This window comes from Streptomyces sp. NPDC001348 (assembly GCF_053597535.1).
Window position 1 is genome coordinate 57,672 of sequence record NZ_JBSFIK010000022.1, and the last position, 87,574, is coordinate 145,245.

Annotated in this window: 78 protein-coding genes and 1 pseudogene (1 of these 79 running past the window's edge); 38 read left to right on the plus strand and 41 right to left on the minus strand. The window is 72.2% G+C overall.

Annotated features, from left to right (window positions below):
- Together ACWC21_RS23070 and ACWC21_RS23075 are read right to left on the minus strand one after the other, a co-directional pair.
- Positions 1–878, minus strand: the 5' portion of a protein-coding gene (locus ACWC21_RS23070) for a LacI family DNA-binding transcriptional regulator (protein ID WP_450884680.1). 160 nt of this gene lie to the left of the window's left edge; the window shows 878 of its 1,038 coding nt (coding positions 1–878); it begins with the start codon at positions 876–878; the stop codon falls past the left edge of the window.
- Positions 878–3,244: a glycoside hydrolase family 2 protein gene (locus ACWC21_RS23075; RefSeq protein ID WP_450884681.1), complete on the minus strand. Its 2,367-nt coding sequence runs from the start codon at positions 3,242–3,244 to the stop codon at positions 878–880. Before ACWC21_RS23075 ends, ACWC21_RS23070 begins: the two co-directional genes overlap by 1 nt.
- A gap of 168 nt (positions 3,245–3,412) precedes the next feature.
- Here ACWC21_RS23075 and ACWC21_RS23080 point away from each other — a divergent pair, with 168 nt between their 5' ends.
- The 3 genes from ACWC21_RS23080 to ACWC21_RS23090 are packed head-to-tail and all read left to right on the plus strand — an operon-like array spanning position 3,413 to position 6,521.
- On the plus strand, positions 3,413–4,732 hold the full coding sequence (locus tag ACWC21_RS23080) for an extracellular solute-binding protein (protein ID WP_450884682.1): 1,320 nt from the start codon (positions 3,413–3,415) through the stop codon (positions 4,730–4,732).
- On the plus strand, positions 4,732–5,694 hold the full coding sequence (locus ACWC21_RS23085) for a carbohydrate ABC transporter permease (protein ID WP_450884683.1): 963 nt from the start codon (positions 4,732–4,734) through the stop codon (positions 5,692–5,694). Before ACWC21_RS23080 ends, ACWC21_RS23085 begins: the two co-directional genes overlap by 1 nt.
- On the plus strand, positions 5,691–6,521 hold the full coding sequence (locus ACWC21_RS23090; protein WP_450884684.1) for a carbohydrate ABC transporter permease: 831 nt from the start codon (positions 5,691–5,693) through the stop codon (positions 6,519–6,521). The genes ACWC21_RS23085 and ACWC21_RS23090 overlap by 4 nt, the downstream gene beginning before the upstream one ends.
- An 82-nt stretch (positions 6,522–6,603) precedes the next feature.
- Here ACWC21_RS23090 and ACWC21_RS23095 read toward each other — a convergent pair whose 3' ends face one another.
- The 3 genes from ACWC21_RS23095 to ACWC21_RS23105 form a co-directional block, all read right to left on the minus strand.
- Entirely contained in the window at positions 6,604–7,893 is a 1,290-nt protein-coding gene (locus tag ACWC21_RS23095; protein WP_450884685.1) for a ribonuclease D, read from the minus strand.
- Between the two features lie 135 nt (positions 7,894–8,028).
- On the minus strand, positions 8,029–8,688 hold the full coding sequence (locus ACWC21_RS23100) for a response regulator transcription factor (RefSeq protein WP_181808392.1): 660 nt from the start codon (positions 8,686–8,688) through the stop codon (positions 8,029–8,031).
- A 359-nt stretch (positions 8,689–9,047) separates the two neighbouring features.
- Entirely contained in the window at positions 9,048–9,725 is a 678-nt protein-coding gene (locus tag ACWC21_RS23105) for a DUF3000 domain-containing protein (protein WP_388800204.1), read from the minus strand.
- Between the two features lie 107 nt (positions 9,726–9,832).
- Between ACWC21_RS23105 and hemE the strand changes: the two genes are divergently transcribed.
- Positions 9,833–10,909, plus strand: coding sequence for a uroporphyrinogen decarboxylase (gene hemE, locus ACWC21_RS23110; protein ID WP_450884686.1), 1,077 nt, complete (start codon positions 9,833–9,835; stop codon positions 10,907–10,909).
- A 231-nt stretch (positions 10,910–11,140) separates the two neighbouring features.
- On the opposite strand, the gene ACWC21_RS23115 is transcribed toward hemE, so the two are convergent.
- Entirely contained in the window at positions 11,141–11,974 is an 834-nt protein-coding gene (locus tag ACWC21_RS23115) for a rhomboid family intramembrane serine protease (protein WP_450884687.1), read from the minus strand.
- Between the two features lie 92 nt (positions 11,975–12,066).
- Here ACWC21_RS23115 and ACWC21_RS23120 point away from each other — a divergent pair, with 92 nt between their 5' ends.
- On the plus strand, positions 12,067–12,369 hold the full coding sequence (locus ACWC21_RS23120; protein ID WP_450884688.1) for a hypothetical protein: 303 nt from the start codon (positions 12,067–12,069) through the stop codon (positions 12,367–12,369).
- A gap of 23 nt (positions 12,370–12,392) precedes the next feature.
- Here ACWC21_RS23120 and ACWC21_RS23125 read toward each other — a convergent pair whose 3' ends face one another.
- Complete coding sequence (locus tag ACWC21_RS23125) at positions 12,393–13,793, minus strand: FAD-dependent oxidoreductase (protein ID WP_450884689.1); 1,401 nt, start codon at positions 13,791–13,793, stop codon at positions 12,393–12,395.
- Between the two features lie 36 nt (positions 13,794–13,829).
- Positions 13,830–14,795 carry a DUF4349 domain-containing protein gene (locus tag ACWC21_RS23130; RefSeq protein ID WP_450884690.1) on the minus strand — a complete coding sequence of 322 codons (966 nt, stop codon included), beginning with the start codon at positions 14,793–14,795 and terminating at the stop codon, positions 13,830–13,832.
- Between the two features lie 158 nt (positions 14,796–14,953).
- On the opposite strand from ACWC21_RS23130, the gene hemG reads away from it, so the two are divergent.
- Both hemG and hemQ read left to right on the plus strand, forming a co-directional pair.
- On the plus strand, positions 14,954–16,462 hold the full coding sequence (gene hemG / locus ACWC21_RS23135; RefSeq protein ID WP_450884691.1) for a protoporphyrinogen oxidase: 1,509 nt from the start codon (positions 14,954–14,956) through the stop codon (positions 16,460–16,462).
- Positions 16,463–16,466: 4 nt separating this feature from the next.
- Positions 16,467–17,198, plus strand: a complete 732-nt coding sequence (gene hemQ, locus ACWC21_RS23140) for a hydrogen peroxide-dependent heme synthase (RefSeq protein WP_450884692.1) — start codon at positions 16,467–16,469, stop codon at positions 17,196–17,198.
- Between the two features lie 45 nt (positions 17,199–17,243).
- On the opposite strand, the gene ACWC21_RS23145 is transcribed toward hemQ, so the two are convergent.
- The 7 genes from ACWC21_RS23145 to ACWC21_RS23175 all read right to left on the minus strand — a co-directional run bounded on the left by ACWC21_RS23145 (position 17,244) and on the right by ACWC21_RS23175 (position 24,249).
- Positions 17,244–18,872 carry an alpha/beta hydrolase gene (locus ACWC21_RS23145; protein ID WP_450884693.1) on the minus strand — a complete coding sequence of 543 codons (1,629 nt, stop codon included), beginning with the start codon at positions 18,870–18,872 and terminating at the stop codon, positions 17,244–17,246.
- A gap of 146 nt (positions 18,873–19,018) precedes the next feature.
- Positions 19,019–19,804: a TIGR04222 domain-containing membrane protein gene (locus tag ACWC21_RS23150; RefSeq protein WP_450884694.1), complete on the minus strand. Its 786-nt coding sequence runs from the start codon at positions 19,802–19,804 to the stop codon at positions 19,019–19,021.
- A gap of 97 nt (positions 19,805–19,901) precedes the next feature.
- Positions 19,902–20,678, minus strand: coding sequence for a DUF4142 domain-containing protein (locus tag ACWC21_RS23155; RefSeq protein WP_450884695.1), 777 nt, complete (start codon positions 20,676–20,678; stop codon positions 19,902–19,904).
- 136 nt (positions 20,679–20,814) lie between these two features.
- The gene (locus ACWC21_RS23160; protein ID WP_450884696.1) at positions 20,815–22,125 is read right to left on the minus strand and encodes a DUF692 domain-containing protein; all 1,311 of its coding nucleotides are present in this window, start codon (positions 22,123–22,125) and stop codon (positions 20,815–20,817) included.
- Between the two features lie 130 nt (positions 22,126–22,255).
- Positions 22,256–22,864 carry a TIGR03086 family metal-binding protein gene (locus ACWC21_RS23165; RefSeq protein WP_450884697.1) on the minus strand — a complete coding sequence of 203 codons (609 nt, stop codon included), beginning with the start codon at positions 22,862–22,864 and terminating at the stop codon, positions 22,256–22,258.
- A 9-nt stretch (positions 22,865–22,873) separates the two neighbouring features.
- Positions 22,874–23,518, minus strand: a complete 645-nt coding sequence (locus ACWC21_RS23170) for a TetR/AcrR family transcriptional regulator (RefSeq protein WP_450884698.1) — start codon at positions 23,516–23,518, stop codon at positions 22,874–22,876.
- A complete protein-coding gene (locus ACWC21_RS23175) occupies positions 23,515–24,249 on the minus strand; it encodes a peptidyl-tRNA hydrolase (RefSeq protein ID WP_450884699.1) in 735 nt (244 codons plus the stop codon). The genes ACWC21_RS23170 and ACWC21_RS23175 overlap by 4 nt, the downstream gene beginning before the upstream one ends.
- Before the next feature lie 79 nt (positions 24,250–24,328).
- Between ACWC21_RS23175 and ACWC21_RS23180 the strand changes: the two genes are divergently transcribed.
- Together ACWC21_RS23180 and ACWC21_RS23185 are read left to right on the plus strand one after the other, a co-directional pair.
- Entirely contained in the window at positions 24,329–25,249 is a 921-nt protein-coding gene (locus ACWC21_RS23180) for an ABC transporter ATP-binding protein (RefSeq protein WP_450884700.1), read from the plus strand.
- On the plus strand, positions 25,246–25,917 hold the full coding sequence (locus ACWC21_RS23185; protein WP_450884701.1) for an ABC transporter: 672 nt from the start codon (positions 25,246–25,248) through the stop codon (positions 25,915–25,917). Before ACWC21_RS23180 ends, ACWC21_RS23185 begins: the two co-directional genes overlap by 4 nt.
- Here the strand turns inward: ACWC21_RS23185 and ACWC21_RS23190 are convergent.
- From ACWC21_RS23190 to zapE, 8 genes and pseudogenes are all read right to left on the minus strand, one after another.
- Positions 25,909–26,175: pseudogene (locus ACWC21_RS23190) on the minus strand (hypothetical protein). The gene ACWC21_RS23185 and the pseudogene ACWC21_RS23190 sit on opposite strands and share 9 nt — an antisense overlap.
- Positions 26,172–27,014 (minus strand): polysaccharide deacetylase family protein, encoded by an 843-nt coding sequence (locus ACWC21_RS23195; protein ID WP_450884702.1) that lies wholly within the window; start codon positions 27,012–27,014, stop codon positions 26,172–26,174. Before ACWC21_RS23195 ends, ACWC21_RS23190 begins: the two are co-directional and overlap by 4 nt.
- 225 nt (positions 27,015–27,239) lie before the next feature.
- Entirely contained in the window at positions 27,240–28,118 is an 879-nt protein-coding gene (locus tag ACWC21_RS23200) for a PPK2 family polyphosphate kinase (RefSeq protein WP_450884703.1), read from the minus strand.
- A gap of 156 nt (positions 28,119–28,274) precedes the next feature.
- A complete protein-coding gene (locus tag ACWC21_RS23205) occupies positions 28,275–29,135 on the minus strand; it encodes a slipin family protein (protein ID WP_450884704.1) in 861 nt (286 codons plus the stop codon).
- Positions 29,136–29,316: 181 nt separating this feature from the next.
- The gene (locus ACWC21_RS23210) at positions 29,317–30,798 is read right to left on the minus strand and encodes a SulP family inorganic anion transporter (protein WP_450884705.1); all 1,482 of its coding nucleotides are present in this window, start codon (positions 30,796–30,798) and stop codon (positions 29,317–29,319) included.
- A 17-nt stretch (positions 30,799–30,815) separates the two neighbouring features.
- Positions 30,816–31,397 (minus strand): carbonic anhydrase, encoded by a 582-nt coding sequence (locus ACWC21_RS23215; protein ID WP_450884706.1) that lies wholly within the window; start codon positions 31,395–31,397, stop codon positions 30,816–30,818.
- A gap of 82 nt (positions 31,398–31,479) precedes the next feature.
- Complete coding sequence (locus ACWC21_RS23220) at positions 31,480–31,869, minus strand: hypothetical protein (protein ID WP_450884707.1); 390 nt, start codon at positions 31,867–31,869, stop codon at positions 31,480–31,482.
- A 185-nt stretch (positions 31,870–32,054) separates the two neighbouring features.
- Positions 32,055–33,167, minus strand: coding sequence for a cell division protein ZapE (zapE, locus tag ACWC21_RS23225; protein WP_450884708.1), 1,113 nt, complete (start codon positions 33,165–33,167; stop codon positions 32,055–32,057).
- A 257-nt stretch (positions 33,168–33,424) separates the two neighbouring features.
- On the opposite strand from zapE, the gene ACWC21_RS23230 reads away from it, so the two are divergent.
- The 7 genes from ACWC21_RS23230 (at position 33,425) to ACWC21_RS23260 (ending at position 39,667) form a co-directional block, all read left to right on the plus strand.
- Positions 33,425–34,255, plus strand: coding sequence for a pyrimidine reductase family protein (locus ACWC21_RS23230; RefSeq protein WP_450884709.1), 831 nt, complete (start codon positions 33,425–33,427; stop codon positions 34,253–34,255).
- Between the two features lie 96 nt (positions 34,256–34,351).
- The gene (locus ACWC21_RS23235; RefSeq protein ID WP_450884710.1) at positions 34,352–34,825 is read left to right on the plus strand and encodes an indole-3-glycerol phosphate synthase; all 474 of its coding nucleotides are present in this window, start codon (positions 34,352–34,354) and stop codon (positions 34,823–34,825) included.
- A gap of 346 nt (positions 34,826–35,171) precedes the next feature.
- Positions 35,172–36,560: a UDP-N-acetylmuramate--L-alanine ligase gene (gene murC, locus ACWC21_RS23240; protein WP_450884711.1), complete on the plus strand. Its 1,389-nt coding sequence runs from the start codon at positions 35,172–35,174 to the stop codon at positions 36,558–36,560.
- A gap of 13 nt (positions 36,561–36,573) precedes the next feature.
- Complete coding sequence (gene msrB / locus ACWC21_RS23245) at positions 36,574–36,981, plus strand: peptide-methionine (R)-S-oxide reductase MsrB (protein ID WP_450884712.1); 408 nt, start codon at positions 36,574–36,576, stop codon at positions 36,979–36,981.
- Between the two features lie 177 nt (positions 36,982–37,158).
- The gene (locus ACWC21_RS23250) at positions 37,159–38,289 is read left to right on the plus strand and encodes an ABC transporter ATP-binding protein (protein WP_450884713.1); all 1,131 of its coding nucleotides are present in this window, start codon (positions 37,159–37,161) and stop codon (positions 38,287–38,289) included.
- Entirely contained in the window at positions 38,286–39,002 is a 717-nt protein-coding gene (locus tag ACWC21_RS23255; RefSeq protein ID WP_450884714.1) for an ABC transporter permease, read from the plus strand. The genes ACWC21_RS23250 and ACWC21_RS23255 overlap by 4 nt, the downstream gene beginning before the upstream one ends.
- Complete coding sequence (locus ACWC21_RS23260; RefSeq protein ID WP_389146477.1) at positions 38,999–39,667, plus strand: ABC transporter permease; 669 nt, start codon at positions 38,999–39,001, stop codon at positions 39,665–39,667. Before ACWC21_RS23255 ends, ACWC21_RS23260 begins: the two co-directional genes overlap by 4 nt.
- A 9-nt stretch (positions 39,668–39,676) precedes the next feature.
- On the opposite strand, the gene ACWC21_RS23265 is transcribed toward ACWC21_RS23260, so the two are convergent.
- The 4 genes from ACWC21_RS23265 to ACWC21_RS23280 are packed head-to-tail and all read right to left on the minus strand — an operon-like array spanning position 39,677 to position 43,841.
- A complete protein-coding gene (locus ACWC21_RS23265) occupies positions 39,677–40,282 on the minus strand; it encodes a GTP-binding protein (RefSeq protein WP_450884715.1) in 606 nt (201 codons plus the stop codon).
- Positions 40,269–40,685 carry a DUF742 domain-containing protein gene (locus ACWC21_RS23270; protein ID WP_450884716.1) on the minus strand — a complete coding sequence of 139 codons (417 nt, stop codon included), beginning with the start codon at positions 40,683–40,685 and terminating at the stop codon, positions 40,269–40,271. Before ACWC21_RS23270 ends, ACWC21_RS23265 begins: the two co-directional genes overlap by 14 nt.
- Before the next feature lie 49 nt (positions 40,686–40,734).
- A complete protein-coding gene (locus ACWC21_RS23275) occupies positions 40,735–41,211 on the minus strand; it encodes a roadblock/LC7 domain-containing protein (protein ID WP_389146482.1) in 477 nt (158 codons plus the stop codon).
- A complete protein-coding gene (locus tag ACWC21_RS23280; RefSeq protein ID WP_450884717.1) occupies positions 41,208–43,841 on the minus strand; it encodes an ATP-binding protein in 2,634 nt (877 codons plus the stop codon). Before ACWC21_RS23280 ends, ACWC21_RS23275 begins: the two co-directional genes overlap by 4 nt.
- A gap of 306 nt (positions 43,842–44,147) precedes the next feature.
- Between ACWC21_RS23280 and ACWC21_RS23285 the strand changes: the two genes are divergently transcribed.
- Positions 44,148–45,104, plus strand: coding sequence for a glycine betaine ABC transporter substrate-binding protein (locus ACWC21_RS23285; protein WP_450884718.1), 957 nt, complete (start codon positions 44,148–44,150; stop codon positions 45,102–45,104).
- A gap of 40 nt (positions 45,105–45,144) precedes the next feature.
- Positions 45,145–46,641 (plus strand): aromatic amino acid ammonia-lyase, encoded by a 1,497-nt coding sequence (locus tag ACWC21_RS23290; RefSeq protein ID WP_450884719.1) that lies wholly within the window; start codon positions 45,145–45,147, stop codon positions 46,639–46,641.
- Positions 46,642–46,720: 79 nt separating this feature from the next.
- Here the strand turns inward: ACWC21_RS23290 and ACWC21_RS23295 are convergent, their stop codons facing one another.
- The 3 genes from ACWC21_RS23295 to ACWC21_RS23305 form a co-directional block, all read right to left on the minus strand.
- Positions 46,721–47,176 carry a tellurite resistance TerB family protein gene (locus ACWC21_RS23295; RefSeq protein ID WP_450884720.1) on the minus strand — a complete coding sequence of 152 codons (456 nt, stop codon included), beginning with the start codon at positions 47,174–47,176 and terminating at the stop codon, positions 46,721–46,723.
- A 185-nt stretch (positions 47,177–47,361) separates the two neighbouring features.
- Complete coding sequence (locus ACWC21_RS23300; RefSeq protein ID WP_450884721.1) at positions 47,362–47,763, minus strand: DUF6114 domain-containing protein; 402 nt, start codon at positions 47,761–47,763, stop codon at positions 47,362–47,364.
- Positions 47,763–48,446, minus strand: coding sequence for a DUF6230 family protein (locus ACWC21_RS23305; RefSeq protein WP_450884722.1), 684 nt, complete (start codon positions 48,444–48,446; stop codon positions 47,763–47,765). Before ACWC21_RS23305 ends, ACWC21_RS23300 begins: the two co-directional genes overlap by 1 nt.
- Positions 48,447–49,105: 659 nt before the next feature.
- Between ACWC21_RS23305 and ACWC21_RS23310 the strand changes: the two genes are divergently transcribed.
- Complete coding sequence (locus tag ACWC21_RS23310) at positions 49,106–49,762, plus strand: Tat pathway signal sequence domain protein (RefSeq protein WP_450884723.1); 657 nt, start codon at positions 49,106–49,108, stop codon at positions 49,760–49,762.
- A gap of 18 nt (positions 49,763–49,780) precedes the next feature.
- On the opposite strand, the gene ACWC21_RS23315 is transcribed toward ACWC21_RS23310, so the two are convergent.
- Positions 49,781–50,722: a lytic polysaccharide monooxygenase gene (locus ACWC21_RS23315; RefSeq protein ID WP_450884724.1), complete on the minus strand. Its 942-nt coding sequence runs from the start codon at positions 50,720–50,722 to the stop codon at positions 49,781–49,783.
- Between the two features lie 419 nt (positions 50,723–51,141).
- On the opposite strand from ACWC21_RS23315, the gene ACWC21_RS23320 reads away from it, so the two are divergent.
- From ACWC21_RS23320 to ACWC21_RS23350, 7 genes are all read left to right on the plus strand, one after another.
- Positions 51,142–51,789 (plus strand): ScbR family autoregulator-binding transcription factor, encoded by a 648-nt coding sequence (locus ACWC21_RS23320; protein WP_450884725.1) that lies wholly within the window; start codon positions 51,142–51,144, stop codon positions 51,787–51,789.
- 22 nt (positions 51,790–51,811) lie between these two features.
- Positions 51,812–53,014 carry a damage-control phosphatase ARMT1 family protein gene (locus ACWC21_RS23325; RefSeq protein WP_450884726.1) on the plus strand — a complete coding sequence of 401 codons (1,203 nt, stop codon included), beginning with the start codon at positions 51,812–51,814 and terminating at the stop codon, positions 53,012–53,014.
- Between the two features lie 103 nt (positions 53,015–53,117).
- Positions 53,118–55,274 (plus strand): germacradienol/geosmin synthase Cyc2, encoded by a 2,157-nt coding sequence (gene cyc2, locus ACWC21_RS23330; protein WP_450884727.1) that lies wholly within the window; start codon positions 53,118–53,120, stop codon positions 55,272–55,274.
- 278 nt (positions 55,275–55,552) lie between these two features.
- Positions 55,553–55,696 (plus strand): hypothetical protein, encoded by a 144-nt coding sequence (locus ACWC21_RS23335; protein ID WP_450884728.1) that lies wholly within the window; start codon positions 55,553–55,555, stop codon positions 55,694–55,696.
- A gap of 101 nt (positions 55,697–55,797) precedes the next feature.
- Positions 55,798–56,358, plus strand: coding sequence for a PDZ domain-containing protein (locus tag ACWC21_RS23340; protein WP_450884729.1), 561 nt, complete (start codon positions 55,798–55,800; stop codon positions 56,356–56,358).
- A 160-nt stretch (positions 56,359–56,518) separates the two neighbouring features.
- Positions 56,519–57,646, plus strand: coding sequence for an aminopeptidase P family protein (locus tag ACWC21_RS23345; RefSeq protein WP_450884730.1), 1,128 nt, complete (start codon positions 56,519–56,521; stop codon positions 57,644–57,646).
- Positions 57,647–57,698: 52 nt separating this feature from the next.
- Positions 57,699–58,661, plus strand: a complete 963-nt coding sequence (locus ACWC21_RS23350; protein WP_450884757.1) for an aminoglycoside phosphotransferase family protein — start codon at positions 57,699–57,701, stop codon at positions 58,659–58,661.
- Positions 58,662–58,686: 25 nt separating this feature from the next.
- Here ACWC21_RS23350 and treZ read toward each other — a convergent pair whose 3' ends face one another.
- Positions 58,687–60,435 (minus strand): malto-oligosyltrehalose trehalohydrolase, encoded by a 1,749-nt coding sequence (treZ, locus tag ACWC21_RS23355; RefSeq protein WP_450884731.1) that lies wholly within the window; start codon positions 60,433–60,435, stop codon positions 58,687–58,689.
- A gap of 175 nt (positions 60,436–60,610) precedes the next feature.
- On the opposite strand from treZ, the gene ACWC21_RS23360 reads away from it, so the two are divergent.
- Entirely contained in the window at positions 60,611–61,162 is a 552-nt protein-coding gene (locus tag ACWC21_RS23360; RefSeq protein WP_450884732.1) for an FHA domain-containing protein, read from the plus strand.
- Positions 61,163–61,347: 185 nt separating this feature from the next.
- Positions 61,348–61,773: an SSI family serine proteinase inhibitor gene (locus ACWC21_RS23365; protein WP_450884733.1), complete on the plus strand. Its 426-nt coding sequence runs from the start codon at positions 61,348–61,350 to the stop codon at positions 61,771–61,773.
- A 40-nt stretch (positions 61,774–61,813) separates the two neighbouring features.
- Here the strand turns inward: ACWC21_RS23365 and ACWC21_RS23370 are convergent, their stop codons facing one another.
- The 3 genes from ACWC21_RS23370 to glgX form a co-directional block, all read right to left on the minus strand.
- Positions 61,814–63,064, minus strand: a complete 1,251-nt coding sequence (locus ACWC21_RS23370) for a M14 family zinc carboxypeptidase (protein ID WP_450884734.1) — start codon at positions 63,062–63,064, stop codon at positions 61,814–61,816.
- A 219-nt stretch (positions 63,065–63,283) separates the two neighbouring features.
- A complete protein-coding gene (gene treY / locus ACWC21_RS23375) occupies positions 63,284–65,641 on the minus strand; it encodes a malto-oligosyltrehalose synthase (RefSeq protein WP_450884735.1) in 2,358 nt (785 codons plus the stop codon).
- Positions 65,642–65,711: 70 nt separating this feature from the next.
- Entirely contained in the window at positions 65,712–67,832 is a 2,121-nt protein-coding gene (glgX, locus tag ACWC21_RS23380; RefSeq protein ID WP_450884736.1) for a glycogen debranching protein GlgX, read from the minus strand.
- Positions 67,833–68,028: 196 nt separating this feature from the next.
- Here glgX and ACWC21_RS23385 point away from each other — a divergent pair, with 196 nt between their 5' ends.
- From ACWC21_RS23385 to ACWC21_RS23400, 4 genes are all read left to right on the plus strand, one after another.
- Positions 68,029–68,856 carry a Tat pathway signal sequence domain protein gene (locus ACWC21_RS23385; RefSeq protein ID WP_450884737.1) on the plus strand — a complete coding sequence of 276 codons (828 nt, stop codon included), beginning with the start codon at positions 68,029–68,031 and terminating at the stop codon, positions 68,854–68,856.
- A 68-nt stretch (positions 68,857–68,924) separates the two neighbouring features.
- Complete coding sequence (locus tag ACWC21_RS23390) at positions 68,925–70,244, plus strand: copper amine oxidase (protein ID WP_450884738.1); 1,320 nt, start codon at positions 68,925–68,927, stop codon at positions 70,242–70,244.
- A 102-nt stretch (positions 70,245–70,346) separates the two neighbouring features.
- Positions 70,347–71,588 (plus strand): SAV2148 family HEPN domain-containing protein, encoded by a 1,242-nt coding sequence (locus tag ACWC21_RS23395; RefSeq protein WP_450884739.1) that lies wholly within the window; start codon positions 70,347–70,349, stop codon positions 71,586–71,588.
- A gap of 111 nt (positions 71,589–71,699) precedes the next feature.
- Positions 71,700–72,425, plus strand: a complete 726-nt coding sequence (locus ACWC21_RS23400; RefSeq protein WP_450884740.1) for an exonuclease domain-containing protein — start codon at positions 71,700–71,702, stop codon at positions 72,423–72,425.
- A 190-nt stretch (positions 72,426–72,615) separates the two neighbouring features.
- Here ACWC21_RS23400 and ACWC21_RS23405 read toward each other — a convergent pair whose 3' ends face one another.
- Positions 72,616–73,479, minus strand: coding sequence for a phosphotransferase enzyme family protein (locus tag ACWC21_RS23405; RefSeq protein WP_450884741.1), 864 nt, complete (start codon positions 73,477–73,479; stop codon positions 72,616–72,618).
- Between the two features lie 109 nt (positions 73,480–73,588).
- Here ACWC21_RS23405 and ACWC21_RS23410 point away from each other — a divergent pair, with 109 nt between their 5' ends.
- Genes ACWC21_RS23410 through ACWC21_RS23420 form a run of 3 tightly spaced genes read left to right on the plus strand, consistent with a single transcriptional unit; the run spans position 73,589 to position 76,658 of the window.
- Positions 73,589–74,533 (plus strand): carbohydrate ABC transporter permease, encoded by a 945-nt coding sequence (locus ACWC21_RS23410; RefSeq protein WP_450884742.1) that lies wholly within the window; start codon positions 73,589–73,591, stop codon positions 74,531–74,533.
- Positions 74,530–75,372, plus strand: a complete 843-nt coding sequence (locus ACWC21_RS23415) for a carbohydrate ABC transporter permease (RefSeq protein ID WP_450884743.1) — start codon at positions 74,530–74,532, stop codon at positions 75,370–75,372. The genes ACWC21_RS23410 and ACWC21_RS23415 overlap by 4 nt, the downstream gene beginning before the upstream one ends.
- Entirely contained in the window at positions 75,372–76,658 is a 1,287-nt protein-coding gene (locus ACWC21_RS23420; RefSeq protein WP_450884744.1) for an ABC transporter substrate-binding protein, read from the plus strand. Before ACWC21_RS23415 ends, ACWC21_RS23420 begins: the two co-directional genes overlap by 1 nt.
- 111 nt (positions 76,659–76,769) lie before the next feature.
- Here ACWC21_RS23420 and ACWC21_RS23425 read toward each other — a convergent pair whose 3' ends face one another.
- Positions 76,770–79,013 (minus strand): MMPL family transporter, encoded by a 2,244-nt coding sequence (locus ACWC21_RS23425; RefSeq protein WP_450884745.1) that lies wholly within the window; start codon positions 79,011–79,013, stop codon positions 76,770–76,772.
- Between the two features lie 237 nt (positions 79,014–79,250).
- On the opposite strand from ACWC21_RS23425, the gene ACWC21_RS23430 reads away from it, so the two are divergent.
- The 3 genes from ACWC21_RS23430 to ACWC21_RS23440 all read left to right on the plus strand — a co-directional run bounded on the left by ACWC21_RS23430 (position 79,251) and on the right by ACWC21_RS23440 (position 83,575).
- Positions 79,251–79,802 (plus strand): DUF1697 domain-containing protein, encoded by a 552-nt coding sequence (locus ACWC21_RS23430; protein ID WP_450884746.1) that lies wholly within the window; start codon positions 79,251–79,253, stop codon positions 79,800–79,802.
- Positions 79,803–79,847: 45 nt separating this feature from the next.
- On the plus strand, positions 79,848–80,873 hold the full coding sequence (locus tag ACWC21_RS23435) for a ketopantoate reductase family protein (protein ID WP_450884747.1): 1,026 nt from the start codon (positions 79,848–79,850) through the stop codon (positions 80,871–80,873).
- Between the two features lie 92 nt (positions 80,874–80,965).
- Positions 80,966–83,575, plus strand: a complete 2,610-nt coding sequence (locus ACWC21_RS23440) for a fibronectin type III domain-containing protein (protein WP_450884748.1) — start codon at positions 80,966–80,968, stop codon at positions 83,573–83,575.
- A gap of 202 nt (positions 83,576–83,777) precedes the next feature.
- Here the strand turns inward: ACWC21_RS23440 and ACWC21_RS23445 are convergent, their stop codons facing one another.
- From ACWC21_RS23445 to ACWC21_RS23460, 4 genes are read right to left on the minus strand one after another with little or no spacing between them, the layout of a single operon-like run.
- Positions 83,778–84,515: a sirohydrochlorin chelatase gene (locus ACWC21_RS23445; RefSeq protein WP_450884749.1), complete on the minus strand. Its 738-nt coding sequence runs from the start codon at positions 84,513–84,515 to the stop codon at positions 83,778–83,780.
- A 6-nt stretch (positions 84,516–84,521) separates the two neighbouring features.
- Positions 84,522–85,406, minus strand: a complete 885-nt coding sequence (locus ACWC21_RS23450) for an ABC transporter permease (RefSeq protein ID WP_450884750.1) — start codon at positions 85,404–85,406, stop codon at positions 84,522–84,524.
- Complete coding sequence (locus ACWC21_RS23455) at positions 85,393–86,196, minus strand: ABC transporter ATP-binding protein (RefSeq protein WP_450884751.1); 804 nt, start codon at positions 86,194–86,196, stop codon at positions 85,393–85,395. The genes ACWC21_RS23450 and ACWC21_RS23455 overlap by 14 nt, the downstream gene beginning before the upstream one ends.
- A gap of 12 nt (positions 86,197–86,208) precedes the next feature.
- Positions 86,209–87,321: an aliphatic sulfonate ABC transporter substrate-binding protein gene (locus ACWC21_RS23460; protein WP_450884752.1), complete on the minus strand. Its 1,113-nt coding sequence runs from the start codon at positions 87,319–87,321 to the stop codon at positions 86,209–86,211.
- Positions 87,322–87,574: the final 253 nt, after the last annotated feature.

Consider the following 87,574-nt stretch of genomic DNA (forward strand, 5'->3'; position numbering starts at 1 on the left):
GTCAGCCGGCACAGCTGGGAGTCGTCCCAGGCCAGCAGGGACACGTCGGCGGGTACCCGCAGGCCCATCTCGGACGCCACCGAGAGCCCGGCCACCGCCATGATGTCGTTGTCGTAGACGATCGCGGTGGGCCGGTCCCGCGGCGCGGCGGTGAGCAGCGAGCGCGTCGCCCGGGCCCCCGCCTCACCGGAGTAGTCCGTGGTGACCTGCCAGGCCCCGGCCAGCTCCAGGGACCGTGCCGCCTGGTCGAAGGCGGCCGTGCGCATCGCGGTGTGCCCGAGGGCCGCCGCGCCGCCGACCCGGGCGATCCGCCGGTGCCCGAGCGCGGCGAGGTAGTGCACGGCCTCCGTGACGGCGGTGGCGTCGTCGGTCCACACGGAGGTGAGCCCCCCGGTCAGCGACGGGTGTCCGACCGCCACCACCGGCAGCCCCAGCCGCTCGGCCGCCGCCGGCCTGGGGTCGTCCGTCCCGAAGTCCACCAGGATGGCCCCGCCGATCTGCCGCCCCTTCCACCAGGACTCCAGCAGACCGGCCTCCTCCCGCACGTTCCGTACGAGCCTGAGCAGCAGCGAGCAGGACCGTTCGGTCAGCACGCTCTCCACGCCCGAGATGAACTCCATGTAGAAGGGCTCCAGCCCCAGCATCCGGGCCGGCCGGCAGATCGCCAGGCCCACCACGTCCACCCGGGCGCCCGCGAGGGACCGCGCGGTGAGGTTCGGCGCCCAGCCCAGCTCCCGCGCCGCCGCGAAGATGCGGTCGCGGGTCGCCTCCGACAGCCCCGGCTTGTGGTTGAAGGCCAGCGACACCGCGCCCTTGGACACGCCGGCCCGCGCGGCGACGTCCCTGATGGTGACGCGAGGGCTCGGCGTCGCTGTCATCAGGCGGGCTCCACGCAGTACAGGGCGGCCCGGGCGGCGGCCTCGTCGGGTGTCCGCCAGCCCCGCACGCCGATCGTGACCCGTTCCCCGGGAAGCAGTGTGACCAGTCCGCGGTCCGCCCGCGCCGCCGGGTCCAGCCGGTCGGCCTGCAGCAGCAGGTCCCGTACGAGGGTACGGGCCGTCACCGTCACCGCGCCCGGCGCGACGCTCACGTCGAACTCCGGCGGGGGGTAGGGGATCTCCCGGTCGGGGGCGGGGAAGTACAGGGCGCGCACCCCCTCCATGTCGGCGACCAGGAACTCCTTCGGCCCGGCCGGCCCGAGCTCACCGGGCACCTCGATGTCCGCCACCGTCCGCGCCCGCGCCGCCAGAGCCATGCTCGCCGCACCGACCACCGCCCCCGCCACGGTCATCCGGCGCAGCGTCACCGTCCCCGTCCACTCCTCGGCGGACTGGTTGACGGCGGCCAGCACCAGCCCCTCCGCCCCCGCCCGCAGCGTCAGCAGCCGGTCGGCGTACAGCCGCCGCAGCTCGTGGTACAGCGGCTTCTCCCGCCCGTCCCCGTCGACGGCCGACCACGACGTCACCGGCCAGCAGTCGTTGAGCTGCCAGACCACCGTCCCCGCGCACACCGGCCACTGCGACCGCCAGTGCTCGATCCCGGCGGCCACCGCCCGCGCCTGGTTGACCTGCGTCAGATAGTGCCAGCGGTCGAAATCCCCTTCGGGGAGGACGAAATGACGGGCGAGGCCACGCTCCAGCTTGCCGTTGCCGTCGTCCGCCTTCTGGTGGTGCAGCATGCCGGGGGAGTCCGCCGCGAGCTCCTCACCGGGCAGCGCGCGCCGCAGCGTCGCGTACGCGGGCGGCGCCTGCCAGCCGAACTCGGCCACGAAACGCGGCACGCTCAGCCGGTAGTCCGCGTAGTCCTCCCGGTTCCACACCTCCCACGAGTGGTGCGTGCCGTGCGCCGGGTCGTTCGGGTGGTGCGCCCAGGACCCCGACCACGGGCTGCCCGCCGTGTACGGCCGAGTCGGATCCAGCTCGGCCACCACCCGCGGCAGCAGACCCAGGTAGTACCCCTCGCCCCAGGAGTCCCCGGCCAGCCGCCGCTCCCAGTCCCAGTCCCTGAAGCCCCACAGGTTCTCGTTGTTGCCGTTCCACAGCACCAGCGAGGGGTGCGGCATCAGCCGTACGACGTTCTCCCGGGCCTCCGCCTCCACCTCGCCGCGCAGCGGCTGCTCCTCCGGGTAGGCCGCGCACGCGAACGGGAAGTCCTGCCAGACCATCAGGCCCAGCTCGTCGCAGGCGTCGTAGAAGTCCTCGCTCTCGTAGATCCCGCCGCCCCACACCCGCACCAGGTCCACACCCGCCGCGGCGGCCTGCCCCAGCCGCTCCCGGTAGCGCTCGCGGGTGACACGGGAGGGGAAGACGTCGTCCGGGATCCAGTTCACGCCCCGCGCGAACAGCCGCTCCCCGTTGACGACCAGGGCGAAGCCGGTGCCGTGCGCGTCGGGCCGCCGGTCCAGCCCGACCGTGCGGAAACCGATCCGGCGGTGCCAGGTGTCGAGCACCTCGTCACCGTGGACCAACGTCAACTCGATGCCGTGGAGCGGCTGCTCGCCGTAGCCCCGGGGCCACCACAGCTCCACGTCCGGGATCCTCAGCCGTACGACCCCGCTCGTCCCGTCGACCTCGGCGCGTGCCGCCCGACCGCCCACCCGGGCCTCCAGGGCGAGCCGCGCCTCGCCCCGGGTCCGCTCGACGTCGACCCGCAACTCGACGACACCCGTGCCCTGTTCGACGGTCACCAGCGGCCGCACCCGGCTGATCCGGGCGGTCGACCAGCGCTCCAGCCGCACCGGCCGCCAGATGCCCGCCGTGACCAGCGTGGGCCCCCAGTCCCAGCCGAACGAGCAGGCCATCTTGCGGATGTACTGGTACGGCTCGGCGTAGGCGGCGGGCCGCTCGCCCAGCCGCTCGCGGACGGTCTCGGCCTCGGTGTAGGCGGAGGCGAACCGTACCGCCAGCAGACCCGTCACGCCGGTCACGTCGAAGCGGTGGGAGCGGTGCATGTTCCTCACCCGCCCCAGGAGTCGCCCGTCGAGAGTGATCTCGGCGGCGGTGTCCAGACCGTCGAAGACGAGATCGGTCCGCTCGTGCGCGGACGTCTCCCGCAGCTCCCGCTCGTACGTCCACTCCCGCCGCCCGACCCAGGCCACCTCCGTCTCGGCGCGTCCGAGGAACGGGTCCGGGACCAGCCCGGCCGCGAGCAGGTCGGTGTGCACGCAACCCGGCACCCGGGCGGGCAGCGCCTCTCCTTCGTGGCGCAGGATCCAGCCCTCGGTGAGCGGTGTGGCCTCCAGCATGCGCACTCCCTAAACCGGTCCAGACACGGGATCGGACGTACCTCTGCAGCCTTGGCGGGAATGGGACTTTACCGGTTGAGGAAAGCGCTGTCAGAGTGCCGAACCAGCCATCTCGCAAGTGCTCGTCCGTCCCATGCGTCATGAACGGAATGAACGGAGCTGATGCACATGAACCGCCGCACGATCCTGGCCACGGCCGCGGGAGCCGCCCTGTTGCTCGCCGGCTGCACCGGTACGGGAGGCTCCACTAAGGGCGCCGACGCGAAGGCGCCGGACGACCCGTCCAAGGTGAGCGGGACCATCACGGTCCTCACCCAGCGGACCGACCTCGTACAGGACGGCACGATGAAGAAGTACGCCGCCGAGTTCAACAGGACGTACCCGAAGGTGAAGGTCGAGTTCCAGGCCCTCACCAACTACGAGTCCGAAGTCAAGATCCGGATGAACACGGAGAACTACGGCGACGTCCTGCTGATCCCCGGGGTGATCAAGAAGAGCGACTACCCCCGGTTCTTCGCCTCGCTGGGCACCCGGCAGGAGCGCGCCAGGAAGTACCGGTTCACCGACTTCACCACGGTCGACGGCAAGGTCTACGGCCAGAGCCCGATCGGCGTGACCCCGGGCTTCGTCTACAACAAACGGGTCTGGAAGCAGGCCGGCGTCACCGAGTGGCCCACCACCCCGGCCGAGTTCCTCGACGACCTCAAGGCGATCAAGTCGAAGACGGGCGCGACCCCGTACTACACCAACTTCGCCGCCCAGTGGCCGCTGACCTCCTGGACGTTCGTCAACGGCTCGGTGCACTGCGACACCCGGGCCACCACCAAGCTCGCCGACGGCGATCCCTGGGCCAAGGGTGCGGACCTGCGCGTCGGCGACAAGCTGCTGTACGACATCGTGCACGACGGGCTCGCCGAGAAGGACCCGACGACCACCAACTGGGAGGCGTCCAAGGCCCAGCTGGCCAAGGGGAAGATCGCCACGCAGTGGCTCGGCACCTGGGCGGTCATCCAGTTCCAGGACGCGGCCCGCAAGGCCGGGGTGAATCCCGACGACATCGGCTTCATGCCCTTCCCCGCCCAGGTGGACGGCAGGTTCTGCGCGACCGTCGGCCCCGACTACAACCAGGCCGTCAACGTCCACTCCGCGCACAAGGAGGCGGCCCGCGCCTGGATCGACTGGTTCACCGACAAGTCCGGCTACGACAAGGACAACCTCGCCATCTCCCCGCTGAAGGACGCGCCCCTGCCCACCGTCCTCAAGCCCTACGAGGCCGCCGGCGTGAAGCTGATCGAGCTGGACGACTCGGCGGGCGCCAGGGTCAAACTGATCGACGACCAGTCGGAGGTCGGCATCAACAAGCCCGACTACCGCCAGGACCTGGTCGACCTCGCCCGCGGCGCGAAGAGCGGCAGCCTCGACGACTTCCTGGACGGCCTCGCCAAGAAGTGGACCGCCGCGCAGAAGACCGTGGGGTCGGGGTCCTGATGACGGACACCACCCAGAAGGCGGACCACGCAGTGCCCACGGTCCCGGCCGGGCCGGCGCCCGTCCCGCGGCCCGTGCCCCGCCGGACACGGATCGGGCGGGCGGTGACCCCCTGGCTCTTCCTGCTCGCCCCGCTGGCCCTGCTGGTCACCTTCACCTACGCACCGATCGCCAACATGGTCGCGTACAGCTTCACCGACTGGGACGGCGTCAGCCCGGAACTGCACTACACCGGCACCGGCAACTACACCGAACTCTTCACCCGGCCCGACCTCTTCGAGGTCTTCTTCGTCAGCGGCTACTACCTGGCCGCCTCCGCCGTGCAGATCGTCGCCGCGCTCTACTTCGCGACCGTCCTGAGCTTCGACGTCCGCTTCCGGAACTTCTTCAAGGGCGTGCTCTTCTTCCCGTACCTGATCAACGGGGTGGCGATCGGCTTCGTCTTCCTCTACTTCTTCCAGGACGGCGGCACCCTGGACTCGGTGCTGAGCCTGTTCGGCGTGCGCTCCCACCATGCCTGGCTGGGCACCCCGGTCTCCGCGAACCTCTCCCTCGCGGGCGTCTCCGTCTGGCGCTACCTCGGCCTGAACTTCGTCCTCTTCCTCGGCGCGATCCAGTCCATCCCGGGAGAGCTGTACGAGGCGGCGGAACTGGACGGCGCGAACCGCTGGCAGCAGTTCCGCCACATCATCGCGCCCGGCATCAAGCAAGTGGTGACACTGACCGTGATCCTCTCGGTCTCCGGTTCGCTGTCCGCCTTCGACATCCCCTACATCATGACCGGCGGCGCCACCGGAACGGAGACCTTCGTGATCCAGACCGTGAAGCTGGCCTTCGAGTTCAACAAGACGGGGCTCGCCTCGGCGGCCGCGGTCGTCCTGCTGCTGATCGTCCTGGCGGTGACCTGGCTGCAACGGCGGCTCGTCCCCGACTCCGCCGACAACAGGATGGACCTGGTATGACGCGCCGTACCGTCGCCCGCACCCTGGTGTACCTGTCGCTGATCGCCGCCACGGTGGTCGTTCTGCTCCCGCTCGGCGCCGTCCTCCTGACGTCCCTGAAGACCCCGGAGGAGATGGCCGACGACAGCGGCGCCCTCACCGCGCCGCACCACCCGCTCGACTTCCACAACTACGTGACGGCGTTCCAGGACGGCGGCATGCTCCGGGCCTTCGGCAACACGGCCTTCATCCTGGTCTTCGCCATCGGCGGCACCGTCCTCATCGGCTCGATGACCGCGTACGCCATCGACCGGTTCGCCTTCCGCTTCAAGAAGCTCGTGGTGGCGCTGTTCCTGCTGGCCGCGCTGGTCCCCGGCGTGACCACCCAGGTGGCCACCTTCCAGATCGTCAACAGCTTCGGCCTCTTCGACACCCGGTGGGCGCCGATCACGCTCTACATGGGGACGGACATCGTCTCGATCTACATCTTCCTGCAGTTCGTGAGGTCGATCCCGATCTCCCTCGACGAGGCCGCCCGGCTGGACGGCGCCAACGCCTTCACGATCTACCGCAAGATCATCTTCCCGCTGCTGAAACCCGCGACGGCCACCGTGGTGATCGTGAAGGGGATCACCGTCTACAACGATTTCTACATCCCCTTCCTCTATATGCCGTCCCAGGATCTTGGCGTGATCTCGACGTCTCTGTTCCGCTTCCGCGGCCCCTTCGGCGCCCACTGGGAGACGATCTCGGCAGGAGCGGTACTGGTGATCCTGCCGACGCTGATCGTCTTCCTCGCCCTGCAGCGCTTCATCTACAACGGCTTCATGAGAGGGGCGACAAGATGAGGCGCCCCAAAGGGGCGCGGGGAACTGCGCGACCAGCCATGGACAACCCGCGGCCGCCGCACATCAGAACCCCCTACGGCGCTCAGGCCCCCTCCGCAGCCAGCGCAGCGACAAGCACCGGCGTCACCAGCTCCACCTGCCAGGCCCGCGCCCCGTGCCCGGCGAGAGCCGCTGCCACGGACTCGTCGTCCACACTCTTCGGCGGCTCCCAGCAGAGCCGCCGCACCGTGTCCGGGGTGATCAGGTTCTCCTGAGGCATGTTCAGCCGCTCGGCCAGCGAGGACACCCCCGCCCGAGCCGCCGAGAGGCGTGCCGCGGCGGAGGGGTCCTTGTCGGCCCACGCCCGGGGCGGAGGCGGCCCGGCGACCGGCTGCCCCGGCTGCGGCAGCTGCGCGTCGGGAAGCGCCTTGGCGCGGTCCACCGCCGCCTGCCACTGCTCGAGCTGCCGCCGCCCCATCCGGTGGCCGAACCCGTTCAGCGCCGCCAGGGCGTGCACGCTGCCCGGCAGGGCGAGGGCGGCCTCGACGATGGCGGCGTCACCGAGCACCTTGCCCGGCGACACGTCCCGCCGCTGGGCGATACGGTCCCTCGTCTGCCACAGTTCGCGCACGACGGCCAGCTGCCGCCGGCGGCGCACCTTGTGCATGCCGGACGTACGGCGCCAGGGGTCCTTGCGCGGCTCGGCGGGCGGCGCGGCCGCGATGGCGTCGAACTCCTGCCGGGCCCACTCCAGCTTGCCCTGCCGGTCCAGCTCCTTCTCCAGGGCGTCGCGCAGGTCGACCAGCAGCTCGACGTCCAGCGCCGCGTACCTCAGCCACGGCTCGGGCAGCGGCCGGGTCGACCAGTCGACGGCGGAGTGGCCCTTCTCCAGTACGAAGCCCAGGACGCCCTCGACCATCGCGCCGAGGCCGACCCGGGGGAACCCGGCGAGCCGCCCGGCCAGCTCGGTGTCGAACAGGCTGCTGGGCACCATGCCTATCTCACGCAGACAGGGCAGATCCTGGGTGGCCGCGTGCAGCACCCACTCGGCGCCCGACAGCGCCGCGCCGAGGCCCGAGAGATCGGGGCAGGCGACGGGGTCGATCAGTGCGGTCCCGGCGCCCTCGCGACGCAGCTGCACCAGGTAGGCGCGCTGGCCGTAGCGGTAGCCGGAGGCGCGCTCGGCGTCGACGGCGACGGGGCCGGTGCCCGCGGCGAAGGCGGCGACCACCTCGGCCAGCGCGGCCTCGTCGGTGATCACCGGGGGAATGCCCTCGCGTGGCTCGAGCAGAGGAATCGGCGCCGTCGTCGCAGAGGATCCGCCGTCGTCCGGAGGGGTTCCTCCGGTGGTGCGCAGTGGCATGTCTGCTGCGGTCTCTTGGGCGTCGGTCACCTGTCAAGGGTATCCGTGTGTGGACAGCACCCGTCGACGGAACGTTCCGTCGACGGGCGTGGGAGGGGCGTAAACCAGTCAGGAACCGGTCAGGCGGGTGAAACCCGTGGTTCACATGGACGAACGCCGGAGAGGTCAGTGGATGATCCCGGTGCGCAGGGCCACCGCCACCATTCCGGCCCGGTCGCCCGTGCCGAGCTTGCGGGCGATGCGGGCGAGGTGGCTCTTGACGGTCAGGGCCGACAGCCCCATCGAGACGCCGATCGCCTTGTTCGACTGGCCTTCGGCGACCAGCCGCAGCACCTCGACCTCGCGGCCGGACAGCTCCCGGTAGCCGCCCGGGTGACTCGGGGCACCCGGGGGGCGGCGGTGCATGCGGGCGGCGGCGCCGATGGGGGCGGCACCGGGTCGGGTGGGGAGCCCGATGTTGGTCCGGGTGCCGGTGACGACATAGCCCTTGACCCCGCCGGCCAGGGCGTTGCGCACCGCGCCGATGTCGTCGGCGGCGGACAGCGCGAGGCCGTTGGGCCAGCCCGCGGCGCGGGTCTCGGACAGCAGGGTCAGGCCGGAGCCGTCGGGGAGGTGGACGTCGGCGACGCAGATGTCACGGGGGTTGCCGATGCGGGGACGAGCCTCCGCGATGGACGAGGCCTCGATGACGTCGCGTACGCCCAGCGCCCACAGATGGCGGGTGACGGTGGAACGGACGCGCGGGTCGGCCACGACCACCATGGCGGTCGGCTTGTTCGGGCGGTAGGCGACCAGGCTTGCGGGCTGCTCGAGGAGAACGGACACCAGGCCTCCTGGGGTGGCGGGGACGGGGCCGGCTCGTGGGGATGAAGCGGGGACGAACCGTGCTTTCAAGGTCACAGTCGTCTTCGGCACCAAACGTGTCCGCCTTTAGGGAATGATCACGATCCAGTGAGTAACAATACGGGCGATTCGGACACGCGATCGATCATCCGAAGATCGAGTCGGTCCGAGCCGGTGCGATTCCGGTTCGGAAAGTGGCCGTATCGACAAAGAGAGGGTCAATGAAGGGTGAGTCGGCCGACCGCCGGGTGGACGCCACCGGCTCGTCGGCGGGACCGGCGGAACCGCCGGGGACGGGTTGGTGGGTCCGGCGGGGCTGGTGGGGCGGCGGGACCGGTGGACTAGCGGGACTGGGGGCCCCTGCGCTGCGGCAGGGTCACCACGGACGCGTCGCCGGGGGCGGCCGGCGGCAGGCCCGCGACCTGGGCCAGCAGGTCGCACCAGGAGGCGAGGTGGGCGGCGGTCTCCGGGACCCCGCCCAGCCCCTCGCGGGGTGTCCAGGAGGCGCGGATCTCGATCTGCGAGGCGGCGGGGCGCTCGGACAGCCCGCCGAAGTAGTGCGAGCTCGCGCGCGTCACCGTGCCGCTCGGCTCGCCGTACGTGAGCCCGCGGGCCTGCAGGGCGCCGGTCAGCCACGACCAGCACACCTCGGGCAGCAGCGGATCGGCCGCCATCTCCGGCTCCAGCTCCGCGCGCACCAGGGTCACCAGCCGGAAGGTGCCGCGCCAGGCGTCGTGCCCGGCCGGATCGTGCAGCAGCACCAGCCGGCCGTCGGCGAGATCCTGGTCGCCGTCGACGACCGCAGCCTCCAGGGCGTACGCGAAGGGGGCCAGCCGCTGCGGAGCGGGCGTCGGCTCCACCTCGATCTGCGGCCGCAGCCGGGCGGCCCGCAGCGCCTCGACCGCGGCCCGGAAGGCCGGCGGAGCCCCGCCGCCCGTATGCCCCTCCGCTTCCCCCGTCTCCTTCGCGTCGTCCATCCCACCAGCGCCGTCCGACAGTCGTCCCTGAGCCGCAGCCATGCGGGGAAGAGTAAGGGGAACGAGGGCATCGCGCAGGGCAGACACCCCGCACCGGTGGTCGCCGCACCCCGGCATGGGCCCCGGCGCCGCCGTGCGAGACTTTCCCCGTGAGTGCCAACGAGACTTCCACCGGCGGGCAGCCGACGCCCCCGTCCGCGACGTACGACTCCGCCTTCCTCAAGGCGTGCAGGCGCGAGCCCGTGCCGCACACGCCCGTGTGGTTCATGCGGCAGGCCGGGCGCTCCCTGCCGGAGTACCACAAGGCGCGCGAGGGCATCGGGATGCTGGAGTCCTGCACGCGGCCCGAGCTGGTCGCGGAGATCACGCTGCAGCCGGTGCGCCGCCACGGCGTGGACGCGGCGGTCTACTACAGCGACATCGTCGTACCGCTGAAGGCCATCGGTCTCGACCTCGACATCAAGCCCGGCGTCGGCCCGGTCGTCGCGGAGCCGGTCCGCACCCGCGCCGACCTCGCCCGGCTGCGCGACCTGACCCCCGAGGACGTCTCCTACGTCACCGAGGCGGTCGGCCTGCTCACCCGCGAGCTGGGCGGCACCCCGCTGATCGGCTTCGCGGGCGCGCCGTTCACCCTCGCGAGCTATCTGGTCGAGGGCGGCCCGTCCCGTACGTTCGAGAACGCCAAGGCGATGATGTACGGCGACCCGGAGCTGTGGGCCGACCTGCTGGACCGTCTCGCGGACATCACCACCACGTTCCTGAAGGTGCAGATCGAGGCGGGTGCCTCGGCGGTGCAGCTGTTCGACTCCTGGGCCGGAGCCCTGGCCCCCGCCGACTACCGCAACTCGGCGATGCCCGCCTCGGCGAAGGTCTTCGAGGCCGTCGCCGGGTACGGCGTCCCGCGCATCCACTTCGGCGTCGGCACCGGCGAGCTGCTGAAGCTCATGGGCGAGGCCGGTGCGGACGTGGTCGGCGTCGACTGGCGCGTCCCGCTGGACGAGGCCGCCCGCCGGGTCGGCCCCGGCAAGGCGCTGCAGGGCAACCTCGACCCGACGGTCCTGTTCGCCGGGACCGAGGTCGTCGAGGCCAAGACCCGCGAGGTCCTCGACGCGGCCGCGAAGCTGGAGGGCCACGTCTTCAACCTCGGCCACGGTGTCATGCCGTCCACCGACCCGGACGCGCTGACCCGGCTCGTGGAGTACGTGCACACGCAGACCGCCCGCTGACTCAGGCCCTGTCGTTCGGATCATCCCGGCGTCGCGGGGTCTGGCACGCACTCCGCCACTCTCGGCTTCGCTCGAGCGGGGGACCGCCATCGCGTTGTCGCCCTCCTCCGCCCTGCAGCTGCACGCTCCCCCACGCTCGAACAGCCTCGCGCGGGGGCACCCCCATCGCCCCCGCTCGGGTCGGCCAGAAGGCCACGCCACCTGAAGCCGACCTGATCCAAACGACAGGGCCTACCAGGTCTGCCAGGCCTGCCGGGGCCGGGCCCGCCTGCCGAACAGCAGGCCGCGCGGCTCCGGCGGGGGCGGCGTGCCCGGCTTGAGCGGCCAGGCGAGCAGCATGCCCGCGATGAAGCCGACGACGTGCGCCGCGTACGCCACCGTGCCGGCGCCGGACACGCCGTGCCCGGAGGAGTACACCGCCTGCAGCCCGAACCAGAAGCCCAGCACCAGCCAGGCGGGCAGCCGCAGCGGCAGGAAGATCAGGAACGGGACAAGGACCCAGACCCTGGCCTTCGGATACAGCACCAGGTAGGCGCCCAGGACCCCCGCGATCGCCCCGGACGCGCCGATCAGCGGGTCGGCGGAGGAGGCGTTGAGCAGCGCGAAGCCGTACCCGGCCGCGTAGCCGCAGACGACGTAGAAGAGGAAGTACCGGACGTGGCCCATCCGGTCCTCGACGTTGTTGCCGAAGATCAGCAGGAACAGCATGTTGCCCAGCAGGTGCAGCCAGCTGCCGTGCAGGAACATCGCGGTGAACACCGACAGCGGCGGGGACTTGTCGTAGCCCGGCGCCGCCACCACGCAGCCGGGGCCGTGCGGGCCCATGCCCACACCGCCCGTCGGGACCGCCCGCGGCATCTGATGGTGGATCAGCTCTCGGGGCACGGCCGCGTAGTGGTCCATGAACGCCTGCAGATGGCACAGCTGCACCAGGTCGCTGCCCCCGGCCACGGACCCCGCTATGCCGGGCGTGGACAGGAACACGAGGACGTTCGCGGCGATGAGCGCGTATGTCACCCAGGGGGTGCGGCGCACGGGGTTCACGTCATGGACGGGGATGACCACACACAAGTACTGCCCCCGATGCGGCGGACGAATCGGTGAACACCGCCGGGCGGACGTGCGTATCCCTCCTCAACCGACGTGAGGATCAGGCGATGAACGACCGAATCACCCCTCCCATGCACGCCACGCCCGACGGCGAGGCGGAGCTCTCCCTCGTGGTGCGACTCCCCTGGGAGGACGTGGCACGGCTCGGCCAGGAGGCGGGGCGGCTGGCCGCGCAGATGCAGCGGCCGGTCACGCTGGACGAGGCGGTGAGCCACCGGCTGCGGTCCGCCCGGGCGTCCGCGGCGCACGCCAAGCCGGCCGGGGAGCAGCCCGCGGCCATGTCGTCCGGCTCCAACGTGACCGCCAACGCCGGAGTGACGTCCCTGCCGAGGATCGGCGGCACGGCCTGAGCCGCGGTGATCACGCCGCAGTCCTAGCCCTTCCCCGCGCGCACCTTCGCCGTCGCCTTCCTCGCCGCCACCAGTACCGGGTCCCACACCGGTGAGAACGGCGGGGCGTAGCCCAGGTCCAGGGCGGTCATCTGCTCCACGGTCATGCCCGCCGTGAGCGCGACCGCCGCGACGTCGACCCGTTTGCCCGCGCCCTCCCTGCCGACGATCTGCACGCCGAGCAGCCGCCCCGTGCGGTGCTCGGCGAGCATCTTGACCGTCATGGGGGAGGCGCCGGGGTAGTAGCCCGCACGGCTCGTCGACTCGATGGTCACCGCCTCGAAACGCAGGCCCGCCCGGAGGGCGTCCTTCTCACGCAGGCCGGTGCGGGCGATCTCCAGGTCGCAGACCTTGCTGACGGCCGTGCCCACCACACCGGGGAAGGTGGCGTAACCGCCGCCCACGTTGGTGCCGATGACCTGGCCGTGCTTGTTGGCGTGGGTGCCGAGCGGCACGTACTGCTCCCGGCCGGAGACCAGGTTCAGCACCTCGACGCAGTCACCGCCGGCCCAGATGTCCTCGTGGCCGCGCACCCGCATGGAGAGGTCGGTGAGCAGGCCGCCATGGGCGCCGAGGGGGAGGCCCGCCGCAGCGGCGAGCGTGGTCTCCGGGCGGACGCCGATGCCCAGGACGACGACGTCCGCGGGGTACTCGGCCTCCTCCGTGGCCACCGCGCGGATCCGGCCGTCCTCGCCGGTGAGCAGCTTCGTCACCTCGGCGTCGTTCACCATGGTGATGCCGAGGCCCTCCATGGCCCGGTGCACCAGGCGGCCCATGTCCGGGTCCAGCGTCGACATGGGCTCCGTGCCGCGGTTGACGACCGTCACCTCGAAGCCGCGGTCGATCAGCGCCTCGGCCATCTCCACACCGATGTAACCGGCACCCACGACCACCGCACGACGGCCGCGCGTGCCCGCCAGCGTGTCGAGGAGGGCCTGACCGTCGTCCAGGGTCTGCACACCGTGCACACCGGGAGCGTCCACGCCCGGCAGGTCGGGACGGACCGGACGGGCTCCCGTGGCGATGACGAGTCTGTCGTACGACGTCCAGGACTCGGCGCCGGAATCGACGTCACGCGCGCGTACCCGCCGCCCGGCCACGTCGATCTCGACGACCTCGGTGCGCATGCGCAGGTCGATCCCCCGCGCGCGGTGCTCCTCGGGAGTGCGCGCGATCAGCTGGTCCCGTTCGGGCACGGCACCGCCCACCCAGTACGGGATGCCGCACGCCGAGAAGGAGGTGAAGTGGCCGCGCTCGAAGGCCACGATCTCCAGTTCCCCCGGCCCGCGCAGCCGCCGCGCCTGCGACGCCGCGGACATCCCCGCGGCGTCGCCGCCGATCACGACCAGTCGTTCCGTCCCGCCCTGCCCAGCGCTCATGCTCATGCGAACACGCTACGCGCACGCGGCATTTCGGGTCGCTCAGCCCTCGTTCTCCGGCGTGGGTGCCGACTGCGGGGCCGGGCGGGCCGCCGGCAGCGGGCCCAGTGCGGTCGCCATGGGTGCGGCGGGGGCGCGGCGTGGCAGCCGGGGACGTACGACCCGCAGCCACAGCAGTGCGAGCAGCGCGGCGAGCGCGGCGAACGGCAGTGCGGCGCCCACGGCCAGGGCGATCCAGCGCAGCAGCGTGACGAACGCGTGCCAGCCGCCCGCGAGGGCGTCCCCGAAGCCGGGGGAGTCGTCCTTCCCGGCGTGCCGCACCGGCGTCTGCGACAGCGACAGGGTGATGGTGGCCAGGCTCGTGCGGTCCTTCAGGGACGCCTGCTGGGCGAGCAGCGCCTCGAGGTCGGCCTCCCGGCTGCTCAACTCCCCTTCGAGGGCGACGACGTCACTGAGCTTGCCGGCCCGGTCCATCAGCTCACGGACCCGGGCGACGCTGGCGCGCTGCGACCTGATCCGGCTGTCGACGTCCACCACCTGGTCGGTGACGTCCTGCGCCTTGGCCGTGCGGTGGAGGAGCCTGCCCGCGCCCTGCAGCTCGGTGAGGACCTCGTCGTACGCGTCGGTGGGGACCCGCAGCACGACCCGGGTGCGTTCATGGCCCCCGGAGTCCCGGCTGGTGGTCTCGTTCCCGACGTAACCGCCGGCGTTCTCGGCGGTGGCACGGGCCTGGTCGAGCGCCTTGGGCACGTCCTCGACCTGCACGGTGAGGGAGGCGGTGCGGATGATGTGGTAGGCGGTGAGCCTGGGCGCCTTGGCGGCGGGACCGGCGCCGCGCGCCTTGCCGGCGGACGTGCCCGGCTGCGCGGCGGTGCCCGCGTCGGCCTTGCTGCCGGACGAACCGCCGCCGGAGTCGTTCCCGGCGCTGCATCCGGCGAGCGCGAGGGACGCGGTGAGCAGAACGGCGGACAGGGCCCGAACGGGCCGCAGGGATCGTGGTGTGCGCATCGGGCGGTACCCCCGGGGGTTGCGACGACTGGTGTTCCTTCGACGCGGGGAGGGGGCGGCGGGCCGGGGGGAAACGGTTCCGATGCGGTCACGGTCACATCGCGCCGGGGCCACAAGGCCCTGGCACGGGGACCGGCGGCGGGTGAGAGGGTGGGGCCATGAGCGGATCACGTACGGGCGCGGGCCATGTCGTCGTCGTAGGAGCGGGCATCGCGGGGCTGGCCGCCGCCCACCGGCTGCTGGACCGAGGGGCGCGGGTCACCGTGCTCGAGGCGTCCGACCGGGTCGGCGGCAAGCTGCTGCCCGGCGAGATCGCGGGCGTGCGCGTCGACCTGGGCGCCGAGTCGATGCTGGCGCGCCGCCCCGAGGCGGTGGCCCTCGCGCGCGAGGTCGGCCTGGCCGACCGCCTGCAGCCCCCGGCGACCGCGACGGCCTCGATCTGGACCCGCGGCGCCCTGCGCCCCATGCCCAAGGGGCACGTCATGGGCGTCCCCGGCAGCGCCGCCGCCCTGACCGGTGTGCTGTCCGAGGAGGGCCTGGCCCGTATCGAGCGCGACGCCGACCTGCCCCGCACGGAGGTCGGCGACGACGTGGCGGTGGGGGAGTACGTGGCGGCGCGGCTGGGCCGCGAGGTCGTCGACCGCCTCGTCGAGCCGCTCCTGGGCGGGGTCTACGCGGGCGACGCGTACCGCATCTCGATGCGTTCGGCCGTGCCCCAGCTCTTCCAGGCCGCCCGCACCCACACCTCCCTGACGGAGGCGGTCCGCGAGATCCAGGCGAAGGCGGCCGCCCAGCAGCAGACCGGGCCGGTGTTCATGGGCATCGAGGGCGGTGTGGGCCGGCTGCCGCTCGCGGTCGCGGAGTCGGTGCGCGGCCGTGGCGGCGAGATCGTCACCGGGGCGCCGGTGGACGGACTGCGCCGGGAGCCCGGCGGCGGCTGGCGGGTCGCGGCCGGTGACCGCGTGCTGCACGCCGACGCCGTGGTCGTCGCCGTCCCCGCCCCGGCCGCCGCCGGGCTGCTGGCCGCCGAGTCCCCGGAGGCCGCCGCCGAACTGCGCGGGGTCGAGTACGCCTCCATGGCCCTGGTCACCCTCGCCTACCGCAGCGCCGACGTCACCCTGCCGGACGGCAGCGGCTTCCTCGTCCCGCCCGTCGACGGGCGCACCATCAAGGCCTCCACCTTCGCCTCCCGGAAGTGGGGCTGGATCGCCGACGAGGACCCGGGGGTCGTGGTCCTGCGCACCTCCGTCGGGCGGTACGCCGAGACGGAGATCCTTCGGCGCGCGGACGCCGAGCTGGTGGAGGTCTCCCGGCGCGACCTGCGCGCGGCCACCGGGCTGGCCGCCACCCCCCTGGAGACCCGCGTCACCCGCTGGACCGACGGCCTGCCCCAGTACCCCGTCGGACACCACGCGCGCGTGGCCCGTATCCGCGAGCACGTCGCGAAGCTGCCGGGCCTGGCCGTGTGCGGCGCGCAGTACGACGGCGTGGGCATCCCGGCCTGCATCGCGAGCGCCTACGCCGCGGTGGACCGGCTCGGCGGTGACCTGGAATCAACAGGTGCAGCGCGAAGCGCTTCGGTCGAGGGTGGTGGTGGGCGACGGGCGGGCGTGGAGGAGCTCACCGCCAACCCGGTGCAGAGCCTGCACGGCGGAGCGGGAGAATAGGTCCATGAGTGACGACGCCCCCACCACCGAGTCCGGCAGGGTCCCGAACAAGGGCAAGCTGGCCAAGGACCTCAACGAGGTCATCCGCTACACCCTGTGGTCCGTCTTCAAGCTGAAGGACGTGCTGCCCGAGGACCGCGCGGGCTACGCCGACGAGGTACAGGAGCTGTTCGACCAGCTCGCCGCGAAGGACGTGACGATCCGCGGCACGTACGACGTCTCCGGGCTGCGCGCCGACGCCGACCTGATGATCTGGTGGCACGCCGAGACCAGCGACCAGCTCCAGGAGGCGTACAACCTCTTCCGCCGCACGAAGCTGGGCCGCGCCCTCGCGCCGGTCTGGTCCAACATGGCGCTGCACCGTCCGGCCGAGTTCAACCGCTCGCACATCCCGGCGTTCCTCGCCGACGAGACGCCGCGCAACTACGTCAGCGTCTACCCGTTCGTGCGCTCCTACGACTGGTACCTGCTGCCCGACGAGGACCGGCGCCGCATGCTCGCCGACCACGGCAAGATGGCCCGCGGCTACCCGGACGTGCGCGCCAACACGGTCGCGTCGTTCTCGCTCGGCGACTACGAGTGGATCCTGGCCTTCGAGGCCGACGAGCTGTACCGCATCGTCGACCTCATGCGCCACCTGCGTGCCTCCGAGGCCCGTATGCACGTCCGGGAGGAAGTCCCGTTCTACACGGGGCGCCGCAAGGACGTCGCCGAGCTGGTGGCGGGGCTGGCCTGATCCCTACGGCGGTCCGTGCGGGTTCCGTACGGTTTCCGCACCGCTTCAGGTCCGGTCGGCCTTGCCCTTCAGCCGGTCCCTCAGGGCCCGCTCGCGGGGCGCGCCTGGCTTCGGCTCCGGGTGCGGCGCGCAGGACGCGTGCCGCACCGGGAGGCGGCCCTGCAGCAGATACGCCTCGAGGTGGGCGTTGACGCAGGGGTTCGCCCCGCCGGCGATGCCGTGCGTTCCCGCGTCCCGCTCGGTCACCAGCACCGAGTCCGCCAGCCGCCGGTGCATCTCCAGCGCTCCGCCGTACGGCGCGGCCGCGTCCCGCTCGGCGGCCAGGATCAGCGTCGGCGGCAGCTCACCCGGCCCGGTCCGCACGTCGAGCGGCCGCTGCCGGGGCGCAGGCCAGTAGGCGCAGGGCAGGTTCATCCACGTGTTCTCCCAGGTCTCGAAGGGCGCCCTCCGCGCGAGCCGGGTGTTGTCGCGGTCCCACACCGCCCAACTGGTCGGCCAGGGCGCGTCGTTGCACTCGACGGCGGTGTAGACCGCGCTCGTGTTCTCCGCCTCGGCGGCCGTCTGCGGGTTCGGCGCCGCCACCCGGAGCAGCGGCCCCGGATCACCCTTCAGGTACGCCGACAGCGCCGCGGCGCGGCTCGGCCAGTAGTCGTCGTAGTACGCGGCCGACAGGAACGCCGCCTGCAGCTGCCCGGGGCCCACCTTCCCGCCCGCCGGCCGGGCGGCCAGCCGCGCCCGCGCCGTCTCGTAGCCGCGCCGGACCTTCTCCGCCGTGTCGCCCAGCCCGTACACGTCGTCGTGCCGGGCAGCCCACTCCCGGAAGTCGGCCCAGCGGCCCTCGAACGCGGCCGACTGGTCGAGGTTGTCCCGGTACCAGACCCGCGCGGGGTCGGGGTTCACCGCCGAGTCCAGGACCATCCGCCGTACGTGCGAGGGGAACAGCGTGGCGTACAGCGCCCCGAAGTAGGTGCCGTACGAGGCGCCCAGGAACGTCAGCCTGTCCTCACCCAGCGCGGCGCGCAGGACGTCCAGATCACGGGCGTTGTTGAGGGAGTTGTAGTACCGCAGAGCGCTCCCGGACCGCTGGGCGCAGCCGCGCGCGTACGCCTTCGCCTGGGCGATGCGCTTCTTCTTGTAGGCGGTCGAGGGGTGCGTCGGTGCCGGGGTGGGGCCGCCGAGGAACCGCTTGGGGTCCTGGCAGGACAGCGGCGCCGAACGGCCCACCCCGCGCGGGGCGTAGCCGACGAGGTCGTAGGCGGCCGCGATGCGCTTCCACTCGGGCAGCAGGCCGACCAGCGGGAAGTACATGCCGGAGCCGCCCGGGCCGCCCGGATTGAAGACGAGGGCGCCCTGGCGGGGCACCTTGCGCTTGCTGTTGCGCGGGTCCTTGTGGGTCGCCCGCACCCGGCTCACGGTCAGCCGGATCTGCCGGCCGTCGGGGTGCGCGTAGTCCAGCGGGACGGTCACCGTGCCGCACTGCAGGCCGTCCGGCGCGTTCTGCTCGGCCGGGCACGTACCGAAGTCGATGCCGGCCGCACGCGCACGGGCGGCGGCCACCTCGATGCCGCGCAGCCGGGCCGCCTTCGGGACGCCGGGCGCGCCGTCGGCGGGGACGGCGGCCAGGGTGGTCAACAGCAAGGACCCGGCGGCCGAGTAGAGGACGGCAGCTCTCATCGCGTAACCCTTTCGCAGCGGGCGGCGGCGAACCGCCGGGACAAAAGGGATGTTTCGTACGAAGGACGACGAAGGCAAGCACCATCCGGGCGGTGTCGGCGCGAATGCCCCCCGTGCGCCCCCGGAGGCGGGTGTCCCCGGTGCCCTCAGTCCCGGCAGGGCTGGTCGCGGTGCGCCAAGGCCGCGCGCAGTTCCGGTTCGCCGATCGCGCGGATGCCGCGTACGGCGACGGAGGTCAGATAACCCCGGTCGCCACCCGGGTCGCCGGACCGCAGGGTCAGCGCGCCGAGCAGCCGCTGCCCGGCCGGGGACGCCCAGCGGGAGTAGGGGTGCGCCTCGACCCGGGCTATCGCCAGGCAGCTCAGGGTGAGGGCGAGGGGCAGCGCGAACCACAGGGCGACGAGCTCGCGCGGCATCTGGGTCGGCGCGGGCGTCAGCAGTGCGGTCGCGCCCAGCGCGAGCACGGCCAGGGCGGCGACCCGCACCTGGCGGACGCCGTCCGCCACGGTCGTGCGGGCCCCGTCGGGCAGCGCGAGCCCCGCGCGCACCAGGGAGTCGGCGAGGCTGCGCACCGCTTCCGCGCCCGCTGCCGCGGACCGCACGGGCCCGATGCGGGACTGTCCCTCCGGGCCGATGGCGCCTATCACCGACCGCTCCATGTCGTCCCGCCCGCGCGGGTCGACGACGGTCGCCCAGCCCGTGTGCGCGAGCAGCAGTCGCCGCTGCCGCGCCATGGAGACCATGGTCAGATCGGCGACCCGGGCCGGCCCGCCGGACAGGAACGCCGCCTCGTACAGCGTCAGATCGTGCTCCCGGCCCGCGATCGCGCCCTGCCTGTCGACTGCCGCCGCGCGCACGGCGGCCAGGCACAGCCGGGTGCACGCCGTACCGGCGACGGCCCAGGCCAGCAGCAAGAGAAGGAGCCAGAACATGACAAGTTTCTATGCCAGTGGTCTGGGAAACTCCATGCCCTGTTCACGATCCGGACACAGTGTTGCCGATGTGTGACGTTGCGCTTCGCCGCGCTGTTCAGGAGCCGCTGGACGGCGGCGGGCTGGAGGCGGCGGGCGGGAGCGTGTAGCTCGGGACCGGTGACGGGTTGGCCGGGACCGGGGAGCCGGTGGCGACGCTCGGCACGCCGGAGCCGGGGGGAGTGGGCGTGCCGCTCGCGGTGAGGTCACGGGCCAGCGCGGCGAAGTCCACGTACCCCGTGGCCTCCAGGGCCTCGATGTGGTCCAGGACGGTGGTGTTGGCGTCGTCGGCGAGACTGCGCACCAGCGAGTTCTGTGTGCCCGCGCGTACCTGGGCGACCACCGAGAACACCCTGCCGTGCGCGAGCCGCGCGATGTTGGCGAACTGGCGGTCGAAGTCCTCCCCCTGCGCCGACTGCAGGGTGGCGAGCCACTGCTTCTGCTGGTCGGTGGGTTCGTTCGGCAGTCCGAGGCCCAGCTTTCCGGCGACGTCCCGGACGCGCTCGTCGAGGAAGGTGTGACCGTCGACCAGGTGCCGCCCCGCCGTCCGTACGGCCGCCGTGGTGCCCTTCTGCTCCGCCAGCCGGCCGGCGGGCAGCTCCCACAGCCCGGCCAGCCGGACCTTGGTGATGAAGTCGCGGTCCTGGGCGGACAGCGGTCCGTACTGCGTGAGGTACGTGTCCGCCTGCAGTACGTCGGCGCCGGCCGTCTTCGGCTGGTCGGTGTACGACCACACCGGGAAGATCAGTGCCGCGAGCGTCGCGGTGAGGCCCGCGATGATGATCCCGGTGCCGCTGAATATGCCTCGTCCCTTGGCGGGGGGTCGCGGTCGCATGGTGCCTCCTGTTGCGGCACCGCACACCAGTGCTTCCAGGGGTGCGGAGTTGGCATGTTACTGCGCCTCTTCTGCGACTGCCGTACCGCATAAGATGGCAAATCATCTGAATTCAGACGTGAAGTCGGCGACACCGTCACGCCTGCCGCATCAGTGCCCTCCGTGCCGCGCGGGCCGCCCGCACCACAGGACGGCTGGAGCGCGGCACCGGCCCCGACCGCTCCAGCCACCACTCCCGCAGCTCCCGCCGCACCCGGGGATTCGCGCACCGCCCCGCGGACAGCAGGTGCCCGGCGAAGTCGAGCGCGTCCTGCCGGTAGCCCCCGGTCATCGGCTGCCCCTGGGCATAGCCGAGGAACGCGGCCCGGTACCCCTCGCCGAGGATCTCCGGCAGTTCGGGCGCCACCTTCGCCACCACGTCGGCCCGCTTCGCCGCGAGTGCCCGTGCCTGCACCCGCATCCTCGTCCGGTCGAACCCCTCCGGCACCGGTGTCCCGGCCACGAGCGCGGACAGCACCGCGGCCTGGGAGAGGCCGAGGCGCTGGCGGGCCGCCTCCGAGGGTGCATGCCCCGACGGGGTGGAGGCTTCGGCCGTCCTCGGGGAAGGGGCGCCCCCCGACGCCCGCCCCTTCCCCACGGCTTCCCGGATCGCCGCCAACTCCCGCTCCAGTGCGGACGGTTCCGGGAAGTTCTCGTCCCGCTCCAGCAGCACCCCGGGCGGGTCGACACGGGAGGCCAGGTCGCTGAGGATGCCGAGGACCGGCTCGGGCACGGGGTGGGCGTGGCTGTCGTGCCAGACGCCGTCCCGCTCGAAGCCGCCCGCGACATGGACGTACGCGATGGCCTCCAGGGGCAGTCCGGCCAGTGCCTCGGCGGGGTCCTCGCCCCGGTTGACGTGGTTGGTGTGCAGGTTCGCCACGTCGATCAGCAGGCGTACCCCGGTCCGGTCGGCCAGCTCGTACAGGAACTGCCCCTCCGTCATCTCCTCGCCCGGCCAGGCGATCAGTGCCGCGATGTTCTCCACGGCGAGCGGCACCGGCAGCGCGTCCTGGGCGATGCGCACGTTCTCGCAGAGCACGTCGAGGGCGTCCCGGGTGCGCGGCACCGGCAGCAGATGGCCCGCCTCCAGGTGCGGCGAGGCGGTCAGCGGGCCGCCCGCGCGGACGAACGCGATGTGCTCGGTGACGAGTGGGGCGCCCCATGCCGCGGCCCGCTCGGCCAGGGCCGTCAGCCGCCCGGCGTCGGGCCGGTCGGCGCCCCCGAGGCCGAGCGAGACACCGTGCGGCACCACGGTCACCCCGCGCTCGCGCAGCCGCTCCAGCGACTCGGGGAGGTGGCCGGAGCACACGTTCTCCGCCACGACCTCGACCCAGTCGATGCCCGGCATGCGCTCCACCGCGTCCGCGATCTCCGGCCGCCAGCCGATCCCCGTGCCCAGTCGCTGCATCGCCCGCCCCCTCCACCCGTGTTCCGGCGTGAGGGGGGTATGGCCCCGGCGCCGGGCCGTGAATCCGGCGGCCCGCACCTTCAGAGCAACATTTGAGGTTCGTGCCGGCGCCCCCGGCCGCCGGTCCCCCTCAGCCCCGCACGGGCCACTGCTCCGGTGAGCGCCCCAGCAGTCGCAGTGTCTCCTCCAGTGTCCCGGCGCTCCCCGGCACCGGGAGCGCGGCGGCGAAGGGGAAGCCCGGCCCGCGCCGGTCCGGGCCGGCCGGCACCCGCCGGGCCACGGCGAGCGCCGCGTCGAGTACCTCGTCCGGCAGGTCCAGGCCCCTGCCGAGCGTGGCGGCCACGTCCCAGGCGTGCACCACGTAGTCCACGAGGTGGAAGCCGACCGCCGTCCGGCCCGGAACGCTCAGCCCCAGCTCGGCGAGCCCGAACTCCCTTTCCAGCACGCCCGGCTCGGTGAAGGCGGCGAGTACGGCGTCGGCGGCGACCCGGTGTGCCTGTGCGGGCTCGCCCGGTTCCCCGGACTCCCGCCAGTGCGCCGCCTCCATCCCCGCTCCCCGCGCGGCCGCCGCGAACCCGTGGTGCTGCGCGGTCATGTGCGCCACGAGCCGCCGCAGCGTCCACCCCGTGCACGGGGTGCCCCGCTCCCAGTCCTTGTCCTGTGCCAGTTCCACCATCCGCACCGCCTCCCGCACGGCGATGCGGTCGAGCTCGACGATGTCCGTACCGGTGACAGTCATGGACCGAGCCTAAAACTGTGCGAACGGTCGTGCTAGTTGTTTCTCCGTCACCGCGTCCCGCAGCCGTGCCGCGATGCCCACCCGCGCCCTGCGGTAGGCGAGCTCCTCGTCGTGCAGCACGGAGACGGCGTTCGCGGTCTCCATCAACGCCACCAGTTCGAAGGCCAGTTGCGGCACGTCCGTGTCGTCCCGCAGCTCACCCGCGGTGCGTGCCTCCTCGACCGTGCGCTCCACCTCGGCCGTCCACCAGCGCTGGGCGCGCACCATCGCGTCGTGCACCGGCCCGTGCCGGGCGTCGAACTCGGCGATGACGCCGTAGAAGAAACAGCCTCCGGGAAAGACCCGTCGCCGGGAGTACTCCAGCCACAGCTCGCACAGCCGCCACACCCGTGCGACTCCCACCGGGGCCTCGGCGGCAGGTTCCGTCACCTCTGCGGCGAAGATCCGGCCCGCCTCCCGCACGGTGGCCAGTTGCAGCTCCTCCTTGGACCCGAAGAGCGCGAACACCCCGCTCTTGCTGAGCCCCAGCTCCGTGGCCAGCCGCCCGACGGACAGCGCCTCGAGCCCCTCCACGGAAGCGATCTCGACGGTACGGCGCAGCACCGACCGCCGGGTCCGGTTGCCGCGCTCCACCCGGCCGTCGGGCTTGGTCACCGCAGCGCCGGATGGTCGGCGACCACCGTGCACGAGCCGGGAGCGATCTCCGTGAAGCCGGCGTCACGCACCAACGGAAGTCCCGAGACCGTCAGCTCGGCCCATCGGGTCGGAGCGGCGGTGCGCACGGCCAGCGGGAAGCCGGCCTCGCGCCAGGCGGCCCGCTCCTCGTCGGACAGCTCCCACCAGGCGAGCTGGGCACCGTGGCCCACCTGGGCCATCGCCTTGCCCGCGGACATGTCCAGCTCCGGGTTCAGCCACAGCACGGGCGCCGCGGGGTCGGCGTCGGCGGGCGGCTCCGGGTCGTCCAGCTCGGTGCCGGACACCTGCAGCCTGGCCAGGTCCTTGGGCCAGCCGTCCAGGGGGACGGGCGGGAACACCCGGACCTCCGCCGCCTTCCCGGTGACCGTGATCCCGGGCAGCGCCTCCGCCCGCCGCCACTCGGCCCCCCGGGCCCGCCTGACCACCTTCCGGATCCGGGCGTCCTCCCAGTCCCGCAGGGCCCCGGCCCACTCACCGTCCCCCGTCGACCGCTCGTCGCCGAGCATCATGAGCACGGCACGGGCGGCGGTCTCCAGCGCGTCGGTACGCGCCGGGGGCGCCGTCTTCTCGAGCCGCACCACGAGGGGCAGGACGAACTGCGGAGCCTCGTCGCGCGCGGTGCGCTCGGAGCGGAACGGGCTGTCGCCGGGAACGGTGGGATCGCCCGGAACGGTGGGGTCGCTGGTCACGTCCTCCAGTCTGCCAGGCGGAAGATCGGTTCTTCCGGGCACGTGCGGACGACGGGAACGGGAGCGAGGATGTCCACTCATGACAGGTGAGTTGAGGCTCGAGCGTGTGGGCCGCCGCTACGGTCTGCGCGGCCCCTGGGTGCTGCGCGGCGTCGACCTGGCCCTGGCGCCGGGGACCCTCACCCGGGTCGAAGGCGCCAACGGCACCGGCAAGTCCACCCTGCTGCGCCTGCTCGCCGGGATCGACGCCCCCGGCGAAGGCCGTGTCCTGGGCCGCCCGCGCACGGCCTACGTCCCGGAGCGGTTCCCACCGGCCCTTCCGTTCACCGCCGTCGATTACCTGACGCACCTCGGCACCGTGCACGGCCTGTCCCGCCGGGCGGCACCCCGCGCTGCGGCCGAATGGCTGGACCGCTTCGGCGCGGGGGCGTACGCCCGGACGCCGATGGACCGGCTGTCCAAGGGCAGCAGCCAGAAGGTGGCGGTCGCGCAGGCGCTGCTCGCCGAACCCGAACTGCTCGTCCTCGACGAGGCGTGGACCGGACTGGACACCGCGGCCCGGGCGGAACTGGAGCGGTCGGTGGCCGAACGCGTGGCGGCGGGAGGTGCCGTCGTGTTCGTCGACCACGACCCGCGCCGCCTCGCCGCGGCGGCCGACGCCACGTACGCGGTCGTCGACGGTGCCCTCAACCGCCGTACGGGCCGGGCGCCCGCGCCGACCGGGCCGCACAGGCTCGTCACCGTACAGGGGCCGCCGGGCGGCCCGCTGCCCGACGAGGCGGTCAGGGCGGTCACCACGGTCGAGGAGGAGACGCCCGGCACCTACCGGCTCGGTGTCCCCGCCTCCCACTCGGACGTGGTGCTGCGTGCGCTGCTGACGGCACGTCCGCCCTGGCACGTGGTCGGCGTGCACCCCGGCGACCACGCCCCCGGAATCGACACCCACATCGACACCCACATCGACACTCACATCGACCCCGACACGGAAAGCCGCCCATGACCGCCCTCCTGCGCTACCAGGCCGCCCTGCTGCTGCGCTCCCAGCGCTGGCTGCCGCCGTTCCTCCTGTACGCGGCGTTCCTGGCCATCGGGGTGCAGGGCGGGCAGCCGGTGCTCGACTCGCTCGGCTACACCGCCGCCGCCCTGCTGCCGGTCGCCGCCTGGCTGGTGCGGATCTGCGTCACCAACGAACCGCCCGCGGCCCGTACCTGTGTCGCCGCGGCGGCCGGACCCGGCAGGGCGCATCTGGCCTGCCTGCTGGTGGCCCTGTCCGCCTCGGCGGCGCTCGGCACGGTGGCCGTCCTGGCCGTGACCTGGATCAGCGATCCGGCGAGCGTCGGGGACAAGGTCCGCGTACCGCGGCTCGACGCCGGTGCCGCCGGCATCCTGGCCGCGCTGGCCTGCGCCCTGCTGGGCACGGCCGTCGGCGCCCTCACCAACTGGCCGCTGCTGCGCTCGCCCGGCCGGGCGGTGCCCGCGATGCTGCTGGCCGCGCTGCTGGTGCTGGTGGTGGCCGGCTCCCCGGCGCAGGCGGCGGTACGCGGGCTGGTCACCGGCTCGCAGTCCGGCCACGTCCCGCTGCCGCTGCTGCCGCTCGCCGGGGCGGCGCTGCTCGCGGCCGCGTCCGCCGCCCTGGCCTGCGCGCTCACCGCCCGCCGCTCACCCTGAACAGGCGGTGCGCTGCGCCTCCTGCCTCCCCCACTCTCGGCTTCGCTCGAGCGGGGGGACCCCCATTCACCGGGGGCACAGTGTGATGCCTTTGTACGACTCCGGGTACTCCGTCGGCTCCCGGCACAGCACGCTCCCCCACTCTCGGCTTCGCTCGAGCGGGGGCACCCCCATGGCGTACGGCGGCCCGTCGGCCTTGGGCGGCCTGGTGGCGTCGGCGATCGTGCAGTGGTCCGCACCCCAGCGTAAGCGGCTCACCGCCCCGCGCCCGTGGCCCCGATCAGCTCCGACACCTTCACGAACCGGTAGCCCCGCTTGCGCAGTTCCGGCACGACCGTGCGCACCGCCCGCTCCGTCGTCGGGGCCGCGCTGCGCGTGCAGTGCATGACGACGACCGACCCCGGCCGCACCCCGTCCAGCACCTGCCGGGCCACCGCGTCCGCGTCCGTGGCGAACGCGTCGCCGCTCACCACGTCCCACTGCACGGCCGTGACCCCGAGGCCGCCCAGTGCGCGCAGCGCCCGCTGGTCGTAGCAGCCGCCGGGGAAGCGGAAGTACGGCATCGGGTGCGGCACGCCCGCCTTGCGGAGGGAGGTGTACGCCCGCTCCACCTCCGAGCGCATCCGGTCCGCCGGGACGGTCGGCAGGCCGTAGCAGTCCCCGGTGAAGGCGTAATGGCTGTAGGAGTGGTTGGCGACCTCGAACTGCGGGTCGCGGCCGAGGGAGCGGGCCTCGGCCGGGTACTGGTCCGCCCACCGGCCGGTCATGAACACGGTGGCCGGCACCTTCAGCGATCGCAGCGTGGCGATCAGCGCCGGGTTGTCGAAGTGCTCGCCCGCCGCCGCGCGCGGCCCCTCGTCGGCGGTCATGTCGGCGTCGAAAGTGAGCGCGACCGTCTTCCCCCGGGTCCGCGGTCCGTTCTTGAAGACCGGTGTCAGGCCGCCCGGGCCGGGGGTGAGGGTGGGCGGGTGCGAGGCGGACGGGGCGGGCCTCGCGGGGGCCGGGTGACCGGCGTGGGGCGTTCCGGCGGTGCCGCAGGCGGCGAGGGCCGCGCCCAGGACGCAGAGGGCCGCGATTCGTCGTACAGGTCTGATCACCGTACGAAAATAGGGCGGAAGGTCCGTATGCCCGACGATCTTATGTATGGCTCGGCGGTGCGGTCACCCGCCCGGCGGCAACCCCCTCACAGGTCCCAAGCTCGTGCGCCGTGCTCAGCCCGGCCACGCTCGCACCGATCACGGCCACGTCGACGTCCACGTCGTCGGTGAGGGCGGGACGGGACGGACCTACCCCGACCCGGCGGACTCGACCGCGGTCCGCGTTCACCCCTCCTTCAGCAGCCGCTCCCGGCACCGGGCCACATTGAAGTCCGCCGCCGGATAGCCGGGATCCAGCTCCTCCAGATGGGCCAGCAACAGCCGGCTGATCGCCCAGTTGCGGTACCACTTGTGGTCCGCCGGGATCAGGTACCAGGGCGCGGCCCCGGTCGAGCAGCGCTCCAGGGCGATCTGGTAGGCCTCCTGGTAGGCGGGCCACCTGGCGCGCTCCTCGATGTCGGCGGGATCGAACTTCCAGCGCTTCTCCGGATTGTCGAGGCGCCTGAGCAGACGGCGGCACTGTTCCTCGTACGAGATGTGCAGGAAGCACTTGACCACGGTCACACCGTCCTCGGCGAGGGCCCGCTCGAAGTCGTTGATCCGGGGGTAGCGCAGTTCGATCTCGGTGCGCGGGGCCAGCTCGTGGACCCGGGCGATCAGGACGTCCTCGTAGTGGGAACGGTCGAAGACGCCGATCTCGCCCGGCTCGGGGAGCGCCTTCCGCACGCGCCACAGGAAGGGGTGCCGGCGTTCCTCGTCGGTCGGCTTCGTGAAGGCCTTGAGCCGGCAGCCGGCCGGGTTGAAGTGGCCGACGACGTGCTTGACGGTGCCGCCCTTGCCGCTGGTGTCCATGCCCTGCAGGACCAGCAGCAGGCGGCGCCGGTCGCCGCGGACGCCCGCCGCCCACAGGCGCTCCTGGAGACCGGCGAGGCGCTTGCCGGCCCGCGCGGTGGCGGCCTTGGCGGTCGCCTTGTCATCGGGGCCGCCGGGGGTGGCCCCGGCGTCGTGCGCGGCGAGGTCCACGGGCCGGCCGACGGGGAGGCGTAGCAGCTCGCGGAGGTGGGCCGCCTTGTCCGTGTCCTTGTCCTTGCCGTTCCTCGCCACCGTGCGCCCCTTCCGTCCGGCATCCCTCGGTCGCCTCCGCGTCACCGGGTTCCCCGGCTCGGCGGCCGTAGCGGCCGGCGGTGTGCCCTGGACCGGTACGCGGCCACGTGGCCGGTCAGGGCACGCCGGACGGTGCCCGAGGCGGCACAGGTCGCGTCATCCCGGTCGGAAGACCACGTCGTCGGCGCCGGTCTGCTGCGGGGCGCGCCTTTCCTCGAGGGCCTTGTCCTCTTGGGCCCTGCCCTCAAGGCCCTTCTCCTGGGCGCCCTTCTCCAGGAACCGCAGCAGTTCCACCGGGATGGGCAGCACCAGGGTGGAGTTCTTCTCCGCCGCCACCGCCATCACCGTCTGCAGCAGTCGCAGCTGCAGGGCGGAGGGGGTGTCCGCCATCTGCTGCGCGGCCTCGGCCAGCTTCTTGGAGGCCTGCAGCTCGGCGTCCGCGTTGATGATCCTGGCCCGGCGCTCCCGGTCGGCCTCGGCCTGGCGGGCCATGGAGCGCTTCATCGTGTCCGGCAGGGACACGTCCTTGATCTCGACCCGGTCGATCGTCACACCCCACTCGACGGCCGGGCTGTCGATCATCAGCTCGAGACCCTGGTTCAGTTTCTCGCGGTTGGAGAGCAGGTCGTCGAGGTCGCTCTTGCCGATAATGGACCGCAGGGAGGTCTGCGCCATCTGTGAGACCGCGAACCGGTAGTCCTCGACCCGGATGATCGCGCTCACCGGATCGACGACCTTGAAGTAGACCACCGCGTCCACGCGCACGGTGACGTTGTCGCGGGTGATGCCCTCCTGCGCGGGCACCGGCATCGTCACGATCTGCATGTTGACCTTGCGCAGCCGGTCGACCCCGGGGATGATCATGGTGAAGCCCGGTGGTCTGTCTGTGTCGGTGACCCGCCCGAGCCGGAACACCACGCCCCGCTCGTACTGCTTGACGACCCGCGCCGCCGCGGCCAGGTACACCAGACCCGCCGCACCGGCCGCGACGATCGCTCCCACCAGTTCCTGGAACATGACGACCTCCTCCACACCAGAGGCATCGTCTTGTAACGATATGCCCGCGTTCGCCCGGAGGCCATGTCCCGGCGATCGGGACCGGGTGGGGCGGTGCGGCAGGTGGTGGGGCGGCGCGGGTGGCCGGCCGGCCCGGGGCCGTGGTTTCGACGGCCCGGACCGGCCGGCCACCCGGGTGTCGTCAGGCCGCCAAGAGCCTCACCGGCTCCGTGCCCGCCGCGCTGTGCCGTTCCGCCCAGTTCTCCAGGGCCGTGCGGCAGGCGTGGTCGAGGTGGTGCAGACCGGACAGGTCCAGTCGGACGGGCCGGTCCTGGGGCAGCGCCTCGAGGGTGTCGAGGATCTTCGGCAGTCGCAGGAAGGTCGCGTTGCCGGTCAGGTAGGCCTCGACCGGGCCGGTGCCCTTGTCGACGACCTCCAGCTTGACGTGCGAGGCCTCCCAGGCGGTCTTGACGACGGCCAGCGCGAGTCCGATGAGTACGCCCTCGAACATGCTGACCGAGACGATCGAGACCGCCGTGACGGTCAGGATCACCGCCTCGCCGCGGTGTTCGCGCCACAGGGCGGCGAGCGCCCGGACGGGAACGAGCTTGGCGCCCGAGTAGATCAGGATGCCCGCGAGGGCCGGGATCGGGATGTAGCCGAGAGCCTGCGGCAGCAGCGCCGCGAACAGCAGCAGCCACACGCCGTGCATCACGCGGGACGCCTTCGTCCGCGCGCCCGCCTGGACGTTCGCCGCGCTGCGCACGATCACCGCGGTCATCGGCAGCGCGCCGAGCAGTCCGCAGATCGTGTTGCCCGCGCCTTGGGCGAGGAGCTCCTTGTCGTACTGGGTGCGCGGCCCGTCGTGCATCCGGTCCACGGCCGCCGCGCTGAACAGCGACTCGGCGGACGCGATCAGCGTGAACGCGACGATCGTGCCGAGCACCGCGACGCCCGCCAGGTCCCCGAACGTGCCCAGGGGCGGCGGCTGGATCGAGTCGATCAGCCCCTTCACCTCGACGGTGGCCACGGGCAGCGACAGGAGGACGGCGGCCAGCGTGGCGAGGCCGACCGCGGCGAGCGGGCCCGGGACCGTACGCACCTTCGCCGGTGCGTGCTTCCACAGCAGCAGGACGGCTATCGTGCCCGCGCCGAGGGCGAAGGAGGCCATCGCCCCGGTGTCCCCGAGGGCGTCCGCGAACGCCCCGGGGAGCCCGGCTATCTTGCCCAGGCCCGAGTCGGGGGCTTTGGCGGCCAGCGCCGGATACAGCTGTCCGGCGATCAGCACCAGGCCGATCCCGGCCAGCATGCCCTCGACGACCGAGACGGAGATGGCCCGGAAGTAGCGGCCCAGCTTCAGCGCGCCCATCAGCACCTGGAGCAGACCGGTGGCCAGCACGATGGCACCGAGCGCGGGCAGCCCGAACTCCTGCACCGCCTCGAAGACCAGGACGGTCAGCCCGGCGGCCGGCCCCGACACCTGCAGGCTGCTGCCGCGCATCAGCCCGGTGACGATGCCGCCCACGATGCCGGTGACGAGTCCGAGCTCCGCCGGGACACCGGAGGCGACGGCCACGCCCACGCAGAGCGGGAGCGCGACCAGGAAGACGACGAGGGACGCGGCGAAGTCCTGCTTGAGGTGCGGGAACCGGGACTTCGGTGGCGTCGGGGATATGGGGGTCACATTGGCCATCGGGGCGCTCACAGGGACTCGAAGGTGTCGGTCTGCGGGCGGTGCGTCCGTACGGCGCCGGTGTGCACCTCGTAGTACCAGGCGTGCAGGGCGAGCCTGCCCTGCGCCAGCTTGTCGGCCACGCACGGGTAGGAGCGCAGCCGCAGCAGCTGGGCGAGGACATGGCTCTGCACGCCCTCGGCGACCGTCGGATCCTCCACGGCCCCCTTGGGCCGGGGCGTGGCGTGCGTCAGCCAGTCGCGCACGGCGGGCACGGCGTCGAGGTCGTCACCGCGCACCAGCGCGCCGACGGCTCCGCAGTGGGAGTGGCCGCAGACGACCACGTCCCGGACGCCGAGCACTTCGATCGCGTACTCGATGGTCGCCGCCTCGCTGGTGGGGTGCTCGGAGGCGTACGGGGGGACGATGTTGCCCGCGGTGCGCAGCTCGAAGAGCTCGCCGGGGCGGGCGCCCGTGATCAGGGCCGGGACGACCCGGGAATCGGAGCAGGTGATGAACAGCACCTGCGGGGACTGGCCCGCGGCCAGCTTGGCGAACTCCTCAGGGCGTTGTCCGAACGTACGGGCGTTGTCGATGAGGGGCTGCTGCATGTGTGTGGGTTCCTCCTGGCGCGCCTCGGTGGCGCGTCGGGCTTGCACGACGGATGTGGGGGGAGAGGACGGCGGCCCCCTCTCAGCAGCGGAAGACCTGCAGCGCGGCTGGTGAGAGGGGTCTCCCGGGTCTGGCCGTGCGATGGTGCGTCCCCCGGTCCGCGGCCGCCGGGTCCGCGGCCGCGGACCGGGCCGGCAGCGAGCGTTGCTGTGTCCACCCGGAGGCGGCGGCGCGGTGGCGGACCCGGGTGTGCGGGGGACCGGCCGGATCCCCCGTGCAACTCAGGTCGCGGAAGGTGTCGGGACCGGGTGCCTGCTTCGCGGAGGACTTGATTCCAGGCTGGGTCCCGGCCTTCACATGATGGGAGGTGTGCGCGGATGCGAACGCTGTGGCGGGAGTGAAGAGTTGCAGCGCCAGCAGGGTCGCGGCCAGGAGGGAGAGCACGGCACGGGCCGTTGTACCTCGGAACATGCGCCCCCCTCCCGCGTTTCACGCCTCTGGTCCATGCCAAGGGGTGGTCAATGGATGGTCAAGAAGCACCGTAGCTCAGCAAAGCGGTTTGCAGGGTTAACTCGGTGTTACGCGCGGAAGAGAGCGTGGAAAGTGCTGGTGAAGTGGCTGAATCCGAGTCTTGACCGGCGCGTCCGGTTGCGGTATCAGCCCTGCTCGGCCGGCACCAGGCCCTTGGCGTCCCTGGCGAGCGCGGTGAGCCGGGATATCGCGCGGAAGTACTTCTTGCGGTAGCCGCCGTTCAGCATCTCCTCGCTGAACAGCTGGTCGAACGGCAGCCCCGAGGCCAGGACGGGCACCTCGCGGTCGTAGAGCCGGTCCGCGAGGACGACGAGCCGGAGGGCGGTCGACTGGTCGGGAACCGGGCGCACGCCGGTGAGACACACGGCCCGCAGGTCGTCGGTCAGCGCGCCGTACCGGCTGGGGTGCACCCGGGCGAGGTGGTCCAGCAGACGGGAGAAGTCGTCGAGCGACGCGCCCGCGGTGGCGTGCGCCGCCCGGGTCACCTGCTCCTCGGAGAACGGCGCCGGAGCCTCGGGCAGCCCGCGGTGGCGGTAGTCCTCGCCGTCGATGCGCAGGGTGCGGAAATGGGCCGACAGACCCTGGATCTCGCGCAGGAAGTCGGCCGCCGCGAACCGGCCCTCACCGAGCTTGCCGGGCAGCGTGTTGGAGGTGGCGGCGAGTGCCACACCCGCCTCGACCAGCCTCCCGAGCAGGGTGGACACCAGGACCGTGTCGCCCGGGTCGTCGAGCTCGAACTCGTCGATGCACAGCAGGCTGTGCCCGGAGAGCGTCCGCACCGTCTGCTGGAAGCCGAGCGCGCCGACCAGGTTCGTCAGCTCGACGAACGTGCCGAACGCCTTGCGGGACGGCTCGGCCGGACTGGCGTGCCAGAGGGAGGCGAGGAGGTGGGTCTTGCCCACGCCGTAGCCGCCGTCCAGGTAGACGCCGCGCGGGCCGGCCGGCGCCTTGGGTGCCTTGGCCCTGCCGAAGCCGAACAGCCCCCGCCGGGGCGCGCCCGAGGCGCCCGAGCCGCCGGTCCCGCCCGCGAAGTCCTCGAGCACCCCCACCGCCTCGGTCTGGCTGGGCTGGTCGGGGTCCGGGATGTACGTGGCGAAGCGCACCGAGTCGAAGCGCGGCGGCGGCACCATCTCGGCGACCAGCCGGTCCGCGGGGACGTGCGGCTCACGGGCACAGAGGGACAGGGGGGCCGCGTCGGCCACGGGGCCGATCCCGGAGGCAGCGGTGGAGGTAGGCACGCTTCCCTACTTTAGGCCCTGTCGTTTGGATCATCCCGGCGTCGCGGGGCCTGGCACGACATCTGCGGCGTTGCCGTCGGTTGCCGACTCCCCCACTCTCGGCTTCGCTCGTGCGGGGGGGACCCCCATCGCGTTGTCGCCCTCCTCCGCCTTGCAGCTGCACGCACCAGACCCCGCTCGGGCCGACTGAAGAGCGCCGTGAGCCACAGCCGGCCTGATCCAAACGACAGGCCCTGGCGCCGTGCCACACTGCACGGATGCGACGCCTGTTCCCTGTGACCGACGAGACAGCCGCCCGGAGCATCGGTGCCGCCGCCCACGAGGGGTCCGGTGGGGCCCCTGGCGCCGGCCCCGACCACGAATGGACTCTCGCCGAGCTCGCCGCCGCCTACGCCTATCCCGAGCCGGCCGCGCCCGGCGGGCGGGTGCCGTGGCTGCGGGCCAACATGGTGTCCACCCTCGACGGCGCGGCCCAGCACGAGGGCCGCTCGCACCCCATCTCCAGCGCGGCCGACATGCGGATCTTCGGTACGCTCCGGGCGCTGGCGGACGTCGTCGTGGTCGGTGCGGAAACGGTACGTCAGGAGGGGTACCGGCCGGCCCGCGAACGGGCGGAGTTCGCCGCGCTGCGGTCCGCGGCCGGACAGGGCCCGGCGCCGGCGATCGCGGTCGTCACCGCGAGCCTGGAGCTGGACTTCTCCCTCCCGCTGTTCACCTCGCCCCTGGTGCCCACCCTGATCCTGACCGGCGCGGCAGCGGCCCCGGACCGGGTCGCCGCCGCGGAGAAGGCGGGCGCCCGGGTGGTCGTGGCGGGCGACGGGACGGGGGTGGACCCGGCCCGTGCCGTCCAGGCCCTCGCGGACCTCGGCCACACCCGGCTGCTCACCGAGGGTGGCCCCCGGCTGCTCGGCCAGCTCGTGGCCGCGGAGGTGCTCGACGAGCTCTGCCTGACCGTCTCGCCCATGCTCACCGCGGGGGACGCGCAGCGCATCGCCGGCGGGCCGTCGGTCCCCGTGCCCCGGCGGTTCGAGCTGGTGTCCCTGCTGGAAGAGGCCGGATTCCTGTTCAGCCGCTACCGTCGGTCCTGAAAATCCGTGCGATCACGGGGCAGGATGGTTTCCGCGGGGCCCGCCGGGGCTCGCGGAGGAAGAGGCCCGCGGATGCACGAGGGAGAAGGGGCGCTGGTGTTCACAAGCGTTTTGATGATCGAGAAAGCCCTGACGTCCGCCGACGTGGAGTTCGTCAGCACCTTGCACGGAGAGGAGCCGGTCTCCTTCCACGTGCTGCTCCAGCCACGCGGCGACCAGGCGGACCGCCTGCTCAGGGCCATCGACGACATCGCGCTCGGCGAACTCGACGAAGCCGCGCGCGAGGGCGCCACCCCGGAGGGCGACGACGCCAGGGCGCTCGGCCGGCAGGCCCTGGACGTCTCCCTGACGGCACTGCGCGCGGCGGGCGGCGCGGCGGAGGGCCGGCTGATCGAGGACCACCCGCTGGACGCGCTGAAGACCCTCGTCGACGAGGTCAAGGCGGACGAGGTGATCGTGCTGACCGACCCCCACTACGTGGAGGAGTTCTTCCACCGGGACTGGGCCTCACGCGCCCGGCACAAGGTGGGGGTGCCGGTGCTGAAACTGTTCTCGCACAGCAAGGCGTAGCCGCTGCCGCTGGGCTCGGCCGTGCGGGGCGGGCGGGGGGGCGTGATCCCGCGCCCCCCGAGGCACGGGCGGCTCGCATCCGCCCCTCTTCGGCGATGCCCGCCGGCGCGACGCGGGTGGGTCGCCCCTCGAAACCGCTCGCGTCCGTCGGTGGTCCGTGCCCGCCGCGCCTCGGTGCTGTCCGCGGCGTCGATGCCCGCCCCGCGCGGGTGGGCCGCACCCCGTGAGCGGCCCGTCTCCGTCGGCGGGGTCGCCCCACCGGCGGCGACGCACTCGCGCCCGCCGCACGGCACCCGCTATAGGGTGGGGGCGCTCACCGTCGTACCGGATCTTGGGAGATACGCACATGGCAGCCGGCCTTCCCCCCGCCATGGACCGACCGCACTTCATCGGCATCGGCGGCGCCGGAATGTCGGGTATCGCGAAGATCCTCGCGCAGCGCGGGGCCAAGGTGGCGGGCAGCGACGCGAAGGAGTCGGCGACCGCCGAGGCGCTGCGGGCACTGGGCGCGACCGTGCACATCGGGCACGCGGCGGAGCACCTCGCCGAGGACGCCACCTGCGTGGTCGTGTCGTCGGCGATCCGGAAGGACAACCCGGAGCTCGTCCGCGCCGCCGAACTGGGCATCCCGGTGGTGCACCGCTCCGACGCCCTCGCCGCCCTGATGGACGGGCTGCGCCCGATCGCGGTCGCCGGCACCCACGGCAAGACCACGACGACGTCGATGCTCGCGGTGTCGCTCACCGAGCTGGGCCTGAACCCGTCCTACGCCATCGGCGGCGACCTGGACGCGCCCGGCTCCAACGCCCTGCACGGGGAGGGCGACATCTTCGTCGCCGAGGCCGACGAATCGGACCGCAGCTTCCACAAGTACGCCCCCGAGGTCGCGATCGTCCTCAACGTGGAACTGGACCACCACGCCAACTACGCCTCGATGGACGAGATCTACGAGTCCTTCGAGACCTTCGCCGGCCGTATCGTGCCGGGCGGCACGCTGGTGATCTCCGCCGACCACGAGGGCGCCCGGGAGCTGACCCGGCGCCTGGCCGGATCGGTGCGGACGGTGACGTACGGAGAGGCGGAGGACGCGGACGCACGGGTCCTGTCGATCGTCCCGCAGGGACTGAAGAGCGAGGTCACCGTCCTCCTGGACGGGCGGGAACTCACCTTCACGGTCTCCGTCCCCGGCCGCCACTACGCGCTCAACGCGGTGGCCGCGCTCGTGGCGGGCGCGGCGCTGGACGTCCCGGCCGCCGAGCTGGCCCCCGCGCTGGCCGCGTACACGGGCGTCAAGCGGCGGCTGCAGCTCAAGGGCGAGGCGGCCGGCGTCCAGGTGATCGACTCCTACGCCCACCACCCCACGGAGATGACCGCCGACCTGGAGGCGATGCGCGCGGCCGCGGGCGACGCCCGGATCCTGGTCCTCTTCCAGCCGCACCTGTTCTCCCGCACCCAGGAGCTGGGCAAGGAGATGGGCCGGTCCCTGACCCTCGCCGACGCCTCGGTCGTCCTCGACATCTACCCGGCCCGCGAGGACCCGGTCCCCGGCGTCACCAGCGACCTGATCATCGACGCGGCGCGGGCCGCGGGCGCGGAGGTCACGGCGGTCCACGACAAGGAGCAGGCGCCGGCGGTCGTCGCGGGAATGGCGAAGGCCGGTGATCTCGTTCTCACGATGGGTGCGGGCGATGTCACCGACCTCGGCCCGCTGATCCTGGACCAGCTGTCGAAGTGAGAGGCTGAGACTCATGTCGTACGACGTCGAGAAGCCGGACGAGCAGTGGCGCGCGGAGCTGAACCCGGCCGAGTACGCCGTCCTGCGGCAGGCCGCCACGGAACCCGCCTTCACCGGTGAGTACACCGACACCAGGACCAAGGGCGTGTACTCCTGTCGCGCCTGCGGTGCCGAGCTCTTCACCTCCGGCACCAAGTTCGAGTCCCACTGCGGCTGGCCGTCCTTCTACGACCCGAAGGACACCGACGCCGTGGAGCTCATCGAGGACCGTTCCCACGGCATGGTCCGTACCGAGGTCCGCTGCGCCCGTTGCGGCTCCCACCTCGGGCACGTCTTCGAGGGCGAGGGCTATCCGACCCCCACGGACCAGCGGTACTGCATCAACAGCATCTCGCTGCGGCTGACCCCGGACGAGGGCTGACTCCGGCAGGCCTCCCGTGCGCCCGCACCGGCGCACGGGTCACCGGCGCACCCGGCGCGCCGGCCGTCGAAGTACTGAAACACTCAAGGTCTAGACTGCTCCCCGCAACGGCTCGAACGATGACGAACTTGGCCGAGAACGGGCAGCTTCTGCCACACCCGAAGGGTATGCGGCGCCTTGATAAGGATAGATTCAGTCACCAAGCGGTATCCGGACGGCACGGTGGCGGTCGACCGGCTGTCGTTGGAGATTCCGGACCGCTCGATCACCGTCCTGGTGGGCCCGTCCGGCTGCGGCAAGACCACTACCCTGCGGATGATCAACCGGATGGTCGAGCCGAGTGAGGGCACCATCCTGATCGACGGCGTCGACATCCAGAAGCAGCCGGTCAACACCCTGCGCCGGTCCATGGGTTACGTCATCCAGAACGCCGGCCTCTTCCAGCACCGCACGATCATCGACAACATCGCCACCGTGCCCCGTCTGCTGGGCTGGAGCAAGGACAGGGCACGGGGTCGTGCGGCGGAACTGATGGAACGGGTCGGGCTCGACTCCTCGCTCGCCAAGCGCTACCCCTACCAGCTCTCCGGAGGGCAGCAGCAACGCGTCGGCGTGGCACGGGCGTTGGCCGCCGACCCGCCGGTGCTGCTGATGGACGAGCCGTTCTCGGCCGTCGACCCGGTGGTGCGCAAGGGCCTGCAGGACGAACTGCTGCGTATCCAGGAGGAGCTGGGCAAGACGATCGTCTTCGTCACGCACGACATCGACGAGGCCGTCAAACTGGGCACGATGGTCGCCGTGATGCGCACCGGCGGCCACCTGGCCCAGTTCGCCCCGCCCGCCGAACTCCTGTCCGCCCCGGCCGACTCCTTCGTCGAGGACTTCCTCGGCACGGACCGCGGCATCCGCCGGCTGTCCTTCTTCTCCTCCGCCGGTCTGCGGTTGCAGACCGCCCCGGTCGTCGCCGTCGACGCGAACGCCGAGCGCATCGCCGCCCGCGGCACCGCCGACGCGCCCTACGTCCTCGTGACCGACCTCGACGGCCGCCCGCTCGGCTGGAGCAGGCCGCAGGACCTCACCGCCGGCGACATCGCGCCGGAGCGACTGCTGTCGTACGGGCGGCCCTTCGTGGCCGGCCGGGACTCGCTGCGGGACGCGCTCGACGGCACCGTGCTCTCCCCGACCGGCTGGGCGGTCGCCGTGGACGACGGCGGGCGGGTCGTCGGGGTGGTCTCGCAGCAGGCCATCGGCGAGGCCATCCGCGAGGCCCACGCGGAGGTACCCACCGCTGCGAAGGTGGCCGGATGAACGGCCTGTTCCATCTTCCGAGCGACCTTCAGAACAGCTACTGGGGCCTGGTCGGACTGCACCTTCGGGAGGCCCTGCTGCCGGTGCTGGCCGGCCTGCTGGTGGCCCTGCCGGTCGCCCAGCTGTGCGTGCGGCTGCGCTGGCTGTACGCGCCGGTGCTGTGGGTGACGACCGTGGTGTACGCGATTCCCTCGCTCGCCCTGTTCGTCGTCCTCATCGACTACACGGGCCAGACCGAGACCACGGTGATGATCCCACTGGCCCTCTACAGCCTGGTGGTTCTGGTCCCGGCGATCGTCGACGCCGTCCGCTCGGTGCCGCAGGAGACCCTCGCCGCCGCCACCGCCATGGGCTTCGGGCCCGTACGCCGCTACCTCCAGGTGCAGTTGCCGATCGCCGTTCCCGCCATCTTCGCGGGCCTCAGGGTCGCGACCGTTTCGAGCATCTCACTCGTCAGCGTGGGCGCGCTCATCGGCAACCAGGGCGGCCTCGGCAACCTGCTCCACGACGGCATGACCTACCACCAGCCGCGTCTGATCTGGCTCTCGGTGATCGGCTCGGCCGTCCTCGCCGTCCTCGCGGACGCCGTTCTGGTCGGTGTCCGTCTGCTCCTGACGCCCTGGATGCCGCGCGGCACCCGCAGGGCACGCCCCGTCGACGCCGAGGCCCGGCCCGAACCGGCCGCGGCCGCCCTGGAGGACGCCGTCCGATGAACGTACTCCACTTCGTCAACGCCTTCTTCAGTGACAACGCCAACTGGCACGGCTACGACGGCATCCCGACCCGGCTGCGCGAGCACGTCCAGTACACACTGATCGCCCTGGCCATCGCCGCCGCCATAGGCCTGCCGGTGGGTCTGCTCACCGGGCACACGGGCCGTGGCGGCAACGTCCTGGCGCTCGTCGCCACCGCCGCGCGGGCGCTGCCCAGCTTCGGTCTGCTGGTGCTGATGTTCGTCCTGATCGGCTTCGGCCTGGTGCCCGTCATGATCCCGCTGGTCGCGCTCGCCGTGCCGCCGATCCTGGTGACCACGTACGAGGCGATGCGCTCCGTCGACCCGTCGCCGGTGGACGCCGCGCGGGGCATGGGCATGGGGGAGCCGCGGATCCTGTTCCAGGTGGAACTGCCCGTCGCGCTCCCGCTGATCCTCAGCGGGCTGCGCTCGGCCGCCATCCAGATCGTGTCGACGGCCACCATCGTCGCCTACGTCAGCCTCGGCGGGCTCGGGCGGTACATCATCGACGGCCTCGCCCAGCGCAGCTACGCGAAGGTGGTGGGCGGCGCCACCCTGGTTGCGGGACTGGCGCTGGTCACCCTCGCGGTGTTCTCGCTGGTGAACAGGATCGCGGTGTCACCGGGCGTACGCCGCGCGGCCTGAGCCCGTCCTTCAGCGTCCCTCGGTGCGGGCCAGCGCCAGCTCCAGTACGACGAGCAGCGCGTCCCGCACCGAGCCGCGTTCCCGGGCGTCGAAGACCAGCACCGGGACACCGTCGGTGACGTCGAGCGCCCAGCGGACCTCTTCCAGGGTGTGCTGCACCATCCCGTCGAAGGCGTTGACCGCCACCGCGAACGGGATGCCCTTGTGCTCGAAGTAGTCGACGGCGGCGTAGCAGTCGTCCAGGCGGCGGGTGTCGACTATGACCAGCCCGCCGACCGCGCCCTCGACGATGTCGTCCCACATGAACCCGAACCGCTCCTGCCCGGGCGTGCCGAACAGGTACAGCTTGAGCGTCGGGTCGATGGTGATGCAGCCGAAGTCCATCGCCACCGTCGTGGTGGTCTTGCGCGGGGTGTGCGAGAGGTCGTCCACCCCCGCCGCCACCTCCGTGATCGCGGCCTCGGTGGTCAGCGGCTCGATCTCCGAGATCGCGCCCACGGCGGTGGTCTTGCCCACGCCGAAACCGCCCGCGACGACCATCTTCACCGGCAGCGGGGGCCGTACCACGGCCGACCGCGTGGCGGGGCCGCCGGTCGGAACTTCAGTCGGTGTCACTCAGTACTCCCCGGGAGTCGGGGATGGCGCGGAGGCCATCGATAACCCTGCGCAGGACGGACGCGTCGTGGGTGGCGTCGGAGTCGGGCACGCACACCGTCAACTGCCCGGCCGCGCGCAGATCTTCGGCCAGGACGCGGACCACGTTGAGGTGCAGTCGCAGCCGGGCCGCCAGCTCCGCGATCGACTGCGGGAGCCGGCAGGCGGCGACGATGTCGTGCTGCTCGAAGGACAGCGTCTCGAGCGCGTCGAGCCCGGCGGCGGTGGCCACCACCTGGGTCTCGACGGGCACCGTCCGCCCGGAGCCGCTGTCCGCGACCCGGCCCGCGGTGACCAGGAACGGCCGTACGGCGGGGGCGGGGCCCACCGGGTCGGGGCCCGGGGGCGGGGAGCCGTCCGCCATGACTGCGTGTCTTCCTCTCTCGGCTGTCTCGTGCCGACCGCGCCGGCGGTCAGCGCGTCGACGGAACGCCGACGGTGTTCTTCAGCTCCAGCACGAGCTGGGGGCTGAGCGCGGCGCCGGCGCGGTTGGCGAACAGCGTCATCTCGTACGCGATGTTGCCGAGCTTGGCCTCCTTGTCGGCGACCACGCCGAGGACGGCGCCGCTGCCGATGGCGGAGACGATGACGTGGCCGCCCTGCAGATCGATGATGACCTTGTTGAGACTGCCCAGCCCGTAGTTGCCGGAGGCGCCGGCGGCCAGGCTGGTGATGCCGGAGACGATCGCGGCCAGCCGTTCGGAGTGAGCGCGCTCGCGCAGCTCCGAAACGGCGATGAGCAGCCCGTCGGAGGACACGGCGATGGCGTCCACGACACCTGCCGTCTCGGTTGCGAATCGCTTGAGCAGCCAATTGAAGTCGGCTGCGGCGGCCTGCAGATCGGTCGGCTTGGTGCCGCCCGTCGGGGTGTCACCTGTCGACGTGCTCACTGCTCGGCTCCTTCCGGGTGGTGGTTCTGGTCGTGCGCGTGGTGCGTCGTTCCGGTCCCGCCGGTCAGGTCGGGTCGCGGGAAGTCACCGGTGTCGCTGTCCCGCCGGGCGCGTTCCACCGCTGCCTCGAACTCCTCCAGCGCGTCGCGTACGGCGTCCGCGTCGACGGTCCGTGCCACCTGCGGTACGACGTGGGCGGCACCGGCGGTCGTGCGGAGGGTCGCTCCGCGTACCCGGCGGTGGAGGGGGCGGGAGGCGCCCTCGGCGGGCGGAGGTGTCCCGGCGCCGGCGCCCGTCCCGTCCTCGCCCGGCGACTCCCGGCGCGGGGCCCGCCGGGGGAGCGGGGAGGGACGGTCGTGCCCGGGGCCCGCGTCGGAGGTCCCGGGGGCGGTGGGAGCCACGGGAGGGGCGGTGGGCGTCGAACCGAGGGGCGCGGCGGGGGAGTGGGAGCGTGCCGGGGCACCGTCGGTCGCCGGCGCGCCGGAAGCCGTGTCGACGGCAGCCGCCGGAGTGGACCGGGCCCCGTCGACGGTCGCCGTCGCCGTGCCGGAAGCCGCGAGGCCGGCGGTCGCCGCCCGGCCGGCGGTCCGGACGGCGGTCGTCGCCGTCGCACCGGTGGCTCCGTGGCCGGCGGTCGCCGTCGCGGCCTCAGTGGGAACGGGCCCGTCGGAAAGGTCCCTCCCCGCCGAACCGCCGGCGGGCACGGTCAGCAGCAGGCGGGCCGGCAGGGTGACCTCCGCCGTCACGCCTCCGCCCGGGGTGCGGGAGAGCTCGACCCCGATGTCCCAGCGGCGCGCCAGCGTACCGACCACGAACAGACCGAGGACCTTGGTCGGTACCAGGTCCAGGCGTTCGCGGCGGATCAGGCGGGCGTTCTCCTCCGCCAGGTGCTCGGCACTCATGCCGAGGCCGTGGTCGGTGATGACGACGTGGGTGCCCGCCGCGCCGGAGCTGACGGTCACCTCGATGGGGCTGCCCTGCGGCGAGAACGACACCGCGTTCTCGAGGAGTTCGGCCACCATCAGGGTGAGGTCGCCGATGATGTCCGGCTCGATCATCGCGTCCGCCGCCGCGTGCAGCCGCACCCGCTGGTAGCCCTCGATCTGTCCGAGCGCCGCCCGTACGACATTGCTGAGCGCGGTCGGCCCGGCGTCCAGGACCGTCTCCCGGATGCCGGCCAGGAGCATCAGGCTGTCGGCGTTGCGGCGCAGGCGCACGGCGATGTGGTCGATGGAGTACAGCCGCTCCAGCAGCGCCGGATCGGTCTCGCCCCGCTCCACGGCGTCGATCAGTGCCAGCTGCCGCGTCGTCAGGTTGCTGACCCGCCGGCCGACGTTGCCGAACATCTCCGCGACGTTGCGCCGGCTGAGCACCTGCCGCTCCAGCAGCGCCGCAGCGCTGGTCTGTACGCGGTTGAAGGCGCCGGCCAGGTCGCCGATCTCGTCGCGCGCGGTGACGGGCATGTCCCGCAGCCGGGGCGGTCCGTCGTCCTCGGAGTCGTCGTCGGCCACCCGGGCCAGTTCCCGGCCCGCGACGTCGGCGACCTCCTGCGCCGCATCGGTGAGGGCCTGCACCGGCCGGATCACCGAACGGCGCACCACGAAGGCGAAGGCGAGCCAGAGGGCGAAGCCGATCAGCGCGACGCTCAGCAGCAGCCCGGCCCGCCACTGGGCGGAGCTCGACGCCGCGTCGGCCCGGTCGGCGATCCGGTCGATCAGCGAGGTGGTGATCTTCAGCCGGGCCGCGGCCTGTGCCGGGTAGTCGGGGTAGTCCTTCAGCGCCTCCTTGACCGCCGCCCGGGTCTCGGCCTGGCCGCCGGACTCCAGCCTCCCGGGGTCGATCTGCAGCTCGGCGTAGGACTCGGCGATGTCGCGCTGCGCGGCGGTGTGCTCGATCCCGGCCAGCGCCTCGGCCTGGTCCGCGCTGGCGAACCGGGAGAACCGGTCCGCCTGGTGCTGGTACAGGTCGTAGGCGCCGACCGCGCCGGTGAACTCGATCAGTGCGTTGGTGTCCCCGGTGGTCGCCGAGAACACGCTGGTCTCGAAGGAGCTGTGGGCCGCGTCCGCGCGCAGCAGCGAGTCCAGCAGGCTGCCGGTGAACGTCGAGGCCAGGGACACGTTGCGGTCCAGGTCCAGTCCGTCGATCAGGTCCTGCGAGGCGTTGGTGTAGGCGGGGTCGATGTTGTCGGCCGGGAAGTAACCGCCCTCGACGGTCCGGCGCAGGCTGCTCAGGCCCTCGACCTGCCGCAGTGCCTGCGCCTCCGTGGCCGGCAGCCGGCCGCCGAAGGTGCCGCGCACCTTCTCCACCTGGGTGTCGACCGCCTTCTGCGCCGCCCGGTAGCTCCTCGGGGAGGGCCTGCCGTCACCCGCCTCGTAGCGCACCGAGAGCAGGATGGCCTGCTGGTGCTCGGTCTCCACCAGGTTCACCAGCCGTGCGACCTGGGCGCTGTCGCGCACCAGCCGCGCCGCCGACCCGGCGCCGCCCGACTCCTGGAGGAGGTCGGTGATGGGGTAGGACAGCAGTGCCGCGATCACCGCGAGGGGCACGCCGACCAGGATGTTCAGCTTGCGCCGGAAGGGCCAGCGGTCGGCAAAGCCCCGGGCGGGCGCGTCCACAGCGTTCGTGGACACTGGGCCTCCTAGGTAGGGGTGTCTCCACCTGAATGAGCAACGACACCGAAGCGGGCCCCGTACACCGCTGTGACCGACGTCAACGGCCGTGAGACTACAGCGTCCTTGAAGGGTCAATCACCAGCACGCATGTCAAGAATCCGTTACAAATGAACCGCTTGTGCTACACAACTAGCCACCGACCGAAGTCAATCGGTGACCAGAACACTCTTGACTGACCGAGAACAGCCTGGATTGGATCAGTCTCAGAGCTGTTCCACGCTGTGCACGTTGTCCATCGCACCATCTGAGCCCGGAACGGGAACCGTGACTACCAACACCCACACCAGCAGGTCATTCCGCAGACACCCCGGCGCGGCGATTGCCGTGCTGGCCACGGCGACGGCCCTGCTGGCGGGCTGTTCCTCCTCCGACAAGTCCGACGACCCGCTCGCAGGCAAGAAGGCGACCGGCGGGACCGTCGTCGTCGGCTCGAACAACTTCCCCGAGAGCACCCTGCTCGCCGACATCTACGGTGAGGCCCTGAAGGCCAAGGGAATCAAGGTCGAATACAAGCCGAACATCGGCAGCCGCGAGACGACCTACGGCCTGCTCAAGAACGGCAGCATCTCGGTCCTGCCCGAGTACAACGGCGCGCTGCTGGCCTACCTCGACCCGAAGGCCACCCCGAAGACGGTCGGGGAGACCACGGACGCCATCAACGCCAAGCTCGACTCGAAACTGACGCTGCTGAAGCCGGCATCGGCCCAGGACAAGGACTCCGTCACCGTCAACAAGGAGACGGCGGCGAAGTACAACCTCACCGCGAAGTCCTCCGTCGCCGACCTCAAGGACGTGGCGAAGGACCTGGTCATCGGCGGCTCGCCGGAGTTCCAGACCCGGCAGCAGGGCCTGGTCGGCCTGAAGTCGGTCTACGGCCTTGAGTTCAAGTCCTTCAAGGCGCTGGACGCGGGCAGCACGCTGACCCAGACGGCGCTGGCGAAGAACACCGTGCAGGCCGCGGACATCTTCACCACGGACCCGACCATCGCCAAGGAGAAGTTCGTCGTCCTGCAGGATCCGAAGAACCTCTTCGGGTTCGAGAACGTGCAGCCGCTGGTCTACAAGAGCGCGCTGAACCAGAAGGGCGTGGACACCCTCAACGCCGTCTCCGCGAAGCTGGACACGGCCGCGCTGCTGGACCTGGACACCCAGGTGCAGTCGCAGAACAAGGACCCGCTGGACGTCGCCAAGGCCTGGCTGAAGTCCGCCGGCCTCGACTGACCGGGCATCCTTGAACACGAGCGCCGAAGGAGCGACGCGGGTGTCCCCGGACGCCGGGGACACCCGCGTCGTGCTCGACGGCCGGGGCCTCGACCTGACCGGGATCGTCAGGCTCGCCGACGCCGCCGCCGAACCCCGGGTGCCGGCCGGCGCGCTGGAGCGGGTCCGCCGGTCCTGGGAGACCGCGGGCCGGCTCGCCGGTACCGGCCGCCTGTACGGGCGCGGCACCGGCGTCGGCGCCCACCGCTCGGTGACGGTCGACCCGGACGACGAGGCCGCCCACGGGGTGCGGCTGCTGCGCAGCCATGCGGGCGGTGCGGGCCCGCTCCTGCCCGCCCGTCAGGTCCGCGCCATGCTCACCGTCCGCGCCAACCAGCTCCTGGCCGGCGGCTCCGGCATCCAGCCCGCCTTCGTGACCGCCCTCACCGAGGCCCTCCGCCTCGGCGTGCACCCCGCCGTCAACGAGTACGGCGGTCTGGGCACCGGCGACCTGACGGCCCTCGCCCAGACGGGGCTGACCCTGATCGGGGAGCGGCCCTGGCTGACCTCGGCGGCGGACAGCGGTGACCTGCCCCGCCCGGACGCCCCGCCGGACGGGCTGCCCGCACCCGTGGTGCCCGGACCCGGCGACGCGCTGGCGCTGCTCAGCAGCAACGCGCTCGCCCTCGGCCGGGCAGCGCTCGCCGGGCACGACACCGAGGTGCTGCTGCGAGCCACCCACGCGGTCGCCGCCCTCTCGCTCGCCGCCGTCTCCGGTTCCCCGGAGGCCTATGCCGCCGAGGTGCACGCCCTGCGTCCCTACCCCGGCCCGGCCCGCGCGGCCTCCGAGGTGCGGCGGCTGCTCGGTATGCCGGAACGGCCGCGCGCCACCGGGCGCCGGATCCAGGACCCGTACGGGTTCCGTGCCTTCCCGCAGGTGCACGGCGCCGCTCTCGAGGCCTTCGACAGGCTGCGCGGGATCATCGAGGTCGAGGTCAACTGCCCTTCGGAGAACCCCCTCGTCACCCCGGACGGCCACGCCTACCACCACGGCGGGTTCTTCGCGGCCCCGCTCGGTCTTGCCCTGGACGGGCTGAACCTCGCGCTGCTGCAGACCGCCCAGCTCTCCGCCGCCCGCCTCGCGGCACTGGGCCGCGCCGACCTCACCGGGCTGCCCGCCTTCCTCGCCTCCGGCCCCGCGAGCAGTTCCGGCACGATGATCCTGGAGTACACGGCCAACTCGGCTCTGGCGGAGCTGCGTTCCTGTGCCGCACCCGCGTCGGCCGGACACGCCGTCGTCTCGCACGGCCTGGAGGAGGCCGCCAGCTTCGCCGGTCAGGCCGCACGCCAGACCCAACGGGCCGCCGACGCCCACGCCACCGTCCTGGCCTGCGAACTCGTCACCGCCGTACGGGCGTTGCGCCTTCTTCCGGTCCCGCCGCAGGTCCCCGCCTTCACCGTGGCGGCCGCGGCCCTTCCGCCCGGCACCGAGGACCGCCCGCTGACCGGGGACGTGACGACGGCCGCCGAACTGCTGCCGGTACTCGCCGCGTTGTGAGTCCTCGCCGCGCGGCGCGGTGGGGCATGGACGAGGGCACGGTCGACGTCGTCGAGCGTGCCCCCGCTTGCCCGGTCCCTCAGAGGTCGAACTCGTGCGGCGGCAACTCCAGGGTGAAGCAGGCCTCGCGGACCACGGCCTGTTCGGTCTTGTCGAAGTCACCGTCCGCACCGCCGATGACGATGCCGATCTGGATGACGGCCCGCGCCTCCGCGGGCTTCTTCTTCGCCTTGGCGATCTCCTGGAGCACGCTCACCTTGCCGAAGGCGAAGTCGGCGGTCAGCTTGTTCAGATTGTCCTCGAAGCGCCGCCGCAGGTCGTCGGCGGGGAAGTTCTGCAAGACCTCGTTGGTCGCGATGAGCTGCGCCACGCGCTGCCGCTCGGCCGGGTCGATCGTCCCGTCGGCGGCTGCCACGAGGGCGCACATCGCCATGCTCGCGTCACGGAAGGCACCGCTCTTCAGGTCGTTCTTCTTCGCCACGAGCTGGGTCTGCATCGTCGACGCGGACTCCTTGATCCGGTCCCACAGGGCCATGCGAACTCCTCATACGGATCGACACACGGAGACTTCCACAACGAGGTGGAAACTCGGGCGCCGACGGATAAGTTCCGCCGTGCGGCGTGGGCGAGGCCGGGCGCCCCGTGCCCGTGGGGACGCCCGAGGCGGGCACGGCCGTCCCCACGGCCGTGCCCGCCATGTGCGGGTCCCGATGCGCCGGGTCAGACGGCTCCGACCTGTGCCTGGTGTTCCCGCTCCTTGCGCTTCCGGCGGCTCACCCGGGGTTCCTGGTCCGGGAGCCAGCCGAAGGCGAGGCAGCTGCCGGTGACGCCGAGGGCGAGGCCGACGATGAAGCCGCCGAGGTTGGAGGTGGCCCAGGTGCCCAGGGAGATCAGGACTCCGAGGATGGAGTAGAAGAGACGCTGAGCGGGGCTGAAGAGGATCAGCAGGCCGAGGATCAGCATCACCGTGGGCAACAGGTAACCCGCGAGGCCCTGCATGCCGACGTGCAGGATGACCGGAAGCGGTGCCTTCATGGTCACCAGGATCTCGGCGCCTCCCAGCACGAGCAGCAGGCCGCCCGGGAAGGGCCGTTGCCCTCTCCACTGCCGGAAGCGGTCCATCACTTGCAGCCGTCGCTGGAGAACTTCATGTGCAGGTTGGGAAGCTTGAAGACGGCCGCGGTGGCGGCGTAGTTGTGCTGGTTCAGGTTCGTGATGTGGACCTCGTCGGCCTGCTGGCCGTAGACGCCCTTGGGGCCCTGGACGTCGGCCTTGTCGAAGGTGCTGGCGTCGCGGCCGATCTCGATGCCCTTGAAGTCGGCGTTGCCCGTGATGTCGTCGGAGTCGATCGACAGATGGTCCACCTGCACCTTCTTCTTCCCGGTGCCGGCGGTGAGCACGAGCTGGATGCCGCCGAGGTCGACGCTCTGGCACATGTTGGTGAGCGTGCCGTTCTTCACCACCGAGGTGACGACCAGCTCCTGGCCGTCGGTGTCGCCGGCGTTGGGGCTGTTCGGGATCATGTTGTCCAGCGCGCCGAACTGCTCGAAACCCGTTCCGTCGAGCCGGTCGGCCTTGACCACGAACGGCATGCCGGAAATGGCGAACTGGACGCCCAGGGCGCCCTGTGCGGTGAGGACCGCGAGTCCCGCGGTGACCGCGGCGGCGGGCACCGCCATCACGGCGGCCCGGCGCAGCCGGACCCGGCCGCGTCTCCCGGAGCCGTCGGCGGGTTCGGGTACGGAACCGCTTTCGGGGTTCTCGGGGGTGTTGTCGGCGGACGAGAGGTCCGGGGACGAGGCCATGTCTGCTCCCATGGGGCATAGTCATGCGGTCGGGCTTCGTGGCACGTTGTCCTGGCGCGGACAGCGGCTGTCGCGCACGCCTCCTCGCACTCCCGGCGGTTGCAAGGGCTTTCTCGTTACGCGGCAGTAGCCTCCGAGGAAGTTACCGGTGGTTACATGACGGGTCAAGGGAGTTGTGAAAAAACAGTGTCGATTATGCGTCACCTGCGTTCAAGGACGTTAACTCCCTTGATCCATCTTGACGTTGACTGACGCTCAGGTCTACAACTGCCCCTGGCTCGACCGGATCCGTGGCGCCGGATCCGCAGTACGACACGGACGGGTGTCCGTGGCTGCACCCGGCGCGGCACTCCGCTTCACGGACATCGCAGACATCGCAGGCCCACCGGGCGGCACGCCGGTGGCCGGAAACCTTCCGTCGAGCGTCTGCGTACGCATGCGGCACCGGCACGGTCCCTTCCCGCTTTCGGCCCGTGCCCGTCCGCTCCTCATCCGGCCCGGCCGGAGGCCTGTCCAAGGCTTTCGACCGGTGCCAGCTGCCGTTGCCGGCCCGTACGTACGGAGAAGGCGTCACGGGCCGGCAGCGGCAGGCGCCCAGCGCGCCCCAGACCCCCCACATCCCCTCAGCAAGCCCCCCACCCAGGAAAGAGGCACCCGCAATGCGCACCCGTACCCTCGTGACCCTCGCCGGCGCCGTCGCCGCCCTCGCGCTCCCGCTGGCCGCCGTCCCCGCGTCGGCGGACGGCACGGCCGTCCTCACCACCGGCGGCCTCGGCGGCACGCCGGTCGCGAACGGTGACGTCCTCACCGCGCCGCTGGCGAGCGGCACCACCGCCACGCTCTACTCCAGCGCGACCGGCACCAGCGGCGTCAAGTGCACGTCGTCGCAGTTCACCGCCACCGTCACCGACAACCCGGCCGCGCCCGGCACGGCCACCGAGTCGGCCGGCGCGCAGACCTTCGACGCGAGCAGCTGCACCAGCAACGTCCTCGGTGTCACCGGCGTCAGCAGCATCACGGTCGACAACATGCCCTACAAGACCACCGTGAACTCCGACGGCACGCTCACCGTGACCCCGGCGAGCGGCTCGACCATCCAGACCACCGTCAAGCTGAAGACGCTGCTGGGCTCCATCAACTGCGTCTACCAGGCGGCCAGCCTGACCGGCAAGGCCGACAACAGCGACAACAGCATCAACTTCACCAACCAGCAGTTCACCAAGACCTCTGGCTCCTCGCTCTGCTTCGCCAGCGGTTACTTCACCGCCAAGTACGCCCCCGTCACCGCCTCGGGCGCTGCGGTCTACGTCAACTGAGCGGTCTGACGCAGGCGTTCAGCGCCGACGCAGTCGTACAACCAGGGCGGCGCCGCCGGTGAGCACCAGCACCGCGGCGGCGCCGCCCGCCAGCACAGGGGCGGAGGGCCCGGAGCCGGGATCGGTGGCGGAGGCCACCGGGGTGCTGTCGGCGGTGGTGCCCTCCGTCCGCGGCGCCGTCGCCGCCGGACCGGAAGTCTCCTCCGGCGTACCCCCGGTCGCCGGCCGGCTCGAGGCGGCGGCGGACGACCGGGCCGCCTTCCCGGCTTGCGCACCGGACGCGGCCGAGGCGGAAGCCGGGCCCGACGCGGTGGCCCGGCCGGCCTTCGCCCCGGAGAACACCACGTCGGAACACGAGTAGTAGGTGTCCGACGTACTGCTGTTCTGCCAGATCGTGTAGAGCACGTGCCGTCCCGTACGGTCCGACGGCAGTCGGGCCGTGAAGTGGTAGGCGCCGTCGGTCAGAGGCGGGTCCGTGACCTGGGCGAAGGGCCGCGCGGGAAGTTCCGCCCAGGTCAACGGCTCGGCCGGGTCGTAGCCCGGCTTGGTCAGGTACAGCTTGAACGTGCCGGTGTGCGGGATCGTCGAGGCGTACGTCATCGTCAGCTTCGCGCCCGGGCTCAGCCGGGTCGACGGCCAGTCCGCACGGGCCAGGTCGAGGCCCTTGTAGGCGGGCAGGCCACCGCTGCACAGCCGTCCGTCCGGAATCACCTGCCGGTCCCGGCCGTTCACGCCCGCCACTCGCAGGTTGTCCCACTGGGCGAAGGACGCCCCGTTCGCGGCGACGGCCGCGCGGCACGCCGCCGACCGGGCCGCACTCCCGCCGTCGGGCGAGCAGGCGTACACCCGGCTGACCGGACTCGTGGGCGCGCCGTGCGCCAGTGCCGGTGCCGCCGCCCACAGCGACAGCAGGGCGGAGGCCGCCGCGGCGACCCCCGTGACCCTCAGGTGTGCGGTCATCCGACTCAACGCGGAACGCCTCCTCGGCCGGTGCGGCAACGGTGTTCCCGTGCAGTACGGGAAACCGGCCCGAAGCGTTCAGACCGCCACCCCCGCCACGCGACGGCTGGAAACCGAGGGCCGGTCGAGGCCCCGTTGAGAACCGCTCGACCTCCTCGTATCGTGGCGATCACCGGCGTGGGGTCCCGGTCGTGCCGAGCGGTCGCCGAGAACGGCGGAGCCGAGGGCAAGGCCCGCTCCGACGTGGTGCTTTCACGGACCGTCACAGGTGCCGGGGTTGTCCTGCGCGGCGTTTACACGTGTCGGGCACCGGGCCCGCACCGACCGCCTTGTTGTCACCGGGTGAGTTATCGTGTGCGATGGGTAAGGAACAAACGGAACGTCCCGTACGTTTTCCGGCTTCGAGGAGTGTCCCTCAGATGGCGAGGCAGTTACGCGCCGAGCAGACCCGGGCGACGATCATCCACGCCGCGGCCGACCTGTTCGACCGCCGCGGATACGAGGCGACCAGTCTGAGCGACATCGTCGACCACGCCCGGGTCACCAAGGGCGCGCTCTACTTCCACTTCGCCGCCAAGGAGGATCTGGCCCGGGCCATCCTGGAGTTGCAGGGCCAGGCGTCGCGACAGGTGGTGCAGGAGGTGGAGAGCCGGGGCTGTTCCTCGCTCGAGTTCCTGATCCGCACCACGTTCGGGATCGCCCGGCTCGCGGCCGACGATCCGATTCCCCGGGCGGGGCTCCGCCTCGCCACCGCGCACGTGGCCGTCCGCCCCCCGTTGAAGCACCCCTTCTCCGAGTGGCTGGACCTCTCCACCCGCAAACTCCTCGGCGCGGTCAGGGAGTCCGACGTCCACCCGGACACCGACGTGGCCGCCGCCGCCCACTCCCTCGTGTACTTCTTCGTCGGCACCCGGGTCGCCGGCCGCTCCCTCGACCCCGACGGACGGCTGCCCCGCCGGATCGCCGAGATGTGGCACCTGATGATCCGGGGCCTGGTGCCGGTGCCCCGCCGCCCTCGCTACCTCGCCCTTACCACCCAGCTGGAACGGGAGTCCAGGGACGCCTGATCCGCGGGGTACGGTGACGCGTATGCCCGACACCCCCGCCGCACCCGTGATCCTCGGCGACGAACCCGGCTCCTTCCCGCGCGGCGTACTGGCCGAGCGGCATCCCGCGATCATCCGGCAGGTGCGTGAGGCCTTCCCCTACGGCCCCGGGCAGCACCGCGCGCTGGACGCGCTGCTGAAGAGCTGCACCGAGGGAGTGATCGAACCCCTGCCCGCGGACGCGCCGGACGGCGACCGGTGGCGGGCCTGGGGCGCGGGCACCTGGACCGGCCGCTCCTGGTTCGAAGTGCCCTGGCTGTGGTCGGAGAGCTACTTCTACCGCCGGCTCCTCGACGCCGTCGCCTACTTCACCCCCGGCCCCTGGGCCGGCATCGACCCCTTCCGCTCCTTCAAGCGCGCCGAACTCGACTCCGCGGAGACGGACGAGGAACTGGCCGCGCTGGACGCGCTCGAGGAGCTGCCGCCCGGTGAACGGGCCCGCGCCCTGCTGCACGGCTCCCTCTGGGGCAACCGCGCCGACCTCGGCTTCCGCCTCTCGGCCGCCGGCGCCGACGCCGAGGAGGCGGACCAGGCCCTGGTGGCCGACGAGAGCGACACCCTGTGGTCCCTGCTGCCGCCCTCCGGCACGGGCACACTCTGCCTCGTCGCGGACAACGCGGGCCGGGAACTCGTCCCGGACCTGCTCCTGATCGCCCACCTCCTCGCCGAGGGCCGCGCCGCACGGGCCGTGCTGCACGTCAAGCCCTACCCGTACTACGTGTCCGACGCCACGACCTCCGACGTGGTCGACGCCCTGCGCCGGCTCACCGCGGCACCCGGCGCGGCGGCCGGATACGGGCGGCGGCTGTGGGCGGCGATGGCCGACGGCCGCCTCGAGGTGCGCGCCCACCCCTTCTCCTGCGCCCCGCTGCCGTACGCGGACATGCCGGACGACCTGCGTGACGAGTTCGCGGCCGCCACGCTGACCGTGGTCAAGGGCGACCTCAACTACCGGCGCCTGGTGGGCGACCGGATGTGGCCGCCGACCACCTCCTTCCAGGACGTCACCGGGTACTTCCCGGGCCCGGTCGCCGCCCTGCGCACGCTGAAGTCCGACGTGATCACCGGCCTGGCCGCGGACACCGAGGCCGCCCTGGTCGCCGCCGGGGAACAGCGCTGGCGCACCGGCGGTACCCATGCGCTCATCCAGGTCGGCGGACGGCCGGCCGACGCACAACGGAAGTGACGTGAAGTTCCCGGTGTTCCCGGTTTCCGCGGCGTTTCACGCGATGGTGTGATCAGCTGCCGCGGCACGGATGTCCGTCGGAGGCCGCGGGTAGGGCCCGGCCATGACGCAGCCCTTCGCACTCCCGCACTTCTACATGCCGTATCCCGCGCGGCTGAACCCCCACGTCGACGAGGCGCGCGCCCACTCGACGGCGTGGGCGCGCGAGATGGGCATGCTGGAGGGCTCCGGGATCTGGGAGCAGGCCGACCTCGAGGCGCACGACTACGGGCTCCTGTGCGCCTACACCCACCCCGACTGCGACGGCACCGCGCTCTCGCTGATCACCGACTGGTACGTGTGGGTGTTCTTCTTCGACGACCACTTCCTGGACATGTACAAGCGCACCCCGGACCGTGCCGCCGGCAAGGCGCACCTCGACCGGCTGCCGCTGTTCATGCCGCTGGACCTGCGGGACGCCGTACCCGAGCCACGGAACCCGGTCGAGGCGGGACTCGCCGACCTGTGGGCGCGCACGGTGCCGTCGATGTCGGTGGACTGGCGCCGGCGGTTCGCGCGGGCCACCGAACATCTGCTGAACGAGTCCCTGTGGGAGCTGTCCAACATCGACGAGGGGCGGATCGCCAACCCCGTCGAGTACATCGAGATGCGCCGCAAGGTGGGCGGCGCCCCCTGGTCCGCGGGACTCGTCGAGTACGCCACCGCCGAGGTACCCGCGTCCGTCGCCGGGTCCAGGCCGCTGCGGGTGCTCATGGAGACCTTCTCCGACGCCGTCCATCTGCGCAACGACCTGTTCTCCTACCAGCGGGAGGTCGAGGACGAGGGGGAGAACAGCAACGGCGTACTGGTCCTGGAGACCTTCTTCGGCTGCACCACCCAGGAGGCCGCCGACACCGTGAACGACATCCTCACCTCCCGCCTCCACCAGTTCGAGCACACCGCGCTCACCGAAGTGCCCGCACTCGCCCTGGACAAGGGCCTCACCCCGGACGAGGTCGCGGCCGTCGCGGCGTACACCAAGGGGCTGCAGGACTGGCAGTCGGGCGGCCACGAATGGCACCTGCGCTCCAGCCGGTACATGAACGAGGGGGCCACCTCGGCCGCGCCCTGGCACGGGCCGGCCGGGCCCGGTACCTCCGCCGCCGACGTCGGCGCGCTGCTCGCCTCGGCCGCGGTGGAACGTCTGCGCGCCTACTCCCACATGCCCTTCCAGAAGGTCGGCCCGTCCCTGCTGCCCGACTTCCACATGCCGTTCCAGGTGGAGCTGAGCCCGCATCTGGACCGCGCCCGCCGGGGCCTCGTGGAGTGGACGGGACGGATGGGCATGCTGTCGGAGGGCGTGTGGGACGAGGACAAGCTCGCCTCGTGCGACCTCGCGCTGTGCTCGGCCGGCCTCGACCCCGACGCCACGCCCGAGGCCCTCGACCTCAGCGCCGCATGGCTGGCCTTCGGCACGTACGGCGACGACTACTACCCCCTGGTGTACGGCCACCGCCGCGACCTGGCGGCCGCCCGGCTGACCACGGCCCGTCTGTCGTCCTGCATGCCGGTCGACGGCGAGGAGCCGCCCGTCGTCCCCGTCAACGCCATGGAACGCGCGCTGATCGACCTGTGGGCCCGCACGACCGCGGACATGACCCCGGACCAGCGGAGCACCCTGAAACGGGCCGTCGACACGATGACCGAGAGCTGGGTGTGGGAGCTGTCCAACCAGTTGCAGAACCGCGTCCCCGACCCGGTCGACTACCTGGAGATGCGACGGGCCACCTTCGGCTCCGATCTCACCCTCAGCCTGTGCCGCATGGGGCACGGCCCGGCGATCCCGCCGGAGGTGTACCGCACCGGACCGGTCCGCTCACTGGAGAACGCCGCCATCGACTACGCCTGCCTCCTCAACGACGTCTTCTCGTACCAGAAGGAGATCGAGTACGAGGGCGAGATCCACAACGCCGTCCTCGTCGTGCAGAACTTCTTCGGCGTCGACTACCCGGCCGCGCTCGGAGTCGTGCACGACCTGATGACCCAGCGGATGCAGCAGTTCGAACACGTCGTGGCGCACGAACTGCCGGTCGTCCACGAGGACTTCCAGCTCACGGCCGAGGCGCGCGGAATCATGGAGGGCTATGTCGCCGACCTGCGCAACTGGCTGGCCGGAATCCTGAACTGGCACCGGGGCGTCGACCGCTACAAGGCCTCCTACCTCGCCCGCCGCTCCCACGGCTTCCTCCCGGACCGGCCGCCGGCACTGCCCGTCAGCTGAGCCGCGGCGCGCGGGCCGCCGCGTGCTCGGTGGCGGCCCGCGCCGGCGCCCGGACCACCGGGTGCGGGCGCGAGCCGTCGCCGGCCGGCTCCGGCTGGAAGAGCGTGCCCGTACACCACTTTCCTGGACGCAACCCGCCGCGTAGCGGCACGGCAACCAGCCGAGGAAGACCGGAATCCCCGGGCTTCAGCCCAAGGAGCAAGTCAAGCGGGCACCGACGTCCACGCCCTGACCGCCTCGCGGCCACCGGCCACGGACCGACCCTGCTGCCGCGCACCATGGCCGACGGCGTACCGGGCGCGGTCGCCGTGCCGCTGACCGAGCCTCGGATCGTGCACCGCACGGAACTTCTGTACGCCGGGGTCCCGCGGGGAGCGGCGGCGGAGCTGATCGAGCGGCTGGCCGGAGGGGACGTAGGGTGACGTGCCGTCGACGACAGGGTCTCAGTCTCACTCGTTCGTGGCTCGTCGCGCCCTGGTGCGCCGGGTAGTGCGCCTGGGAGAGCACCAGCCGGAGGCAATCCATGGAACAGACTGCGCTGCGCCCCAAGCCGATCCCGGGTCAGGAGCGGAGGAAGGGCGGCCCCAGCAGGCCCACGCGGCGCCCGCATGCCGCGCGGCGACGCGGCCGGCGCCTGCGAACCGGACTGTTCGGCCTGCTCGTCGGCACCGTCCTGGTCCTTTCCGGCGTCGGGCTCGGCACGTTCGGCGCCACCGTGATCGGCATGAGCAGACTCGCGGAGCTGCGGCACGAGGCACCGCCACCCGGCCTCTCCGGCCGGAGCGCGTCCTCCGGAGTCCGGAGCCCCGCCCCGGCGTGGCCCGCCGCCACCCTCGGCCTGGAGGTGATGGACGCGCGGAAGTCGGGCGCCCTGGTCGTCGGCGTCCACGTCCCCGGCCCGGGATACTCGGCGGGCCTGGTCCGCGGGGACGTACTCCTCCAGGTCGGCGGGGCCCGCGTCGACACGGCCGCCGACCTCGCCCGGGCGGTCGCCCACGCCCGCCCAGGAGCCCGGGTCACCCTCACCGTGCGCCACCGCGGCGGCTACCGGCAGCTGCGCGTGGTCCCGGGCCTGGTCACATGATCACCCCGCTCGCACATGTACGTGTGTTCGAATTCAGTGGGGTCGTCCTCCCGGCTCCGCCGAACTGACCCCGTAACCGGCTCGCGTCGCCCTCCGGGTCCGGGCAGGATGCTCCCGTGGCTCCTTGCCCTGAACGTTTCCGACGTCCACGGAGGTCCGCATGACCGGCAGTACGCTCGCGCCCTTCACCGCCGACGACTACAGGGCCCGCATGGAGCGCGCCGCGCGCGCCGCCGCCGACGCTGGGCTGGCCGGGCTGCTGGTGGCGCCGGGCCCTGACCTGGTGTGGCTGACCGGCTACACGCCGACCGCCGTCACCGAGCGCCTCACCGTGCTCGTCCTCACCCCCGGCCGGGACCCCGTGCTCGTCGTGCCGACGCTGGAGGCACCGGACGCGGAGAAGGCGGTCGGCGCCGACGCCCTGACCCTGCTGGACTGGACCGACGGCAAGGATCCCTACGCCGTCACCGCCGGCCTCCTCCCCGGCAGCGGCCGGCTCGGCGTCAGCGACAACGCCTGGGCCCTGCACCTGCTCGGCCTGCAGAGGACGCTGCCCGGCACCTCCTACGCGGCCCTCACCGACGCCCTGCCCATGCTGCGCGCCGTCAAGGACACGGCCGAGCTGGAGCTGCTGGCAGCGGCCGGGGCGGCCGCCGACGCGACGTTCGAGGAGATCCGCAAGGTCCCCTTCGCGGGCCGCCGGGAGTCCGAGGTCGGCCAGGACCTCGCCGACCTGCTGCGCCGGTTCGGACACTCCCAGGTCGACTTCACCATCGTCGGTTCCGGCCCGAACGGCGCGAACCCGCACCACGAGGTCGGCGACCGCGTCATCCGCCGCGGCGACATGGTCGTGCTCGACTTCGGCGGCCTCAAGGACGGCTACGGGTCCGACACCACCCGCACCGTCCACGTCGGCGAACCCACCGAGGAGGAGCGCAGGGTCCACGACGTCGTGCGCGCCGCCCAGGAGGCCGGCTTCCGCGCGGTGCGGCCCGGCGTCGCCTGCCAGGAGGTCGACCGGGCAGCCCGTGCGGTGATCTCCGACGCCGGGTACGGCGAGTACTTCATCCACCGCACCGGCCACGGCATCGGCGTCACCACGCACGAGCCGCCGTACATGATCGAGGGCGAGGAACAGCCCCTCGTGCCCGGGATGTGCTTCTCCGTCGAGCCGGGCGTCTACCTGCCCGGCCGCTTCGGTGTGCGTATCGAGGACATCGTCACGGTGACCGGGGACGGCGGCCGCCGCCTCAACGGCACCACCCGCGAGATGGTCATAGTGGACTGAGATGACACAGCGGGCATCCACCGACACCTCCCGGAACGACGACGGCGCGACCATGACCCAGGCACCGACACCCTCCGCGGACACCGTCCGCCGACTGGTCCGTTCGCTGCTCAAGGAGAGCAAGAAGAGCGCTGAGAGCGCTGAGAGCGCGGTGGGAACCTCCGGACCCGACGTGCGCCCCGTCGCGGAGAGCGGCGAGCACTCCAGCTGGTGGGTCGGCACCCGCCATGTGCTGCGCCTCGCCACCGACCGCGAGGCCGCCGCCCGCCAGCGCCGCGAACTGCGCCTGCGCGACCTGGTGCGCCCGTACCTGCCCCTCGCCGTCCCCACCAGCGTGGCGCACGGTGAGTGGGCGCCCGGCCTCACCTACACGCTGGACACCAAGGTGCCCGGCGGCACGGGCGAGGAGCACGACGTCTCCGCCGTCGGCGAGGCGGATCTGGCCGGGCTGCTCACCGGGCTGCGGGAGGTCCCCGTACGGCAGGCCGAGACGCTCGGCGTCCCGCGCACCGCCCCGCGCTCCCTCGAGGCGCTCCGCCGGATGGCCGTGCACGCGGCCGAACGCCTCGGCGCCGCGGACGAGCTCGATCCCGCCCGGATGTCCCAGCTGACCGCGCCCGCCGCGGCCCAGCTCGCCGCACAGCCGGGGACCTCGGTCCTGGTCCACCACGATCTCAGGGGCGAGCACCTCGTGGTCGGCGCCGACGGGCGGGTGCGCGGCATCCTGGACTGGACCGCCGCGACCGTCGGGGATCCCGCCGAGGACATCGCCTCCCTCGCCCTCGCCGTCGGATCGCCCGCCGCCGTCCGTGCCGCCACCCTCGCCGGATACGGCGCCCGCCCCTGCCTGCGCGGCCTGTGGCTCGCCCGCTGCGACACCGTCATCCGCCTCACCGACCGTCTCGACGGCCGCGACGGCTCCTCCCTCACGCTCCTGAGGACCCAGCTGAGACGCGCCTGGGAGGCGATCCTGCTGGAGCGGGTGACGGAGTTCAGGGAGGACGAGGAGCTCTAGAACCTGCCGTGCCCCGGCGCCGGGGTCACTCCTGGGTCAGTACCACGCACGACTCCCCGGGCACCTGCAGCAGACCGTCCGCTCCGGGCGCCTCGACGGGGTCCCACGCGGCGAGGACCTCGGCCGGGCGGGTGCCGAGCGGGATCGCCGCCTCCTCCTTGCCCAGGTTGACCACCACCCGGACGTCCCCGCGCCGGAAGGCGAGCCAGCGGGCCTGGGAGTCGTACGCCACCTTGGTGTCCGCGAGGTCGGGGTCGGTGAGGTCGGGCTGCTCGTGGCGCAGCGCGACGAGCCTGCGGTACCAGGCCAGCACGCGCGCGTGCGGCTCCCGCTCGGGCTCCGACCAGTCCAGACAGGAGCGGTCCCGGGTCGCCGGGTCCTGCGGGTCGGGCACGTCCTCCTCGGCCCAGCCGTGCGCCGCGAACTCCCGCCTCCTGCCCTGCCGTACGGCCTGGGCGAGTTCCGGATCGGTGTGGTCGGTGAAGAACTGCCAGGGCGTGCCGGCCGCCCACTCCTCGCCCATGAACAGCATCGGCGTGAACGGCGCGGTCAGGACGATCGTGGCGGCGCAGGCCAGCAGCCCGGGGGAGAGGGCGGCCGACAGGCGGTCGCCCTGGGCCCGGTTGCCGACCTGGTCGTGGGTCTGGCTGTAGCCGAGCAGCCGGTGCCCCGCCGTGCGCACCCGGTCCAGCGGGCGGCCGTGGTGCCGGCCCCGGAAGCTGGAGTAAGTACCGTCGTGGAAGTAGCCCCCCGTCAGCGTCCTGGCGAGGGCGGCGAAGGGATCACGCGCGAAGTCGGCGTAGTAGCCCTGGGACTCGCCGGTCAGCGCGGTGTGCAGGGCGTGGTGGAAGTCGTCGTTCCACTGCGCGTGCAGACCGAGACCGTTCTGCGCCCGCGGGGTGATGACCCGGGGGTCGTTGAGGTCCGACTCGCCGATGAGGAACAGCGGCCGGCCCACCTCGCTCGCCAGGTCGTCGACGGCCGCGGAGAGCTCCTCCAGGAAGTGGCACGCGCGTGTGTCGCGCAGCGCGTGCACCGCGTCCAGCCGGAGCCCGTCGATCCGGTAGTCGCGCAGCCAGGCCAGCGCGCTGCCGACGAAGTACGCGCGCACCTCGTCCGACCCGGGCGCGTCCAGGTTGACGGCCGCACCCCAGGGCGTGTGGTGCGTCTCCGTGAAGTACGGTCCGAACGCGGGCAGATGGTTGCCGGACGGCCCCAGGTGGTTGTGCACCACGTCGAGGACCACGCCGAGGCCGAGTTCGTGTGCCCGGTCGACGAACCGCTTCAGCGCCTCGGGCCCGCCGTACGGCTCGTGCACCGCCCACAGGGACACCCCCTCGTATCCCCACCCGTGCCGCCCGGGGAACGGGCACAGGGGCATCAACTCGACGTGGGTCACGCCCAGTCGGGAGAGGTGCTCCAGCCGCGCCGCCGCCGCGTCCAGGGTGCCCTCGCGGGTGTACGTGCCCACGTGCAGCTCGTACAGCACCGCACCGGGCAGCCCGCGTCCGGGCCCCGCCTCGGTACGCCACGCGTACCGCCCGTGGTCGACGACCGCGCTCGGCCCGTCCGGCCCCTCGGGCTGCCGGCGCGAACGCGGGTCGGGCAGCACCGGCCCGTCGTCCAGCGCGAATCCGTACCGCGAGCCGTCGCTCGCCTCCGCCTCACCGGTCCACCACCCGGCCCGGTCCCGGTCGCGCTCCAACGCGCGCGTGGCGCCGTCGCAATGGAGCGTCACACGGTCTGCCTGCGGTGCCCACACCTCGAACTGCACGGGACGGTTCCCCTTCGTCTGCTCACCGTGATGTAGCCCGTCCATCGTGCTGCAAAACGCGCTCGGCCCGCCTTCCGTGCCGGGCTTTCCGCGCGGGTGTCACCGGAAGTGCACGCGCGGCGGCCGTTTCCCCGTTTCCTGGACACCCTGGGTTCACTGACCGACAATCACCTGCGTGACGTCGTCCTTCGAGTTCTCCACGTTTCCCGCTCGGCTGTCCGACGCGGAGCGCGACAAGGCGCTGCGTGTGCTCCGCGACGGCGTCGCCATGGGCCGGCTGTCGCACGACACGTTCGTGCGCCGCATGGAACTCGCGCTCGCCGCCCGCCGTGCCGACGAGCTCGCCGTTCTCACCGCAGACCTGCCCAAGGACAACCGCCTGGCGCGCATGCTGTTCGGCACCGTCGAGGCCGTCTCCGGCTTCACCGTGCGGCTGCGCCGCGCCTGGCAGGCCGAACGACTGCCCAAACTGCTCCTGCCGCACCCCGACAGCACCCATCCGCTGCGCATAGGCCGTGACCCGGCCAGCGGCCTCAGGCTCAACCACGAGACCGTCTCCCGGGTACACGCCGAACTGCGCCGCCAGGGCGGCATGTGGGTCCTCAGGGACCTCGGTTCCACCAACGGCACCATGGTGAACGGACGGCGGGTGACCGGCGCGGCCGTCGTCCGCGAGGGCGACCAGGTCTCCTTCGGGCGGATGGCGTTCCGGCTCGCCGTCCAGTGAGACCGTTCCGGTACCGGCAGGCCGTCCGGCACCGTGGTGCACCGGATCCGGGTCGTACATCAGTACGAGCATCGAGTGCGTGTCATGCCGAGCGCCTGCCAACCGGTGAAGCACTGCACGCGCGGGGGTTCCCGTTCGGGTGAGTCGGGCTGGGGCGCGCAGGCCGCCGTGCCGATGCACCGGGCATGACGCACACCATCAAAGCGACAGCGGTAGGCGGAGCCCTGCTGGCGGCGGCGGCCCTCCTCGCCGCCGGCCCGGCAGCCGCCGCCCGGACACTGCCCGGCCCCACCCGTCAGGGCGACTGGCTCTACCTCAGCGTGACCCGGGGCGACGCCCGCTCCGGCGACACACGCGGCACCCTGCTGCTGTGCGAGCCGCCGCAGGGGCACCGCCGCGCGGCCGAGGCCTGCGCCGAACTCACGAACGCCAAGGGCGACATCCGCGCCATCCCGCAGAAGAAGAACACGTTCTGCCCGATGATCTACGCCCCGGTGACCGTGTACGCGAACGGCCAGTGGCACGGCCGGACCGTGGACTACCGGGAGACGTTCTCGAACGCCTGCCAGATGGGGGCGCGGACCGGGGCGGTGTTCGCGCTGGACGGCTGATGGGGTGACGGTCGACGGCGGCGTGCGGCCGTTCCCGGCCTCACGCCACCCGTTCGCGCGCGTGCAGCGCCGCCGCCAGCACCGTGCGGGACTGGTGCTCGACCTGGTGTTCCAGGGGTACCCAGCGGGCCCGGAAGCGCTCGGCGAACGCCTCGCACCAGGAGACGACGAGACGTTCCAGCCGGGGTGCCGCCCGGTCGTCCGCCTCCCGCAGCACCCGCAGCAGCATGGCGGCCGCCCGCAGCGGCAGCCGGCGGCCGAATGCGTCCACGCTGCCGACGTACGCCATCGTGCCGGCGGCGGGCGGTGTGCCCGCCCAGTCCGCGGCCAGGCCCGGTACCACCTCCAGGGCCCACCTCGCGGCCCGCAGCAGGGGCACGTCGGTGTCCTCCAGCCGGGGCAGAGCCTCGGCGAGCACCCGTTCCACCTCCAGCGCGTCCCGCAGCAGCCGACGCGCCAGCCGTCGCATCGCCGCCGCCGGCGCGGGGTGCGGCGCAGGGTCGTCCACCAGGTCACTGGCCCACATCGGCACCTCGACCACGGCCGTCAGACCGCCGTAGCGGTGGACGCGGAACCAGGTGCTGTGCCGCGCGTCGTCCGGCATGCTCGGGTAGGCGAGGCCCGAGCCCGGATCGGGCATCACGTGCACGCCGGGGCCGGAGGCGGGCCAGCCCGCCGCGTCCGAGGCGCCCGTCTCCACGGGGATGTGCAGCTGCGCCGCGGACTTGGCGAACGGCTCGGCGAGGCCGGGCACGTCCCTGGTCAGCTGCACCCAGCTGCCGCCCAGGTCGGTGCCGTGCAGTGTGACCTGCAGATAGGGGCGCAGTTCGTCGATCACCCCGGTCAGCGCCCGCGTCTCGGGCGGCAGCCGGTCCGGCGGCAGCACGGACGGCGACCACTCCGGCTGCTCCGGCTGGGCGGGCCGGTAGAAGCCGCGGTGGTAGTCGAGCAGGCTGCGCGGCGCCGGGGTGACGTGGAGGCTCGCCCCGTCCGGGTCGGCGCACAGCAGGAAGTGCCAGGAGGTGTCCGCTCTCAGCTCCCGTTCGTACACCACCCGCTCCGCCAGGGCGAGGAGTGTGGACCCGCCCGTCGGCTCGTTGGCGTGGGCGCCGGCCACCACGAGGACGGCCCGCGGCCGGTGCCCCACGGACAGCAGGTGCAACGGTCTGCCCGCCCGGGAGAGGCCCACCTGCCGCAGGGCACACACCCCGGGCTCGTCGGCGGCCAACGACCCGGCCGATGCGAGCAGTTCGGCGACACTGGGATAACGCGGCTCCGGCAAAGGACTCACCCCCGACTCGTCCAGCCCGGCTTCGCCCTCCCAGTGCCGCACGGCACAGGTGAGCTGTCAAGCGGATCGAGGGGAACCCTTGACGGGGCGCTCGGGGGCGTCCGCTCACCCCCTTGGCGACGGCGGCCGACGGTATCGTGCCGCCCCTGCGGCCCGGACGCGCTGGGCGTGCGGCCCCGACGCGGTGGCCGTGCGGCCCCGACGCGGTGGCCGTGCGGCTCAGGCCTCCCCGACGCGCTCCAGCAGCGCCACCGGCAGCGGCGTGAACAGCTCCGCCACATGCGCGTGACCCTCGAACCGCCGTTCGGGGTTCAGCGCGTCGGCCCATTGGCCCGGAGGCAGCGGCAGCCGGGTGTCGCCCCAGCCGCCCGTCTCCGCCAGCCGCAACGACATCCGGGTCACGGCGGTGACCACCTGACCGGAACGCGCGAACGCCAGGCAGTGGTCCGCGGCCGCGCCCTCCGCGGCCAGCGGCGCGTACGTCGCCGCGGCACCGAAGGCCTCCGGCCGCCGGGCGCGCAGCCGCAGCGCCGCCGCCGTCAGCGCACCCTTGTCCCCGGGATCCTCGGGCGGGAACCGCACCGGCCGCCGGTTGTCCGGGTCCACCAGCGCCCGGTACTCGCCCTCCGTCCCCTGGTAGAGGTCCGGCACCCCCGGCATCGTCAGATGGACCAGGGCGGTCCCCAGGACGTTGGCCCGGATGTGCGCCCCCAGGGAGTCCCGGAAGGAGGTCACCCGCTCGCCGGGCGCCCCGCACGGCCCGGCCGCCACGAACGCGGCCACCGCCTCCTCGTACGGCGGTTCCTGCTCCGTCCAGCTGGTGTAGAGCCCGGCCTCCCGGGCGTGCTTCAGCAACGCCTGCTGGACGCGCTCGGTGTCCGCCGGGCCGAGACCGAACACCGTCTGCCAGGCCGCCCAGGACAGCTGCCCGTCCGGCACGGCCGCGCCCCCCTCCGGGGCGAGTTCCGCGAGCAGGGCCGCCCAGCGCTGCGGGCACTCGGTGAGCACGGCCAGCGCCGCACGCACGTCGGCGCTGCGCTTGGTGTCGTGCGTGGACACCACGGTTCCGGTGGACGGCCAGTCACGCTGCACACGCGCGCAGTACGCGTGGAAGTCCTGCGGGGACACGCCCGGGCTGCCCGGCTCCCCGCCCACCTCGGTCGCCGACAGCAGCGGGACGTAGCGGTAGAAAGCCGTGTCCTCGACCGACTTGGCGCGCAGTGCCGACGCGGTCTGCGCGAACCGGGCACGGAACTCCGCGAGGGCCGGGTCCACCCCGGCCGGGCCGGTCAGCAGCTCGCGCACGATGTCGACCGCCTGGCCCTCCTCGGGCACGACGAAGGCCCGCCGGGCCTCCTCGGCGGCCTCCTCGGTGATGACGGCGGCCGCGTCCTGGGAGGCGTAGGGCCGGTACACCGGCAGCCGGACCAGCAGCTCCTCCAACGCGGTGCGCAGCGCCCAGGGAGCGCGGTCGCGCAGCGCCGGATCCGCCGAGTTCGCGCACAGCCGGCTCGCCACCCGGGTCAGCCGGTCCGTCTCGGCGGCCAGCTCGTGCGTGAGCACCTTGTACGCCGCCCGCCGCGCCGTGGCCGCCCAGACGCCGCCCCGGTCGGTCTGCGGAGCGGCGAACCGCCGGTACTCGGCGAGCAGGCCGGCCGCCCCCTCGGGGTCGGTGAACAGGCCGTCGACGTGCCTCAGGGCGTCGTACCCGGTGGTGCCGGCGACCGGCCAGGCGGCCGGCAGGTGCTCCCCGTCGGACAGGATCTTCTCGACGACCGTCCAGCGTCCGCCGGTCGCCTCGTGCAGCCGCCGCAGGTAGCCCTCGGGGTCGGCCAGTCCGTCCGGGTGGTCGATGCGCAGCCCGTCCACCACGCCCTCGTGCAGCAGCTGGAGGATCTTGCCGTGCGTGGCGTCGAACACCTCCGGGTCCTCCACCCGCACCCCGATGAGCTCCGAGATGCTGAAGAACCGCCGGTAGTTGAGCTCGGTGCGGGCCAGCCGCCACCACACCGGCCGGTACCACTGCTCGTCCAGCAGCCGGGGCAGCGGCAGGTCGGCGGTGCCCTCGCGGAGCGGGAAGGCGTGGTCGTGGTAGCGCAGCACATCGCCCTCGACCACCAGGTGGCCCAGTTCCTCGCCGACCGGACGCCCGAGCACCGGCAGCAGCAGCTGCCCGTCCTGGGCGTCCCAGTCGATGTCGAACCAGCGCGCGTACGGCGACTTGGGGCCCTCGCGCAGCACCTCCCACAGGGCGCGGTTGTGGCGCGGCGCCATGGCCATGTGGTTCGGCACGATGTCCACGACGAGGCCGAGGCCGTGCTCACGGGCGGTCGCCGACAGTGCCCGCAGCCCCTCCTCCCCGCCCAGCTCCTCGCGCACGCGCGCGTGGTCCACCACGTCGTACCCGTGGGCGGAGCCGGGGACCGCCTCCAGGACGGGGGACAGGTGCAGGTGCGAGACACCGAGCGACGCCAGGTACGGAACGGCCGCCGCCGCGGCCCCGAAGGGGAACTCGGGCTGAAGCTGGAGCCGGTAGGTGGCGGTCGGTACCGCGGGGCCGGGGCGCTCTGATGTCATGCAGACCTACGTACCCAGCCTGCCGCCTTTCGTGTCATCGGCCCCGCACCTGTCCACGCGCGCGTGACCGCTACTGGGCCGGCCGCCGCAGCACCGTCATGCTGCGGTCCGGCAGGGTGAGGCGGTCCCCGGCCTGGATCTTGGCGTCCGCGTCCGGGGGCGCCACGTCCGTGCGGGCGGTGTCGACCACCACCTGCCACTGCCGTCCGTGGTTGACCGGCACGACGAACTCCAGCGGCTCGGGCGAGGCGTTGAACATGAGCAGGAACGAGTCGTCGGTGATGCGCTCCCCGCGTGCGCCGGGCTCGGAGATCGCGTTGCCGTTGAGGAACACGGTCAGTGCCGAGGCCTGCGCCGAGTCCCAGTCGTGCTGGGTCATCTCCCGGCCGTCGGGGGTGAACCAGGCGATGTCGGACAGCTCGTCGTGGGTGCCCTCCACCGGCCGGCCGTGGAAGAAGCGCCGCCGCCGCAGGACCGGGTGCTCCCTGCGCAGCCACACCAGCGCGCGCGTGAAGTCCAGCAGCTCGCCGCCGCTCGCCTCGCCCTCGGGCCAGTCCACCCAGGACAGCTCGTTGTCCTGGCAGTAGGCGTTGTTGTTGCCCTGCTGGGTGCGGGCGAACTCGTCGCCGTGACTGATCATGGGCACGCCCTGGGACAGCATCAGCGTCGCGATGAAGTTCCGCATCTGCCGGGCCCGCAGCGCCAGTACGTCGGGGTCGTCGGTCTCACCCTCCACCCCGCAGTTCCACGACCGGTTGTGGCTCTCGCCGTCCCGGTTGTCCTCGCCGTTGGCGTCGTTGTGCTTGTCGTTGTAGGCCACGAGGTCGTGCAGGGTGAAGCCGTCGTGGCAGGTCACGAAGTTGATCGAGGCCAGCGGGCGCCGCCCGTCGTCCTGGTAGAGGTCCGAGGAGCCGGTCAGCCGGGAGGCGAACTCCGCGAGGGCGCGGGGCTCGCCCCGCCACAGGTCCCGTACCGTGTCGCGGTACTTGCCGTTCCACTCCGTCCACATCGGCGGGAAGTTCCCCACCTGGTAGCCGCCCTCGCCCACGTCCCACGGTTCGGCGATCAGCTTCACCTGGGAGACCACGGGGTCCTGCTGCACCAGGTCGAAGAACGACGACAGCCGGTCCACCTCGTGGAACTGCCGCGCCAGGGTCGCCGCGAGATCGAAGCGGAACCCGTCGACGTGCATCTCGGTCACCCAGTACCGCAGCGAGTCCATGATCAGCTGGAGCACGTGCGGGGACCTCATGAGCAGGGAGTTCCCGGTGCCGGTGGTGTCCATGTAGTAGCGGCGGTCGTCGGTCAGGCGGTAGTACGAGGGGTTGTCGATGCCCCGGAAGGACAGCGTCGGTCCCAGGTGGTTGCCCTCGGCGGTGTGGTTGTAGACCACGTCCAGGATCACCTCGATCCCGGCCTCGTGCAGCGCCCGGACCGCCGACTTGAACTCCAGGACCTGCTGACCGCGGTCGCCCCAGGAGGCGTACGCGTTGTGCGGGGCGAAGAAGCCGATCGTGTTGTAGCCCCAGTAGTTGTTCAGGCCCATGTCGACCAGGCGATGGTCGTTGACGAACTGGTGTACGGGCATCAGCTCCAGGGCCGTCACCCCGAGCTCGGTCAGATGTTCGATGATTGCCGGGTGGGCGAGCGCCGCGTACGTGCCCCGCAGTTCCTCCGGCAGGCCGGGGTGGCGCATGGTCAGGCCCTTCACATGGGCCTCGTAGATCACCGTGTGGTGGTACTCGGTACGCGGCCGCCGGTCGTCGCCCCAGTCGAAGTAGGGGTTGATCACCACCGACGTCATGGTGTGCGGCGCGGAGTCGAGGTCGTTGCGGCTGTCGGGGGAGCCGAAGTGGTAGCCGTAGACCTCCTCGCCCCACCGGATCGAGCCGCTGATCGCCTTCGCGTACGGGTCGAGCAGCAGCTTCGCCGAATTGCAGCGCAGCCCGCGCGCCGGGTCGTACGGTCCGTGCACCCGGAACCCGTACCGCTGCCCCGGCATCACGCCCGGCACGTATGCGTGCCGCACGAACGCGTCGCTCTCCCGTAGTTCGACCGCCGTCTCGGAGCCGTCGTCGTGCAGCAGACACAGCTCTACTCGGTTCGCGGCTTCGGTGAAGACCGCGAAGTTGGTCCCGGCGCCGTCGTACGTGGCGCCGAGCGGATATGCCTCTCCAGGCCAGACCTGCATGGATACGACTCTCCCAGGTGTGCCGCGTGGCCGGTGCCGCCTTGTGTGTCGAGTCTCCCGGAAAGTGATGGAACCACCTATGACTTACGTCCCTCTTACCGGCCGACCAGTGGATACGGCGACGTTTGTGAGCCGTATGCGCAAACAGTGGGGCAGAAAACGTACTCCCGTCGATCTGGGGGAGTAAGGGGAAGACGTGCGCGAGACAGTGCGCCGCCATCTGGGCAAGGTGGTGGCCGGCACGGCCATAGCGGTGGCCGGCACCGCCGTGATGGTCGCCGTCACCTTGCCGGGCACGGCGGGGGCGGACGAGTCGGGCGGGACGAGCGGCAGCGGCAGCCGGACCGCCCAGCAGTCGGGCCAGGGGCAGGGCCGGGCCGATGGCGCCGGCCGGCCGGGCGTGGTCCAGCAGGCCCCGGCCGAGGGCGAGAAGGGCACCGGCGGTGACCCGCTGACCGACGACGAGACGCAGCGGGCCGAGAAGATCGCCGCGGGCGGGCAGCTGCTCAGCTCGGGCAGGAACGTCGACGGGGGCCGTGGGCCGCAGCGTCTCACCGTGGACCTCGCCGACCCGGAGGCCGACGAGGCGGACGGTGCGAACGCACCGCGCCGGGCCGATGTGACGTTCTACGACTACCGGAACGACACCCTGGTGACCAAGACGGTCGATCTGGAAACCGGCAAGGTCGAGCAGAGCGGCACCCAGCACGGCGTCCAGCCGCCGCTGAGCCGGGCCGAGAACGTCGAGGCGGCCAGGCTGCTCATCGCCGATCCGCTGGGCGCCGGCCTCAAGGCGGACTACAAGGACGCCACCGGCAGGGAGCTCACCTCCCCGGACCAGCTGCTGTTCAACGGCGCGGTCTACCGGGCCACTCCGGGCGCCCAGCCCGCCGTGCTCGACAAGTGCGGCGAACACCGCTGCGTGCGGCTGTTCCCCAAGGTCAAGAACGGCCCGTGGATCGACGCCAGGTCGCTGATCATCGACCTGAGCGCCCGCAAGGTCGCCAAGCTCGACCGCGGCTGAGCCGCCCCCTCGGACACGTCGTCCGCCCCCTTTCGAACCCGCACCTCCTGCGAGGGAGTCACCCCTTCATGCACACGAACAGAGTCAGCCGCGCCCGCAAGCGGGCCGCCGTCGGCGTCACCGTGGCCGCGCTGGCCGCCGGCGCGACGGCCGGCGCGGGACCGGCCGTCGCACAGCCGAGGGCCACCACCGCGGCGGCGGCCGACTGCAGCGCCGCCTACAAGATCGAGCAGAAGCTCTCCAGCGGCACCACCTGGCGGATGTGCTGGCGCTACGACAGCAAGGCCGGCCTCGTCCTGGACGACGTCTCCTACCAGCCCAAGGGCGAGACCGAGCCGATCAAGGTCCTCAACAGCGCCCGGCTCGCCCAGATCGACGTCCCCTACGACGACGGCAGCGTCGAGTACGACGACCTGACCGGCTTCGGCTTCGCCCAGGGCCTGGTCAACCTGGCGCCCGGCGAGTGCCCCGGCGGCACGATCAAGACCATCAAGGTCCCCGACTCCTGGGACCCGCAGCACCCGAACGTCAACGGCCTGTGCACCACCACCCGGTCCCGCGGCCACGCCTACCGGATGCAGGGCGACACCGCGAACAAGGTCTTCCAGGCCCAGGGCAAGGACCTGCTCGTCTACACGGTCAACCAGGTCGGCTGGTACGAGTACATGACCGAGTGGCGCTTCCAGGACGACGGCACGGTCAACATGAACGTCGGCGCCACCGGCAGCCTCTCCTTCGACGACTACGACGCCGGCGACGGCCGCGGCTGGCCCATCGGCAAGGGCGCCAAGGCCTACGCCACCAGCCACAGCCACAACGTCTTCTGGCGCCTCGACTTCGGCCTCGACGGCTCCTCCAGGACGAAGATCGAGCAGTACGACTCCAAGGTCACCGCGCCGGCCCACGGCCAGGAGGCCCCGACCGCGAAGACCACCAGCACCAAGGTCACCAAGGAACTCGCGGGCGACGCCAAGGCGTACCGCTGGTGGCGGGTGGTCAGCGCCACCGGCAAGAACAAGGACGGCCACGCGCGCTCGTACGAGATCGTGCCGGGCCCCACCACGAAGTACCCGGGCCGCAGTTTCACCCAGCACGACGTGTACTTCACCGAGTACAACAAGTGCGAGCAGTTCGCCACCAACAACCCGGGCAACTGCCCGGCCGGCGCGGGCAGGTCGGTCGACAAGTGGGTCAACGGCCAGACGCTCACCCACCCCATCGTCTGGATGAACGTCGGCTTCCACCACATCGCCCGCGACGAGGACCAGCAGCCCATGCCGGTCCACTGGCAGGGATTCTCCATAGCCCCGCGCGACGTCACGGCCATGAACCCGCTCACTCCCGACGAGCTCGCGTGGCAGAACGGTCACTGGCGGCCGCGCAGTTGAGAATCGACCTGTCCATCCGGCTGCACCGCCGACCGCTTGCGGAGTACGCTTCCTTGATCGTTGGGATGGGGAGAGCTCGGGGGAGCGGAAGGCGGTGCACGGGTGGGCTCGGGAGGGCTGGAGCTGCCCCCTGGTGACGAGGGTCACGAGGGGAACTCCACGGACGTCCCGCCCGGCGTGGTGTCCCTGGCGCGGCCGATGGACGCGGCGGGTTCCATCGGGCCGGAACTGGACTGGGGCGCCGACGCCTGGCTCGAGGTGCGCACCCGCGCCCAGCGGGCCGGGCGGGCCTACATCTGGCTGAACCTCGTCGAACAGCGGCTGCGCGCCGTCGTGGCCGCCGTCCTGCGGCCCGTCTACGAACCCGTCCACGGCGACGAGTGGGTGGTCGCCGCGGCCGGCCCCGCCGGGCAGGAGTGGGTGCAGCGCGCGGTCGCCGTGCGCGAGGTCAGCCGGCGCAAGGGCTACCTGCTCGACCCGGCCGACGACAACGTCCTCAGCTTCCTCACGCTGCCCCAGCTGCGCGAGCTGATGGTGCAGCACTGGCCCTGCTTCGAGCCGTACTTCGACGAGCGCCGGGACGTCGAACTCGCCCTCGACGAACTCGAGGTCACCCGCAACGTCGTCTCCCGCAACCGGGCCCTGTCCGAGGCCGTGCTGAGCCAGGCCGAACGGGCCTCCGCACGGCTGCTGGAGATGCTCGGCGCGGGCGGCGACGTGCCGTCCGCGCGCCGGCTGCCCGTGGACGCGGTCGAGAGCCTGGTCGGCGACCGGTTCGCGGACGTGGTCGCCGTGCACCCCGACCGGGTACGGCTGATGCGCCAGTTCCCGGCCGAGGACCTCTTCGGCGGCGCCCGCCGGCTCGACGCCGTCGGCATCGGCCTCAACCTGCTCGTGCAGAACTTCTCCGGACGGCGGCTGGTGCGTCTGGCCGAGACCGGCTGCCGGGTCCGGCTGCTCTTCCTCAACCCGGCCTCCAGCGCCATGAAGCGGCGTGAGCGCGAACTCGGGATGAAACGGGGCGAACTGAGCCGCTCCGTCGAGATGAACATCCTGCACATGCGCCGGGTCCGCTCCCGGTTGCGCGATCCGGACGCCTTCGCCATCCAGGTCTACGACGAGACCCCGCGCTTCACCGCCTACCTCGTCGACGGCGACGGCGCCGACGGCATCGCCGTGGTGCAGTCCTACCTGCGCGGCGCCCGCGGAATGGAGTCACCCGTCCTGGTCCTGCGGGGCGGCAACCGGGTGGTCAGGTCGGGCGACGTGGGCGAAGGCGGGCTCTTCGCCACATACCGTGAGGAGTTCGAGCTGGCCTGGGTGGATTCGCGGCCGGTGTCCTGAACCGCCCCGGCGGCGGGTGGAACGCGGCCCTCGGATTGTCAGTGGTGCGTGCGAAGGTGGAGCCACTGAGAGATCAACGGGGGAACGCACCACCGAGAAGGGGGGCCGCCCATGGGCTGGCACCGGGAGCTGCTGATCGGCTTCGACCTGGAGACGACCGGGACGGATCCGCGCGAGGCGCGCATCGTCACGGCAGCCGTGATCGAGGTTCGGGCCGGGCGGCCCATGGGACGCCGGGAGTGGCTCGCCGACCCGGGCGTGGAGATTCCGGCCGACGCGGTGGCGGTGCACGGCATCAGCAACGAACGCGCGGCGGCCGAGGGAGCGCCGGCCGACCGGGTCGCCGACGCCGTCGCCGACGTCCTGACGGCCTACTGGAAGACAGGTGTGCCGGTCGTCGCCTACAACGCGGCCTTCGACCTCACCCTGCTCTCCGCGGAACTGCGGCGGTACGGCCTGCCCTCGCTCTCCGACCGCCTCGGCGGCCCGGACCCGGCCCCGGTGATCGACCCGTACACCATCGACCGCCGGGTGGACCGCTACCGGCGCGGCAAGCGCAACCTCGAAGCGGTCTGCGCGGAGTACGGTGTCGTGCTCGACACGGCCCACGACGCCACCGCCGACGCCCTCGCCGCGGCCCGGCTGGCCTCGGCGATAGCCGACCGCCACCCCAAGGTGGCCGCCCTCGGCCCGGCGGAGCTGCACCGCCGCCAGGTCGGGTGGTACGCCGAGTGGGCGGCGGACCTGCAGAACTTCCTGCGCGGCAAGGGGCAGACGGACGCGGTGGTGGACGGGACGTGGCCACTGCGAGAACTGACCCAGAGCAGCCCCGCGTAACCACCCGGCCGCCCAGCCGCCCGATCCGCGGGCAGTCGTGCCGCCTGGGGCGATGGGGGTCCCCCCGCTCGAGCGAAGCCGAGAGTGGGGGAGGGTGGGCGCGGCGGCACCTCGTAGCGCCGGGCTGCGCGGCTCCCCGGCCTCAGCACCAGCGCCGCAGCACCTGAAAGCACCGGTCCGCGCAGCCCTCTCAGAAAGAGAACCACCGCACCGTCTCGTCCCCCTCCCGCAGCGACGCCACCCGCCGCCGGAACTCCGCCAGCGCCTTCGGATTGCTCGGCGCGTGCTGCGCCACCCACGCACAGCTCGCCGTCTCCCGGGCGCCGCGCAGCACCCCGCAGCCGTCCCACTCCCGTACGTCCCAGCCGTAGGCGTCCGTGAAGGAGTCGTAGGCCTCGGCGGGCAGGCCGTAGCGGTCGCGGGTGAGAGCCATGACCACCAGGTCGTGCTCGCGCAGGTCGGCGGAGAAGGTCTCCAGGTCGACCAGGACGGGGCCGTCGGGCCCGACGTGGACATTGCGGGGCAGCGCGTCGCCGTGGATCGGCCCCGGTGGCAGATGAGGCGTCAGCGCGGCCGCGGCCGCCGCGAAGCCGTCCCGCCGCTCACGCAGGTACGCCGCGTCCGCCGGGTCGATCGCCTCGCCCGCGAGCCGCAGCCAGCGTTCCACACCGCCCAGCAGATCCCGGGGCGCCAGGACGAAGGAAGGAGAGGGCAGTGCGTGCACGATCCGCAGCAGCCCGGCCAGATCCCCCGGCTCGGCCGGCCGTACGGGCTCGGGCAGACGGTGCCACACGGTCACCGGGTGCCCGTCCACCAGCAACGCCTTCGGCTCGGCCGCCCGCACCGCCGGCACACCCGCCTGGGCCAGCCAGGCCGCGATGTCCAGCTCCCGCCGCGCCCGGTCCAGCAACTCGGCGTCGCGGCCCACCTTGACGACCAGGTCACCGGCGGCGAACACCGCGTTCTCGCCCAGGGCGAGCAGTCGCGCGTCCCGTGCCGGGCCCGGCAGCACCCCTGCCGCGGCCAGTACGTCCCGCGCCCGTGCCTCGTCCATCGTCCGCCTCCGTGTCCCGACCTGCCCGTTCCCGGTCCGACCAGTCTCCCATTCCCACAGGTCGGGCCCGGTGCGCGGTCCCTTGACGGAACCCCGCGCCTTTACAACCATGAACACGCCAACCGAGTCGCGCAAAGGGGCTGATTCCGTGGCATGGGTGGAGGCCGGACGGTCGCCGCGGCGCGCCTCCGATCGCGGCGCCTGGCTCCTCGTCCTGCCTGCCCTCATCCCCATCCTGGCCCTGAGCGCCGGGCCCCTGCTGTACGGCATCCTGCTGGCGTTCACCGACGCCCAGTCGGGCCGGACCACGCCCACGCGCTGGATCGGCGCACTCAACTTCCAGGACCTGCTGCACGACACGCTGTTCTGGGAGTCCTTCCGGATCGGGCTGGTGTGGGCGGTCGGGGTGACCGTTCCGCAGTTCCTGCTGGCGCTGGGCCTCGCCCTCCTCCTCAACCAGGACTTACGGCTGCGCCGGCTGGCCCGCGTCCTCGCCATCGTCCCGTGGGCCATGCCCGAGGTCGTGGTCGGCATCATGTGGCGGCTGGTCTACAACCCGGACGCCGGTATCCTCGACGAGACCCTGCGCGACCTGGGACTCGGCGACGGACGGGACTGGCTCGGCGGCCTCGGCAGCGCCCTGCCCGCCGTGATCGTCGTCGGTGTGTGGGCCGGGATGCCCCAGACGACGGTCGCCCTGCTGGCCGGGCTGCAGAACACCCCGCGCGAGCTGCAAGAGGCCGCGGCGGTGGACGGCGCGGGCGCCTGGCGCCGGTTCCGCACCGTCACCTGGCCCGCCATCAGACCGATCGCGCTCGCCATCACCGCGCTGAACCTCATCTGGAACTTCAACTCCTTCGCCCTGGTCTACGTGCTGACGGGCGGCGGCCCGGGCGGCAAGACCCGGCTGCCGATGCTGTTCGCCTACGAAGAGGCCTTCCGGTACGGCCAGTTCGGCTACGCGGCGGCGATGGGGTGTGCGATGGTGGCGGTGATCTCGGTGCTCCTCGCCGTCTTCCTGGTGGGCCGGCTGCGCGGGGGTGAGGACGCGTGAGGAACGGCAGGGCCCGGACCGGCGCCCGGGTGGGGCAGTACACCGCCCTGCTGGCCTATCTGGTCTTCCTCGCCTTTCCCCTGCTGTGGCTGCTGTCCACCGCGTTCAAGTCGCCACGGGAACTGGGCAGCGCACACCCCACCTGGATCCCCAGGGACGCCACCCTGGACAACTTCCGGCAGGCCTTCGACGAGCAGCCGCTGCTGCACGCCGGGCTCAACTCCCTGCTGGCGGCGGCCGGGGCCGCGGTGATCGCCGTACTGGTCGCCACGCCGCTGGCGTACGTCATGGCCCGCCGCCGCACGCTGCTGTCCAGGGCGGCGTCGGGATGGGTGGTGGTCAGCCAGGCGTTCCCGTTCGTCCTGGTGATCATTCCGCTGTTCCTGGTGCTGAAGCACCTGCGGCTGATCGACTCCCTGCCCGGCCTGGTGCTGGTGTACGTGGTGTGGGCGCTGCCCTTCGCGCTGTGGATGCTCACCGGATACGTCCGGGCCGTGCCGGCCGAGCTGGAGGAGGCCGCGGCGGTCGACGGAGCGGGGCGGGTCAGGACACTGGTGTCGGTGACGGCACCCCTGCTCGCGCCGGGGATCGTCGCCACGGGACTGTTCGCGTTCGTCACCGCGTGGAACGAGTTCTTCTTCGCCCTGGTGCTGCTGAAGACCCCGCGGAAGCAGACCCTGCCCGTCGTCCTCACCCACTTCATCGGTGCCGAGGGTGTCGCCGACCTCGGCCCGCTCGCGGCGGCCGCGTTCCTCGCCACGCTGCCCTCGCTGGTCGTCTTCGCCGTCGTCCAGCGGCGGATCACGGGCGGCATGCTCACCGGGGCGGTGAAGAGCTGATGCGCACGCCCCTCACCGTCGTCGTGGCCCTCCTCCTGCTGCTGGCGGGGTGCTCCCCGGGCGGCACGGACACCGGCGGCCGGATCACCCTGCGCTTCCAGTCACTCGCCTGGCAGCAGGAGTCCGTCGCCGCCAACAAGGAGCTGGTGAAGGAGTGGAACGCCACCCACCCGGGCGTCCGGGTCGAGTACGTCCAGGGCAGCTGGGACAGCGTCCACGACCAGCTGCTCACCTCCTTCGAGGGCGGCGAGGCCCCGGACGTCATCCACGACGCCTCGGACGACCTCGCGGACTTCGCCTACGGCGGTTACCTCGCCGACCTGACCGGCCTGCTGTCCGCCCGTCTGAAGTCCGGCATCCCCCGGCGCACCTGGGAGACGGCGACCTTCGGTGACGGGATCTACGGCGTGCCGTTCCTGCAGGAGCCCCGCGTGCTGATCGCCAACACGGCCTGGCTGGCCCGGGCGGGCGTGCGCATGCCCACCCCGGCCCGGCCCTGGAGCTGGGCCGAGTTCCGGCAGGTGACGAAACGGCTCAGCGGAGACGGGAAGTACGGCGTCGCCTGGCCGCTGAAGGAGCCCGTCTCCGCGACCCTCAACCTGTCGCTGTCGGCGGGCGGCCGGCTCTTCCACCGAGACGGTGCCGGCGGCGACGGCAAGGTGACCGTCCGCTTCGACGCCGCCGACCAGGTGGTGCCCCGCACCGTCCACGACCAGGTGAACGAGGACCACAGCGCGTCCGCCTCGACGCTGGGCAGCGGCGGCTCGGACACGCTGCCCGGATTCTTCGGTGGCAAGTACGCCATGGTTCCACTGGGCTTCTCCTACCGGCAGCAGATCGCCCAGCAGGCCCCGAAGGGCTTCGAGTGGACGGTGCTGCCCGCCCCGGCGGGCGCCGACGGACTCACCCAGGGCGTCAGCCCGCAGACCCTGTCCATCGCCGCCGACAGCCCGCACAAGAGGGAGGCCGCCGCGTTCGTCGACTTCCTGCTGCGGCCGAAGAACATGGTGCGGCTGGCCCTCGGGGACTGGATGCTGCCCACCGGCACCCGGGCTCTCGCCGACCCGGCCCTGCACACCACGAGGGACGGCTGGGCCACCGGTACCGCCCTCGCGGCCCACCTCAGCCCGGCGCCCGCCCAGTCCGTCCGCGGCTATCCCGAGTGGAAGGACAAGGTGGCGACCCCGGCCTTCCAGGAGTACTACAGCGGAGCGATCGGTCTCGCCGAACTGCGCCACCGGCTGGAGAAGGACGGCAACCTGGTGCTGGCCCGGTACCAGCGGTGAACGGGCACCGCCGGAGGCAGGCGGTCGTGTGCGTCGTCCGCACGGCCGGAGAACAGCAGTGGGCCCGCTGGTTCCCCCGGAAACCAACGGGCCCACGATCAACGGGCGGAATCAGACGGTCAGTTGCTCGTCCGCGTGCCGTACTGGGGCCGCCACCGCCTCGGGCGACTCGTCGTGGGTGAGATCGGGCATCCGGTTCAGCCACTTCGGCAGGTACCAGTTGCGCTCACCGAGCAGTGCCATCACGGCCGGCAGCAGCACACCACGGATGACCGTGGCGTCGATCAGGACGGCGGCGGCGAGGCCCACGCCCATCTGCTTCATGGACTGCATCGACAGCGTGCCGAAGATCGCGAACACCGCGACCATGATGACGGCGGCGCTGGTGACGACGCCGGCCGTGGTGACCACGCCGTGCTGGATCGCGTCCTTCGTCGTCCGGCCCCGCATCCGGGCCTCGCGGATCCGGGAGACCACGAACACGTGGTAGTCCATGGACAGTCCGAAAAGGATGACGAAGAGGAACAGCGGCAGCCAGGTGACGATCGCGCCGACCCCCTCGGCGCCCACCAGCGAGGCTCCCCAGCCGTGCTGGAAGACCGCGACGAGGATGCCGTAGGCCGCGCCCACCGACAGCAGGTTCAGCAGGATCGAGGTGATCGCCACGGTCAGCGAGCGGAACGACAGCAGCATCAGCAGGAAGGCGAAGACGACCACGAACGCGAAGACCGGGACGACCGAGCCCATCAGCTGGTCGTTGAAGTCGTGGTTGCCCGCGACGTTTCCGGTGATCGGCGCCTGGACACCATCGACCTTGCCGAGCGTGGCGGGCCGCACCTCGTCACGCAGTTTCTCCAGGCTCTTGCTCGCCTTGTCCATGTCCGAACCGCCGACCAGCGGTACGGACACCAGGGCGACGTTCTGCGCGTCGTGCAGCTTGATGTCGACCGGTCCGCGGGAGGCGCCCGAAGCGACCGCCCGCTCCTTGAAGTCGGCCAGGGCCTGCCGCACCGCGGGCGCGTTGATGTCCTTGGCCTTCACGACCACCTGGGCCGGCTCGGAACCGCCCGGGAAGGCGTCGTTGAGCCGGTCGTAGGTCTGCACCATGGGCAGCGAGTGCCCGAACTCCTGGTCCAGGGTGAGCTGCGACGTCTTCATGCCGAGCGCGGGCGCGGCCACGGCCAGCAGCGCGCCGACCGCCACGACCACCGAGACCACCGGCCGGGCCAGCACACCGCGCAGCACGGCCGTCCAGAACCGGCTCTCCGAGCCGCCGCCCGTCCGGCGCCGACGCAGGAACGGGATCCGTCCCTTCTCCACCCGCTCGCCCAGCAGCGACAGCAGCGCGGGCAGCACGGTGACGGAGCCGACCATGGCGACCGCCACGACCATCAGCGAGGCCAGGCCCATCGCCTCGAACCCGGCGAGCCCGGTGAACAGCATGCCCGCCATCGCCACGCACACCGTGACACCGGAGACGATGATCGCCCGGCCACTGGTGGCGGCGGCGATCCGCAGCGCGGTGCCCGCATCCCGCCCGGCTTCCCGCTCCTCACGCTCCCGGCGCAGGTAGAACAGGCAGTAGTCGACGCCGACCGCCATACCGACCAGCAGCATCACGGAGTTGGCGGTGTCACTCATCGGCTGCAGATGGCTGACGATGCCCATCAGGCCCATCGTCGCCATGATCGCGGTGATCGCCAGCGCCACCGGCAGCAGGGCCGCCACCAGCGCGCCGAACGCGATGAGCAGGATGCCGAGGGCGACCGGCACGGCGGAGTACTCGGCCTTCTGGAAGTCGTCCCCGAAGGCGTCCTTGTACTGCTTGGCCATGCTGGCGCCGCCGATCTCCTCGATCCGCAGCGAGCCGTGCTCCTTCTGCACCCCGTCGACGGCCTTCAGCACCGGTTCGACCCGGTCGGCGGCCGTGTCCGAGTCGCCGCGCACGGCGAACTGGACCAGCGCGCTGCGCCCGTCCTTCGAGATCGTCCGGGTGTCGTACGGCGAGGTGACGTCCGTGACCCTGCCGGTGGCGCCGACGGCCTTGACCACGTCCGCGACGGCGGCCCGGAACTCGGCGTCCGTGGCCCTGACGGCACCGTCCTTGGACTGGACGAGGACGCTCTCCCCGGCCGGCTGCTTGATCCCCGCGTCGTCGATGATCCGCGCGGCGGTGTGCGTCTCCCCCTTGAGCTGGTCGTTCTCGTCGACGTCGACCCGGCCCGCCGCCGAGCCGAGCCCCATCGCCAGGACGACGAACAGCACCCATATGCCGACGGCCGCCCAGCGATGGCGGGCGCTCCACCCGCCGGCACGGGCGGCCAGGCCCCGTACCCGCGTGTCTCCGTTACCCATGACGGGTCCTCCCCCTTGTTCTCTCCTCCGTGCGTGCGTTCGCTACGAAGGTATGAGCCGGATAAGGGGCATCTCGTCGTGCTGCCCGGTGAAGTGCGACGGCGTGCTCTCATCGCGGGGGAGGACATCGGCCCCTTACATCTATTCGCGTGTCTCGGGGGCGCTGATCAGGGTGTCCGTGCGAGATTGCTCCGCCCCCGCCCCCACAGGGGACGACGGCCGCTCTATGGTGTCCGGGTGACGACGTATGCGGCGCTGCTGCGCGGAATCAACGTGGGCGGGAGCAGGAAACTCCCGATGGCCGAACTGCGGCAGCTCATGACCGGCCTCGGCCACGACGGCGTACGCACCCATCTGCAGAGCGGCCAGGCCGTCTTCACCACCGGGCAGGGTGACGAGGAGTCGCTGGCCGCGGAGCTGGCGGGGGCCGTCGAGCGGCACTTCGGCTTCCCGGTCGACGTGATCGTCCGCGACCACGGGTACCTGAAGGCGGTGATGGAGGCCTGCCCGTTCCCCGCGGCCGAGCTCGAGGCCAGGCAACTGCACGTCACCTACTTCTCCGAGCGCGTCACCGAGGAACGCTATGCGGCGATCGACCCGGCCGCCCACCTCCCCGAGGAGTTCCGCCTCGGCGACCGCTGCCTGTACCTGTACGCCCCGGAGGGCCTCGGCCGCTCCAAACTCGCCGAGGCCCTGTCCCGGCCGAGGGTCGCCAAGGGCGTGATCGCCACGAGCCGGAACTGGAACACGGTGGTCAAGCTGGTGGAGCTGACGGCGCCGGGGGCGTGATCCCCTGGCGGCCGCCCGGTCCGGCGCGTGTGCCAGGCTCTTCGCATGCGCTACATCATCATCGGGGCTGGGGCGGTCGGCGGGACCGTCGGGGGACGGCTGGCCCAGGGCGGCCACGAGGTCGTGCTGGTCGCGCGGGGCAGGCACCACGAGGCCCTGCGGGAGGGCGGGCTGCGGCTGCGGGTGCCGGAGGGCGAGCTGACGTACCCGCTGCCCGTCGTCGACGGACCGGAGCCGCTCGGCCCGCTGCGCGCCGACGACGTGCTGATACTGGCCGTGAAGACACAGGACAGCACGGCCGCCCTGGAGACCTGGGGCCCGGTGCCGGTCGAGGGCGGCGGCACGGCCGCCGAGCGGTTGCCGCTGCTGTGCGCACAGAACGGGGTGGAGGGACCGCGCCTGGCCCTGCGCCGGTTCCGGCACGTGTACGGAGTCTGCGTCTGGCTGCCGTCCACCTTCGTCGAGCCGGGCGTCGTCTCCGCCGCGGGGTCCCCGCTCACCGGCATACTGCACCTCGGCCGCTGTCCGCACGGCGCGGACGACCTCCTGCGGCGGATCGCCGCCGACCTGGAGCAGTGCCACTTCGAGGCGCCGGTGGCCGAGGACGTGGCGCGCTGGCAGTACGCCAAACTGCTCGGCAACCTCGGCAACGCCGTGGAGGCGGTCGGCGGTCCGATCGACAGCGAGGCGGGCCGGGCGCTGTACGCGAGGGTCCGGGCCGAGGGCGCGGCGGTGCTGCGGGCCGCCGGCATCCCGTACGCGAGCGACGAGGAGCAGCGGGCGGCCCGTGGTGACAAGGTCACCCTGGTACAGCTCGACGGCACCCCGCGCGGCGGCGGTTCCTCCTGGCAGTCCCTCACCCGTGGCACCGGCACCATCGAGGCCGACTACCTCAACGGCGAGATCGTCCTGCTGGGCCGTCAGCACGGTGTGCCGACCCCGCTGAACGAGCTGCTGCAGCGGCTCGCCAACCGGTTCGCCCGGGAACGCCGGCCGGCCGGATCCATGCCGATCGCGGAGCTCGGCCGGCTGGCCGACGAGGCCGCCGCAGGCATCGCGAAGCGTTCCTGAATGACCCGGGTCGCGACCGACTCATTGACGATGACTCATCAATGCTCCTACCTTTCCCGGGTCGGCACACGCTTCCCGCATGGGAGAGGTACATGCCCGCACACCGTAGACACGCATCATTAATCCTGATTTCCGGGGCACTCCTGCTGGGGTCCCCTTCGGTCACGGCCACCGCCCAAGCCGCCGTCACCTCCGATGTATACGTCTCTCCTGTCGGTGACGACCACGCCGACGGGACCGCCAGGCATCCCGTCCGCACCCTGCAGCGAGCCCGTGACCTGGTCCGCGCCAGGGTCGCGGGCCTGCACGGCGACCTGACGGTCCACCTGGCGCCCGGAACGTACCGGCAGACCGAACCGCTGGTGCTCGACGCCCGTGATTCGGGGACCGGCGGCCACCGGGTCGTCTGGCAGGGTGCTGACGGCACGGTCGTCAGCGGCGGGCGCCGCGTCACCGGATGGCACCCGGTCGCCGGCCGCACCGGCCTGTGGTCCGCACCCGCACCCCAAGGGCTCACCGACTCCCGGCAGTTGTACGTGGACGGGGTACGCGCCCAGCGGGCCCGCGGGGCCGTACCGGTGACCCTCACCCAGACGGCGACCGGCTACGAGGCCTCCTCCGACACCATCGCCCACTGGAAGCACCCCTCCGACGCCGAGTTCGTGTACACCAGCGGCGAGGCGCTGTGGAACGTCGAGCGCAACGGCCTGGGCCAGTGGACCGAGCCGCGCTGCCGGATCGCCGCCGCCGAGGGCACCACCATCACCATGGCCCAGCCCTGCTGGGACAACTCCAACAAGCGCGTGGAGTTCCCCGACATCCCCGGCCGCACGGTCAGCATGGTCGGCCCGGGGCACCTCACCAACGGCGGCAAGGCGTCCTACGTCGAGAACGCCTACGAACTCCTCGACCAGCCCGGCGAGTGGTACCTCGACAGCAGCGCGCGGAAGGTCTACTACCTGCCGCGCAAGGGAGAGGACCTCAACCGGTCCGACGTCGAGGCCGCCGCGGCCGAGAAACTGGTCGACGGGCGGGGCACGGCGGACGCCCCCGTCCACGACATCGCCTTCCGCGGCATCCAGTTCAGCTACGCGACCTGGCTGACCCCCTCCCGGCCCGAAGGCTTCTCCGAGATCCAGGCCGGCTACACCATCACCGGCGAGAAGGGCTGGGCCACGCAGGGACTGTGCCAGTACGTCGACGGCGGTACGTGCCCGTTCGCGTCCTGGACCAAGATGCCCGGCAACGTGTCCTTCGCCCACGGGCAGCGCATCGAGTTCACCGACGACGTCTTCGCCCATCTCGGCGCCGCCGGGCTGGACCTGGGCACCGGCAGCGAGGACTCGTCCGTCGCCGGCAGCATCTTCACCGACATCTCCGGCAACGGCCTGGAGATCGGGGGAGTGGACGGCCAGAGCCCCGCCTCGGGCGTGCGGGTCACCGACAACCACCTCTACGGGCTGCCCCGCGAATACCACGGCGGCGTCGCCATCCTCAACGGCTACACCCAGCACGACACCATCGCCCACAACCAGATCGACCACGTCGGCTACAGCGCCGTGTCGATGGGCTGGGGCGGCTGGCCCGACAAGATCGGCGCCCCGGCCACACCGAACCCGAGCCACGACAACGCCGTACGCGACAACCTGATCTTCGACTACATGCAGATGCTCGACGACGGCGGCGGCGTCTACACCCAGGGCCTGACCGGCACCTCCCTGACCGACGGCGAGAAGGTCACCGGCAACGTCATCCACGACCAGTGGGGGCTCGGCAAGAGCGTCTACACCGACAACGGCTGCACCTACGAGACCGTCGAGGGCAACGTCCTCTACCACGCCTCCTACGCCAACGTCGCCTCCCGCCACACCGACTACCGCGACAACCTCGGCAACAACGACCCCACCCTGGTCAGGGACAACTGGTGGGAGGAGGGCACCGCCGACGGGGACAACAAGGGACTGGTGACGACCGGCAACAAGATCATGGCGTCACCGTCCGACGTGCCGGCGGAGGTACTGGGCAACGCGGGACTCCAGCCGCCCTACCAGTACCTGCTGAGCCGCCGCATCGGTGCCCTCTCCGTCCCCGAGGCGCCGTCCAGGGTCGGCACCGGCACCGCGGGCCCGGACGCGCTGTACGCCACCTTCAACCCGACGTTCGCGGACGGCGGTGCACCCGTGACGTCGTACACGGCCCGCGCCTACGACACGACAGGCCGGCAGGTCGCCGAACAGACCGTCGGCGCGGCCGACTTCAGGCGCACCGCCCTCGTCCGCATCGGCGGGCTGCCCTCGTCCGGCGGACCGTTCACGGTGACGGTCACCGCGCGCAACGCGTACGGAGCCGGCGCCCCGTCCCTGGCCTCGGCACCCTTCTCGCCGACGGCGGCGACCGTCCTGCCGGGCGCTCCCACCGGCGCCAAGCTGCGCACGGCGTCCACCGCGGCCACCCTCGCCTGGACCCCGCCCGCGCAGCCGGGCGACGCCAAGGTGACCGGCTACCGGGTGACCGTCTCCGACGGCCGCGACCCGGTCGACGTCACCGGCCGGGACGTCCTGGTCACCCAGGCCTCCGCCAAGGGCATGTTCCGGGTGCTCGGCGGACTGCGCCCCGGCACCTCGTACACGGTGACCGTGGCGGCGGTGACCGCGGCGGGCACCGGACCCGCGGCTACCGTCACGGCGACCACCAGCCCTTGAGGCCACAGCGGAAATCCCCGCCGCTGTGACACTTCCGCCGCAAGAAACGCAGTACCAAGTGCCGGGCACGGAAGGAAGGTTGGCCACAACCCGAACGCCGTGCCCCGGCTCCGTCCGCGGACCGGCGTCACAGGGGAGCGCCGGACCGCGGACCACCGAGGCGTACGAAGCGCCGACGGACGGCGCCGGCACGCGGTGCCCCTCAGGCGCCGACGGCCAGCAGCGCCGGGTCGCGTGCCGCGTCGTACCGCTCCAGCAGCACCCGCGCCACCTCCGGTGCGGGACCGAGGACCTCGGCCAGTACGTCCGCCTCCGCCGCGCCCCGCGCGATACGGTCCGGCAGGAAGCCGGGGGCCAGGACGTACGGCGCGACCGCGACCTTCGCGCAGCCCAGCGCGCGCAGCTCGCGCACGGCGTCCTCCGTACGCGGCAGGGATGCGGAGGCGAACGCAGGCCGCACGGCGCACCAACCGGTGTGCCGCCACTCCCGCGCGATATCAGCGATCACTGCGATCGCCTCCGGGTCGGTGGACCCCGCCGAGGCCAGCACGACCCCGGTCGAGGACTTCTCGGAGGGCGTCAGCCCCGCCTCGTACAACCGGCGCTCCAGCGCCGTCAGCAGCAGCGGGGAAGGGCCGAGCACCTCCGCCTGCCGGATCCGCAGCCGCGGCGGCGCGTCCCGCAGCACCGCCGGGATGTCCGCCTTCGCGTGGAAGGCACGGGTGAGCAGCAGGGGCAGCGCCACGACGTCACCGACGCCCTCCGCCGCCAGGGACTGAAGCACTCCGTGCACGGACGGGACGTTGAAGTCCAGGAACCCGGTCTCCACGCGCAGCCCCGGCCGCAGCGACCGCACCCGCCGCACGAGGGCGTGGACGGTCGCGGCGTGCCGCGGGTCGCGGCTGCCGTGGGCGATGACGAGAAGGACCGGTTCACGCATGGGGGATCAGCTCTTCACCAGCAGACCGCGGCTGCGCAGCACCCACCGCTCCAGCGGGCTGAAGATCAGCAGGTCGATGGCGATACCGACGAACAGGATGAGCAGAATGGCCTCGAAGACCATGGCCATGTCGCTGGCGGTGCGGGCGTTCTCCAGCAGCTGGCCGAGGCCCACGCCCAGGTCCGGGAAGTTCGCGATGATCTCCGCGGCCATCAGCGAGCGCCAGGAGAACGCCCAGCCCTGCTTCATGCCCGCCACATAACCGGGCAGCGCGGCGGGCAGCGTGACGTGCCAGATGCCCTTGACACCCGTCGCGCCCATGGTGCGGCCCGCACGGAGGAAGAGCGGTGGCACCTGGTCGACGCCGGACACCAGGCCGTTGGCGATCGAGGGGACCGCGCCGAGCAGGATCACCGCGTACATCATCGAGTTGTTCAGACCCAGCCAGATCACGGCCGGCGGCACCCACGCCACCGACGGCAGCGACTGCAGCCCCGACAGGATCGGGCCGATGGCGGCACGCACGAACTTCACGCGCGCCACCACCAGTCCCAGCGGGGTACCGATCAGCAACGCGAAGAAGAAGCCCAGCAGACCACGGGAGACGCTGGTCCAGATGTAACCGAGCAGGTCGCCCTTGAGCCAGTCGTTCCTGAACGCCTGCGCCACCGCCGACGGCGTGGGCAGCTTGCTGGGGTTGTCGACGATCTTCAGGGACACCAGACCCTGCCAGACCAGCAGGACCACGGCGATCGCGACGACCGGAGGAAGGATCTTGTCGACGAGTGTCCTGCGGAACGGCGGCCGGCCGGTGGTCGTCGTCTCGAGGGCGTCCAGGCCGGCCTCGACGCTCCCGTCGTCCTTGACCGGCGTCGTCTCAGTGCTGGCCATGACGTCGGATCTCCCCACGCAGTACATCGGTGATCTCAAGGGACAGTTCGGCCACGGGCGCGTCCTCGATGCGCCGCGGCTGCGGGATGTCGACCGACCACTCGCGCGCGATCCGGCCCGGGCGGGAGGACAGCAGGATCACCCGCTGGGCGAGCCGTACCGCCTCGCGCACGTTGTGCGTGACGAACAGCACCGACACCCCCGTCTCCGCCCAGATGCGGGTCAACTCGTCGTGCAGCAGGTCCCGCGTGATGGCGTCCAGGGCCGCGAACGGCTCGTCCATCAGCAGCAGGTTGCTCTCCTGCGCCAGCGCCCGGGCCAACGCCACACGCTGCCGCATACCGCCGGACAGTTCGTGGACGCGCTTGCCGTGCGCGCCCTTCAGCCGGACCAGTTCGAGCAGCTCCTCGGCCTTGCCGCGACGCTCGGTCTTGGGAACACCCCTGAGTTTCAAGGCGAGTTCGATGTTCTTGCCCGCGGTCAGCCACGGGAAGAGGGCGTGCTCCTGGAACATCAGGGCCGGGCGGCCGTCCGTGGTGATGTCACCGGCGGTGGGCCTGTCCAGGCCCGCCACCAGGTTCAGCAGCGTGGACTTGCCGCAGCCCGACGCCCCCAGGAGGGTGACGAACTCGCCGGGCGCGACATCGATGCTGATGTCGTCCAGGACGAGCTGCTGCCCACCCGGCGTCGCGAAGGACTTGGAGACGTGGTCGAGGCGAGCCGCGTACTCGACGGACTCCGCGGCCTTGGCAAGGGTCGTGGCCATGTTCGTCACCTCCTGGGAACTCATCGGGGACTTGCGTCAGCTGGTGCCGAGACCGGCGGCGTCCACGGCGGGCTCACCCTCGGCCTTGAGGACCTTGTTGAGGAGGGTGAGGTCGTAGATGCCCTTCAGATCCGGCTTGTCCAGCAGGCCGGCCTTGACCGCGTGCTCCGCCTCGGTGTTCAGGGTGGAGGCCAGTGGGTCATTGGTGAACTGGATCGACTTCCACGCCGGGTCGAGGACGTTCGCGGGGAGCGCCTTGCCCGAGTCGGCCTCCAGCTGCTTGTTCGCGGCGGCCTTGGCCTTGTCCGGGTTGGCGTTGATCCACTTGTTGGCCTCGACGGAAGCCTTCAGCACGGCCTCGACGGCCTTCGGGTGCTGCTTGAGGAAGGACTGCCGTACGACGATGTTCGTGATCACGAACTTCTTGCCGGGCCACAGCGTGGACTCGTCGAGGATCGTCCGGCCGCCCTCGGCGACCAGCTTCGAGGCGGTCGGCTCAGGCACCCAGGCGCCGTCGATGGAGCCCGCCTTGAAGGCGTCCGGGGTCACCTTGTTGTCGCTGCGGACGACCGTGACGTCGCCCTTGCCGCTCTGCGCGTCGACCTTCCAGCCCTGCTCCGCGGCCCAGTCGAGGAACGCCACGTCCTGTGTGTTGCCGAGCTGGGGCGTCGCGATCTTCTTGCCCTTGACGTCCTTCAGGGACTTGATCTTCTTCGGGTTCACGACGAGCTTCACACCGCCGGACGCCGAACCGCCGATGATCTTCAGGCTCTTGCCGTCGGACTTGGTGTAGCCGTTGATCGCCGGGGACGGGCCGATCCAGCCGATGTCGATGGAGCCGGAGTTGAGCGCCTCGATCTCGGACGGGCCGGCGTTGAAGGTGGCGTAGTCGGCCTTGGTGGCGCCCAGTTCCTTCTGGAAGAGGCCCTGCTCACGGCCGACCAGAGCGGTGGCGTGGGTCAGGTTGCCGAAGTAGCCGATCTTGACGGAGTCGAGGCCGTCGATCTTCTTGGCGCCGGCGGCGACCTTCTGGTTGGCGGCGTTGTCCTCGGACTTGGAGCCGTAGCCGCAGGCTGCCAGCGTCAGCAGGGGGAGTGCGGCGACCACGGCGATGCCGCGGCGAAGAACAGTTGAGCGGTTGGCAGGCACGGGAGGCTTTCCTCTCGTTGGCCCGGCGGTCACGGTCTTTCAGGTCGTGGCCGGGTGTTCGGCAAGGGTCTTCGTCGCTTCCGGGGTGGGGGTCCCCCCGCCTGCGAGCGAAGTCGAGCATGTGGGGGAGGGTGGGGGGAGGGGGCGCGCAGGCAGTGCGCGTACGTCATCGCACACATCGCGCCACTCCGCCCTGCCCGCTGCCGAGGGCGCCGCTGCCGACGCGGCCGCCCTCCTTCGCGAACGTCGAGTA

Bases quoted from the DNA above. Each gene is read 5' to 3' on its own strand.
- ACWC21_RS23075 (WP_450884681.1), bottom strand. From the start codon at position 3,244: ATGCTGGAGGCCACACCGCTCACCGAGGGCTGGATCCTGCGCCACGAA.
- ACWC21_RS23080 (WP_450884682.1), top strand. From the start codon at position 3,413: ATGAACCGCCGCACGATCCTGGCCACGGCCGCGGGAGCCGCCCTGTTG.
- ACWC21_RS23085 (WP_450884683.1), top strand. From the start codon at position 4,732: ATGACGGACACCACCCAGAAGGCGGACCACGCAGTGCCCACGGTCCCG.
- ACWC21_RS23090 (WP_450884684.1), top strand. From the start codon at position 5,691: ATGACGCGCCGTACCGTCGCCCGCACCCTGGTGTACCTGTCGCTGATC.
- ACWC21_RS23105 (WP_388800204.1), bottom strand. From the start codon at position 9,725: ATGGCTGCGGCTCAGGGACGACTGTCGGACGGCGCTGGTGGGATGGAC.
- ACWC21_RS23120 (WP_450884688.1), top strand. From the start codon at position 12,067: ATGAACGACCGAATCACCCCTCCCATGCACGCCACGCCCGACGGCGAG.
- ACWC21_RS23125 (WP_450884689.1), bottom strand. From the start codon at position 13,793: ATGAGCATGAGCGCTGGGCAGGGCGGGACGGAACGACTGGTCGTGATC.
- ACWC21_RS23130 (WP_450884690.1), bottom strand. From the start codon at position 14,795: ATGCGCACACCACGATCCCTGCGGCCCGTTCGGGCCCTGTCCGCCGTT.
- hemG (WP_450884691.1), top strand. From the start codon at position 14,954: ATGAGCGGATCACGTACGGGCGCGGGCCATGTCGTCGTCGTAGGAGCG.
- hemQ (WP_450884692.1), top strand. From the start codon at position 16,467: ATGAGTGACGACGCCCCCACCACCGAGTCCGGCAGGGTCCCGAACAAG.
- ACWC21_RS23145 (WP_450884693.1), bottom strand. From the start codon at position 18,872: ATGAGAGCTGCCGTCCTCTACTCGGCCGCCGGGTCCTTGCTGTTGACC.
- ACWC21_RS23150 (WP_450884694.1), bottom strand. From the start codon at position 19,804: ATGTTCTGGCTCCTTCTCTTGCTGCTGGCCTGGGCCGTCGCCGGTACG.
- ACWC21_RS23155 (WP_450884695.1), bottom strand. From the start codon at position 20,678: ATGCGACCGCGACCCCCCGCCAAGGGACGAGGCATATTCAGCGGCACC.
- ACWC21_RS23160 (WP_450884696.1), bottom strand. From the start codon at position 22,125: ATGCAGCGACTGGGCACGGGGATCGGCTGGCGGCCGGAGATCGCGGAC.
- ACWC21_RS23165 (WP_450884697.1), bottom strand. From the start codon at position 22,864: ATGACTGTCACCGGTACGGACATCGTCGAGCTCGACCGCATCGCCGTG.
- ACWC21_RS23180 (WP_450884700.1), top strand. From the start codon at position 24,329: ATGACAGGTGAGTTGAGGCTCGAGCGTGTGGGCCGCCGCTACGGTCTG.
- ACWC21_RS23185 (WP_450884701.1), top strand. From the start codon at position 25,246: ATGACCGCCCTCCTGCGCTACCAGGCCGCCCTGCTGCTGCGCTCCCAG.
- ACWC21_RS23205 (WP_450884704.1), bottom strand. From the start codon at position 29,135: ATGTTCCAGGAACTGGTGGGAGCGATCGTCGCGGCCGGTGCGGCGGGT.
- ACWC21_RS23215 (WP_450884706.1), bottom strand. From the start codon at position 31,397: ATGCAGCAGCCCCTCATCGACAACGCCCGTACGTTCGGACAACGCCCT.
- ACWC21_RS23220 (WP_450884707.1), bottom strand. From the start codon at position 31,869: ATGTTCCGAGGTACAACGGCCCGTGCCGTGCTCTCCCTCCTGGCCGCG.
- ACWC21_RS23230 (WP_450884709.1), top strand. From the start codon at position 33,425: ATGCGACGCCTGTTCCCTGTGACCGACGAGACAGCCGCCCGGAGCATC.
- murC (WP_450884711.1), top strand. From the start codon at position 35,172: ATGGCAGCCGGCCTTCCCCCCGCCATGGACCGACCGCACTTCATCGGC.
- msrB (WP_450884712.1), top strand. From the start codon at position 36,574: ATGTCGTACGACGTCGAGAAGCCGGACGAGCAGTGGCGCGCGGAGCTG.
- ACWC21_RS23255 (WP_450884714.1), top strand. From the start codon at position 38,286: ATGAACGGCCTGTTCCATCTTCCGAGCGACCTTCAGAACAGCTACTGG.
- ACWC21_RS23260 (WP_389146477.1), top strand. From the start codon at position 38,999: ATGAACGTACTCCACTTCGTCAACGCCTTCTTCAGTGACAACGCCAAC.
- ACWC21_RS23270 (WP_450884716.1), bottom strand. From the start codon at position 40,685: ATGGCGGACGGCTCCCCGCCCCCGGGCCCCGACCCGGTGGGCCCCGCC.
- ACWC21_RS23295 (WP_450884720.1), bottom strand. From the start codon at position 47,176: ATGGCCCTGTGGGACCGGATCAAGGAGTCCGCGTCGACGATGCAGACC.
- ACWC21_RS23300 (WP_450884721.1), bottom strand. From the start codon at position 47,763: ATGGACCGCTTCCGGCAGTGGAGAGGGCAACGGCCCTTCCCGGGCGGC.
- ACWC21_RS23305 (WP_450884722.1), bottom strand. From the start codon at position 48,446: ATGGCCTCGTCCCCGGACCTCTCGTCCGCCGACAACACCCCCGAGAAC.
- ACWC21_RS23310 (WP_450884723.1), top strand. From the start codon at position 49,106: ATGCGCACCCGTACCCTCGTGACCCTCGCCGGCGCCGTCGCCGCCCTC.
- ACWC21_RS23315 (WP_450884724.1), bottom strand. From the start codon at position 50,722: ATGACCGCACACCTGAGGGTCACGGGGGTCGCCGCGGCGGCCTCCGCC.
- ACWC21_RS23320 (WP_450884725.1), top strand. From the start codon at position 51,142: ATGGCGAGGCAGTTACGCGCCGAGCAGACCCGGGCGACGATCATCCAC.
- ACWC21_RS23325 (WP_450884726.1), top strand. From the start codon at position 51,812: ATGCCCGACACCCCCGCCGCACCCGTGATCCTCGGCGACGAACCCGGC.
- cyc2 (WP_450884727.1), top strand. From the start codon at position 53,118: ATGACGCAGCCCTTCGCACTCCCGCACTTCTACATGCCGTATCCCGCG.
- ACWC21_RS23335 (WP_450884728.1), top strand. From the start codon at position 55,553: ATGGCCGACGGCGTACCGGGCGCGGTCGCCGTGCCGCTGACCGAGCCT.
- ACWC21_RS23340 (WP_450884729.1), top strand. From the start codon at position 55,798: ATGGAACAGACTGCGCTGCGCCCCAAGCCGATCCCGGGTCAGGAGCGG.
- ACWC21_RS23345 (WP_450884730.1), top strand. From the start codon at position 56,519: ATGACCGGCAGTACGCTCGCGCCCTTCACCGCCGACGACTACAGGGCC.
- ACWC21_RS23350 (WP_450884757.1), top strand. From the start codon at position 57,699: ATGACCCAGGCACCGACACCCTCCGCGGACACCGTCCGCCGACTGGTC.
- ACWC21_RS23365 (WP_450884733.1), top strand. From the start codon at position 61,348: ATGACGCACACCATCAAAGCGACAGCGGTAGGCGGAGCCCTGCTGGCG.
- treY (WP_450884735.1), bottom strand. From the start codon at position 65,641: ATGACATCAGAGCGCCCCGGCCCCGCGGTACCGACCGCCACCTACCGG.
- glgX (WP_450884736.1), bottom strand. From the start codon at position 67,832: ATGCAGGTCTGGCCTGGAGAGGCATATCCGCTCGGCGCCACGTACGAC.
- ACWC21_RS23390 (WP_450884738.1), top strand. From the start codon at position 68,925: ATGCACACGAACAGAGTCAGCCGCGCCCGCAAGCGGGCCGCCGTCGGC.
- ACWC21_RS23400 (WP_450884740.1), top strand. From the start codon at position 71,700: ATGGGCTGGCACCGGGAGCTGCTGATCGGCTTCGACCTGGAGACGACC.
- ACWC21_RS23405 (WP_450884741.1), bottom strand. From the start codon at position 73,479: ATGGACGAGGCACGGGCGCGGGACGTACTGGCCGCGGCAGGGGTGCTG.
- ACWC21_RS23410 (WP_450884742.1), top strand. From the start codon at position 73,589: ATGAACACGCCAACCGAGTCGCGCAAAGGGGCTGATTCCGTGGCATGG.
- ACWC21_RS23420 (WP_450884744.1), top strand. From the start codon at position 75,372: ATGCGCACGCCCCTCACCGTCGTCGTGGCCCTCCTCCTGCTGCTGGCG.
- ACWC21_RS23425 (WP_450884745.1), bottom strand. From the start codon at position 79,013: ATGGGTAACGGAGACACGCGGGTACGGGGCCTGGCCGCCCGTGCCGGC.
- ACWC21_RS23435 (WP_450884747.1), top strand. From the start codon at position 79,848: ATGCGCTACATCATCATCGGGGCTGGGGCGGTCGGCGGGACCGTCGGG.
- ACWC21_RS23440 (WP_450884748.1), top strand. From the start codon at position 80,966: ATGCCCGCACACCGTAGACACGCATCATTAATCCTGATTTCCGGGGCA.
- ACWC21_RS23445 (WP_450884749.1), bottom strand. From the start codon at position 84,515: ATGCGTGAACCGGTCCTTCTCGTCATCGCCCACGGCAGCCGCGACCCG.
- ACWC21_RS23450 (WP_450884750.1), bottom strand. From the start codon at position 85,406: ATGGCCAGCACTGAGACGACGCCGGTCAAGGACGACGGGAGCGTCGAG.
- ACWC21_RS23455 (WP_450884751.1), bottom strand. From the start codon at position 86,196: ATGAGTTCCCAGGAGGTGACGAACATGGCCACGACCCTTGCCAAGGCC.